98 protein-coding genes and 7 pseudogenes (2 of these 105 cut by a window edge) are annotated in these 115343 nt (G+C 60.5%); 52 read left to right on the top strand and 53 right to left on the bottom strand.

Translation table 11 applies throughout. The features are described from left to right. The 9 genes and pseudogenes from AABM54_RS11865 to iolC all read right to left on the bottom strand — a co-directional run. Window positions 1–1483: the 5' portion of a sugar ABC transporter ATP-binding protein gene (locus tag AABM54_RS11865; protein WP_347905749.1), read on the bottom strand. Its footprint begins 83 nt before the window's first position; 1483 of the gene's 1566 nt are visible here — the first part of the coding sequence; the start codon lies at window positions 1481–1483; the stop codon falls past the left edge of the window. Window positions 1484–1553: 70 nt separating this feature from the next. Then, a complete protein-coding gene (locus tag AABM54_RS11860) occupies window positions 1554–2480 on the bottom strand; it encodes a sugar ABC transporter substrate-binding protein (protein ID WP_347905747.1) in 927 nt (308 codons plus the stop codon). A gap of 336 nt (window positions 2481–2816) precedes the next feature. After that, window positions 2817–3005, bottom strand: a pseudogene (locus AABM54_RS11855) (gfo/Idh/MocA family oxidoreductase); the annotation flags it as partial. Window positions 3006–3060: 55 nt separating this feature from the next. Then, complete coding sequence (locus tag AABM54_RS11850; protein WP_347905746.1) at window positions 3061–4086, bottom strand: Gfo/Idh/MocA family oxidoreductase; 1026 nt, start codon at window positions 4084–4086, stop codon at window positions 3061–3063. A gap of 30 nt (window positions 4087–4116) precedes the next feature. Next, window positions 4117–6048, bottom strand: a complete 1932-nt coding sequence (iolD, locus tag AABM54_RS11845; protein ID WP_347905744.1) for a 3D-(3,5/4)-trihydroxycyclohexane-1,2-dione acylhydrolase (decyclizing) — start codon at window positions 6046–6048, stop codon at window positions 4117–4119. Window positions 6049–6194: 146 nt separating this feature from the next. Further along, the gene (locus AABM54_RS11840) at window positions 6195–7016 is read right to left on the bottom strand and encodes a TIM barrel protein (protein WP_347905743.1); all 822 of its coding nucleotides are present in this window, start codon (window positions 7014–7016) and stop codon (window positions 6195–6197) included. Window positions 7017–7046: 30 nt separating this feature from the next. Then, window positions 7047–7856: a 5-deoxy-glucuronate isomerase gene (gene iolB / locus AABM54_RS11835; RefSeq protein ID WP_347905742.1), complete on the bottom strand. Its 810-nt coding sequence runs from the start codon at window positions 7854–7856 to the stop codon at window positions 7047–7049. After that, window positions 7853–8747 (bottom strand): annotated as a pseudogene (gene iolE / locus AABM54_RS11830) (myo-inosose-2 dehydratase). Before iolE ends, iolB begins: the two are co-directional and overlap by 4 nt. 150 nt (window positions 8748–8897) lie before the next feature. Further along, window positions 8898–10835: a 5-dehydro-2-deoxygluconokinase gene (gene iolC / locus AABM54_RS11825; RefSeq protein ID WP_347905741.1), complete on the bottom strand. Its 1938-nt coding sequence runs from the start codon at window positions 10833–10835 to the stop codon at window positions 8898–8900. A 311-nt stretch (window positions 10836–11146) separates the two neighbouring features. Here iolC and AABM54_RS11820 point away from each other — a divergent pair, with 311 nt between their 5' ends. Then, the gene (locus AABM54_RS11820) at window positions 11147–12067 is read left to right on the top strand and encodes a MurR/RpiR family transcriptional regulator (protein WP_347905740.1); all 921 of its coding nucleotides are present in this window, start codon (window positions 11147–11149) and stop codon (window positions 12065–12067) included. Window positions 12068–12070: 3 nt separating this feature from the next. On the opposite strand, the gene AABM54_RS11815 is transcribed toward AABM54_RS11820, so the two are convergent. After that, complete coding sequence (locus tag AABM54_RS11815) at window positions 12071–12988, bottom strand: DHH family protein (protein ID WP_347905739.1); 918 nt, start codon at window positions 12986–12988, stop codon at window positions 12071–12073. Window positions 12989–13145: 157 nt separating this feature from the next. Here AABM54_RS11815 and AABM54_RS11810 point away from each other — a divergent pair, with 157 nt between their 5' ends. Then, window positions 13146–13763, top strand: a complete 618-nt coding sequence (locus AABM54_RS11810; protein ID WP_347905738.1) for a glutathione S-transferase N-terminal domain-containing protein — start codon at window positions 13146–13148, stop codon at window positions 13761–13763. 109 nt (window positions 13764–13872) lie between these two features. Here the strand turns inward: AABM54_RS11810 and hcnC are convergent, their stop codons facing one another. The 4 genes from hcnC to AABM54_RS11790 form a co-directional block, all read right to left on the bottom strand. Continuing rightward, on the bottom strand, window positions 13873–15132 hold the full coding sequence (gene hcnC / locus AABM54_RS11805) for a cyanide-forming glycine dehydrogenase subunit HcnC (protein WP_347905737.1): 1260 nt from the start codon (window positions 15130–15132) through the stop codon (window positions 13873–13875). Further along, window positions 15125–16534 carry a cyanide-forming glycine dehydrogenase subunit HcnB gene (gene hcnB, locus AABM54_RS11800; RefSeq protein ID WP_347905736.1) on the bottom strand — a complete coding sequence of 470 codons (1410 nt, stop codon included), beginning with the start codon at window positions 16532–16534 and terminating at the stop codon, window positions 15125–15127. Before hcnB ends, hcnC begins: the two co-directional genes overlap by 8 nt. Further along, window positions 16531–16845 carry a cyanide-forming glycine dehydrogenase subunit HcnA gene (hcnA, locus tag AABM54_RS11795; protein WP_347905735.1) on the bottom strand — a complete coding sequence of 105 codons (315 nt, stop codon included), beginning with the start codon at window positions 16843–16845 and terminating at the stop codon, window positions 16531–16533. The genes hcnB and hcnA overlap by 4 nt, the downstream gene beginning before the upstream one ends. Before the next feature lie 478 nt (window positions 16846–17323). Next, on the bottom strand, window positions 17324–17713 hold the full coding sequence (locus tag AABM54_RS11790) for a hypothetical protein (protein WP_347905734.1): 390 nt from the start codon (window positions 17711–17713) through the stop codon (window positions 17324–17326). A 142-nt stretch (window positions 17714–17855) separates the two neighbouring features. Here AABM54_RS11790 and AABM54_RS11785 point away from each other — a divergent pair, with 142 nt between their 5' ends. The 3 genes from AABM54_RS11785 to AABM54_RS11775 all read left to right on the top strand — a co-directional run bounded on the left by AABM54_RS11785 (window position 17856) and on the right by AABM54_RS11775 (window position 20983). Beyond that, window positions 17856–18539, top strand: a complete 684-nt coding sequence (locus AABM54_RS11785) for a response regulator transcription factor (protein WP_347905733.1) — start codon at window positions 17856–17858, stop codon at window positions 18537–18539. Then, window positions 18517–19911: a HAMP domain-containing sensor histidine kinase gene (locus AABM54_RS11780; RefSeq protein ID WP_347905732.1), complete on the top strand. Its 1395-nt coding sequence runs from the start codon at window positions 18517–18519 to the stop codon at window positions 19909–19911. The genes AABM54_RS11785 and AABM54_RS11780 overlap by 23 nt, the downstream gene beginning before the upstream one ends. A 223-nt stretch (window positions 19912–20134) precedes the next feature. Continuing rightward, the gene (locus AABM54_RS11775) at window positions 20135–20983 is read left to right on the top strand and encodes a lipase family protein (RefSeq protein ID WP_347905731.1); all 849 of its coding nucleotides are present in this window, start codon (window positions 20135–20137) and stop codon (window positions 20981–20983) included. Between the two features lie 86 nt (window positions 20984–21069). On the opposite strand, the gene AABM54_RS11770 is transcribed toward AABM54_RS11775, so the two are convergent. Together AABM54_RS11770 and AABM54_RS11765 are read right to left on the bottom strand one after the other, a co-directional pair. Then, window positions 21070–22353 (bottom strand): Zn-dependent hydrolase, encoded by a 1284-nt coding sequence (locus AABM54_RS11770; protein ID WP_347905730.1) that lies wholly within the window; start codon window positions 22351–22353, stop codon window positions 21070–21072. 152 nt (window positions 22354–22505) lie between these two features. Next, complete coding sequence (locus tag AABM54_RS11765; RefSeq protein WP_347905729.1) at window positions 22506–23990, bottom strand: NCS1 family nucleobase:cation symporter-1; 1485 nt, start codon at window positions 23988–23990, stop codon at window positions 22506–22508. Window positions 23991–24613: 623 nt separating this feature from the next. Here AABM54_RS11765 and hydA point away from each other — a divergent pair. The 3 genes from hydA (at window position 24614) to preA (ending at window position 28928) form a co-directional block, all read left to right on the top strand. Next, entirely contained in the window at window positions 24614–26053 is a 1440-nt protein-coding gene (gene hydA, locus AABM54_RS11760) for a dihydropyrimidinase (RefSeq protein WP_347905728.1), read from the top strand. A gap of 232 nt (window positions 26054–26285) precedes the next feature. After that, window positions 26286–27653, top strand: coding sequence for an NAD(P)-dependent oxidoreductase (locus AABM54_RS11755; protein WP_347905727.1), 1368 nt, complete (start codon window positions 26286–26288; stop codon window positions 27651–27653). Then, the gene (preA, locus tag AABM54_RS11750) at window positions 27654–28928 is read left to right on the top strand and encodes an NAD-dependent dihydropyrimidine dehydrogenase subunit PreA (RefSeq protein WP_347905726.1); all 1275 of its coding nucleotides are present in this window, start codon (window positions 27654–27656) and stop codon (window positions 28926–28928) included. Window positions 28929–29043: 115 nt separating this feature from the next. On the opposite strand, the gene AABM54_RS11745 is transcribed toward preA, so the two are convergent. After that, the gene (locus AABM54_RS11745; protein WP_347905725.1) at window positions 29044–29664 is read right to left on the bottom strand and encodes a TetR/AcrR family transcriptional regulator; all 621 of its coding nucleotides are present in this window, start codon (window positions 29662–29664) and stop codon (window positions 29044–29046) included. A 226-nt stretch (window positions 29665–29890) separates the two neighbouring features. Here AABM54_RS11745 and AABM54_RS11740 point away from each other — a divergent pair, with 226 nt between their 5' ends. From AABM54_RS11740 to copD, 3 genes are all read left to right on the top strand, one after another. Next, window positions 29891–30331 carry a GNAT family N-acetyltransferase gene (locus AABM54_RS11740; RefSeq protein WP_347905724.1) on the top strand — a complete coding sequence of 147 codons (441 nt, stop codon included), beginning with the start codon at window positions 29891–29893 and terminating at the stop codon, window positions 30329–30331. 76 nt (window positions 30332–30407) lie between these two features. Further along, window positions 30408–30773, top strand: a complete 366-nt coding sequence (gene copC, locus AABM54_RS11735; RefSeq protein ID WP_347905723.1) for a copper homeostasis periplasmic binding protein CopC — start codon at window positions 30408–30410, stop codon at window positions 30771–30773. Between the two features lie 3 nt (window positions 30774–30776). Then, a complete protein-coding gene (gene copD / locus AABM54_RS11730; RefSeq protein ID WP_347905722.1) occupies window positions 30777–31655 on the top strand; it encodes a copper homeostasis membrane protein CopD in 879 nt (292 codons plus the stop codon). Window positions 31656–31696: 41 nt separating this feature from the next. On the opposite strand, the gene AABM54_RS11725 is transcribed toward copD, so the two are convergent. From AABM54_RS11725 to AABM54_RS11715, 3 genes and pseudogenes are all read right to left on the bottom strand, one after another. Further along, window positions 31697–32497, bottom strand: coding sequence for a sulfite exporter TauE/SafE family protein (locus tag AABM54_RS11725; RefSeq protein ID WP_347905721.1), 801 nt, complete (start codon window positions 32495–32497; stop codon window positions 31697–31699). A gap of 9 nt (window positions 32498–32506) precedes the next feature. After that, window positions 32507–33752 (bottom strand): annotated as a pseudogene (locus AABM54_RS11720) (FAD-dependent oxidoreductase). A gap of 48 nt (window positions 33753–33800) precedes the next feature. Next, complete coding sequence (locus AABM54_RS11715) at window positions 33801–34136, bottom strand: metalloregulator ArsR/SmtB family transcription factor (RefSeq protein WP_347905720.1); 336 nt, start codon at window positions 34134–34136, stop codon at window positions 33801–33803. 104 nt (window positions 34137–34240) lie between these two features. Between AABM54_RS11715 and AABM54_RS11710 the strand changes: the two genes are divergently transcribed. Both AABM54_RS11710 and AABM54_RS11705 read left to right on the top strand, forming a co-directional pair. Further along, window positions 34241–35104, top strand: coding sequence for an MBL fold metallo-hydrolase (locus tag AABM54_RS11710; protein ID WP_347905719.1), 864 nt, complete (start codon window positions 34241–34243; stop codon window positions 35102–35104). 309 nt (window positions 35105–35413) lie between these two features. Then, entirely contained in the window at window positions 35414–37768 is a 2355-nt protein-coding gene (locus tag AABM54_RS11705) for a hypothetical protein (protein WP_347905718.1), read from the top strand. A gap of 69 nt (window positions 37769–37837) precedes the next feature. On the opposite strand, the gene bkdR is transcribed toward AABM54_RS11705, so the two are convergent. After that, window positions 37838–38326 (bottom strand): Bkd operon transcriptional regulator BkdR, encoded by a 489-nt coding sequence (gene bkdR, locus AABM54_RS11700; protein WP_347905717.1) that lies wholly within the window; start codon window positions 38324–38326, stop codon window positions 37838–37840. Between the two features lie 185 nt (window positions 38327–38511). Here bkdR and AABM54_RS11695 point away from each other — a divergent pair, with 185 nt between their 5' ends. The 5 genes and pseudogenes from AABM54_RS11695 (at window position 38512) to AABM54_RS11675 (ending at window position 44819) form a co-directional block, all read left to right on the top strand. After that, on the top strand, window positions 38512–39747 hold the full coding sequence (locus AABM54_RS11695; RefSeq protein ID WP_347905716.1) for a 3-methyl-2-oxobutanoate dehydrogenase (2-methylpropanoyl-transferring) subunit alpha: 1236 nt from the start codon (window positions 38512–38514) through the stop codon (window positions 39745–39747). 1 nt (window position 39748) lies between these two features. Continuing rightward, window positions 39749–40807 (top strand): alpha-ketoacid dehydrogenase subunit beta, encoded by a 1059-nt coding sequence (locus tag AABM54_RS11690; protein WP_347905715.1) that lies wholly within the window; start codon window positions 39749–39751, stop codon window positions 40805–40807. After that, the gene (locus tag AABM54_RS11685) at window positions 40808–42085 is read left to right on the top strand and encodes a dihydrolipoamide acetyltransferase family protein (RefSeq protein WP_347905714.1); all 1278 of its coding nucleotides are present in this window, start codon (window positions 40808–40810) and stop codon (window positions 42083–42085) included. 18 nt (window positions 42086–42103) lie between these two features. Continuing rightward, window positions 42104–43490, top strand: a pseudogene (lpdA, locus tag AABM54_RS11680) (dihydrolipoyl dehydrogenase). A 309-nt stretch (window positions 43491–43799) separates the two neighbouring features. Then, entirely contained in the window at window positions 43800–44819 is a 1020-nt protein-coding gene (locus tag AABM54_RS11675) for a branched-chain amino acid aminotransferase (RefSeq protein ID WP_347905713.1), read from the top strand. A 65-nt stretch (window positions 44820–44884) separates the two neighbouring features. Here the strand turns inward: AABM54_RS11675 and AABM54_RS11670 are convergent, their stop codons facing one another. Together AABM54_RS11670 and AABM54_RS11665 are read right to left on the bottom strand one after the other, a co-directional pair. Then, window positions 44885–45391 carry an AAA family ATPase gene (locus AABM54_RS11670; protein WP_347905712.1) on the bottom strand — a complete coding sequence of 169 codons (507 nt, stop codon included), beginning with the start codon at window positions 45389–45391 and terminating at the stop codon, window positions 44885–44887. Then, entirely contained in the window at window positions 45385–46317 is a 933-nt protein-coding gene (locus tag AABM54_RS11665) for a LysR substrate-binding domain-containing protein (protein WP_347905711.1), read from the bottom strand. The genes AABM54_RS11670 and AABM54_RS11665 overlap by 7 nt, the downstream gene beginning before the upstream one ends. Before the next feature lie 106 nt (window positions 46318–46423). Between AABM54_RS11665 and AABM54_RS11660 the strand changes: the two genes are divergently transcribed. Then, window positions 46424–47032, top strand: coding sequence for a LysE family translocator (locus AABM54_RS11660; RefSeq protein WP_347905710.1), 609 nt, complete (start codon window positions 46424–46426; stop codon window positions 47030–47032). A gap of 47 nt (window positions 47033–47079) precedes the next feature. Here AABM54_RS11660 and AABM54_RS11655 read toward each other — a convergent pair whose 3' ends face one another. The 3 genes from AABM54_RS11655 to AABM54_RS11645 form a co-directional block, all read right to left on the bottom strand. Continuing rightward, on the bottom strand, window positions 47080–47421 hold the full coding sequence (locus tag AABM54_RS11655; protein ID WP_347905709.1) for an FKBP-type peptidyl-prolyl cis-trans isomerase: 342 nt from the start codon (window positions 47419–47421) through the stop codon (window positions 47080–47082). A 38-nt stretch (window positions 47422–47459) separates the two neighbouring features. After that, window positions 47460–47930: a hypothetical protein gene (locus AABM54_RS11650; RefSeq protein WP_347905708.1), complete on the bottom strand. Its 471-nt coding sequence runs from the start codon at window positions 47928–47930 to the stop codon at window positions 47460–47462. 90 nt (window positions 47931–48020) lie between these two features. Next, a complete protein-coding gene (locus tag AABM54_RS11645; RefSeq protein ID WP_347905707.1) occupies window positions 48021–48329 on the bottom strand; it encodes an RcnB family protein in 309 nt (102 codons plus the stop codon). A 171-nt stretch (window positions 48330–48500) separates the two neighbouring features. Between AABM54_RS11645 and AABM54_RS11640 the strand changes: the two genes are divergently transcribed. The 3 genes from AABM54_RS11640 to AABM54_RS11630 all read left to right on the top strand — a co-directional run bounded on the left by AABM54_RS11640 (window position 48501) and on the right by AABM54_RS11630 (window position 53019). Next, window positions 48501–49097 (top strand): LemA family protein, encoded by a 597-nt coding sequence (locus AABM54_RS11640; protein WP_347905706.1) that lies wholly within the window; start codon window positions 48501–48503, stop codon window positions 49095–49097. Window positions 49098–49119: 22 nt separating this feature from the next. After that, window positions 49120–51060, top strand: a complete 1941-nt coding sequence (locus AABM54_RS11635) for a M48 family metallopeptidase (protein WP_347905704.1) — start codon at window positions 49120–49122, stop codon at window positions 51058–51060. A 150-nt stretch (window positions 51061–51210) separates the two neighbouring features. Further along, entirely contained in the window at window positions 51211–53019 is a 1809-nt protein-coding gene (locus tag AABM54_RS11630) for a monovalent cation:proton antiporter-2 (CPA2) family protein (protein WP_347905702.1), read from the top strand. Between the two features lie 73 nt (window positions 53020–53092). Here the strand turns inward: AABM54_RS11630 and AABM54_RS11625 are convergent, their stop codons facing one another. From AABM54_RS11625 to AABM54_RS11615, 3 genes are all read right to left on the bottom strand, one after another. Further along, entirely contained in the window at window positions 53093–53659 is a 567-nt protein-coding gene (locus tag AABM54_RS11625; RefSeq protein WP_347905700.1) for a hypothetical protein, read from the bottom strand. Next, on the bottom strand, window positions 53656–54783 hold the full coding sequence (locus AABM54_RS11620; RefSeq protein WP_347905698.1) for a type VI immunity family protein: 1128 nt from the start codon (window positions 54781–54783) through the stop codon (window positions 53656–53658). The genes AABM54_RS11625 and AABM54_RS11620 overlap by 4 nt, the downstream gene beginning before the upstream one ends. An 87-nt stretch (window positions 54784–54870) precedes the next feature. Then, entirely contained in the window at window positions 54871–55770 is a 900-nt protein-coding gene (locus AABM54_RS11615) for a LysR family transcriptional regulator (RefSeq protein WP_347905696.1), read from the bottom strand. 134 nt (window positions 55771–55904) lie between these two features. On the opposite strand from AABM54_RS11615, the gene AABM54_RS11610 reads away from it, so the two are divergent. Both AABM54_RS11610 and AABM54_RS11605 read left to right on the top strand, forming a co-directional pair. After that, complete coding sequence (locus tag AABM54_RS11610; protein ID WP_347905695.1) at window positions 55905–57557, top strand: GMC family oxidoreductase N-terminal domain-containing protein; 1653 nt, start codon at window positions 55905–55907, stop codon at window positions 57555–57557. 76 nt (window positions 57558–57633) lie between these two features. Beyond that, window positions 57634–59257: pseudogene (locus AABM54_RS11605) on the top strand (MFS transporter). A 103-nt stretch (window positions 59258–59360) separates the two neighbouring features. Here AABM54_RS11605 and AABM54_RS11600 read toward each other — a convergent pair. From AABM54_RS11600 to AABM54_RS11585, 4 genes are all read right to left on the bottom strand, one after another. Then, complete coding sequence (locus AABM54_RS11600; protein ID WP_347905693.1) at window positions 59361–61841, bottom strand: TonB-dependent siderophore receptor; 2481 nt, start codon at window positions 61839–61841, stop codon at window positions 59361–59363. Window positions 61842–61946: 105 nt separating this feature from the next. Further along, window positions 61947–62906, bottom strand: a complete 960-nt coding sequence (locus AABM54_RS11595) for a FecR domain-containing protein (RefSeq protein ID WP_347905691.1) — start codon at window positions 62904–62906, stop codon at window positions 61947–61949. Next, window positions 62903–63424, bottom strand: a complete 522-nt coding sequence (locus AABM54_RS11590) for a sigma-70 family RNA polymerase sigma factor (RefSeq protein WP_347905689.1) — start codon at window positions 63422–63424, stop codon at window positions 62903–62905. The genes AABM54_RS11595 and AABM54_RS11590 overlap by 4 nt, the downstream gene beginning before the upstream one ends. A gap of 130 nt (window positions 63425–63554) precedes the next feature. Then, window positions 63555–64976 carry a serralysin family metalloprotease gene (locus tag AABM54_RS11585; RefSeq protein WP_347905687.1) on the bottom strand — a complete coding sequence of 474 codons (1422 nt, stop codon included), beginning with the start codon at window positions 64974–64976 and terminating at the stop codon, window positions 63555–63557. 734 nt (window positions 64977–65710) lie between these two features. Here AABM54_RS11585 and AABM54_RS11580 point away from each other — a divergent pair. Then, window positions 65711–66040: a hypothetical protein gene (locus tag AABM54_RS11580; protein ID WP_347905685.1), complete on the top strand. Its 330-nt coding sequence runs from the start codon at window positions 65711–65713 to the stop codon at window positions 66038–66040. A gap of 77 nt (window positions 66041–66117) precedes the next feature. Here AABM54_RS11580 and AABM54_RS11575 read toward each other — a convergent pair whose 3' ends face one another. Genes AABM54_RS11575 through AABM54_RS11565 form a run of 3 tightly spaced genes read right to left on the bottom strand, consistent with a single transcriptional unit; the run spans window position 66118 to window position 69170 of the window. After that, window positions 66118–67014 carry an arginase family protein gene (locus tag AABM54_RS11575; RefSeq protein ID WP_347905683.1) on the bottom strand — a complete coding sequence of 299 codons (897 nt, stop codon included), beginning with the start codon at window positions 67012–67014 and terminating at the stop codon, window positions 66118–66120. Between the two features lie 48 nt (window positions 67015–67062). Continuing rightward, window positions 67063–68499: a heavy metal sensor histidine kinase gene (locus tag AABM54_RS11570; RefSeq protein WP_347905681.1), complete on the bottom strand. Its 1437-nt coding sequence runs from the start codon at window positions 68497–68499 to the stop codon at window positions 67063–67065. Then, on the bottom strand, window positions 68496–69170 hold the full coding sequence (locus tag AABM54_RS11565; protein WP_347905679.1) for a heavy metal response regulator transcription factor: 675 nt from the start codon (window positions 69168–69170) through the stop codon (window positions 68496–68498). The genes AABM54_RS11570 and AABM54_RS11565 overlap by 4 nt, the downstream gene beginning before the upstream one ends. A 559-nt stretch (window positions 69171–69729) precedes the next feature. Here AABM54_RS11565 and AABM54_RS11560 point away from each other — a divergent pair. From AABM54_RS11560 to AABM54_RS11540, 5 genes are all read left to right on the top strand, one after another. Further along, window positions 69730–70926, top strand: coding sequence for a TolC family protein (locus tag AABM54_RS11560; RefSeq protein WP_347905677.1), 1197 nt, complete (start codon window positions 69730–69732; stop codon window positions 70924–70926). A gap of 64 nt (window positions 70927–70990) precedes the next feature. Then, window positions 70991–72196, top strand: coding sequence for an efflux RND transporter periplasmic adaptor subunit (locus AABM54_RS11555; RefSeq protein WP_347905675.1), 1206 nt, complete (start codon window positions 70991–70993; stop codon window positions 72194–72196). A gap of 26 nt (window positions 72197–72222) precedes the next feature. Continuing rightward, window positions 72223–75387, top strand: coding sequence for a CusA/CzcA family heavy metal efflux RND transporter (locus tag AABM54_RS11550; RefSeq protein ID WP_347905673.1), 3165 nt, complete (start codon window positions 72223–72225; stop codon window positions 75385–75387). 189 nt (window positions 75388–75576) lie between these two features. Then, window positions 75577–76620 (top strand): HoxN/HupN/NixA family nickel/cobalt transporter, encoded by a 1044-nt coding sequence (locus AABM54_RS11545; RefSeq protein WP_347905671.1) that lies wholly within the window; start codon window positions 75577–75579, stop codon window positions 76618–76620. Between the two features lie 96 nt (window positions 76621–76716). Then, window positions 76717–77049 carry a DUF2790 domain-containing protein gene (locus tag AABM54_RS11540; protein WP_347905669.1) on the top strand — a complete coding sequence of 111 codons (333 nt, stop codon included), beginning with the start codon at window positions 76717–76719 and terminating at the stop codon, window positions 77047–77049. A 180-nt stretch (window positions 77050–77229) separates the two neighbouring features. On the opposite strand, the gene AABM54_RS11535 is transcribed toward AABM54_RS11540, so the two are convergent. Continuing rightward, the gene (locus AABM54_RS11535; protein WP_347905667.1) at window positions 77230–77448 is read right to left on the bottom strand and encodes a hypothetical protein; all 219 of its coding nucleotides are present in this window, start codon (window positions 77446–77448) and stop codon (window positions 77230–77232) included. 164 nt (window positions 77449–77612) lie between these two features. Beyond that, window positions 77613–78938: an OprD family porin gene (locus AABM54_RS11530; RefSeq protein ID WP_347905665.1), complete on the bottom strand. Its 1326-nt coding sequence runs from the start codon at window positions 78936–78938 to the stop codon at window positions 77613–77615. 297 nt (window positions 78939–79235) lie between these two features. On the opposite strand from AABM54_RS11530, the gene AABM54_RS11525 reads away from it, so the two are divergent. After that, entirely contained in the window at window positions 79236–81179 is a 1944-nt protein-coding gene (locus AABM54_RS11525; RefSeq protein WP_347905663.1) for a DNA topoisomerase III, read from the top strand. A gap of 523 nt (window positions 81180–81702) precedes the next feature. On the opposite strand, the gene AABM54_RS11520 is transcribed toward AABM54_RS11525, so the two are convergent. From AABM54_RS11520 to AABM54_RS11500, 5 genes are all read right to left on the bottom strand, one after another. Further along, window positions 81703–82668, bottom strand: a complete 966-nt coding sequence (locus tag AABM54_RS11520; RefSeq protein WP_347905661.1) for an AbrB family transcriptional regulator — start codon at window positions 82666–82668, stop codon at window positions 81703–81705. A 61-nt stretch (window positions 82669–82729) separates the two neighbouring features. Further along, entirely contained in the window at window positions 82730–84163 is a 1434-nt protein-coding gene (locus AABM54_RS11515; RefSeq protein WP_347905659.1) for an FAD/NAD(P)-binding protein, read from the bottom strand. A gap of 116 nt (window positions 84164–84279) precedes the next feature. Beyond that, entirely contained in the window at window positions 84280–85506 is a 1227-nt protein-coding gene (locus tag AABM54_RS11510; protein WP_347905657.1) for a biotin carboxylase, read from the bottom strand. Window positions 85507–85870: 364 nt separating this feature from the next. Next, window positions 85871–86779, bottom strand: coding sequence for a glutaminase B (gene glsB / locus AABM54_RS11505; RefSeq protein WP_347905655.1), 909 nt, complete (start codon window positions 86777–86779; stop codon window positions 85871–85873). Window positions 86780–86955: 176 nt separating this feature from the next. After that, the gene (locus AABM54_RS11500) at window positions 86956–87840 is read right to left on the bottom strand and encodes a LysR substrate-binding domain-containing protein (RefSeq protein ID WP_347905653.1); all 885 of its coding nucleotides are present in this window, start codon (window positions 87838–87840) and stop codon (window positions 86956–86958) included. Window positions 87841–88008: 168 nt separating this feature from the next. Here AABM54_RS11500 and AABM54_RS11495 point away from each other — a divergent pair, with 168 nt between their 5' ends. From AABM54_RS11495 to AABM54_RS11480, 4 genes and pseudogenes are all read left to right on the top strand, one after another. Next, window positions 88009–88707 (top strand): CoA transferase subunit A, encoded by a 699-nt coding sequence (locus tag AABM54_RS11495; protein ID WP_347905651.1) that lies wholly within the window; start codon window positions 88009–88011, stop codon window positions 88705–88707. Between the two features lie 37 nt (window positions 88708–88744). Beyond that, entirely contained in the window at window positions 88745–89404 is a 660-nt protein-coding gene (locus tag AABM54_RS11490; RefSeq protein WP_347905649.1) for a CoA transferase subunit B, read from the top strand. A 23-nt stretch (window positions 89405–89427) separates the two neighbouring features. Next, a pseudogene (locus AABM54_RS11485) lies at window positions 89428–90610 on the top strand (acetyl-CoA C-acetyltransferase). A gap of 194 nt (window positions 90611–90804) precedes the next feature. Continuing rightward, window positions 90805–91335: a GNAT family N-acetyltransferase gene (locus tag AABM54_RS11480; RefSeq protein ID WP_347905648.1), complete on the top strand. Its 531-nt coding sequence runs from the start codon at window positions 90805–90807 to the stop codon at window positions 91333–91335. A gap of 104 nt (window positions 91336–91439) precedes the next feature. Here AABM54_RS11480 and AABM54_RS11475 read toward each other — a convergent pair whose 3' ends face one another. Further along, window positions 91440–91985 (bottom strand): DUF4174 domain-containing protein, encoded by a 546-nt coding sequence (locus tag AABM54_RS11475; protein WP_347905646.1) that lies wholly within the window; start codon window positions 91983–91985, stop codon window positions 91440–91442. A 164-nt stretch (window positions 91986–92149) separates the two neighbouring features. Between AABM54_RS11475 and AABM54_RS11470 the strand changes: the two are divergent. Further along, window positions 92150–92263: pseudogene (locus AABM54_RS11470) on the top strand (aldo/keto reductase); the annotation flags it as partial. Between the two features lie 37 nt (window positions 92264–92300). Here AABM54_RS11470 and AABM54_RS11465 read toward each other — a convergent pair. Further along, complete coding sequence (locus tag AABM54_RS11465; RefSeq protein ID WP_347905644.1) at window positions 92301–93209, bottom strand: LysR family transcriptional regulator; 909 nt, start codon at window positions 93207–93209, stop codon at window positions 92301–92303. Window positions 93210–93311: 102 nt separating this feature from the next. Here AABM54_RS11465 and AABM54_RS11460 point away from each other — a divergent pair, with 102 nt between their 5' ends. The 6 genes from AABM54_RS11460 (at window position 93312) to AABM54_RS11435 (ending at window position 99807) form a co-directional block, all read left to right on the top strand. Then, a complete protein-coding gene (locus AABM54_RS11460) occupies window positions 93312–94529 on the top strand; it encodes an acetylornithine transaminase (RefSeq protein ID WP_347905642.1) in 1218 nt (405 codons plus the stop codon). Between the two features lie 83 nt (window positions 94530–94612). Further along, complete coding sequence (locus tag AABM54_RS11455) at window positions 94613–95011, top strand: hypothetical protein (protein ID WP_347905640.1); 399 nt, start codon at window positions 94613–94615, stop codon at window positions 95009–95011. 6 nt (window positions 95012–95017) lie between these two features. Beyond that, window positions 95018–97693: a DUF4132 domain-containing protein gene (locus AABM54_RS11450; protein ID WP_347905639.1), complete on the top strand. Its 2676-nt coding sequence runs from the start codon at window positions 95018–95020 to the stop codon at window positions 97691–97693. Between the two features lie 88 nt (window positions 97694–97781). Next, on the top strand, window positions 97782–98240 hold the full coding sequence (locus AABM54_RS11445; RefSeq protein WP_347905637.1) for a GNAT family N-acetyltransferase: 459 nt from the start codon (window positions 97782–97784) through the stop codon (window positions 98238–98240). Window positions 98241–98318: 78 nt separating this feature from the next. Then, complete coding sequence (locus AABM54_RS11440; protein WP_347905635.1) at window positions 98319–98720, top strand: hypothetical protein; 402 nt, start codon at window positions 98319–98321, stop codon at window positions 98718–98720. A gap of 160 nt (window positions 98721–98880) precedes the next feature. Further along, complete coding sequence (locus AABM54_RS11435) at window positions 98881–99807, top strand: hypothetical protein (RefSeq protein WP_347905633.1); 927 nt, start codon at window positions 98881–98883, stop codon at window positions 99805–99807. Window positions 99808–99907: 100 nt separating this feature from the next. Here the strand turns inward: AABM54_RS11435 and AABM54_RS11430 are convergent, their stop codons facing one another. The 4 genes from AABM54_RS11430 to AABM54_RS11415 form a co-directional block, all read right to left on the bottom strand. Next, window positions 99908–100954 (bottom strand): class I SAM-dependent methyltransferase, encoded by a 1047-nt coding sequence (locus AABM54_RS11430; protein ID WP_347905631.1) that lies wholly within the window; start codon window positions 100952–100954, stop codon window positions 99908–99910. Between the two features lie 235 nt (window positions 100955–101189). Further along, on the bottom strand, window positions 101190–101504 hold the full coding sequence (locus AABM54_RS11425; protein WP_347905629.1) for an AzlD domain-containing protein: 315 nt from the start codon (window positions 101502–101504) through the stop codon (window positions 101190–101192). After that, window positions 101501–102199, bottom strand: a complete 699-nt coding sequence (locus AABM54_RS11420; RefSeq protein ID WP_347905627.1) for an AzlC family ABC transporter permease — start codon at window positions 102197–102199, stop codon at window positions 101501–101503. Before AABM54_RS11420 ends, AABM54_RS11425 begins: the two co-directional genes overlap by 4 nt. Window positions 102200–102235: 36 nt before the next feature. Then, on the bottom strand, window positions 102236–102400 hold the full coding sequence (locus AABM54_RS11415; RefSeq protein WP_347905625.1) for a hypothetical protein: 165 nt from the start codon (window positions 102398–102400) through the stop codon (window positions 102236–102238). 152 nt (window positions 102401–102552) lie between these two features. Here AABM54_RS11415 and AABM54_RS11410 point away from each other — a divergent pair, with 152 nt between their 5' ends. The 6 genes from AABM54_RS11410 (at window position 102553) to AABM54_RS11385 (ending at window position 107762) form a co-directional block, all read left to right on the top strand. Next, window positions 102553–103329, top strand: a complete 777-nt coding sequence (locus tag AABM54_RS11410) for an ABC transporter substrate-binding protein (protein ID WP_347905623.1) — start codon at window positions 102553–102555, stop codon at window positions 103327–103329. Window positions 103330–103422: 93 nt separating this feature from the next. Further along, a complete protein-coding gene (locus AABM54_RS11405) occupies window positions 103423–104112 on the top strand; it encodes an ABC transporter permease (protein WP_347905621.1) in 690 nt (229 codons plus the stop codon). A gap of 17 nt (window positions 104113–104129) precedes the next feature. After that, window positions 104130–104825 carry an ABC transporter permease gene (locus AABM54_RS11400; protein WP_347905619.1) on the top strand — a complete coding sequence of 232 codons (696 nt, stop codon included), beginning with the start codon at window positions 104130–104132 and terminating at the stop codon, window positions 104823–104825. A 9-nt stretch (window positions 104826–104834) separates the two neighbouring features. Continuing rightward, the gene (locus AABM54_RS11395) at window positions 104835–105947 is read left to right on the top strand and encodes a succinylglutamate desuccinylase/aspartoacylase family protein (protein ID WP_347905617.1); all 1113 of its coding nucleotides are present in this window, start codon (window positions 104835–104837) and stop codon (window positions 105945–105947) included. Window positions 105948–105965: 18 nt separating this feature from the next. Further along, complete coding sequence (locus tag AABM54_RS11390) at window positions 105966–106730, top strand: ATP-binding cassette domain-containing protein (protein ID WP_347905616.1); 765 nt, start codon at window positions 105966–105968, stop codon at window positions 106728–106730. A 123-nt stretch (window positions 106731–106853) separates the two neighbouring features. Further along, window positions 106854–107762: a MurR/RpiR family transcriptional regulator gene (locus AABM54_RS11385; protein WP_347905615.1), complete on the top strand. Its 909-nt coding sequence runs from the start codon at window positions 106854–106856 to the stop codon at window positions 107760–107762. A gap of 34 nt (window positions 107763–107796) precedes the next feature. Here AABM54_RS11385 and AABM54_RS11380 read toward each other — a convergent pair whose 3' ends face one another. Next, complete coding sequence (locus AABM54_RS11380; protein WP_347905614.1) at window positions 107797–108342, bottom strand: DUF3087 domain-containing protein; 546 nt, start codon at window positions 108340–108342, stop codon at window positions 107797–107799. Window positions 108343–108605: 263 nt separating this feature from the next. On the opposite strand from AABM54_RS11380, the gene ppnN reads away from it, so the two are divergent. Continuing rightward, window positions 108606–109979 carry a nucleotide 5'-monophosphate nucleosidase PpnN gene (ppnN, locus tag AABM54_RS11375; RefSeq protein WP_347905613.1) on the top strand — a complete coding sequence of 458 codons (1374 nt, stop codon included), beginning with the start codon at window positions 108606–108608 and terminating at the stop codon, window positions 109977–109979. A gap of 58 nt (window positions 109980–110037) precedes the next feature. On the opposite strand, the gene AABM54_RS11370 is transcribed toward ppnN, so the two are convergent. The 3 genes from AABM54_RS11370 to fabV all read right to left on the bottom strand — a co-directional run bounded on the left by AABM54_RS11370 (window position 110038) and on the right by fabV (window position 113150). Further along, on the bottom strand, window positions 110038–111111 hold the full coding sequence (locus AABM54_RS11370; protein ID WP_347905612.1) for a hypothetical protein: 1074 nt from the start codon (window positions 111109–111111) through the stop codon (window positions 110038–110040). A gap of 328 nt (window positions 111112–111439) precedes the next feature. Next, window positions 111440–111898, bottom strand: coding sequence for an NUDIX domain-containing protein (locus AABM54_RS11365; protein ID WP_347905610.1), 459 nt, complete (start codon window positions 111896–111898; stop codon window positions 111440–111442). A gap of 55 nt (window positions 111899–111953) precedes the next feature. Further along, entirely contained in the window at window positions 111954–113150 is a 1197-nt protein-coding gene (fabV, locus tag AABM54_RS11360) for an enoyl-ACP reductase FabV (protein WP_347905609.1), read from the bottom strand. A gap of 277 nt (window positions 113151–113427) precedes the next feature. On the opposite strand from fabV, the gene AABM54_RS11355 reads away from it, so the two are divergent. The 3 genes from AABM54_RS11355 to tssI form a co-directional block, all read left to right on the top strand. Then, complete coding sequence (locus tag AABM54_RS11355) at window positions 113428–113646, top strand: AbrB/MazE/SpoVT family DNA-binding domain-containing protein (RefSeq protein WP_347905607.1); 219 nt, start codon at window positions 113428–113430, stop codon at window positions 113644–113646. 382 nt (window positions 113647–114028) lie between these two features. Then, entirely contained in the window at window positions 114029–114547 is a 519-nt protein-coding gene (locus tag AABM54_RS11350) for an Hcp family type VI secretion system effector (protein ID WP_347904712.1), read from the top strand. Window positions 114548–114619: 72 nt separating this feature from the next. Continuing rightward, window positions 114620–115343: the 5' portion of a type VI secretion system tip protein TssI/VgrG gene (tssI, locus tag AABM54_RS11345; protein ID WP_347905605.1), read on the top strand. 1331 nt of this gene lie beyond the right edge of the window; the window shows 724 of its 2055 coding nt (coding positions 1–724); its start codon is at window positions 114620–114622; the stop codon falls past the right edge of the window.

Below are 115343 nucleotides of genomic sequence, written 5' to 3'. Positions count from 1 at the left end.
CACCTTCGTGCATGACCATCACGCGGTCGCTCATGCCAAGCACTTCCGGCAACTCCGAAGAAATCATGATCACGGCCATGCCTTCGCTGGCGAGGTAGGCAATCAGCCGATAGATCTCGGCCTTGGCCCCGACATCGATGCCACGGGTCGGCTCGTCGAGAATCAGGATGCGCGGGTTGGTCATCAGCCAGCGGGCGAGCAAGGCTTTTTGCTGGTTGCCGCCAGACAAGGTGTCGATGCACTGCTCCAGCGACGGGGTTTTCACCCGCAGCTTCTTGCACATGTCTTCGCACAAGGCGCGCAGGGCTTTTTGTTGGATGAAGCCGTTGCCGACATAGTGCGGCAACACCGCCATCTCCATGTTTTCCAACACCGAGAGGCACGGAAATAGCCCGCTGAGCTTGCGATCCTCGGTAAGCAAGGCGAAGCCCTTCTCGATGGCCATGTGCGGGTCACTGATGCGCACAGCCTGGCCGTCGAGGCGGATTTCACCGCCATCGCTTGGGGTGATGCCGAAAATCGCTTCGGCGATGTTGGTCCGCCCCGAGCCCATCAACCCGGCGATGCCGAGGATTTCACCGGCATGCAGGTCGAACGAAACACCTTTGAAAATGCCGTCCAGACGCAGGTCCCGCACCGACATCAACAAATCGCCAACCGGCTTCTCGCGCACCGGGAACAACTGGCTGAGCTCGCGCCCGACCATCATCGAGATCAGGCTGTCGCCGTCCATGCTGTCGGCCCGTTGCAGGCCGATGTAGGCACCGTCCCGGAACACCGCGACTTCGTCGGCGATGCTGAACACTTCGTTCATTTTGTGGGTGATGTAGATGATGCCCTTACCCTGGGCCTTGAGGTCGGCAATGATCGAGAACAGGTGGGCGACTTCCTTGTCGGTGATCGCCGAGGTCGGTTCGTCCATGATCAGGATGTCCGAGTCGTAGGACACCGCTTTGGCAATCTCGACCATCTGCCGCTCGGCGATGCTCAGGTTGCCGACCTGCTCCTGCGGGTCAAGGTTGATCCGCAGGCGCTCCAGCAGTTGCGCGGTGCAACGGTGCATGGCCCGGTGGTCGACCATGTGAAAACCGTTGAGCTGCTCACGGCCGATCCAGATGTTCTCGGCGATGCTCATGTGCGGCATCAGGTTGAGTTCCTGGTGGATCATCGCGATCCCGGCCTGCAACGCGGCCAGCGGCGTGTCGAAGGTCACCGGTTTGCCGCGCAGGCGCAGTTCACCGGCGTCCGGCTGGTAGATGCCGGCAATGATTTTCATCAGGGTGGATTTGCCGGCACCGTTCTCGCCCATCAAGGCCAGCACCGACCCCGGCCGCACTCGCAGTTGCACATCGGACAGGGCCACCACACCGGGGAAACCCTTGCTGACGTTGATGATCTCCAGCAAGTACGGCTCATCAACCGGCGTGACGTTTGGCTGGACACCCACCAACGGGGTGCTCGAAGCAGTCGCTGAAGCGAACATGATCAGGTACTCCATCAGCAAGGTTGGCAGGGCTACCTTGCGTGCTTATTGTTATTTTTGAATGGGCGGACTAGTTGAACTGGTCAACGTTTTCCGGGGTGATCAGCCTATAGGGGACCCACACGGCCTGTTCGACTGGCTCGTTCTTGGCCATCTTCACCGCTGCGTCGATGGAACCGACGGCCTGGCCCTTGGCGTCCTGAAACACCGAGACCGCGAGGTCACCTTTCTTCACTGCGCGCAAACCGTCGGGCGTGCCGTCGACACCGGCAATCAACACGCTGCCCCTCTCGACCCCGGCCTGCTTGAGGGCCATGGCCGCACCGATGGCCATCTCGTCGTTGTTGGAGATGATGGCGTCGAACTTGCGGCCCTGGGTCAGCCAGTCATTGACCAGCGTCATGCCTTTATCCCGCAGCCAGATACCGGTCTGCTCCTCATCGATCTTGATGTCCGGGTACTTGACCAGTACGTCTTTCACGCCTTTGGTGCGGTTGGTGGTGGAGTTGTTGGCCAGGTCGCCGAGCAGGATCACGATGTCACCCTTGCCCTTGAGTTTTTCGGCCAGGTATTGCATCTGCATCTGGCCGGCTTCCATGTCATTGGAGGCCACGGTAATCACGCCTTTGGGCAGGTTCAGGTCATCTGGACGACGGTTGACATAAACCAGTGGAATCCCGGCCTTGACCGCCGCCTCGGTGATTTTTTTGGTGGCGGCGGTGTCCACCGGATTGACCACGATGGCGTCGACCTTCTGGCTGATGAAGCTCTCCACCTGGCTCAACTGTTTGACCACATCGCTGCGGGCGTCTTCAAATTGCAGTTTGACGCCCTCGGGCATGGACTTGGCTTGCTGGTCCATGGATTCACGCAAGTAGGTGAGCCAGGTGTCATCGAACTGCGACATGCTCACGCCAATCTTCAGGTCAGCGAAAGCCGCACCACTGGCCAGCATCATGGACAGGGCAAGCGAGGCGAAACGGATCTTGGTCTTCATGAACAGTCTTTCTCCACATTCTTGTTGGTTTTATGGATAAGGCGCAGGACGAATTCAGTGAGCAGGCAAGCGAACGATGGGCGCGCCGGGAATGCAGCACACCACGGGCCCCTTGCGCTCAACGCAAAGGAACCTGAAAAAGAAAAGGCTTGGAACGCGAGGAAGGCACGCGGTACGTAAGACGCGCAGAGCAGTGCTGAAGGTTTGCATGAACGGTACCTATCGTTGTTTCTTGTTTTTTGTTCGTCCTGCCCGGCATCAAGGCTGGCTTGAAGGCGAGTAGAACGTTGATAGTCGGTAACCTTGAAATGACTTTATTGGAAAATAATTTCTATATCAACTCATTTTAGAACTTAATTCCAATTCGATTTCATGACCACAAACCGGTTGTATGTCCACCACTTGACGGCGCTCATGGCTCAGGCGCGCAGTGTCTAGAACGCGGGTCGCCACCAGTGCATCACGGGCCTCGACCGGCAATGGGCCAGCGCTTTGCAATGCAGCTTGCAGCTGCCAATAGAACTGCTCAGGCCCCCTCGCCCCGTTGGGGCGATCCGACGTTTCGAGAGGGTTGGGGTGATCAGCCGTAAAACCGTGGGCGCTCTGGCAGTGCGACGTTGACGATCGCCCCGCTCTGCTGCGCTTCGATGCACGCATCCGCCGCGACCGCTGCGGTAAAACCGTCCCACGCCGACGGCCCGCCGACCTGCCCGGCACGCACGCCGTCGATGAACGCCTGCAATTCGACGTCATAGGCCGCGATGAAGCGGTCCTTCCAGTCCATCAGAATCGCGTTCGACAGCTTGGCCCCGCTGCGCAGTTGCACCTGGGACGGCTCTGGCAACCTGGCGATGCCGGTCTCGCCGACCACTTCACACTGAATGTCGTAGCCGTACTGGCAGTTGACGAAGACTTCGACGTCGATGCGTGTGCCCCTGGCCGTTTCCAGCAGGACGATTTGCGGGTCTTTGAGGTGAGCGAGGGCCTTGCTGGTCTTGCGCGGGAACACCACTTGCACCGACACGTAGTCATCGGCAAGCAACCAGCGCAGCACGTCCAGTTCATGGATCAGTGTGTCGGTGATCGCCATGTCGGTCTTGTAGTTCTCGCCCACGGTCGGGTTGCGGTGGGCGCAATGCAGCATCAACGGCTCGCCGATCTGGCCGCTGTCGATCACCGCTTTGAGTGCCCGGTAACCTTCATCGTACGGGCGCATGAAACCGACCTGCACCAGCCGTTTACCGTAGGCCACTTCGGCCTCGACAATCTTGCGGCAGCCCTCGGCGGTGACCGCCAGCGGCTTCTCGCAGAACACCGGCTTACCCGCCGCAATCGCCGCCAGTACGAACGCTTCGTGGCTCGGGCCCCAGGAGGTGACCAGAATCGCCTCGACCTCCGGCGCGAGAATCAGCGCATGCCCATCCGGATACACCTCGGCGGTGAGTTTCAGGTCGGCGACCACTTTCGCTGCCTGCTGCAAATTGATGTCGGTGACTGCCACCACCCGACTGTTGAGCAGAGTCTGGCTGCAACGACGAATGTGATCCTGGCCGATGGCGCCGGTGCCGATGACGCCCAGCTTCAAGGAATGAGAGAGCAAAGACATATGAAGACTCCTGTTGAAATGACAGCGCAATCAGTACTGACGAGCCTTGGTCAGTCGTTCATTGAGGGTTTTGGCCACCGCATCGGTGCGGGCGCTGGTGGAGACTTGCGCCACACCCACCCGCCACCAGGACAGGTATTTGTGAATCATGGTTTTGGGCAGAACCTTGATGTCGATCAGCGTCGACACGCTCTGCAACCGCGCATCGGCCAGCGCCGCTCGTAACTGCTCGACGGTGTTCACCTTGTAGGTCTTGCAACCATAAGCCGCCGCGCTCATGGCGAAATCCACCGGCACGAACCCGCCGTCGAGCTTGCCTGATTCAGGGTTGCGGAAACGAAACTCGGTGCCGAAGCTGTCCATGCCGTGCTCCATCTGTAAGTTGTTGATGCAACCGAAGGTCATGTTGTCGAGCAGGATCACGTTGATCTTGCGTCTCTCCTGGATCGAGGTCGCCAGCTCCGAGTGCAGCATCAGGTAAGAGCCGTCGCCGACCAGCGCATAGACCTCGCGTTCAGGTTCCGCGAGTTTCACACCGAGCGCGGCATTGACCTCGTACCCCATGCAGGAATAACCGTACTCGACGTGATAGGTGTTCACGCCCTTGCTGCGCCAGCTGCGCTGCAAGTCGCCGGGCAGGCTGCCAGCGGCGGCAACGATCACCGCGTCGTCAGCCAGGGTTTCGTTCAATACGCCGAGCACACGGCTTTGGGTCAGGCAGGAGCCCGTCAACTCAATGAATTCGCGCAGCACCGCCGGGTCCATGTGGTCGTTGATTTGCGGAACGAAATCCTCGCTCTGGTATTCGACCTGGTACACCCGATCCACCTCTTCATCCAGCTGCGCCTTGGCCTGACACGGTTGCTCGCCCCATCTGGAGCGGTAACCGGTGAGGGCTTCGGACAAGGCTTGCAAGCCTGACCGAGCATCGGCCAGTAACTGCACGCCATCGAGTTTCAGCGCATCGCCAGGGCTGATGTTCAGGTTGAGGAAGGCCACGTCGGGGTGCTGGAACAGCCATTTCGATGCCGTGGTGAAATCCGAATAGCGGGTGCCGATGCCGATGATCAGATCGGCCTCCTTGGCCAGCAGGTTCGCCGCCAAACAACCGGTTTCGCCAATCCCGCCGACGTTCAGCGGATGGCTGGAAACCACCGCACTCTTGCCGGCCTGGGTTTCGGCGAACGGAATATCGAATCGCTCGGCAAACGCCTGCAACGCCGCATTCGCCCCCGAATACTTGACTCCGCCACCACAGATGATCAGCGGTTTGCGTTTGCCTTTGAGCAGCGCCACCGCGTCAGCCAGCATGGCTTCGGTGGCCGGGCGGCGGTCGATGCGGCGCACGCGTTTTTGCAAAAAATAATCGGGGTAGTCGTAGGCCTCGGCCTGCACGTCTTGCGGCAGGGCCAGCGTCACCGCACCGGTTTCCGCCGGGTCGGTGAGTACGCGCATGGCGTGGATCGCTGCGCTCATCAGTTGTTCGGGGCGGTTGATGCGGTCCCAGTATTTGCTCACGGCTTTAAAGGCATCGTTGGTGCTGATGCTCAAGTCGTGGAACTGCTCGATTTGTTGCAGCACCGGGTCTGGTTGGCGACAGGCGTAGACGTCGCCGGGCAACAGCAGCAAGGGAATGCGATTGGCCGTCGCAGTCGCGGCGGCGGTCAGCATGTTGGCCGCACCGGGGCCGACCGACGAGGTGCAGGCATAGATTTTGCGCCGCAGATGCTGCTTGGCAAAACCAATGGCTGCGTGGGCCATGCCCTGCTCGTTGCGGCCCTGATGGACGATCAGGTCGCCGCTGTCCTGCTCCAGTGCCTGGCCGAGGCCCAGCACATTGCCGTGACCGAAAATGGTGAAGATCCCGGCGACGAATTTGCTTTGAACCCCATCGACCTCGACGTACTGGTTATCGAGGAATTTCACCAGGGCCTGGGCCATGGTCAGTCTTGTTGTGGTCATGTCCGATCCTTCAATACACGAAGAAACCCTGTGGGAGCGAGCTTGCTCGCGATTGCGGCCTGACAGTCACATCTATGTTGAATGTGCTGCCATCTTCGCGAGCAAGCTCGCTCCCACCTTTGATCTGCTTTGGCCTGAGCAAAATGTCAGGCCAGGGATTTTTGCAGGTGATCCATGCTCGCGCCGATGGCCTGCCGGATATCCGCCAGCCCATGCACGCTGTCGGCAAACGGCTCGAACGACAGGTAGCCGCGGTAGCCCGTGCTGAGCAAGGTTTCAATTTGCGCTGCGTTGCCGAGGATGTCGCCCTCGCCCACCAGCACCCGGTGGCTGTCGCACAGGGTCGCCAACGGCGCTTGCGCGTCCTCGACACCGGAGATGTGCACCAGCCCCGTGAGTTCCGGGAAGAACTCGTGCTCACGGGCCAGGTGATGGTGAAAGGTGTCATGCACCAAGCGGAACACATCGAGGCCACCCATGGCTTTGATCGCGTCCACGGCTGTGCGCTTGCGGCGCAACGAGCACTCTTCAAAACCCAACGGTTCAATGAAACCGAGCATGCCGTGCTCCCTCAGGATCGGCGCCAGTTCAGCCAATGCAGTGCGCAAACCCCAAGCGCGTTCGGCTTCGCTGCGTGAGTCGGCGCGATCATTCAACGGGCACATCACCAGCCCCCAGGCGCCGCAATCACGGGCGTACGCCGCGAGCTTCAGGGCTTGTGCACGGCGCTCGTCGTTCCACACATCGAACGGGTACAACGCGTTGATCGACAACACCGTGATGCCGTGCGCCGCGCACAACTCACGGACGTGCGAGGCCGGCGTACCGTTTTCGATCTCGATGCCCTTGAGGTCGTTGCGGATCTCGATGGCGTCGGCTTTCAGGGTCACCGCCAACTCAATGAAATCCGGCAGCGACAAACGTGGGGCGACCATACGGTTCAGGGCGAAACGCAGGGGCTGGCTCATGATTCTTGTTCTCCAGTCAGTCTTCAGAACTCAGAGGTCCAGCAGCCAGCTGTGCTGCGGATCGTTGTGGAACTGCCAGACCCGTTTCGGGCCGGCCATGACGTTCAGGTAATACGACTCGTAGCCATAAGGCACGCTGACCGGGTGATAGCCCTTGGGCACCACCACCAGGTCGCTGTTTTCCACGGCCATGGCTTGGTCGATGGAACGGTCATCGGTGTAGACCCGCTGAAACACGAAGCCCTGGGGCGGGTTGATCTGGTGGTAGTAGGTTTCTTCGAGAAAGCTCTGGTGCGGCAAATCATCGGTGTCGTGCTTGTGCGGCGGGTAGCTCGACGAATGCCCGGACGGCGTGCGTACTTCCACCACCAGCAGCGAATGCGCCGGCTCGGTGTCCGGCAGGATGTCGCAGACATAACGGGTATTGGCACCCTTGCCGCGCACGCTGCGCTGCATGTTTTCGGGCTTGATCAGGCGCGGGCAGAGGTTGGCCGAGGCCGACCCAGGCGCGGCGCACACGGCAATTTGCACGTCGCTGAGGGCAACCACCTGCGCCTGGCTGCCGGGCGGCAGGTAGGTGGCAAACGGTGATTTATCTTCGAACACCGAGTGGCGGTCGCCGATGTTGTCCCAGTTGAACGCCCCCTGCCCTGGCGCTTCGCCCTTGACATCGACCCGACCGCTGAGCAGCACCAGACACAGTTCTTTATCACCGGCATTGACCGGCAGGGTTTCGCCCAGGCTCAAGCGATACGCGGCGAAACCGACGTACTCCAGCGTACCGGCCGCCAGCTCGACCATGGTCTGGCCACAAGCATTGCTTTTGATCAGCAGGCTCATTGTCCGCTCCTGTGATCGAGCAAGGCATGCAAGGTGTCGTAACCCTTCTTGGCGTAGGCATAGCTGGGTGCGACCGCCGGATCCTGCTCGGCTTCGACCACCAGCCAGCCGTGATAGTCGGCGGCGAGCAGCACGTCGAGCAGCGCGGCAAAGTCGATATCACCGTCACCCGGCACGGTGAACGTGCCGTTGATGATGCAATCAGGGAAGCTCCAGAGATTGTTGCGCGCCAGTTGCACCACCGGTTTGCGCACGTCCTTGAAGTGCACGTGGCAGATGCGCCCGATGTGTTTGCGCAGCACCTCCAGCGGCTCGCCACCGCCCATGTAGCAATGGCCGGAATCGAACAACAACCCGACTTCACTGCCGGTCAGGGCCATCAATTGGTCGATGTCGGCGGGTGATTCGACGTAGGCGCCCATGTGGTGGTGATAGGCCAGACGCACGCCGTGGGACAGGGTGAAACGTGCCAGTTCGGTGAGCTTGTCGGCGTAGGCCCTGCCAGGCTTGCCCGGTGTGGAAGCGCGGACGCTCAACCAGCGGAGTGCGCTGGCCTTGAATGGAGTCGGCGACTTCGCCGTACACCAGCACCTTGGCGCCGTTCTGCGCCAGCAGCTCGACATGGCTGGCGATGGCGTCGATTTCTTCGGCCACCGAGCGCCGCGCCAAACGGCTGGAATACCAGCCCGACACCAGCGCCAGGTCGTAAGGCCGAAGCACATCGCCCACCCCCTTGGCGTCCTTGGGGAACTTGCCGTTGAGCTCAAAGCCTTCGTAGCCGATCGCCTTGCCTTCACTCAACGCAGTGCTCAGCGGCGTCTCGCCGCCGAGGGACGGCAGGTCGTCGTTACTCCAGGAAATCGGGTTGATGCCAATTCGGATAGCGGGCATGGCTGCACCTTTTATTGTTTTTACATAACCATTGAACGTGGCGCGGCCCCCTGTGGGAGCGAGCTTGCTCGCGATGCTTTTGGCACCCTTGAAGGCCTCATCGCGAGCAAGCTCGCTCCCACAGGTTCAGTGTTCACACATTGAAAATGTTCAACTCCGGGAAGTGCGCCAGGCGTCGATCAGTTCGACGAAGGTGCCCTGCACTCTCCGGGTCAACGCTTCATCGTCGATTTCCCCGGCCATCCACGCTCGGCTCGGCTCCTGGAAAATCGTCCGGCCCACCGCAAACCCTCGACAGGTCTGGCTCTGGCTCGCTTGCGCAAACCCTTCGGCGAGCGTCGCGGCCGGTGCGTTCAGTCCCAGCAGCACCACGCCACGGCAGTACGGGTCGCGTTCCTGAATCAGCTCGTCGAGCTGTTTCCACTCCTCGCTGCTTTGCGCCTCGATCTTCCACCACGCAGGGAAAATCCCGAGGTTGTAGAGGCGCTTGATCGCTCGGTAGAGCACATCCGGATGAGGCGACGGGTGATCTTTGGGCGGGATGATTTCCAGCAGCAACTCATGGCCGCTGACCTGCGCCGCCTGATACAAACCCTTGAGCTGTGCTTCCTGCTCCAGGCGCAACAGCGGCTCGTCGTCCGGGTGAAACTGCACCAGGCATTTGATGATTTGTTCCTGCGGCCAGGCGATCAGGTTGCTGCCAATCGAGCGACCATGTTCGAAGGCCAGCGGCCGCGAACCTTGCACCTCGACGGGCCGCGCCACCCACCAGCCACGACCGGTCGCCGCATTCAGCGAATCCTGGCCAAAGCGCTGGTCAGCCAGCACGCCAACATCGGCATCTATGCCCCGCTCACGCAAATCCGCTTCGACCCGCTCCACGGCGTTGATGAACAACTGCTTGAGCTGGCCAATGCTGCTCAGGTCACGACCGCCCTTTTGCGCCAGTTCCACCAGTTGCCCGCGATGGTCGAAGGCAAAGATGAACAGTTGCTTCCAGGCCTTGCGCGGGACGCTGACCTGATGCAAACGTTGCAGCACCGCGTCCTGATCCGGCCGGGTGATCGGCACCGGGCTATTGAACAGGTAATCGAGTTCGGCGCGGGTCGGCATCGCAGGGGCGCAGGCGTGGCGCGACACCACCAGAGCGCCACACGCATTGGCCAACTGGCAGCAGCGCTCATCAGTGGCGTCCTCCAGCCAACCGCTGAGAAAGCCCGACATGAACGCATCACCGGCGCCCAGTACGTTGAGTACTTCCACCCGCACGCCGGGATAGATCGCGCCGTCTTCAAGACGAACCGGAATCACCCCGTGAATCACCGTGCAGCCTTGCGGCCCGAGTTTGACCACCAGCGTGGCTGGCGTCAGGCGCCGCACATTGCGCAACGCAGTGAGCAAATCCTCGGAACCGCCAGCCATCAAGAACTCGTCTTCAGTACCGACAATCAGGTCGAAACGCGCAAGGATCTTCTGCACGTGCTGGCTGACATTCTGGTCGGCGACAAACCGGGTTTCTCCATCGGCTTTACCCGCCAACCCCCAGAGAACCGGGCGGTAATCGATGTCGAGCACACGTTTGACGTGGTGTTTCTCGGCGTAATCCAGCGCCTGGATGCTCGCCTTGTAGACGCCGTCCGTGGAGAAGTGAGTGCCGGTGATCAGCAAGGCTTTGCTGGAAGCGATAAAGGCTTCGCTGATGTCCTCAGCGCGCAGCGCCATGTCGGCGCAGTTCTCGCGGTAGAACACCAACGGGAAGGTTTCGCGGTCCTTGAGGCCCAGCAGGACCATCGCGGTGAGGCGTTCCGGATCGACCTTGATGCCACTGACGTCACACCCTTCGCGGGCCAGGGATTCGAGCAGGAACCGCCCCATGTGGTCGTCGCCCACCCGGCTGAGCATGGCCGACTTCAACCCCAGCCGCGCCGTCCCGAAGGCAATGTTGGCGGACGAACCGCCCAGGTATTTGGCGAAGCTTGAGACGTCCTCCAGCCGTGCGCCGACTTGCTGCGCATAAAGGTCGACGCCAAGGCGCCCCAGGCAAATCAGATCCAATTGACGCCCACTGGCAAAACGAGTCTGGCCCATGCTGGCTCCTGTTATTTTTATCAGCCTGCGTTCGGGCGTGCAGTCGCGCCGAACACTCTTGGTGGATGCAGACTAAAACGTACGCGAGCGACAAATCAATATTTATTCCATTAAATTTTTACATGGAATATTTTTTCCAATAAACTTTGACACACCCCGGCAGACACAGTGCATCGTTTCAGCAATTGTCTGGCCGACCCAAGGCTCAAGATTTTATTTGCGCCTACCCTGTAGACTGCGCACAGCCAACCTATTGTCAGGGGTAGCCCGTTATCGAGCGGCCCTATAAGAACAAGCCAGAAGGATTATTTATGTCCCGCACCGATCAGCCGGCTACCGCCGAGACCACGCCCGAGAGCGACCTCGCCAGCCCCCCGATCAATGCCGAGCGCTTGCTGCAGCTGATTACCAACGAATACGAAAGCCTGCCGCGCCAGCTCAAACGCATCGCCAGTTACATGAGCCAGCAGAGCGACCGGATCATGGTCGACCGCATCAGCGACATCGCCCGTGAATGCGAAGTCCACCCCTCGGCCATCGTGCGCTTCTCCCAGCGCTTCGGGTTCAGCGGGTTCAGCGAAATGCAGGCGTTGTTCCGCGAGGCGTATACGCACAAGACCACCCCGGTACAGAACTACCAGCAACGCATTCGCAGCATGATCGCCAACAAGTCGCAGAAAGCCAGCGGCGGCGACCTAGCGCGCGAGTGCATCAACGCCACGTTGTCAGGCATCGAACGCCTGGGCCTGGAACTCGATGACCAGGCCTTCGACAAGGCCGTGGACCTGGTGGTCAATGCCGACAACATCTACGTGGTCGGCGTGCGCCGCTCCTTCGCGGTGGCCGATTACCTGGTGTACAACCTGCAACACACCAACAAGCGTATTCACCTGGTCTCGGGGCTGGGCGGCAGCTACCGCGAGCAAATGCGCAGCGTGCGGCCCAACGATCTGGTGATCGCCATCAGCTTTACGCCCTACGCCAAGGAAACCCAGCACTGCCTGCGCATCGCCCAGCACCATCAGGCGAAAACCCTGATCATCACCGACAGCAACCTCTCGCCCCTGGCCAAACGGGCGAACACCGTGCTGCTGGTCAATGAAGGCAGCTCGTTCGCGTTCCGCTCGCTGAGTGCAACGTTGTGCCTGTGTCAGGCGCTGTTCATCGCCGTGGCGTATCGCCTGGAGCTGAAGATGGACGAGATTCACGAGCAGGTCGGGTTCGAGGACTGACCTTCAACCTGCCGCCTTCGCCAGCGCTTTGGCCACCAACTCTTTGCGAAGGATCGGCGGGGTCAGCACCATTTCTGCGTCATGGCCGGGGTGGTCCAGCAAGGTCATGATTTTCTGCGTACTGAGCGTGCTGCCCATCAGCAAATGACTTTTGCGCTCCTGGATGCTGATGATATTCAGCAGCCAGTCATCACTGAACTTGCCCAGCTCCAGGGCAATGCGTGGACGCTGGCGTTGCAGCAGTACCTGTGCATTCCAGACGCAGAGCTGCGCAAAAAAACGCGGCAACAGGTCGCTTTGCTCCATGGTTTTCAAGTCTTGAAGCAACGCGACGTGCAGCTTGCCTTCAAGCGCCTCCTGGCACTCCATGAAATACCGCGCGGGCCAATCGTCACTCAACCCCGCCAACCGGGCCAGCGCCGCGTAGGCCTGGATGTCCTGTTCGGTGGTGACCAGAGCACCGAAGTTCAAGGTGTTATCGAGAATCCCGGCCGCCAGCAAGGTGGCGCTGCTAGGGCTGATGGAGGCCAGCAACCCGGACGCGACCCAGCGCTCGTAGACCTGGGTGCAGGCCGCACCAATGACTCGAATGTCCGCCCGCTCCGCCAATCGCTCGACCCAGAACGCTTCGAACCCCGGATGATGGTCGATCACCTCGATCACCCGCTCGATTTTCACGATGCGGTCCAGATACCGAGGGTCGCTGACATCCACCAGCACAAACTCGTCGTCCGGTTGCGGCACGTGGCAATCAAGACCTTTGCCGCCGTCGCGCAGTGAAGGGCTGATGCTCAGGTTCAGCGGTGCGCGGCTCACCGCCCGTGCCGGGCGCCCCGTCAGGTTGAGCAACTCGGCGTAGGCGATACAGCCGGCATAGGCGTCGATGTCCAGATACGCCGAGCCTGAAGTCACAATGATCATAACGTCCCTGTCGGGCCAATGGCCCTGCTGCCAAATCCAGGCACCTTCGCACCTCGTTGTTACGCCGGCGTGACAGTGGCGAAGCTCATCGGTTTGCCGCTAAATTGGCGGCGCATTGCCTATGATTGTTTACTGCCCATCACCCAAGGAGCCGTACATGAAGCTGATCGGAATGCTCGACTCACCCTATGTCAGGCGTGTCGCCATTAGCCTTAAATCGCTGGACATCCCCTTCGAACACGCCTCGATTTCAGTGTTCAGGGGCTTTGACCAGTTCCAGCAGATCAACCCTGTGGTCAAGGCCCCCACGCTGGTGCTGGACGATGGTGAGGTGCTGATGGATTCGACCTTGATCCTCGACTACCTGGAAGCTTTGGCGGGGCCCGGCAACAGCTTGATGCCAGTGGATCTGAACCAGCGCCTGCGCGCGTTGCGGCTGATCGGCCTGGCGTTGGCGGCCTGCGAGAAATCGGTGCAGATCTATTACGAAAGGAACCTGCGGCCTGCCGAGAAACAGCATGAGCCGTGGCTGGAGCGCGTCAGCGGGCAGTTGCTGGCGGCATATGGGGCGCTGGAGCAGGAACTGCAAAAGCAGCCGTTGAAGATGGACGGCTCACTCAACCAGGACGGCATCAGCCTTGCCGTGGCCTGGAGTTTCACGAACCTGGTGGTGCCGGATCAGGTGGATGCCGCGCGCTTTCCGAAGATCAGTGCGTTCACTGCTTACGCGGAACAGTTGCCCGCGTTTGTCAGCACACCGATGACCCAGGATTGATTCCAACCCTTCAAACGCGATCGTCGGACGCCGCCCGGAGCAGGCTCGCTCCCGCACTTGATGGGGAGCGAGCCAACGATGAACGATCACACAGTCAAACTGGCGCTCATCAGGCCAGCTCTGCCTGTGGTTTCTCTACCACCGGTGACGCTTCAAACCGGTCCGCCAGGAACGGTGTGATGTCCAGTGGCAGCGGCTCGTTGTTCACCAGTTTGTCCAGCAGTACGCCGGTGATCGCCGAAGTCAGTATGCCCGTACGGAAATGCCCGCAAGCGTTGAGGTAGCCGTCCACGCCCGCCATCGGACCGAGAATCGGCAACTCATCTGGCGAACCCGGGCGCAAACCCGCCCAAGTGCGCTTGAGATTCACGTCAGCCAGCTCCGGAATGCAACGCACCGCGCCTTGCACCAGCCCGGCGATTTCCGGGTAGGTGGTGGTCACGTCGAAGCCTTTGTCTTCGGTGGTGCTGCCGATGAGGATTTCGCCGTTGTCCTTCTGCGCCAGGTAGCAGTCGCTGGTGGTCAGGCAACCTTGCAGCAACTTGGGCATGCGCTCGGTCAACAGGATCTGGCCCTTGACCGGTTTCACCGGAATGCTCACGCCCGTGGCCATCAGGCTCAGGTCTGCGGCCCAGGCCCCGGCGGCGTTGATCAGGGTGTCGCAGTTGAACAGCCCGGCTTCGGCCGTCTGTACGCCACTGACCCGCGTGCCCTTGTGCAGCACGCCCGTCACGTTGGTGTTGAAGTACATGTCGACGCCATTCTGCCGCGCACCTTCGGTGTAAGCGTCTGCCAGCCGGAACGGGCTGACCTGGTGGTCGCAGAGGAACTCCAGCGCCCCGCGCGCCTCATGGCTGACACTCGGCTCGGCTTCACGCAGGGCTGCCTGGTCAAGCCAGCGCACCTGATCGGACAGGTGTGGAATACAGGCCACGATGTGCTCGGCATACAAACGGTCTTCGTCGTCGTAGATCACGAACTTGAGCCCGGTCTTTTCGAACTTGAAGTCCATGCCGTGGTTTTCCTGCAACTCACGGTGCAGCTCGGGGTACATCGCATTCGATTGCAGGGCAAAGTCGAAGAACGAGTCTGGCAGGATGTGCGGCGTGCTGGAGTCGACCGCCACCGCCGAACCCTGCGCCTCGCGCTTGCGGTTGGACGACATCATGCGAAAGAAAATCACCCCGCAGCCCAGGCCGACCGACTCGCCGATCGCCCACAGGCCACCGGCAGACGCGCGCGTGGCGTTGCCGGGGCGCTTGGCGTCGATCAGGGCGATTTTCAGGTTTTTGCGCTTGGACAGTTGATAGGCGCAGGACGCCCCGATCACACCGCCGCCGGCGATTACAACGTCGTAGTACTTACTCATGGTTCAACGCATCCGTGCTGGTGGTCTGGAAGGCCGAAAAAGGAATCGGGTCGATCGGGAAGCGCGGGCGCAGCCAGCCCACGTCGGCGCGGCCGGTGGCCTCACGCAAACGGTCGCTGCAGTAGCCCACGCACATGCGTCCCTGGCAGTCGCCCATGCTCACGCGAGTGCGCATCTTCAGGCTGGCCATATCTTGAACACCCTGGCTCAAGGCACGATCGATGTCGGCGCGCGTCGCGTGCTCGCAACGGCAAATCACGGTATCGGCTGCCGGCAGCGCAGTTTGCCCGGCGCCGCGCTCGGTGTAGCGGTCGACCGCCGCCCGGAAACGCACGATAGCCTTGAGCTTGCCCAGATAGCGCTCACGCAGCGCCAAAGCCTGGTCTTCCTTGAGCACATTGCGTTGCAGCAGTATCGACACAGCGGCAATCCGCCCGCTGAGCATCGCCGCCTCGCCACCGCGAATACCGCCCATGTCGCCGGCCATGTGAATGTGCGGCTCGCTGCTTTGCTGCCAGGTGTTGGTGGTGGCGCGCAGATAGCCGTCATCGCTGAACCCATGGCCCAGGCCCATTTGCTGGCTGAGTTGGGTGCGCGGAATGAAACCGTAGCCGACCGCCAGCGTTTGCGCCGGGATCTTCTGGGCGCGACTCGCGTCCGGTTGCCAGGTGGTCGAGTACGGCGCAACGGTGACACCGCTCAGCTCGCCCTCCCCGTAGGCATCCACCACACCCCAGCCGTAACGCATCGGGATGCGGTGCATTTTCAGGTAAGCCAACATGCTCAAACCGTCGAGGAACAGTTGCGGTTTGTTCAGCAGCGCCAGGCTTTCCTTGGCGATTTTGCCGAAGGCGCAGGCTTCATAGACACCCGCCACCGTCACCCCGGATGCGTGCAACTGGCAGGCCACCAGCGGCAACAACGGGCCGGTGCCGGCGATCACCACCGGCCCCTGCGGCTTGACCACGCCACTTTTGATCTGCAGTTGCAAACCACCCAGCAGCATCACCCCCGGCAAGGTCCAGCCAGGGAACGGCACACTGCGCTCATGGCAACCGGCGGCCAGCAACAGATGCGAATACTCGACCTCCTGCAAACGTTCGTCCGCATCCAGCAGCACCAGTGCACGGTGCCCTTCGGCACCGATTACGCGGCTGTTCAGGCAGACATCGATCAGCCCGGCGTTGACCTGGAAACCACCGTGCAGTTTGGCCAGTGCTTCCGAGTAACGCGGCCCCAGGTAATCCAGCTGCACGCCGTCGCGCAGCGGCCCGCGATAGACCACGCCCCCCAGTCGCGACGCCTCTTCGAGCAACGTGCAGGCCACGCCGTGTTCAGCCAGCTCAATCGCGGCCGCCATACCCGCCGGGCCACCGCCGACGATCACCGGTTGCAGGTTCATAGTGCCTCCTGCTCGGCAATGCGATTGACGGCGGTATCGACCTGCATGCCCGGCCGGACCAGTGTCTGGCAGGCGCGGCGCTTGTGTCGTCCGTTGATTTTCACCAGGCAGCAGTGGCAAACCCCCATGCCGCAATAGGCGCCGGAAACCTGGTCGTGGTCGTTGCGCGCAACCTGGCGCATTCCCAAAGACTGAATGACCGTGAGTACGGTTTCGCCGATAGCGGCACTCACCGGTTGGCCATTGATCTGGATGGTCATATCCGCCTGCTGAAGCGGCTGGATGTCAAACGGTCGGTCTAGGCGATGCATTACTCATTTCATCCGTGAAGAGGTTCAGGTAAGGGTTATCAGCTTCATATTGCACTCCCCCCTTGCAGGATCGCGGTCAGAAAAACCGGCTGCTTTGCAAGGGCTCATCGACTATGCAACAAGAGCAAGCCAGACAATGTAGTCCATGTCTTGCAAAGGGCTAGGATCTTTTACCCTAAGGCAAATAACCCATTCGAATATTGATCCAGGCCAGTAAAAACGCAGGCTGTTGCCAGGGTTTGAAACCCGGAAACCACCTGACCACAAGCAAAGGCTCTGGCCCGGCCCTCTCCTGCAAACAAAATAAAAAAGCCGCCACTGCGAGGCAGTGGCGGCGTGGTGCAAAAAGGCCAGTATCCGTGCACGAACAGCGCAATCAAAATAATGAGCGGGATCGTGTGTTGGGCAAGCGACTGTGCAAGACAGGTCGGTTTCAGCGGGTTTTAGGTATAAGCCTCAAACCATCGCACTTCGCCGGTCAGAGCCGAGGCGGGACTTTGAGATAAGCCCCTGTCAGCAAGACAAACGCCGAAGGCAGGTAAAACACCATCAGCACCACAAAGATAAACTGCGCCGCCGAAGACGACTGCGCCAAGGCAAAGTAGGCAGACGCCAGACCGCCCAATGCGCAGAGAACACCCATGACCCAGCGCGCCCACGAGGCACCTTTATAGAGAAACCAACAGAGGGTGGCGCTGATTGCGAATCGGATGCCGCTCTTGACATCGGGTTGCAGCAGCACGCTGAACAACGGGATGAGCAAGAAGCCGACAATGATCGGTACCACCATTCTTTTTTTGATATTCAATGCTGCCAATGTCCTTTTCGCCAGGGTGAAGCCCGAAGGCGGCGCAGTATAAACATCCATGAGCCAGGATTGGGCGCCAGGACGGCGTCCGGTCTCGATGCCGGATAAACGCCCGGCGAGATGAAATATTTTTTAGATGACCCACACTCAATCCTTGGCAGACTGTCGCCCTGCCCTCTGAACCTCTCACCAGGAAAGCCCGATGCCCCGCATTCTGACCATTGAAGACGACGCAGTGACGGCCAGGGAAATCGTCACCGAGCTGACCCGCAACGGCCTCGACGTGGATTGGATCGCCAATGGCCGTGAAGGCCTGGCCCGGGCGGCCAGCGGCGATTACGACCTGATCACCCTCGACCGCATGCTGCCGGAGCTCGATGGCCTGGCGATTGTCACCACCTTGCGCACCCTGGGCGTGCACACACCGATCCTGATGATCAGCGCCCTCTCCGATGTCGATGAGCGAGTCCGTGGTCTGCGCGCCGGTGGCGATGACTACCTGACCAAACCGTTTGCCACCGATGAAATGGCCGCCCGGGTAGAGGTGTTGCTGCGTCGCCAGAACACCGGGACCCAGCTCAACACCGCGCTGTGGGTCGCGGACCTGCAACTGAACCTGATCAGTCATGAGGCGACCCGCGCCGGACAGCTGTTGAGCCTGCTGCCCACCGAATACAAGTTGCTCGAATTCCTGATGCGCAACACCGGGCAGATCCTGTCGCGCATGATGATTTTCGAAGAAGTCTGGGGTTATCGCTTCGACCCCGGCACCAACCTGATCGACGTGCACATCGGTCGCCTGCGCAAAAAGATCGACCCGCCCGGCCTGATCCCGCTGATTAGAACCGTGCGAGGCTCGGGGTATGTCATTGCTGAACCCGTCTAACGGCTGGCGCTCTTCCAGCAGCCGCTTGCTTGCGCTCTACAGTGCGCTGTTCGTGGCCTGGAGCGGCATTCTCATGGGCGTGATGTATTACGAGGTCTCCAGCTACCTGGACAACCTGGCCAAACACTCGCTGATGCAACGCCAGCACCTGTTTTCACGCTTCCATGGCGAGCAACTGGATGATGCGCTGGCCACCAGCCTGACGTTCGACCAGCGCGGCATTGACGCGTATGGCTTGTTCGACGAACACCTGCGCCCGCTAAGCGGGCCGGTGCGCATGATCCCCGCCGGCCTGCCGCTGGACGGCAAGATCCATGAACTGCGCGACTGTTCGGACCCCGACGACCCCGGCCTGCCGTCCGACAGTTGCGACGCCGTGGCGAGCTACACCCAGGACGGGCGCTGGCTGCTGTTGGTCCGCGACAACGGTTCGTTGTTCGCCGTGACACGGATCATCCTCCACGCGTTGCTCTGGGGTGTGTCGCTGACCATCATCCCCGGCATCGCCGGCTGGCACCTGCTGCGACGACGCCCGCTACGGCGTATCCGCCAATTGCAGGCCAGCGCCGAAGCCATTGTCACCGGCAACCTGAACCAGCGTTTGCCGCTGTCGAACCGGCGCGATGAACTGGACATGCTCGCGGCCATCGTCAACGCCATGCTGGAGAGGATCGAGCGCCTGGTGAATGAGGTCAAAGGCGTCTGCGACAATATTGCCCATGACCTGCGCACCCCACTGACCCGTTTGCGCGCGCAGCTGTACCGGATTCAGCAACAGGCCGATGAACAATCGCCCCAGGCGCTGCAACTCGATCAGGTGATCGCCGAAACCGACACCTTGATGGCGCGTTTTCGCGGGTTGCTGCGTATTTCCGAACTGGAAGACCAGCGTCGCCGCGCAGGCTTTGTGGTGCTCGACCCGTTGGCGCTGCTGCATGAACTGCATGACTTCTACCTGCCGCTGGCCGAAGAAGGCCAGTTGCGCCTGAGCCTGCATGCCCCCGGCTCACTGCCCAGTGTGACCGGCGACCGCGCCTTGTTGTTCGAAGCGCTGGCCAATCTGTTGAGCAACTCGATCAAGTTCACTCCGCCCGGTGGCGAGGTGGTCCTGTGTGGCTCACGGCACGGCGGCAGCACGCGAATCGAAGTCCTCGACTCCGGCCCCGGCATCCCGCCGGACAAACGTACAGCGGTGTTCCAACGTTTCTATCGCGTGGACGACAGCGCGCAGCACGCCGGATTCGGCCTGGGACTGTCCATCGTCGCCGCGATCGTCAACCTGCACGGCTTCAGCCTTGAAGTGGGCAGCAGTGAACTCGGTGGCGCCCGGTTAAGTCTCGACTGTCGGCAACGCTTGCTGGACACGGATTGAAACCGCAGAGGCATTGCGCACCGGGTGCTTGAGCGTCGGGGCCAGGTCATGGCGTTCATGACGACCGGTGTTTTTTCTCCTGCGTTCGGCAGGCGCTGTTCTACAGTCAATGGAAGCGCCCGGCCCTGTTTTTCTGAACAGGCATTGGAGCGCGCAACCGCCCGACTTCCAGCAGTGTCCGGCCCGCAGGCATGAATGTTGAAGCTCGATAAAGGTTGTCGCCATGACACTTCCCTATGATCCGGGCCGCAGAGCACTGTATCGACCCGAAGAACGACCCAGCGTCTTCACTTCGCCGGTACTCAATGACCTGCAACTGTGCACCGAAGCCTCCAGATTGGCGTACCTGCGCTTCGAAGAGTCGACAACAGAGCGTACACAGCTGGCCGACGCACTGGATCTGGCGGGGTTCAATCATAAACTGACGCATTTCGTCGATGCGGCCACCGACGGTGCCGGTTTTGGTGTGATGAATAACGCCATGGGCACGGCATTGCTGGTGTTCCGGGGCACCCAACCGGACCACCTGCTGGACTTGCTCACCAATCTGCAGTTCTTCCACGCGCACTGGAGCCTGGGCACCGGTCAGGTTCACCGGGGCTTCAAGATGACCGCGATCAACCTCTGGGCACAGGTGTCGGCATGGCTGCAAGGACCAGCCCTCTCGCGTAGCCGGTTGATCATCTGCGGCCATAGCCTGGGGGCTGCCATCGCCACACTCCTGGCCAAACCCGCGTCAGCGAACTTGCTCGTGACGCTGGGCTCGCCGCGAGTGGGTGATCCCGACTTCGTGGCGAGCCTGGCGGGGCTGCACAGTATTCGCATCGTCGACTGCTGTGACCTGGTGACGTCCCTGCCGCCTGACTTTCTCGACTATCAGCACGTCGGGCAGTTGCACTACGTCGACCTCAACGGGTTTGTTCACCTCTCGCCCAGTGAGCCGTTCATGACGCATGACCAGCAGCAGGCGGTGCAGTTCTATGAGGCCCACTACAAGCCGCAGCCCGGGAATGTCGTCACCCGACGCCTTGCCGACCATGCACCATTCAACTATGTCCGGGCGCTCTGGTGACGCTGCCCGGCGAACCTGCGCGAGGACTGGTTCTACGGCGACATGGACCGCCCTGTCGCTGTAGAACCGGTTAACCCATCGGGCACTCAGGCTGCCATTTGACCGCTGGCAATCGCCGCCGATGCCGCCAGCATCGCCCTCAACAACACGGCACAGCCGGCGGCCAGGTCATCCGGCGTGGCGTTTTCGATTTCGTTGTGGCTGATGCCACCCTCGCACGGCACGAAGATCATCCCGGCCGGCCCCAGCTCAGCGAGGAAGATCGCGTCATGCCCTGCCCCGCTGACAATGTCCATGTGGGACAAGCCCAGCCCTTGCGCTGCGCTGCGCACGGCGTCAACACAACCCTTGTCGAAGTACAGCGCAGGGAAATCGGCGGTCGGCGTCAGCTCGAAGCTCAAGCCGTGTTCGTCGCAAGTACTGTCGATCACTTGCCGCACCTCGGCGATCATTGAATCTAACCGCGCCGGGTCCAGGTGGCGGAAATCCAGGGTCATGCGCACCTCGCCGGGAATCACGTTGCGTGAACCCGGATAGGCTTGCAGGCAACCGACGGTGCCGCAGGCGTGCGGCTGATGGCCGAGAGCGGCGCGGTTCACCGCGAGCACGACGGCGGCGGCGCCGACCAGTGCATCCTTGCGCAGATGCATTGGTGTCGGCCCCGCGTGGGCCTCGACACCGCGCAGCTTCAGGTCGAACCACTTCTGGCCCAGCGCACCCATCACCACACCAATGGTTTTGCGCTCGTCTTCCAGAATCGGCCCTTGCTCGATGTGCGCTTCAAAGTAGGCCCCCACTGCGTGGCCGCTGACCTTGCGTGGGCCGGCATAGCCGATGGCGTTCAACGCCTCGCCCACGGTCACACCCGCTGCGTCGGTCTTGGCCAGGGTTTCTTCCAGGGTGAACTTTTCCGCAAACACGCCGGAACCCATCATGCACGGGGCGAAACGCGAGCCTTCCTCGTTGGTCCAGACCACCACTTCCAAGGGGGCTTCGGTTTCCACGCCGAGGTCATTGAGGGTGCGCAGCACCTCGACACCGGCCAGCACGCCAAAGCAACCGTCGAACTTGCCGCCCGTGGGTTGGGTGTCGATGTGACTGCCGGTCATCACGGGGGGCAGTTGCGGGTTGCGACCGGCGCGCCGGGCGAAGATATTGCCGACCGCGTCGATGCTCACCGTGCAGCCCGCCTCCTCGCACCATCGGACAAAAATGTCCCGCGCCTGGCGGTCAAGGTCGGTCAGGGCCAGGCGACAGACCCCGCCCTTGACCGTAGCCCCGAGCCTGGCCAGTTCCATGAGCGACTGCCAGAGGCGGTCGCGGTTGATGTGCTGATGGCTGGACTGCAGAACGTCGACGGCAGCGTTCATGGTGATCTCCTTCAGGCAATTGTTATAGGTTTTCTCAGGCAAATCGTTGGTGTATTTAAAGCCGCCTTCGCGAGCAAGCCCGCTCCCACAGTGGAGCTCCAGTGTTCACAAACCCCATGTGGGAGCGAGCTTGCTCGCGATGAAGCCATTGATCACACCGCAGATTTCGCAACAGACGGACTTGTTCGCATGGCGCACAACCCGTAATAAATCAGCCCGCCAAGGGCCGACCCGGTGAACCAGCCGTAGCTGTAGAACCAACTGAACACATCGCTGCCCAGTGACAGCAAGGTCAATACCACCGGCACGCCGAAGGCGATGAAGCCGTTCCAGTTCCACGCCGGGTACACGTCATCGCGGTACAACCCGGCCAGGTCCAGTTGCTGTTTCTTGATGATGAAATAGTCCACCACCATGATCCCGGCAATCGGTCCGAGCAGGCTGGAATAACCGAGCAGCCAGTTGGAATAGACCGTCTCCAGGCTGACGTCGGAGACGATCAGGCCGAGCTTCTTCAACAACTCGTGGCCCATCAGCGCCAACCCTACCAGCCCGGTCAGCATCACAGCTTTGGTGCGGTTGATGACTGTGGGTGCCAGGTTCTGGAAATCGTTGGTCGGCGAAACAATGTTGGCGGCGGTGTTGGTCGACAGCGTGGCGATGATGATCAACGCCATGGCCACCGCCACCCAGACCGGGCTCTGGATATGGCCGATCAGGCTGACAGGATCAGAGACGGTCACGCCCACCAGTTTCGCCGACGCAGCGGTCATCACCACCCCCAGCGAGGCGAACAGGAACATGGTCAAGGGCAAGCCGAAAATCTGCCCCAGTATCTGGTCCTTCTGGCTCTTGGCGTAGCGGCTGAAGTCCGGAATGTTCAATGACAAGGTCGCCCAGAACCCGACCATCGCCGTCAGCCCGGCGAAGAAGTAGCCCCACACGCTGGCGCCTTCCGGGCGTTTCGCCGGGATGGCCAGCAGTTCGGTCAACGACACGTTCGGCATGGCCCACACCAGCAAGCCCAGCCCCACCAGCACCAACAAGGGCGCGGACAAGGTTTCCAGCCACTTGATCGACTCGGCACCGCGCAGCACCACCCACAGGTTCAGCGCCCAGAACAGCATGAACCCGATGACTTCGCCAGTGCCGCCGAGGGACTTCCAGCCCTCGAAAACCGAACCGAGAAACAGGTGAATCGCCAACCCGCCGAACATCGTCTGGATGCCAAACCAGCCGCACGCCACCAACGCACGAATCAGGCAGGGAACGTTGGAACCGATCACCCCGAAGGACGACCGCAGCAGCACCGGAAACGGAATGCCGTACTTGGTCCCGGCGAACGCATTGAGGGTCAGCGGGATCAACACGATGACGTTGGCCAGCAGAATCGCCAACAGCGCTTCGCCCACCGTCAACCCGAAGTACGCGGTGAGCACCCCGCCGAGGGTGTAGGTCGGCACGCAGACCGACATGCCGATCCACAGTGCGCTGATGTGCCATTTATTCCAGGTGCGTTCGTGCACCTTGGTCGGTGCGATGTCGTGGTTGTAACGGGGACTGTCGAGGACGTCGCTGCCGGCTTCCAGCTCGTACAAGCCTTCACGCTCGGTCACTTGCGATCTGATCTGTTGCATGGCCGCTCCACTGTTCTTTTGATTATTGTGCTCATCGAACTGGCCAGCGGATTGACCGCAAGCCTGACGATGGCCGGAGAACTTACGACTCTTGCCGACCGGCCAAGGTATCAGCGGCGGCACTCAATAAACGTGCCGTATCTTCCACTGACTCTTTTGCTGGCTGGCAAGATCCATGTAAACAACTGATGTTCATCAGTTTTATTTTCACAACTATCAAGCCCACGAATACTTGCATGAACACTCAGGCCAAATGCCAGCAAGTTGTTTGAAACCTTCTGGGCTCAATTATGGTGCGCCACCTTGGTCTTGTATTTTTCCCGTCAGCCACAGGCACACCTCAAATGGCTGATTTCACATAGGAAATCTTGACCATATTTCAATCCTGTCAAGTGCGTCAAAAGGGTGAGGGGCTTCACTATTTTGCTGATTTTATAAATTAATTGTTTTAATTCAACAAGTTACTAAAGATATAAGCTTATAAAAAATATTCTTGCCCAATCAATAAACTCCAGCTAGCGTTTATTCCTGACAGTGCTGACAGGAATACAAGTTCCGCAGCCTGCTTCATATAAAAACATTGAGAGCCGGCACAAGTCGGTCAAGCCTGCGAGGAACTCGGAATGTCTCTGTTGATCCGTGGCGCCACCGTTATTACCCATGATGAAAGTTACCGCGCTGATGTCTTGTGTGCCGACGGCGTCATCAACGCCATCGGTCATCACCTCAATACTCCCGCAGGCTGCGAAGTTCTCGACGGCAGTGGCCAATACCTGATGCCCGGCGGTATCGACCCGCACACCCACATGCAACTGCCCTTCATGGGCACCGTTGCCAGTGAGGACTTTTTCAGCGGCACGGCGGCGGGACTGGCTGGCGGCACCACCTCGATCATCGACTTTGTGATTCCCAACCCGCAGCAATCGTTGCTCGAAGCCTTCCATCAGTGGCGCGGCTGGGCCGAGAAGTCGGCGTCCGACTACGGCTTTCACGTTGCCATCACCTGGTGGAGCGAACAGGTCCGCGAGGAAATGGCCGAACTGGTCAGCCTGCATGGGGTCAACAGCTTCAAGCACTTCATGGCCTACAAGAACGCAATCATGGCGGCCGATGACACGCTGGTCGCCAGTTTCGAGCGTTGCCTGGAACTGGGCGCCGTGCCGACCGTACACGCAGAAAACGGCGAGCTGGTCTATCACCTGCAACGCAAACTGATGGCCCAGGGCATCACCGGGCCGGAAGCGCACCCGCTGTCGCGCCCCTCCCAGGTTGAAGGCGAAGCCGCGAGCCGGGCTATCCGTATCGCCGAAACCCTGGGCACGCCGTTGTACCTGGTGCACGTCTCGACCAAAGAGGCGCTGGATGAAATCACCTACGCCCGCAGCAAGGGTCAACCGGTCTACGGCGAAGTGCTGGCCGGGCATTTGCTGCTGGACGACAGCGTGTACCGGCACCCGGACTGGCAAACCGCTGCCGGTTACGTGATGAGCCCGCCCTTCCGGCCTCGTGGCCATCAGGACGCCCTGTGGCATGGCCTGCAATCGGGTAACTTGCACACCACCGCCACCGACCATTGCTGCTTCTGTGCCGATCAAAAAGCCGCCGGCCGCGACGATTTCAGCAAGATCCCCAACGGCACGGCCGGTATCGAAGACCGCATGGCGGTGCTCTGGGACGAAGGGGTCAACACGGGCCGTTTGTCGATGCAGGACTTCGTCGCACTGACCTCCACCAACACCGCAAAGATCTTCAACCTCTACCCACGCAAAGGCGCGATCCGCGTCGGCGCCGATGCCGACCTGGTGCTGTGGGACCCGCAAGGCACCCGCACCATTTCCGCCAAGACCCACCACCAGCGCGTCGACTTCAACATCTTTGAAGGCAAGACTGTGCGCGGCGTGCCCAGCCACACCATCAGCCAGGGCCGACTGGTCTGGGCCGATGGCGACCTGCGCGCCGAACGGGGTGCGGGGCGCTATATCGAGCGCCCGGCTTACCCGGCGGTGTTCGACCTGTTGAGCAAGCGCGCCGAGTTGCACAAGCCGGTTGCAGTGAAACGCTGACGCGACCCCTGTGGCAAGGGAGCTTGCTCCCGTTGGAGTGCGAAGCGCTCCCAAACCGGTCGAATGTGTTCTGTCTGCATGACCGGGTTGCCTGGATTACGGGGGCTACGCACCCGAGCGGGAGCAAGCTCCCTCGCCACAGGCTGCGGCGTTGCCAATCACCTATTTGCGTCATGTACAAAAAACAATGCCCATCAGAGGCAATACCTCAAATAACCGTGAGGCCAACACCGTGATCAAGACTTTGAACCACCTTCCCCATCCCCATGAGGACGCGGCCACCCTCGCCGGCCATTTCAGCGACCTGGCGCCGCCACTCAACGCCCGGCAAGCGGAACTCGAAGCCTCGCGCTGCCTGTACTGCTACGACGCTCCGTGCGTCAACGCGTGCCCGAGCGAGATCGACATCCCGTCGTTCATCCGCAACATCCATCAAGAAAACATTCAGGGCGCGGCACAGAAAATCCTGTCGGCAAACATCCTCGGCGGCAGTTGCGCAAGGGTCTGCCCGACCGAAATCCTCTGTCAGCAAGCCTGCGTGCGCAACAAAGCCGAGGAATGCGCCCCAGTGCTGATCGGCCTGCTGCAACGCTATGCCCTCGACAATGCGCACTTCACCGAACACCCGTTCAAACGCGCCGCCGTCACGGGCAAACGCATTGCCGTGGTCGGCGCCGGGCCTGCCGGGTTGTCCTGCGCGCACCGCAGCGCCCTGCATGGCCACGACGTGGTGATTTTCGAAGCGCGGGAGAAGGCTGGCGGCCTCAATGAATATGGGATTGCCAAGTACAAACTGGTGGACGACTTTGCCCAGCGCGAGCTGGATTTTTTGCTGGAAATCGGCGGAATCGAAATCCGTCACGGGCAAAAACTCGGCGATAACCTGAGCCTCAGCGACCTGCATCAACAGTTCGACGCGGTGTTCCTCGGCCTCGGCCTGGCCGCCAGCAAACAACTGGGCCTGACCCACGAAGACGCCCCCGGGCTGCTGGCTGCCACCGAGTACATCCGCGAACTGCGCCAGGCCGACGACTTGAGCCAGCTGCCGCTGGCCGAGCATTGCCTCGTCCTTGGCGCGGGCAACACCGCGATCGACATGGCCGTGCAAATGGCCCGTCTCGGCGCTCACGACGTGAACCTGGTGTACCGCCGAGGCCTTGAAGACATGGGCGCGACCGGCCATGAACAGGACATCGCCAAGGCCAATCAGGTCAGGCTGATGACCTGGGCACAACCGCAGGAAGTCTTGCTCGACGACAAAGGCCAGGTGCGCGGCATGCGTTTCGCCCGCACCCGTATGGACGGTGAACGGCTGGTCACTACCGGGGAAACCTTCGAACTGGCCGCCGATGCGATTTTCAAAGCCATCGGCCAGCGCTTCGATGACAGCGCGCTGAGCGATCCGCTGGCCCGCGAGCTGAAACGTCAGGGCGGGCGAATTCAGGTCGACGAACACATGCGCACCAGCATCCCTGGCGTCTATGCCGGTGGCGATTGCACCAGCCTTGATCAGGACCTCACCGTGCAAGCCGTGCAGCACGGCAAGCGGGCGGCTGAAGCAATCCATGCCCAACTCATGCTCAACGTGGAGGCTGCGTAAATGGCCGATCTCTCGATTGTCTTCGCCGGTATCAAAGCCCCCAATCCGTTCTGGCTGGCGTCCGCGCCGCCCACCGACAAGGCCTACAACGTAGTTCGCGCGTTCGAGGCCGGCTGGGGCGGCGTGGTCTGGAAAACCCTGGGCGAAGACCCGGCAGCGGTCAACGTCTCGTCGCGCTACTCCGCGCACTTTGGCGCCAATCGCGAGGTCATGGGCATCAACAACATTGAGCTGATCACCGACCGCTCGCTGGAGATCAACCTGCAGGAGATCACCCAAGTCAAAAAGGATTGGCCGGACCGCGCCCTGATCGTTTCGCTGATGGTGCCGTGCGTTGAAGAATCCTGGAAAAGCATCCTGCCATTGGTGGAAGCCACGGGCGCCGATGGCATCGAGCTGAACTTCGGCTGCCCCCACGGCATGCCGGAGCGCGGCATGGGCGCGGCGGTCGGCCAGGTCCCGGAATACGTCGAACAGGTCACCCGCTGGTGCAAGACCTATTGTTCGCTGCCGGTGATCGTCAAACTCACCCCGAACATCACCGACATCCGCGTTGCCGCACGGGCGGCCCACCGAGGCGGCGCCGACGCGGTGTCGCTGATCAACACCATCAACTCGATCACCAGCGTCGACCTCAACCGCATGGTCGCCTTGCCGACAGTCGGCAACCAGAGCACCCACGGCGGTTACTGCGGCTCAGCGGTGAAGCCGATTGCGCTGAACATGGTTGCCGAGATCGCCCGCGACCCGCAAACCCGGGGCCTGCCGATCTGTGGCATCGGCGGTATCGGCAGTTGGCGGGACGCCGCCGAATTCATGGCGCTGGGCAGCGGCGCGGTGCAAGTGTGCACGGCGGCGATGCTCCATGGTTTTCGGATCGTCGAGGACATGAAGGACGGGCTCTCACGCTGGATGGACAGCCAAGGCTATTCAAGCGTGCAGGATTTTTCCGGGCGTGCCGTGGGCAATACCACCGACTGGAAATACCTGGACATCAACTATCAAGTGATCGCCAGGATCGATCAGCAGGCCTGTATCGGCTGCGGCCGATGCCATATTGCCTGCGAAGACACCTCGCACCAGGCCATCGCCAGCCTGAAACAGGCGGACGGCACCCACACCTATGAAGTGATCGACGACGAATGTGTGGGCTGCAACCTGTGCCAGATCACCTGCCCGGTGCAGGACTGCATCGAGATGGTCGCCCTGGACAATGGCAAGCCGTTTCTGGACTGGAACCATGATCCGAGGAATCCGTATCACGTGGCCGTTTGAAACCATGGGCGCCTGAACGGACGCCTTCGCGAGCAAGCCCGCTCCCACAGTGGACCGCATTTCAACTGTGGGAGCGGGCTTGCCCGCGAAGAGGCCATCCGTTACACCACAAACCTCAAGGTTCCAACCCGATCCCCCGCAAAATCACGCTGGTCACGGTTTGCACCGCCCGTTCGAACTGCATGTCCGAGAGGGTCCGGTGGTCGTTGAGGATATTGATCTGATGGTCGAAGTCGGCGTAATGCTGGGTCGAGGCCCAGATCATGTACAGCAGGCTTGAAGGTTCCACGGCCAGGATGCGTTTGTCTTCCACCCATTGGCGAATTTTCGCTTCTTTCATCTTGGCCCAGTCGTACAGGCTGGCGTCCAGCGCCTCACCCAGGGTCGGCGCGCCGTGGATGATTTCATTGGCCCAGACTTTCGAGCCATACGGCCGGCTGCGGGAGTGGTTCATCTTGGCGCGGATGTAACTGCTGAGCACTACCCGCGGGTCATCGAACATCTCGAAGCACAGCGCGTCCTGCTTCCAGACTTCCAGCAAGTCGAACAGCACCGCGCTGTACAGTTCGTTTTTGGTGCTGAAGTAGTAATGCAGATTGGAGCGCGGCAACTGCACTTCTTTAGCAATGTCAGCCATTGCGGTGCTGCCAAAACCTTTCTCGGCGAAGACCTTCTCGGCAGCCAGCAGGATTTTCTCGACGTTACTGCGACGAATCTCGATCTTGTGATTGCCCATGAGGGCTCCCTGGCACCGGCATTGCCCAAGACTAGCATCGGCTCTGGATCGGGGCGACAACCGAAAACGAAACTTCGTACACAAGGCTTCCCCGGACAAAACGGATTGGTTAGCATCGCCGCCCCTCTTTCCAGGCGCGCCTGAGGTGTTCCGTCCAAGCGCGTATTCGCGACACGGGCATGCTGGGGCTCCGACATCTTTTCAAACGCCTCGACGGACCATTGCCATGAACATCCGATTGCGCGCCGCCAGCGACGACCATGCCCTCAGTGTCCTGTGGGAACGTTCGGTACGGGCGACCCACGACTTCATCAGCGAAGACGACATACAACTGCTGCTACCTCACGTGCGGGATGCGTACCTGCCCAGCCTGGAAGTATGGCTGTACGAAAACCCTGACCGTTCGCCCGCCGGTTTCATTGCCACCGGTGGCGATAACGTCGAGATGCTGTTCATTGCAGCCGACCAGCGCGGGCAAGGCATTGGCCGGCGATTGCTGGACCATGTCAAATCCCGGCACCCGACGCTCAGTGTCGATGTCAACGAGCAGAACCCCCAGGCCCATGGTTTCTACCGGTATTACGGCTTCGTAGACGTCAGCCGTTCAGAGACCGATGGCCAGGGCCGCCCTTTTCCGTGGGTGCACATGGTGCTCAAACAATCCTGAAACCAATGTGCGGTTTCCCTGACCTCTGGTTCATGTTCTATTAACGCCCCATCGTATTCACTCAAGGTATTTAACGATGCAACTGAAAAAAACCCTGACCACCGTTGCCCTGCTCGGCTCGCTGTTCGCCGCCTCCTCGGTGTTCGCCCACGCGCACCTGAAAAACGCCACACCGGCCGCCGACAGCAGCGTAGCCGCCCCGGCAGAGCTGCGGCTGGTGTTCTCCGAAGGCGTTGAAGCCAGTTTCACCAAAGTCGCGATCACCAAGGACGGCGCAGCCGTTGCCGTGAAAAGCATCGCCACCGAAAGCGCCGATAAAAAGACCCTGGTCGTGACCCCCGCCGCTCCGCTGACAGCCGGTGACTACAAGGTTGAATGGCATGCAGTGTCGGTCGACACCCATAAAAGCGATGGCGACTACCGCTTCAACGTGAGCCAGTAATCGATGTCGAGCGCGTTGGTCCTGTGCCGTTTCCTGCATTTCACCGTCGTGCTGATGCTGTTCGGGGCCTGTGTTTTCAGGCCCCTGCTGTTGCGCCATGCGCCGCTCGGCCCAGCGCTCGCGGCAATCGATCGACGCCTCGCGGGGCTGAGTCGATGGCTCACCGGGTTCGCCCTGATCACCGGGGTGTGTTGGCTGCTGTTGATCACCGTGAGCATGGCCGGCTCATTGTCGGCAGCGTTTGACGGGCCGACCCTTCAATTGGTGTTGGGCAGTACGTTCTTCGGTCAGGTCTGGAGCTGGCACCTGCTGTTCAATGCCCTGCTGTTGGCGTGCTTGCTAAGCCCGCTGAAACACTCGTTTACCCTGCGCCTGGGTTTGACCAGCCTGCTGCTGATCACCCTGGCCCCGGTCGGCCACGGCGCCATGCTCGACGGCCTCAGCGGTCAGTTGCTGATCCTCAACCAAGTGATTCACCTGGCCTGCGTCGGTGCCTGGCTGGGCGGCTTGATGCTGCTGGTGATGATTCTGCGGCAACCGGCGACTCATGCTGTCGGCCCGATCCTGCAACGCTTCAGCGGCATCGGCTACGGCCTGGTGGCCGGTTTGCTGGTGACCGGTCTGATCAACGTCCGGGTGTTGACCGGCGAACTCTGGCCAACGCCTTTGTTCTCGGGGTTTGCGCTGATTCTGTTGATCAAGGCCCTGTTGGTCTGCGCCATGCTCGGACTCGCGCTGTTTAACCGGGTCCGCATCAACGGCTGCGAGCAACGCCTGGGCACCCTGCGCGCCAGCGTCACGCTTGAATGGCTGCTGGGGATCGGTGCGGTTGCAGCGGTTTCCCTGTTGGGCACGTTGCCGCCGATGGTCGCGCCCCTATAGCCGTCCGCTGCTGGCGGAGGCTAAAAAACGGCGTTGAACCGCTAAGCCTTGAGCAACATGTAACCCGCCACCACCAGGCAGACACCGGCAAACCCTACCTGCAACGCCCGGGCCGGAACCCGGGCGCATAGCCGACGGCCGACCAGCATGCCGACGATGCTCGCCACGATAAACACCGCGCCCTGCCCGTCAATGGTCACGCCGGCATGGAACGCGCCGATCACACCGATGGCCGAAATCAAGCTGATGACCATCAAGGATGTGGCGACGATGCCGCGCATTTGGACGTCGGTCAGTTGCTTGAACGCGGGCACGATGAGAAATCCGCCCCCGACCCCGAGCAGTCCTGATACCACCCCGGTCACCGCCCCGAGCGTCGCCAGGGTCGCGGTGCATTTGGCGGTCCAGGAAAAGCGTCCGGTCTGTTGATCGAGCATGCAGTTTTTCTGCCCCCAATTAGCGTGCCCATGGTCACTGGGCCCCGGTTCCTGCTTTTCTCGGCGCAGCATCCGCCAGGCCACCATGACCATCAGCAGGCTGAACAGGATCATCAGGACTTTTTCCGGCAACTGATGGGCAACGTAGATCCCCAGCGGCGAAAACAGCGCACCGAGCAAGGCAATCAGCAGCGCCGCGCGATAGCGCACCAGCCCATGACGCAAGCCATCGATGGCGCCGACCGCCGCCGCACTGCCCACCGCAAACAACGCCACTGGCGCCGCGTGGGTCATCGTCCAGCCCAACCCGAGCACCAGGGCCGGCACCGCAAGAATACCGCCGCCCGCGCCAGTCAATCCCAGGACCAACCCCATTACCGCACCAAACAATGTCGCCAGCAGCATAGTGTTCTCTCAATCGACCTTGGACACGCGGGTCAGCCACTCACGACCTTTAAGCATGCCGCGCCAGTAAAACCACGGCAGCACCGTCGCCTTGAGAAACCACGCCGAGCGTCGCGCCACGGTCGGGTCGAGGGGAAACGTCGGCAACAACTTACCGCCATAGCCGAACTCAGCGAGGATCACCTTGCCCTTCTCCACTGTCAGCGGGCAGGAGCCGTAACCGTCGTACTTGAGCGGCAGCGGTTGGTGCTTGCGCAGGGCCAGCAGATTCTCCGCCACCACGACAATCTGCTTGCGCACTGCTGCCGCCGTCTTGGCGTTGCTGGTGGAGCAGACATCACCGAGGGCAAATACCTCGGGATACCGCACATGCTGCAAATGGTGGACGTCCACTTCACACCAACCCGCCGCATCGGCCAGTGGGCTTTGGCCAATGAAGTCCGGGGACACCTGCGGTGGTACAACGTGCAGCACGTCGAATTGTTTCGCTTGCAGGGTCACCGCGCCGGATGTGTCCTTGACTTCGAACCAGGCGGTTTGCGCCGGGCCGTCGACCTTCACCAGGTTCGAGTTGAACACCAGCCGCGCACGGTACTTTTCGATGTACTTCATCAGAGGTGCAATGAAGGTGACCACGCCGAACAGCGCGGCACCGGCCAGGTTGAACTCAACGTCGACGTTCTTCAGCACACCTTGTCTGAGCCAGTGATCACACGACAGGTACAAGGCTTTTTGCGGTGCCCCGGCGCATTTGATCGGGATGGCCGGCTGGGTAAAGATCGCCTTGCCGCCACGCAGGCCTTCGACCAGTTGCCAGGTGTAGGGCCGCGTGCTGGTAGCTGTAATTGGACGTCACACCGTGCTGGCCGAGGGTTTCCTGCAAGCCTTCGATTTTCTCCCAGGCCAGGCGCAGACCGGGGCACACGATCAGGTTTTGATAGGTGACACTGCGCCCGTCATCGAGGGTCAGCAGACGGCTTTGCGGGTCGATGTGGCTGACGGCGGCTTGCAGCCATTGCGCCTGACGCGGCATGACCGATGACATCGGCCGCACGGTGTGTTTCAGGTCATAAGCACCACCGCCAACCAGAGTCCAGGCAGGCTGGTAATAGTGCTGGGCGCTGGGCTCGATGACGGTGATGTCCAGGCCCGGATCACGTTTGAGCAGGCTGGCGACGAAGCCGATACCGGCCGTTCCGCCGCCTATCACCACGATGTCGGCACTGATGGTCTGGCCCCAGTGTTGATCGTTCATAGGTTGTTGCCTCTGTGTCTGCACGCAAGGGTCGTTGCCGGTGAGGCGTCACGCCCAGCTTTTCATCACCGCGCCGCAATACAGGCCGGAGAGCGTTTTCATCACCTGAATCACTTCGTGACTGGCCAACCCGTAGAAAATGTACTTGCCTTCACGGCGGGTGCTGACCAGCACTTCGTCGCGCAAAATGCCCAACTGCTGCGACAAGGTCGGCTGACGCACGCCGGTCATGGTTTCCAGTTCGCCGACGTTGCGCTCACCCTGGGTCAACTGGCAGAGAATCAACAGGCGATCTTCATTGGCCAACGCCTTGAGCAGCGCACAGGCCTTGGAGGCCGAGGCACGCAGTTGCGCCACTTCACACTCGCTCAAACTGGATTGCATTTGCAGGGGACCTTGAACGTCACTTAAGCTGCCGACATTATGTTTAAACATAAAGTGTTGCAACCCATTACTGTCTTCCCGTCATTCAGCCAGGGCCCGTCTCTATGTCAGCGTTGATCCAAGCCTTCCTTGATGACGCATCAAAGACCTTCACCTACGTGATCTACGAACACGACGGTGGGCACTGTGCAATTGTCGACTCGGTCCTCGACTACGACCCGGCGTCCGGCCGCACGGCCACCACTCAGGCTGACCGGGTCATTGCCTTCGTCCGTGAACATCAGTTGCACACCCAATGGCTGCTGGAAACCCACGCTCACGCCGATCACCTGTCCGCCGCGCCTTATTTACGTCGCGCACTGGGCGGCAAGATCGCCATCGGCCAGGCGATCAGCCAGGTGCAAAACGTCTTCAAGCGCCTGTTCAACCTTGAACCGGAATTCGCCATCGACGGTTCGCAATTCGACCATTTGTTCGCACCCGATGAAGTGTTTTCCATCGGCACGCTCAAGGCCAAGGCACTGCATGTGCCTGGCCATACCCCGGCAGACATGGCCTACCTGATCGAAGATGAGCTGATTCTGGTGGGCGACACGCTGTTTATGCCGGATGTCGGCAGCGCCCGTTGCGACTTCCCCGGCGGCAATGCTCAGCAGTTGTTCGCCTCGATGCACACACTGCTGGCCTTCCCCGCCGACACCCGCCTCTACATCTGCCACGACTACCCACCCGAAGGTCGCGTTTCACAATGCCAGACCACCGTTGGCGAGCAGCGAAAAAGCAACATTCATGTGCACGATGGCATCGACGAAGCGACGTTCGTCGAGATGCGCACCCACCGCGATGCCGGGTTGGGCATGCCGACGCTGCTGCTGCCAGCGATTCAGGTGAATGTGCGGGCCGGTAACCTGCCGCCCGCCGAAGACAACGGCGTGGTCTACCTGAAGATTCCGGTCAATCGGTTATGAAATAGCTCATTCGAGCTGTAACAGCTAATCGCCAAGCGCGCCCACGGCCTAATGCTTTCTCCTTTGCTCACAGTTGAATCAAGAACTTAACGAGGCTTATGCAACACGCATAAGCCTCGACTTCCATGCGACATAAAACCTTTACAAAAGAATAAAAAACCTGAAACCCATAATAAAATACTCTAAAAAACTGTCATTTCTATCAGTAGCCACGCCCCGCCCTCACAACAAATACTCCCTGCAATGCGCTCGACAATGCGCCTACTTATTCAACTATTTATACGTTGAGTTTTTACTTCAGGGCCCGCCATGTTTACTGACACCGACACCATGACACCTGCGGTACTGGATTATTTGACAGACTTTAATGATCGCTCCGACAACGGCTGGATACGAGGTCGTGCTGGAAAGGACCTTTTCTTGGGCGGTTACACCGCAATGCACCTGACTCAAGGTATTAACGGATTTAGCGGTGTCATTTACCAGAGGACTTTATTTCTTGAAATAGGTGCCGAATATCAATTTTCAATGATCGCCCGGAACTATTTCTTTGGCGCTCAAGACATTATGCCGAAGTTTCGGCTATCCGTAGAAAGTGACTTGAATACCAAAACCTTCACGCTACCCAGAAATCTGGAGTGGCACACAATAACGGGCACCTTCACCGCATCAAAACACTCAAACCTGTTCAGAGTTTACAGTGACGAAGACAGCGGTGCCGGTAATGACTATTACCTGGACGACATTCACGTCAAACAGCTGACGCGAGGAACACCTTGGGCCCCCGTCATCCACAGCCTCGAACAAACAGCAGTACCTACTGTCGCTCGGGGTGCCACAGCGACTATTGACTTTAGACTGAATAGCAACGACCTCCCGGATTATCCTGGTGCACGACTTGAATTCAAAACAGCAAACAACTTGAAATTAGTATCCATGTCGAACGCCCTGCCGGGCACAACCTTTAGTATGAGCCCCGATCAAAGCATAGGCACAGTGACTGTTACCCCAAAGAACCTCGTACCTTGGCCAACCAATAGAACAGTCACCGTACAGATCCCCGCATCGGCCATACCCAACAGTGAAGTCACCCTGGGAAGAATCACTTACTTCAACAGCAGCAATCAGCCACAGGCCACTGTCGATTTAAATGTCCGTATTGCACAAACAACAGTGACCAGCATTTCCCAATTGTGGGTACCCGATGTAGAGCCCGGCGGACCCGTGAACATCTCCCTTACAATGAACGCCAATCGAGTCCCCGATTTTATTGGCGCACGGCTTGAAGCGTTGGCTGCAAACGGTTCGAAACTGGTTAGTATGTCCAGTCCGGCTCAGGGGACGGAGCTGATAGTCTCTCCCGATGGCCGCAAATGCACAGTAACTGTGACGTCAGAAAATGCCCTCGCATGGCCGTACGCACTGACCGTCGACTTCGAAAGCACACCTGAAGCGACACCTGGAACAGAAGTAACATTGGCGACAGTCACGTACTTCGATAGATTAAATATACCCGGCCCTAGTGTCACTCTAAAAGCAGGCATGGCGGGCACTATTGTTTCGGACTTGAGACAAACCGTTCCTACCGTCAATCAATTTGCAGCCGCCCTTATTAACTTCGTCATGGACACAAATGGCGGGGTCGATTACCCAGGGGCAAGACTCGAAGCGACTTCCCTGGGAGGCTTGATCAATCACATGTCAAGCAGCCCCCCGGCAGTAACGTTCCTATCGTCCCCTGACAACCTCAAGGGAGCGGTGACGATCACTAGCAATAATAATCAACCCTGGCAGCGCGAACGTACGATCAGTGTTCAACTCCGCACTTTCGTCAGCCCGGGAAGCGAATTGGATGTTTGCACCCTTACTTACTTTGATCGATTAAATACGCCTGGCGTCAGTCGCGTTTTCAAAGTAAAGATGGCCGATGCAGTATCCAGCATTCATACAACACCCATGCCCATTGCACAACCGGGTTCCTCTGCGACCTTCACTTATTCCCTAGAGACCAACGGCGACGACGTCCAAAATGCAAGGATAGAGTTGAACGTTGATGATGAAGCGACCATCACACACATGCTATCCATTCCGTCTCGCGAGCTCGTCGACATATCACCAGCCGGAACAACCGGCACCCTGACTGTAGCTCCCCATACACAATCACCCTGGGGGAAAACGTATACCGTGTCCGTCGACATCCCACCCGCTGCCGTCATCGGGCGAGAACTCACTGTCGGCTCACTGACTTACTTCAATAATAACGGCTCACCGGGAGCCAGCAGCCCACTGAAGGTACTCATCACCGAACAGGCGCCGGTCGAGTCAAAGTTCTCCTTTGGCGCAAAATGGAAAGACTTTGAAAGTGACAGCTGGGTGTATAGCTATACCCTCACATTGAAAGCGACCCAGGCTGATGTCCAGCAATGGAAAACTTCATTCACGCAACTTCCGTTCGGTACAAGATTGTTCACGTCCACATGGGCAGCCATCGTGCACGATGGCAGTCAAGGCCTGATGGAATTTAGAAGGCCATCGGGCCCCTCTTACTCCCTGCCGAAGGGTCAAGAACTGCACATCGCCCTTCAACTGATCTATCCCAAGGAGGCAGGGGAACAAAAACGCTTTGAAACCTTGTGGGATCTTGTGGCATACGAACTCAAGTAGTCCTGCGTAATGCCCGTGGCGCCGTCGCTCAGGGCGGCGGTGCCACGGGCACTACAGCGTCTGTCCCACCTATTTGTTCAGCATCATTCCACCCGGTGGCAGCGGCAACGCGGTTTTGTAGCGTACCTGCTTGAGTGCAAAGCTTGAGCGGATATTGGCGACGCCTGGGACCTTGGTCAGAAAGTCCATCATGAAGCGCTCAAGAGACTGAATGGTCGGCACCAGCACGCGGATCAAGTAGTCCGGGTCGCCGGCCATCAGGTAGCACTCCATCACCTCCGGCCGGTTGGCAATCGCCGCCTCGAATTGTGCCAGCGCCTCCTCGACTTGCTTCTCCAGGCTGACGTGAATGAACACGTTGACGTGCAGCCCCAGCAGGTCGGCATCGAGCAAGGTCACCTGCTCGCGAATCAGTCCCAATTCCTCCATCGCCTTGACCCGGTTGAAGCACGGTGTCGGTGACAAATTCACCGAGCGCGCGAGGTCGGCGTTGGTGATGCGGGCATTCTCCTGAAGGCTGTTGAGAATCCCGATGTCCGTACGATCCAGCTTACGCATGAGAACAAACCACCTGTTTTTTATGTTTATGCAGATTTTTTATCCGCAAATAGCCTAAAGCGCAACGAAACAGAGAGAAATATTCTTCTCGGCCGGGCCTATGATTGTTGTAGGACAAGATTTCTTTTACCGAAGAATGACAGTCAGCTCACTACAAGAAATTCACAAGATCGAGCGTAGAAGCCATGAATCAAGCGTATGAACCGCTGCGCCTGCACGTGCCTGAACCATCGGGTCGTCCTGGTTGCAAAACAGACTTTTCCTACCTGCACCTGACCGATGCAGGCACGGTCCGCAAACCCCCAATCGACGTAGAACCGGCCGACACGGCTGATCTGGCCAAAGGCCTGATTCGCGTGCTCGACGACCAGGGCAATGCCCTCGGCCCATGGGCTGAAGGCGTGCCGGTCGAGATCCTGCGCAAAGGCATGCGCGCCATGCTCAAGACGCGGATTTTCGACAACCGCATGGTGGTCGCCCAGCGTCAGAAAAAAATGTCGTTCTACATGCAGAGCCTTGGCGAAGAAGCCATCGGCAGCGCCCAGGCCCTGGCCTTGAACATCGACGACATGTGTTTCCCGACTTACCGCCAGCAAAGCATCCTGATGGCCCGCGAAGTGCCGCTGGTGGACCTGATCTGCCAACTGCTGTCCAACGAGCGCGACCCGCTCAAGGGTCGCCAGTTGCCGATCATGTACTCGGTGCGCGATCACGGCTTCTTCACCATTTCCGGCAACCTCGCCACCCAGTTCGTGCAAGGCGTGGGCTGGGGCATGGCTTCGGCGATCAAGGGCGACACCAAGATCGCGTCGGCGTGGATCGGCGACGGCGCCACCGCTGAATCGGACTTCCACACCGCCCTCACCTTCGCCCACGTTTACCGTGCGCCGGTGATCCTCAACGTGGTCAACAATCAATGGGCCATTTCGACCTTCCAGGCGATTGCCGGGGGTGAAGCCACGACTTTTGCCGGGCGTGGCGTCGGTTGCGGCATCGCCTCCCTGCGGGTCGATGGCAACGATTTTGTCGCGGTCTATGCCGCCTCGGCCTGGGCCGCCGAACGCGCCCGCCGCAACCTCGGCCCGACCATGATCGAATGGGTCACCTACCGCGCCGGCCCGCATTCCACATCTGACGATCCGTCCAAGTACCGCCCTGCCGACGACTGGAGCCACTTCCCGTTGGGCGATCCAATTGCACGCCTCAAACAGCATTTGGTGAAAACCGGTCAGTGGTCCGAAGAGGAACACACCGCCCTCAGCGCCGAACTCGAAGCCGAAGTGATTGCCGCGCAAAAAGAAGCCGAGCAGTACGGCACCCTCGCCGGTGGCCAGATCCCTAGCGCCGCGACGATGTTCGAAGACGTCTACAAAGAGATGCCGGAGCACTTGAAGCGCCAGCGTCAGGAACTGGGAATCTGACATGAACGATCACAACAACAATATTCAGTTGGAAACCGCCATGACCACGACCACCATGACCATGATCCAGGCCCTGCGCTCGGCCATGGATGTGATGCTTGAGCGTGATGACAACGTCGTGGTCTTCGGCCAGGACGTCGGTTACTTCGGCGGCGTGTTCCGTTGCACCGAAGGCCTGCAAACCAAGTACGGCACCTCACGGGTGTTCGACGCGCCGATCTCCGAAAGCGGTATCGTCGGCGTCGCCGTGGGCATGGGCGCCTACGGTCTGCGCCCGGTGGCCGAGATCCAGTTCGCCGACTATGTCTACCCGGCGTCGGACCAGATCATTTCCGAAGCTGCCCGCCTGCGTTATCGCTCGGCCGGCGAATTCACTGCCCCGATGACCCTGCGCATGCCATGCGGTGGTGGCATCTACGGCGGCCAGACTCACAGCCAGAGCATCGAGGCGATGTTCACTCAGGTCTGCGGCTTGCGCACGGTCATGCCGTCCAACCCGTACGACGCCAAAGGCCTGCTGATCGCCTCCATCGAAAACGATGACCCGGTGATCTTCCTGGAGCCAAAACGCCTGTACAACGGCCCGTTCGACGGCCACCACGACCGCCCGGTGACCCCGTGGTCGAAACACCCGGCCGCGCAAGTGCCGGACGGTTACTACACCGTGCCGCTGGACGTTGCCGCGATTACCCGTCCGGGCAAGGACGTGACCATCCTGACCTACGGCACCACCGTTTATGTGTCGCAAGTGGCCGCTGAAGAATCCGGCGTCGACGCCGAGGTTATCGACCTGCGCAGCCTGTGGCCGCTGGACCTGGAAACCATCGTCAAGTCGGTGAAGAAAACCGGGCGTTGCGTGATCGTTCACGAAGCCACCCGCACCTGCGGTTTCGGCGCCGAGCTGGTGTCGCTGGTGCAAGAGCACTGCTTCCACTACCTGGAAGCGCCTATCGAACGCGTCACCGGTTGGGACACCCCCTACCCGCACGCGCAAGAGTGGGCGTATTTCCCTGGACCGTCCCGTGTGGGCGCGGCTTTGAAACGGGTTATGGAGGTCTGAATGGGCACGCACGTTATTAAAATGCCGGACATTGGCGAAGGCATTGCAGAAGTTGAACTGTCGGTGTGGCACGTCAAGGTCGGCGACATGGTCGTTGAAGATCAGGTACTGGCCGATGTGATGACCGACAAGGCGATGGTCGATATTCCGTCGCCCGTGCACGGCAAAGTCATTTCGCTGGGCGGTGTGCCCGGCGAAGTCATGGCCGTGGGCAGCATCCTGATCAGCATCGAAGTCGAAGGCGCGGGCAACGTCAAAGAATCGTCCCAGCCGCAAGCGGTCACAGAAGTCAAAGCAGCACCGAAAACCGCCATTGCAGCGCCAGCCGTTGAAACCGTGGCGGCCAGCAAACCCGCGCCGGTAAGCCGCCCTGCGGCACAAGCGCCAGTGGCTCGCGAGGCCGATGAACGTCCGCTGGCTTCCCCGGCCGTGCGCAAACATGCCCTCGACGCCGGCATTCAGTTGCGTCTGGTCCAGGGCTCGGGCCCTGCCGGGCGGATTCTGCATGAAGACCTGGAGGCGTATCTGGCCCAAGGTCCGTCAGCCAAAACCGGCGCTGGCGCCGCGTACGCTGAACGTCACGACGAAGAGCAAATCCCGGTGATCGGCATGCGGCGCAAGATCGCCCAGCGCATGCAGGAAGCCACCCAACGCGCCGCACATTTCAGTTATGTCGAAGAAATCGACGTGACTGCGGTGGAGGAACTGCGGGCGCACCTGAACGAGAAATACGGCGCCACTCGCGGCAAGCTGACCTTGTTGCCGTTCCTGGTACGCGCCCTGGTCGTCGCCCTGCGCGACTTCCCTCAGATCAACGCCCGTTACGACGACGAAGCCCAGGTCATCACCCGCCTCGGCGCGGTGCATGTGGGTGTCGCGACCCAAAGCGACATCGGTTTGATGGTGCCGGTGGTGCGTCACGCCGAGGCGCGCAGCCTGTGGGACAGCGCAGCGGAAATCTCCCGTCTGGCCAGCGCCGCCCGCAATGGCAAGGCCAGCCGCGATGAACTGTCCGGCTCCAGCATCACCCTCACCAGCCTCGGCGCGCTGGGCGGTATCGTCAGCACCCCAGTGCTGAACCTGCCGGAAGTGGCCATCGTCGGCGTGAACAAAATCGTCGAGCGGCCAATGGTGATCAAAGGCCAGATCGTGATTCGCAAGATGATGAACCTCTCCAGTTCCTTCGATCACCGCGTGGTCGATGGCATGGACGCGGCGCTATTCATTCAGGCCCTGCGTGGCTTGCTCGAACAACCCGCCACGCTGTTTGTGGAATAAGTATTTGTGGAGCAAGGCATGCAACAGACTCTGAACACCACGCTGCTGATCATCGGCGGCGGCCCTGGCGGTTACGTGGCGGCGATCCGCGCGGGCCAACTGGGCATCAACACCATTCTGGTGGAAGGCCAGGCTCTGGGCGGCACCTGCCTGAACATCGGCTGCATTCCGTCGAAAGCGCTGATTCATGTGGCCGAGCAGTTTCACCAGACGCAACATCACAGCCAGCATTCGGCGCTCGGGATCAACGTCTCGGCACCGACCCTGGACATCGGCAAAAGCGTCGAGTGGAAGGACGGCATCGTTGACCGCCTGACCACCGGCGTCGGGGTGCTGCTGAAAAAACACAAGGTCCAGGTCATTCACGGCTGGGCCAAGGTCATCGACGGCAAGACCGTCGAGGTCGGCGACACCCGCATCCAGTGCGAGCACCTGCTGCTGGCCACCGGGTCGAAAAGCGTCAACCTGCCGATGCTGCCGATTGGCGGGCCGATCATCTCCTCCACCGAAGCCCTGGCGCCGAAAAGCGTGCCGAAACGGCTGATCGTGGTCGGTGGCGGCTACATCGGGCTGGAGCTGGGCATTGCCTACCGCAAGCTCGGTGCCGAGGTCAGTGTGGTCGAAGCGCAGGATCGCATCCTGCCGGCCCTACGACGCGGAACTGACCCAACCGGTCAACGAAGCCTTGAAGCAACTCGGCGTGAAGCTTTACTTGAAGCACAGCGTTGAAGGCTTTGATTCACAAACCAATACCCTGCAAGTGCGCGACCCGAACGGTGAAACCCTGAACCTGGCCACCGATCAGGTGCTGGTGGCGGTCGGGCGTAAACCCAACACCCAGGGCTGGAACCTTGAAGCGCTGAACCTGGACATGAACGGCTCGGCGATCAAGATCGACAAGCGCTGCGCTACCAGCATGCGCAACGTCTGGGCCATCGGCGACCTGAGCGGCGAGCCGATGCTCGCTCACCGGGCCATGGCCCAGGGCGAGATGGTCGCCGAGCTGATCAGTGGTAAAACCCGCGAGTTCAACCCGACCGCCATCGCTGCCGTGTGCTTTACCGACCCGGAGCTGGTGGTCGTCGGCAAGACCCCGGACGAAGCCAAGGCCGCCGGCCTGGATTGCATCGTGTCGAGCTTCCCGTTCGCGGCCAATGGCCGGGCGATGACGCTGGAATCGAAAAGCGGCTTCGTGCGGGTGGTCGCGAGGCGTGACAATCATCTGATTGTCGGCTGGCAAGCGGTGGGCGTCGGGGTTTCCGAGTTGTCCACGGCGTTCGGCCAGTCCCTGGAAATGGGCGCATGCCTGGAAGACATCGCCGGCACCATCCACGCTCACCCGACACTGGGTGAAGCGGTGCAGGAAGCGGCGTTGCGCGCGTTGGGCCACGCGTTGCACCTGTAACCGCTATCAACTGTGGCGAGGGAGCTTGCTCCCGCTGGGTCGCGAAGCGGCCCCTTGCTGACTCCCAGGCACACCGCGCTGTCTGGATTTGCGACTGCTTCGCAGCCGAGCGGGAGCAAGCTCCCTCGCCACAGGGTTTCGAACAATGAAGAATCGGCGGCAAATTTCATGAGCAACCTAAGAAATCTGCCAATCCGCCGGTAGTCCGGGCTGCGAAATGGGCCTGGAATGAAGTATTGTTGTCCCCATCCAAAAAAAACGTCAGAAGCCTTGAACCGCTCAGGCGATTGTTAAGTGATAGAGGGTGTCATGGGTAACGAAAGCATCAATTGGGACAAGCTGGGTTTTGACTACATCAAGACAGACAAACGCTATCTGTCTTACTGGCGCAACGGTACCTGGGACAAGGGCACCTTGACCTCCGACAATGTGCTGCACATCAGCGAAGGCTCGACCGCCCTGCACTATGGCCAGCAATGCTTCGAAGGCATGAAGGCCTATCGCTGCAAGGACGGTTCGATCAACCTGTTCCGCCCGGACCAGAACGCCCTGCGCATGCAGCGCAGTTGCTCGCGCCTGTTGATGCCGCATGTGGAAACCGAAGACTTCATCGAAGCCTGTAAAGCGGTCGTGCGGGCCAACGAGCGTTTCATCCCGCCGTACGGCACGGGCGGCGCGCTGTACCTGCGTCCATTCGTGATCGGCGTGGGTGACAACATCGGCGTGCGCACCGCGCCCGAGTTCCTCTTCTCGATCTTCTGCATCCCGGTCGGCGCCTACTTCAAGGGTGGCCTGACCCCGCACAATTTCCTGATCTCCAGCTACGACCGTGCCGCCCCACAAGGCACCGGCGCGGCGAAGGTCGGTGGCAACTACGCCGCCAGCCTGATGCCCGGCTCCCAGGCCAAGAAGGCACACTTCGCCGACTGCATCTACCTGGACCCGATGACCCACACGAAAATCGAAGAAGTCGGCTCGGCCAACTTCTTTGGTATCACCCACGACAACAAGTTCGTCACGCCGAAGTCCCCTTCGGTGCTGCCAGGCATCACCCGCCTGTCGCTGATCGAACTGGCACAATCGCGCCTGGGTATGGAAGTCATTGAAGGTGACGTGCTCATCGACAAAATCGGCGACTTCAAGGAAGCCGGCGCCTGCGGGACTGCCGCGGTGATCACGCCAATCGGCGGCATCAGCTACAACGACAAGCTGCACGTGTTCCACAGCGAAACCGAAGTCGGCCCGGTCACCCAGAAGCTCTACAAAGAGCTGACCGGTGTGCAGACCGGCGACATCGAAGCGCCAGCGGGCTGGATCGTCAAGGTCTGACCCAACGCTGAGGCACTAAAAAGCCCACCCATCGCTTGCGCGGCGGGTGGGCTTTTTGTTGCCTGTCACACCTGTGTGCCAAGGTGTTCCAGGATCAGCGCTACGGCCGTTTCGGGAACCAGCACCGCGCTGTCGAGCCGCAACGGCTGGCTGTTCCAGGCTTCATAGTCGTGATCGAGCACCGACTGCCAGGTCACTGCCCGCAGACCGGGGACATCCACCACGCGGGACTCAACCCGACGCCGATGCTCCGCCAGATCAGAACACACGATTTCGATGTCCACCAAGGGCCGCCCCTGCTGATCGGCAATCTTGCGCCAGGCCTGGCGACTCTCGGCGACCGGGTTCACGCCGTCGACAATCACCGTACGCCCCAGCCCCAGATTGGCCTGTGCCAGTGCATTCGCGACGTCATAGCCCGCTTTGCCAATATCGCCCGCCAGCACCTGCGCGTTGCGAATCGCTTGCTCGATGCTGTCGATCCGCACGTAAGTCGCGCCAGTACGCGACGCAAGTTCGCGGGCAATGGTGGTTTTCCCGGTGCCGGGCAAGCCGGAGAAGACAATCAGCATGAGGCTTCCTTGATCGGTGCACATACACGGTCCGCTTGAGTAGCGTCCTGTTCAATCCGGGAAAACAGCCAGTCCAGAAAAACCTGCGTCTGTGCTGTCACCTGCGGCGCGACGCCGTAGTAATAACGCGGCAACGGCATACGCCACTGCGGCAGCGGACAGGTCAGCCGTTCATTCGACAGATCATCACCCAGGAAGGAAGTCGGGCACAAGGCAACGCCCAGTCCCTGCGCTGCGGCCTGAAGAACCAGGTGCATGTGATCGAATTGCAGTGTGGCCTGGGTTTCTGACTGCGCGCCACCAAACTGTCGGGCCCAGTGGTGCCAGTCCTCGCGACGCGTCTTGGCGGTCAGCAGGGTGTGGCGACTCAGGGCGTCAAGGTCTTCCAGTGCCAGACGCTCAAGCAGCGAAGGCGCCGCGACCAGCACCAGGTCATCCTCAAACAGCACCTGCGCATCAATCGCGGGCGCCCAACCGTCGCGGCCGCGCCGAATGACCACGTCGAAGCCGTCTCGGGCGTGGTCGGGCGCCTGAGTGCTGGTCACCACATTCGGCTGGATGTCCGGATGCAGCGCCACGAACTCCGGCAGCCTGGGCGCCAGCCAGAGCATGGCGAAGGTCGGCCGGACATTGATCGTTACTGTGCGTAGCGAGGCGTGCTGTTTGAGGGTTGCAGTGGCGTCGGCAATCTGTGACAGACCGGCGCTGACCTGCTCAAAGTACTGCTGGCCTGCGGGGGTCAGCACCAATTGGCGAATACGCCGTTCGAACAGCAGCACGCCGAGGTGTTCTTCCAGCAGTTTGATATGGCGGCTGACGGCACTGTGGCTGACATGCAGCGCTTGCGCCGCCCGCGTGATGCTCTGGTGGTGAGCGGCAACGGTGAAGGCACGAACAGCATTCAAGGGAGGGAGAGAATTAATCATGCGTCTAATTTAGTCACATATAGGGCGCAATTAAAGCGTTTGTCACGCCAGGTCAGCAACGCCACTCTTCACGCCACGCAGTCGGCGTTATTGGATGGAGTGAGACATGACCAGCTACGGATTATTTTTACTGTTCGCCGCCCTGACCATTCTCAGCCCGGGCCCCGGCGTGGTGTTGACCCTGTCCAACGCGCTGCGCCACGGCTGGGCTGGCTCCCTGCCCGGCATTCTGGGCATTGCCCTGGGCTCGTTCATCGTCGCCGGCATCAGTGCAACCAGCGTTGGCCTGATCCTGGCGACCTCGGCGAGCGCCTTCACCGTGCTCAAATATGCCGGTGCGGCCTACCTTTTGTATCTGGGCTACAAAACCTGGCGCAGCGACCGGTTCATTCTCGACCGCAACGAGGGCAGCACCAGCCCCTGGCGGCGTTTCATCGGCGCCCTGTCGGTACAACTGCTGAATCCCAAGGCGTGCTTTTTCTTTCTGGCGGTGTTTCCGCAATTCATCGATGTCCATGAGCCATACCCCCGTCAGTTTTTCATACTGATGTCGTCCTACGGGGTGTTGCTGATCATGATTCATGGCACCTATGCCCTGCTCGCGAGCGCCACCAAACGATGGCTATCGACGCCCAAGGGTTCGTGGCTCGCGGCGAAGATCTCCGGCATGACCTTCTTTGGATTTGGCCTGCTCATGGCCACTGCCAGCCGTTAGTCACTTGCGCTGCTCACCCTCCGAGCAGCAGCATAACGCCGTACTCGTCAATCATCGCGCGTCAGCACTTCCAGCAGTTCGATTTCGAAGACCAGGTTGGAGTTGGGCATGATGTGCGCGCCCATCGAGCGCTCGCCGTAGGCCAGGTGCGCCGGCACCAACAGCTTGCGCTTGCCGCCGACTTTCATGCCCATCAGGCCCTGGTCCCAGCCCTTGATCACGCGCCCGGTGCCGATCACGCACTGAAACGGTTTGCCACGCTCCCAGGAGGAATCGAAGACCGTACCGTCTTCTAGAAAACCACGGTATTGGGTCGTGATCAGGGCACCTTTGACGGCTTCTTTGCCATCGCCCAACTCAAGGTCGATGACCTGTAATTCGTTGTTCATTGATTGCTCTCGTTTACTCGCGCCCCTGGGGCGAGTCGTCAGTCGAACACGGCGTTCTGACCGTAGACGACTCCGTTGAAGGTGTGGGTACAGCAGCGGCAGTAGCGCTTCATGTGTTCGGCCCGGAAGTCCGGGTTCACTTTTTTCAGAAGACCGTCACTGTCGACAAACAGGCCGCTGTAAAAGCTTGACTGACCGAGAGCCACCGACTCTTCCCGCTCATGCTCATGCAATGCGACCATCCAGAAGATCGGGTCCGGGCGATCCAGGCGCCCCACCGCCTCACTGAAAATCTCGTCCCACCGCCCACCGACCCGCGACAGCAGAAATTTGAACAGTGGCGTGTAGTCCAGACCGCGCCGTTGAGGCGCATGCATGGAAGCCCGGTCCTTGTCCTCGGTTCCGGCCACCACCTTGGCGTTACGCTGATACTGGTAATAGGGGGCCAGGTTTTGATGGGCGCCATGAGCGGTCGTGTTGACCTTTCTGTACAGCGGTTTCTTTTCCAACAGGTATTCCTGACATCCAGTCAATAAAAAGGGGCAGCCCTTGGCCACCCCACAGATCCGGGCCGGACGATACCCTAAAAATTCAAACGTTCAACGCTCAATTGGCGTGACATCAAGAATTTGCCCATCGGTGATGCGCACCATCATGTATCGGTCATTGACCTGCACCCATTGGCTCAGGCTCTTCGGGGTCTTCAACCCCCGCTGCTGCCAGTTGGCCAGCGCTTTTTCACCGCGTTTGTAAGCGTCCGGCACGCGGTCGCCGACGTGCAAGCTGCGCAGGTTGGCGATGGATGCCTGGGCGGTTCTTTCCGGTGGATCGTCGGCCAGCGCCGCCGGGCTGGTGCCGACAATGGCGGCAAGCATGGTCATGGCGACGAAGAACGTGTTGTGGGTCATCGGGACTCCTCCAGTGAATGCCTGTGACCACAATCGCGGTCAATCGTTGAAAAGCTCACTTCAACTGTAGCGATGATTTGCACCAACGACGGCCCCACAACGTCCAAAAGCAACCCGCCAGCATTTCGGTTAACATCGCGCGCCCTCCTGCACGCTGATAAGGACATCCGTATGGCTGTTTCAACTATTGTTTCGTTGCTTGTCCTGGCCGGTCTGATTTTCTACGTCATCGGCATTTACAACACCCTGGTCAGCCGCCGCAACGAATGGCGCAACGCCTTCGCCCAGATCGAAGTCCAGCTCAAGCGCCGCTATGACCTGATCCCCAACCTGGTGGAAACCGCCAAGGCCTACCTGAACCATGAACGCGGCACCCTCGAAGCCGTCACCGCCGCACGCAATTTGGCGTTAAGCGGGCTTCAGGCGGCGGCCGCCGAACCGGACAATGCCCGGCACCTTGCGCAACTGGGGTTGGCCGACGGCGCGCTCAATAGCGCGCTCAGCCGATTGAGTGTCACGCTGGAGGCTTACCCGGACCTTAAAGGCTCGCAGAACATGCAGCAGCTCAGCGAAGAGCTGACCAGCACCGAAAACAAAGTGGCCTTCGCCCGTCAAGCCTTCAACGATGCCGTCATGGCCTACAACACCTACAAGCAGATGTTCCCGCCAGTGCTGCTGGCCGGCGCATTCGGTCACGGCAGCGACGCCAGCCTGCTGACGTTCGCCGACAGCCCGCTGATTCAAGCCGCGCCCAAGGTATCGTTCTGACTTTCTGCCCACGGATGGCTTGATGAATTTTTTCCAGCACCAGCGCCACGCCAAACGGCGCACCGGCCTCTTGATCGTCCTGATGACGCTGGCCGTTATCTGCCTGATCGCCATTACCAGTGTTGCGGTGACGCTGGTATGGGCCGAGTTTCAAGGTTTCAAGAAAGGCTGGATGACGCCGGACTGGCAAACCGTGGCCATCGCCTCGGCGATCGTGGTGAGCGTGGTGGTGGTCGGCAGCCTGGCCAAGATGTACGAGCTGCGACACGGCGGCAAGGTCATCGCCAAACGCCTGGGCGGACGCCTGCTGAACATCGTTCAGCAAAGCCCGGAAGAACATCGCCTGCTCAACATCGTCGAAGAAATGGCCCTGGCCTCCGGCACACCCGTGCCGTGGGTGTACGTGCTGCCGGACACCGGCATCAACGCCTTTGCTGCCGGGCTGACGCCTCAGGACGCCGTGATCGGCGTGACGCAAGGCGCGATCCAACTGCTCTCGCGCGATGAAATGCAAGGGGTGATCGCCCACGAGTTCAGCCACATCTACAACGGTGACATGCGCATCAACACCCGGCTGGTGGCGCTGGTACACGGCATTCTGATGCTGGGCCTGGTGGGGCGCGTGTTGTTGCGCGGCCAGGGACGCTCAAACAGCAGTAGCAACACCTCCTCCAGCAACAACAGCCAAAACGGCGCGCTGGGTGCGGTGGGGTTGGTCCTGTGCGTAGCGGGTTTTATCGGCACGCTGTTTGGCGGGTTGATCAAAGCCGCCGTCAGCCGCCAGCGCGAATACCTGGCCGACGCCTCGGCCGTGCAGTTCACTCGCAACCCGGACAGCATCGCCGGCGCCCTGAAAAAAATCGGCGGCTATGCACAAGGCTCTCGACTGACGGCCGAACACGCTGCCGAATTCAGCCATTTGTATTTTGGCCCGGGACTCGCCGCAGGGCTCAGCTGCTGGAGCGCCACTCACCCGTCGCTGCGCAAGCGCATCCTGCGCGTTGACCCGCACTGGGATGGCACGCTTCCAAGCATTGCCGCCCTGCCCTCGGCGGAAAACATCAGCGTACCGCCGCTGGAGTGGAACGCGACGTTCAACCTGTTATCCAGTGAAGCGACGGCGGTGATTCTCGACATGGAGGCCATCGAGCAATCGATTGCCCGCATCGGTGATCCTCAACCCGCGCATCTGGCCGAGGCGCAGCAGGTACTCGCACGTTTGCCCCGGGAACTGAAAGACGCGGCCCACCGCTGCAAGGGCGCGCAGGCGCTGGTGTACAGCCTGTGGTTCTCGCGCGCGGGGGCGGTGCACATGGATGATTATTTTCGCTTTCAGGAAAAAATCGGTGTGGAGATGGTCAATGCCATGCAGGGCCAAGGCATTGCGCTGGCGGCGCTGGACCCAGGCCTGCGCCTGCCGCTGATCGACCTGGCGATCCCGGCACTCAAGCGCCTGGGCAAGCAGCAATTCAAGCAATTTCGGGACAACCTTGAGTCGTTCATCCAGATGGACCAGAACGTCGAACTGCTGGAGTGGACGCTGTTGCGGATCATCGATCGCAACGTCCTGGGCGCGACTGCGGTGCCGTTCACATTCAACCTGAGCGAATGCACCAACGAAATCGCCACCCTGCTCGGCGTGCTGGCCACGGTGGGACAACAACGCCCCGATCGGGCGCGTAAAACCCTCGCCCACGCTTGGGTGCTCTTCCCCTTCGACGCGCCTGAACACGTCAGCCTGGACCTGAACACCCTCGACACCGCACTCCAGCGCCTGCGCCAACTCAAGCCTGAAGCAAAACTGCTGCTCCTGCGCGCCATGGCCCGCTGCATCGAACACGACGGCAAAGTCAGCGCCGCCGAGGCCGAGCTGATGCGCGCCGTGGCCGATTTGCTGGACTGCCCGATGCCGCCGTTGCTGGGAACGCCCTTCAACAGCGCACAACAACAGGCGGTGGCCTGAACGCCACACCGTCGCCCAAACACCGAGAATTGCAGCGCAAGACTGACGGATCCAGGTTCAGCCTTTATCCTGAGCGCTGCGTCCAGGATTGCAACCCGGTCCTTCTGCGCCTTTTCGTCGACCGTTCTACCGTCACCCCGGAGTAAGCCCATGCCCCATGAAGGCAATCTGTTGCAAGCCGCTGTCGTGTTCCTGTTCGCGGCCGTGCTCACCGTGCCTTTGGCCAAACGCCTGCAACTGGGCGCCGTGCTCGGTTACCTGTTTGCCGGGGTGATCATCGGGCCGTCGGTGTTGGGGCTGATCGGCAACCCGCAGAGCGTCAGCCACATTTCCGAGCTGGGGGTGGTCCTGCTGCTGTTCATTATCGGTCTGGAGTTGTCGCCGCGACGGCTGTGGGTGATGCGCAAATCGGTGTTCGGCGTGGGGCTGGCGCAAGTGCTGCTGACCGGTTCGGTGATCGGCGTTCTTGCGCTGTTCGTGTTTGGCCAACCGCTGAACAGCGCCATCGTCCTGGGCCTCGGCCTGGCGCTGTCCTCCACCGCGTTCGGCTTGCAGAGCCTGGCCGAACGCAAGGAACTGACCAGCCCACACGGGCGGCTGGCGTTCGCGATTCTGTTGTTCCAGGACATCGCGGCAATCCCGTTGATTGCCATGGTGCCGCTGCTCGCCGGCGGCGATCACAACACCAGCACCGCCGATGACTTGAACCATGGCCTGCGGGTGCTCGGCAGCATCGCGGTCGTGGTGATCGGCGGGCGCTATCTGTTGCGCCCGGTGTTTCGGGTGGTGGCCAAAACCGGTCTGCCGGAGGTGTCCACCGCCACTGCGTTGCTGGTAGTGATCGGCACGGCGTGGTTGATGGATCAGGTCGGCGTTTCCATGGCGCTGGGGGCGTTTCTCGCCGGTCTGCTGCTGGCGGACTCCGAGTACCGCCATGAACTGGAAGCGCAGATCGAACCGTTCAAGGGCCTGCTGCTGGGGCTGTTTTTCATCAGTGTCGGCATGGGCGCCAACCTCAGCCTGCTGCTGAGTGCGCCCGTCGCGGTGCTGGGGCTGACGCTGCTGCTGATCATGATCAAGCTGCCGTTGCTGTTTGTGGTCGGACGGCTGGCCGGTGGTCTGGGCCGGGTCAATGCGATCCGCCTGGGCATCGTGCTGGCGGCGGGCGGTGAGTTCGCCTTCGTGGTGTTCAAGATCGGTCGCGATCAAGGCCTGTTCGAACCGCGCCTGTACGACCTGCTGGTGCTGACGATCACCCTGTCCATGGCGCTGACGCCGTTGTTGCTGCTGATCTGCGCCCGGTTGGTCAAACCCAAGGTGCAACCGGTGGCCGTGCCGCCGCACCTGCGTGAAATCGACACCGAAACGCCTCGGGTGGTGATCGCCGGCATGGGCCGGATGGGGCAGATCGTCGCGCGTATCCTGCGGGCGCAGAACATCCGTTTCGTGGCCCTGGACACCTCGGTGGAAACCATCGAGCTGTCGCGCAGCTTCGGCGGTGTGCCGGTGTTTTATGGCGACCCGATGCGCCCGGAGATCCTCAACGCAGCGAAGGTCGAACAGGCCGAGTTCTTCGTCATTGCCACCGATGACCCGGAGACCAACATCAAGACTGCCGAACTGGTGCGCAAGCTCTACCCGCACATGAAAATCATCGCCCGCGCCCGTAACCGCCAGCACGTACACCGCTTGGTCGACGTCGGCGCACAAGCGGTGCGGGAAACCTATTATTCAAGCCTGGAAATGAGTCGCCGGACGCTGGTCGGCCTGGGCCTGACCCAAACCCAGGCCGATACGCGCATAGAGCGTTTCAAGGATCACGACGAACAGGTGCTTGAAGCTCAGCACGCGGTCTACGACGATGCCGCCAAAGTCATGCAAACCGCTCAGGAAGCACGAGCGGAACTGGCGCGGTTGTTCGAAGCGGATCAACAGGAAGAAGAGTCCGGCAAGGTGTGAGTGTGCGCAACCAGCAGGTTCGCGAACTGACCACCCGCGAACGCCTGGGCAGCACGCATCTCGAGACTCTGGCCTAACGTTTCCAGGCCCTGAGGTCGATCATCCGTTCATGTTTCGCGGCAGACAACGTGGGCAGTTCATCGACCTCCTGATACCCGTCGTCCTTGGCGTACAACAGGTATTTGCTTGAGCTTTCGTGCCCGGTGTTTTCGAACACCACGTAGGTCCCGCGCTCGGAAACCATGACCCAGCGTGGCCGGTTTCTTTCGGCGAAGGCGATCCGCTCGATGCGATGGCTCACCGGGTCAACGTAGAAGGCTGCGCCTTGCAGGTAGTTCGAGGTGAACTCCCCCGACAGCACCAACACGCCCTGCCCCTGCTCGCTGCCGGCGCATTGCCAGTGGACGGAACCTCCCCGGGAGTCCTCGGCGTTGTCGTACAACCAGTGCTGCGGGCCCGAGTCACGCAAGGCGTACACCCAGGAATGGGTCCCGTCCATGCCGCGTAACAGCTCGATCCGGACATCGGGCGCACCCAGCCTGCAACTGGCAATACGCTTGAGCACAGCGGAATCGGCCAAGGCCTGCGAGGCCGACACCAGCAACATCATTGCGCCCAACAAACCTCGCAATGCCTTCATCTCGCACACTCCGCGGACCAATACCAAAGCGTCTGGCTGGGCGTGTCGCCATCCAACACCGGCATCAATTCTCCCTCGACGAAGTGATGGCGGATGTCGGTGCATTCCCAGCGTTGCCAGTCACCGGTTTGCGGGCAGGGTTGATGGCCGCCGACGCGGGTCAGCGGTGCTGGTTCGGGACGGTCGAGGTCCAAGCGTGTCTGCCAGCGCCGGGTGACCTGCCTGTCGAAAAAAGGCGTGCCCTGAGTGCAAAGGATCGCGTCGATATCGGCGCAGCGTATCGGCCGAATCAAAGCATTGACGACGGTGTAGGCCTGCGGGATCTCGCTGCCCGCCGGAATCAGCGCCGGAAGATCACCCGCCTGCAAAATCAGACCCGCGTTGAAGGGCAACAGGTTGACCTCCGGGGCATCGACCAGACTGGCCTGGAGTTGCTGCGCCCCGCCAAGCTGTTCCACCAGCGCCGTACTCAGAACGGTGCACCAGTTCATGCCTTTGACACAGCCCAGTAACTGACGAGTCAGCCCGCCCGCCTCGTTGTCCGGTTCGACCCCGAGGAATTGCTGGGCCAGCGTCGTCTCGATCTCCAGGTAACCCGGTCTGTCGTAAGGCTGGAGGATTGAGGGGCCGGCGTAACCATGTTCCGGTTCGATGGATTCACACAGAAACCCCAACCACTGAAGAAAACGCGCAGCCCCGTTGGCCTCGGCCAACAGCGACCACGGCAACGTCAGCTTGATCACCGAGCGGATTTTATCGCCATGCAGCTCAAAGGTGTTCATGGCAAACAGGCTGGTCTCACCGACATCCGTCACACCAGTGGCACTGCTCACGCACCACTCGTACTGGCTGTTCGGGGTGCTTGAGAGGAGTTTGTCGCGGGAGGCGTCGAAGGTTGTGCGGGTCAGTTTTTTCGACCGCTCATACACCTGCGACTTGAGCACGCTGGCGAACTCATCGTAGAAACGCTCGAAGCAGTTCACCACGGCGCGTTTTTTCGCGGCGGTGTAACCCTCCTTGAAATAGAGCGTCACGATCAGCCCCAGGCGAATCACCGGCGTACCGTCCGGCAACTCGAATTCGAAGGCTTTGCCTTGTTCCATCCACGACGCCACTGCGTTCATCTGCACATCCCTTGCCTGGCGCACGCGGGCGCCTTCACTCGTCAGCGGCGGATGGTGCAGCAATCACCGCAACGCTTCAAGACTGCTTCAAGGTTGAATCAGCGGCCCCAGCAGCAGATCCTGCTCGCGATCACACAACTGCACCACGTAGTCCCACAACACCCGCAAGCGCACGGACTTGTGCAACTCGCGGCGGGTGCTGATCCAGTAGCTGCGCTGGATGCTTTCGGCCGGCAGCAGCGGCACCAGTCCGGGATCACTGCTGGCCATGTAACACGGCAACACCGCGATGCCGAGCCCCGAACGGGCAGCCTGTTGCTGGGCGATGACACTGGTGCTGTGAAACACCAGCTGCGGGCTGCGGCAGAAGCTGTTGAGGAACATCAGTTCCTGACTGAACAACAGGTCATCGACGTAGCCGATCCAGGCATGTCGCGCCAGGTCTTCGCGGCTGCGCAGCGGTGGCGAACGGTCGAGGTAGGCCTGGCTGGCGTAGAGCGCAAGGCGGTAATCGGTGAGCTTGCGGGTCACCAGCATGTCGGCGGCGGGCCGTTCCAGGTGAATGCTGATTTCCGCTTCGCGGTTGAGGATGCTGACAAACCGCGGCACGGCCACCAGTTCCACTTCCAGTCCCGGATAACGTTCGAACAGCCCGTTCATGCGGCTGGCCAGAAACATGATGCCCAGGCCTTCGGTAACCCCGACGCGGATCTTGCCCAGTGGCGCGCTGGACTGGGTGATTTCTTCCTGCGCCAGCAAAGCGACGTTTTCCATGGCCTCGGCATGCTTGAGCAGCGCTTCGCCGGCCGGGGTCAGTTCATAGCCCTGCGCATGCTGGACGAACAGCGCAGTGCCGAGGCTGGTCTCGATGGCCTCGATGTGCCGGGCCACGGTGGCGTGGGTGGTTTTCAGGCGGCGGGCGGCGGTCAGCAAGCGGCCGCTGCGCTGCAACTCCAGAAAAAACCGCAAGTCATTCCAGTCGAACATGAGCCTTCCTTGCCGATGCCAAGAGACAACGCTGTTTAAAAACGCACAGCAGCTGAGCAAAAACTAACATTCTTTTGCCGAAAACTAACAACTAGGATGGACCGTAATAAGAACAACACGCTGCGAGGTCATGGATGCAACCTGCCGTTGATGCATACGATTACATCGTGGTCGGCGCCGGGCCGGCCGGTTGCCTGCTGGCCAATCGGCTGTCCGCCGACCCGCAACACCGGGTGCTGCTGCTGGAGGCCGGCGGGCGTGATAACTATCCGTGGATTCACATTCCGGTCGGATATCTGTTCTGCATCGGCAACCCGCGCACCGACTGGTGCTTCAAGACCCAAGACCAACCCGGCCTGCAAGGTCGTGCGCTGAGTTACCCACGCGGCAAGGTCCTGGGCGGTTGTTCCTCCATCAACGGCATGATCTACATGCGCGGCCAGGCCCGTGACTATGACGGCTGGGCAGCCGAGGGCAATCCGGGCTGGCGCTGGGATGACCTGTTGCCGCTGTTCAAGCAAAGCGAAAACCATTTTGCCGGCGACACGCAGTACCACGGTGCGGCGGGTGAATGGCGGGTCGAGCGTCAGCGCCTGTCATGGCCGATTCTCGACGCCTTTCGCAACGCGGCCGAGCAAAGTGGCATCGCCAGCATCGATGACTTCAACACCGGCGACAACGAAGGCTGCGGCTACTTTCAGGTCAATCAGAAGGCCGGCGTGCGCTGGAATGCCGCCAAGGCGTTTCTCAAACCGGCGCGTAAACGCCCCAACCTGACGGTGCTGACCGACGTCGAGGTCGACCGCGTCTTATTGGAAAACGGCCGCGCCCAAGCCGTCAGTGCGCGCTGGCAAGGCCAGGCGCAACGCTTTACCGCGCGCCGGGAAATCATTCTCTGCGCCGGTGCCGTTGGCTCGCCGGGCATCCTGCAACGCTCCGGCATCGGCCCGGGCAACCTGCTCAAACGCCTGGGAATCGGCGTGGCCCACGAGCTCAGTGGCGTCGGCGGCAACTTGCAGGATCACTTGCAGTTGCGGTTGATCTACAAACTGGAAAACGCCCGCACCCTGAACCAGATCGCCGGCAGCCTGTGGGGCAAGATGGGCATGGGCCTGCGTTACCTCTACAACCGCAGCGGTCCGTTGTCGATGGCGCCGAGCCAACTGGGCGCGTTCGCGCGTTCCGGCCCGGAACAGACCTCGGCCAACCTTGAATACCACGTGCAGCCATTGTCCCTGGAGCGTTTCGGCGAGCCGTTGCATGCGTTCCCGGCCTTCACCGCCTCGGTCTGCGACCTGCGACCGCAGAGCCGTGGCCGGGTCGACATCCGATCCGCCGACCCGCAGGAAGCGCCGCTGATCCAGCCCAACTACTTGAGCCACCCCGAAGATTTGCGGGTCGCTGCCGACGCCATTCGCCTGACCCGGCGCATCGTCGCCGCCCCGGCCCTGCAACCGTTCAACCCGTTCGAGTACCTGCCCGGCGCCGAATTGCGCAACGAAGCGCAACTGCACGAAGCCGCAGCGCGAATCGGGACTACTATTTTCCATCCGGTGGGCACCTGCCGAATGGGCCACGATCAACAGGCCGTGGTCGACGCTCAACTGCGCGTTCATGGCATACCGGGGCTGCGCATCGCCGACGCCTCGATCATGCCGCGCATTACCTCGGGCAATACCTGTTCACCCACGCTGATGATCGCCGAAAAAGCGGCGCAGCTGATTCTGGCCTCATCGACAAGGAGTCTCACCCCGCAAACACAACAGATCACCGAACCGCACGTGTAGGAGCTTCACCGATATCGCGCCAATCATGGCGGCACCAGTGGAACAACAATAAATAATCACTGTGAGGGATACCGATATGTCAGAACAGGCACCAGCCATCGCGGGGACACTCAGCGCCGGCACCAGCAAGGACACCCAGAAAGTCATCTTCGCCTCATCGCTCGGGACAGTGTTCGAGTGGTATGACTTCTTTCTCTACGGCGCCCTCGCGGCGGTCATCAGCAAACAGTTCTTCGCCGGGGTCAACGACACGACCGCGTTCATTTTTGCGCTGATGGCTTTCGCCGCCGGTTTCATCGTGCGGCCATTCGGCGCGCTGGTGTTCGGTCGGCTGGGAGACATGATCGGGCGTAAATACACCTTCCTCGCCACCATCATCCTGATGGGCCTGGCAACGTTCTGCGTCGGCCCTGCTGCCGACCTACGCCAGCATCGGCATCGCCGCGCCGATCATTCTGGTGGTGCTGCGCATGCTCCAGGGCCTGGCGCTGGGCGGCGAGTATGGCGGCGCGGCCACCTACGTTGCCGAACATGCGCCCGTTGGCAAACGGGGTTTCCACACCAGTTGGATTCAGTCCACGGCCACCCTTGGTTTGCTGCTGTCGCTGTTGGTGGTGCTCGGGTGCCGCTACTTCACCGGGGACCAGTTTGAAGTCTGGGGCTGGCGGATTCCGTTCCTGCTGTCGATCGTACTGTTGGGGATTTCCACCTGGATCCGCTTGAGCCTGCATGAGTCGCCGGCCTTCCTGAAAATGAAAGAGGAAGGCAAGGTCTGCAAGGCGCCGATTCGCGAGTCGTTCGGCCAATGGGAGAACCTCAAAGTGGTGTTGATCGCGTTGTTCAGCATCAACGCCGGGCAAGCGGTGACCTTCTACGCCGCGCAGTTCTACGTGCTGTTCTTCCTCACCCAGTTCCTGAAAATGGACCCGGCCCTGGCCAACACCTTGCTGATCGTCAGCGTGATCATCGGCGCGCCGTTCTTCATTTTCTTTGGCTGGCTCTCGGACCGGGTCGGGCGCAAACCGATCCTCATGCTCGGCCTGTTACTGGCCACCGTGCTGTACTTCCCGATCTTCAAGACCCTGGCCCACTACGCCAACCCGGCCATCGACCGCGCCAGCCAACAGGCACCCATCACCGTGCTGGCGGACCCGGCCACCTGCACCTTCCAGTTCGACCCGGTGGGCAAGGCACGTTTCGACAGCCCTTGCGACAAGGTCAAGACGTTCCTGGTCAAACAGGGCTTGCCCTACAGCAGTGCAGCCGCCCCCGCTGGCAGCGGCGTGCAGGTGAGCATTGGTGATGTGAAAATCGACGGCTACGACGAGGCAGCCCTGCGCGGCGCCGTGACCCTGGCCGGTTACCCGCAAACGGCCGACGCCCAACTCATCAACAAACCGATGATCGTGGCGCTGATCGTGGCGCTGATTATCATCTCGGCAATGTGCTACGGACCGTTGGCGGCGTTGATGGTCGAGTTGTTCCCGACGCGCATCCGATACACCTCGATGTCCCTGCCCTACCACATCGGCAACGGCTGGTTCGGCGGTTTCCTGCCGACGGTGTCGTTCGCGCTGGTGGTGTACACCGGCGATATCTTCTACGGCTTGTGGTATCCGGTGCTGATCACCGGGGTGAGCCTGGTCGTGGGCATGATCTGCCTGCGTGAAACCAAGGATGTGAACCTGGACAAGAACTGACACGGTCTGCCCGCACAAGCGGCCTGACACCACGGGGCCCCGGCAGCCCCCGCCAACAACAGAAACGCCCCGCATTGCGGAGCGTTTTCACAAGTGCTGCCAATCAGAAATCGGCTTTGACCGACACCATGAAGTTGCGCGGATCACCGTAGTAATTGCCGAACGTTTCGGTGCCAACGGTGCGGTAGTAGCGCTTGTCGAACAGGTTGTTGCCGTTGAGTGCCACCGACCAGGTGTCATCGATGCGATAGCCGATGCGACCGCTCCAGACGGCATAGCCGGCCTGGGTGATGCGGTTGCCGGTTGCCGGCGAACTGCGGAAGTTGTCGCTTTGCGCATTGACCCCGGCGCCAATCGAGAAGCGCTCCAGCGGACCGCTGAGGCTGTAATCGCCCCACATCCGCAACATGTGCCGTGGCACATAGGTGTTGAACGCCGCACCGTTTTTGCCGCTGTCGATGTCTTCCAGGGTTTTGGTCTGGGTGTAGGTATAACCGGCCAACAGTTGCAGGCGGTCGATAACCTCGCCGCTGACTTCGGCTTCGAAGCCCTGGGCCCGGACCTTGCCGGCGTTGAGATAGCAGTAGCCATCCGAGGACGCGCAGGACGAGTTGTAGTCGGTTTGCGCCTGATCCTTCTGCACCGTACGGAACACGTTGAACGCACTGTTCAGGCGACCGTCGAACCACTCACCCTTGATACCCAACTCATAGCTCTGGCCCAGCAGCGGTGTCAGTGCCGATCCACTTTGGGTTCTGGCATTGCCTTGTGGCGTGAAGATGTCGGAGTAGCTGGCGTAGGCCGTCAGGTGCTCGTTGAGGTCGAACAACAGGCCGGCAAACGGTGTGACCTGACCGGTTTCCGTCGTCTTGGCCGTTTGTGCGATACCCGAGTCGATGAAGAACGAATCCGTGTCCGATTTGTACCAGCTCACCCGACTGCCGACGATGAAGGTCAGCGGGTCCGCCACCTTCAACCGTAGCGTGGAGTAGGCGCCGTACTGTTTGGTGATCGACTTGACCGGCCCACCGCGTGAGGCGTTGTCGATGAAGTAGCTGTCGTCCGGTTGCGGTACATGCCGGTCGGGATTGAATACGTTCTGGTTCTGTTTGAGGAAGGAGACCGCATAGAAGTCGTCCTTGTTCGAACGGCTGGCGTTCACCCCGAGCACCAGTTCATGTTGCTGGCCGAGGGCTTCAAACTTTCCGTCTATATAAGCGTCGAGGCCATAATCGACCTGATCGTAATCATACAGACTGCCCAGCAGGCGAGTGCTGCTGGTACCCGGAGCCACAGAGCTGGCAGCAAAGGCGTATTTCGTGTCCTGGGTATTCTGCGTATAGACCCCCGCCACCTTGAGTGCCCAATCATCGTTGAACTGGTGTTTCAGGTCACCGAAGTAAGTGGTCCGCTTGCTGCGCCAGGTGTTCCAGGATGGGTCCAGGCAGGTCGAGCGGCTGAGCTTCAGGTCCGCACCGGATTTGTACCTTGGCAGGCCGCCCCAGCAAGGGCTGGCGTCGACGTCTTCATAAGCGATCCCCAGGCCTAGCGCCGTTTCGGGCGTCAGGTCGTAATCGAGCGCGCCGTAGTAGACCTGATCCTTGCGTTTGTCGTTGTCGTAAAAGGCATGCCGGCTCTGTTCGGCGATCACCGCCCTGCCGCGCAAGGTGCCGGACTCGTTAAGCGGCCCGCCGGTGTCCACTTGCCCGCGATAGTTGTCCCACGTACCGCCCGACAAATCGAGTTCGGTTTTCGCGGTGCCCTGGCCACGTTTACGCACGAAGTTCACACCGCCTGCCGTGCCGCCCGAGCCTTTCATCATGCCTACTGCGCCGCGCAGCACTTCAACCCGGTCGTAAAACGCCATGTCGCTGCTGAAGCTGTCGGCCTGGACATAGCTGTTGCCCATGTCCAGCGGCACGCCGTCGTACTGATATTGGCCGCTCATGCGGAAACCACGGGAGTAGAAATACTTGCCGCCCATGGTCGAGTCGTAAACGGTGATGCCCGGGGTCTTTTCCATGACCTGATCGATGGTGTTCAGGTTCTGGTCATCGAGCATCTTGCGGGTCATCACGGTGACCGATTGCGGGGTCTCCTTGAGCGAATGCTCGCCCTTGCCGATGGTGACTGCACCCGTGGTGTAGGAGCCACTGTCTTGGGTGGTCGCACCGAGCATTTGCGCATTAATGCTCGTGGCGCCCAGCTCCAGGGCTGAGCCGTTGGCAGGTCGGGGGCGCAGTACATAACTGCCATTGGCCTGCGGTTCGGCTTGCAGCGTGCTGTTGCCGAGGATCCGGGCAAACCCTTCGCCGATCCCGAACGAGCCCTTCAACCCCGGCGAATGCAGCCCTTCGGTTTGTCGGGCGTCGAATGAAATGGCCGCGCCGGCCGCACTGGCGAAACGAGTCAGTACCTCGGTCAGGTTACCTGCGGCGATATCAAACGATTGCACCAAATGCTGCTCGGTCGCCGACGCCGGCACCGCCGCCAACGATCCGGCACTGACAGTTGCCAGCGCCAGCAGCCCACCCCTCACCGCACTCGACAGGCGACCCGCACTCGGCTTGTACACAAAAGACATGCTTACCCTCCCCCATAACCATCATTTGAATTCACTGAGGGATGAGCCGAACAACGCCAATGAAAAGTGCAAAAAGCTAAAAATATTCTCAAGAACCTGGCAGAGCTAGGCCGAAACCCTGACCCAGTAACGGCTGTAGCGGGTGATGTTGAGGGAAAAACCACTCTGCAACGCCGCCAGTGCCAGGTCGGTGTTATCGACCGGGAAGGCACCGGAGATTTTCAGCTCGGCAACGGCCGCGTCACAACGCAGCACACCGGGGCGATAACGGGACAGGTCGTCCAGCAACTCGGCCAGTGGCCGGTCGACAGCAATGATGCTGCCCTGCTGCCAGGCGCCCACTGACGCATCGTTGTGGCGGATGGCTCCCAGCGTCAGGGCGTTGAAGCTCAGGCGCTGCCCGGCTTCCAGTCGCACCGTCGGGCCACCGCCGGGAAGGCTGACCTGCACCGCTTTCTCCAGCACCGCCACCTCACCGCCACGGACTTGCGAGCGAACAATGAAGCGCGTCCCCAGGGCCTGCACCTGACCATGGAGCGTGTTTACCCGGAACGGTCGCCTCAGTGGGTCTGCCGCCGTACTGATGAGGATTTCCCCCCAGAGCAATTCAAGCAAGCGCTGCCCGCCGTCAAAGCGAACGTTGACCGAAGTGTCGGTGTTGAGCATCAGCGAGGTGCCATCGGCCAGCCGCACCTCCCGCCGCTCACCGACTGCCGTACGGTAATCGGCCAGCAGGTGTTGAGCCGTCTCGCTGCGCCAACTCAACCAGCCCAGCGAACTGGCCGACGCCAGCACCACCACGCTGCGCAGCACCTGGCGCCGCGATCGATCAGCGCCCTGCAAGGTCGGCGCGACAAACGCACCCGGCACGCGGCCCATCTGCTGGCGCACCGACTCGATCCGCTGCCAGGCCCGCTGATGCAAGGCGTCGGCGGCTTGCCACGCGCGCCAATTCTGGCGGTCCTCGTCGCTGGCCTGTCCCGATTCAAGCCGAGCGTACCAGTGCGCCGCCGCACTCAAGGCTTGCGATTCGAGGGCTGACAAAGGGGATTTGGGGGACTTCATGACAACGGCATCTGTAGTTGCATCAGGCAGCAATGCTCCATGGCCTTGGCCATGTAGTTGTTCACCGTGCGCGTCGAAATGCCCAGCCGCCCGGCGATGTCCGGATAGGTCAGGCCTTCGAACTGGGACAGGATAAACACCTGCTTGACCTTCGAACCCAGGCCTTCGAGCATTCGATCGATTTCCAGCAAGGCTTGCAGCATGATCGCCTGTTCTTCGAGGGACGGTTGCTCCCCTTCAGGCGCACAGGCCAGGACGTCCAGGTAGGACTGTTCCAGCGAACGGCGGCGAAACAAATCGATCAGCAAACCCTTGGCGACTCTCGACAGGTACGGCCGTGGTTCGCGAATGTCCGTGGCGTTGCGGGCCTTGATGACACGCACGAACGTGTCTTGCGTCAGGTCCGCGGCATCGCAGGCACTGGCCAGGCGTTTGCGCAACCAACCGAGCAGCCAGCCGTGATGCTCGCAGTACAAGTCATTGACGGCACTGCGCAGAGAAAGGTCGTTGACGGGCATGACGATGAAAATTCACTAGTGATAATGAATCGCATTGTCATGTAGCACTCTGGAGTTGGCAATAGGCAGGTGCCCGCGCTATCACCCTTCAAGGAGCGACGCATGACGCGCCGCTCCCCGTGTACGTGGATCAGGCGATAAAGTCAGTCGCTGCTGCCTGACCAACCGTGCCTACCGCGAAATCAACGGCGCCCTGGCCGGTGAGGTCGATGTACAGGCTGGTCTGATTGGTTTCGGCGAAGTACGTCAGGATCGCGTCGCCGGCATGGCCGGTGAAGCCGCTGACGAAGTTCAGCGTGGCCGCGCCGGTTGCGAACTCCTTGATGCCCGACAGGTCGATCTTGTCCAGGCCGCTGGTGAAATCCATGATCCAGTCTGGCGCCGTCATGGTCGAATCGGAGGCCGCGCCGTACACGAAGGTGTCCGCGCCTTCCCCGCCCCACAAGGAATCGCCGCCGCCACCACCGAAGATGATGTCGTTGCCGGCACCGCCTTCGATCAGGTTGGCCGCCGCGTTACCGATCAGCAGGTCGTTGCCCGAACCACCGATAGCATTTTCCACGGTCACGCCATGGGCAATGGAGACGTTGCCGACCAGGCCGCCCACGTCGGAGAACGAACCTTCATTGAGGTTGATCTTCTGGTTCTGGGCGAAACCGGAGAAGTCCAGGGTGTCGTTGCCACCGCCATCCCACACCGAGAACACCAGCTTGGAAGCTGCAGAGGTAGCGCTGTAGAAATCGCGCTCGGCATTGGAGTTGAAACCGTACACGGTGTCATCGGCACGGGTGCTGAGGTTGGCACCGTAGAGTTTCTGCACGGCAACGATGTCATCCATCAGCGGCGCCGACGCGTATGCGCCCTTGAAGTCCTGGCCGGTGTTGTTCTCGCTCCAGTAGCTCATCAGGCTGTAGCCACGGGTGTCCTGGGCGTAGGTCACGTCGTTATAGGTCGGGTTGCCATTACCAGCGTTATAGACGCCAGGATGGGACAGGCCCAGGCTGTGACCGATTTCGTGGGTCAGGGTCTGACGGCCGTAGTTGTTGGTGCCCGGCGTCTCGTTGACCCGGTACTTATCGTTGATCAGGTACCAGGACTGACCGTCATAGCTGCCGCCCGACGGCAGGTAGGCGAACGCTGCACCGCCAGTGCTGACGTTGTAGTTACCGAAGCTCAGGTGACCGTCACCGCTGGCCGCGCCTTCTTTGAAGCTCACGTTGGCCACGTCCGACCAGGACTGCAGCGCCAGTTTCGCCTGCTCTTTCTGCAGGTCGCTGAACTCGCTGAAGGTGCCCAGTTTCGGGTCGTAGTTGGCAGGAGGCTTGTTCATGAAGCTGAAACTCAGCTCGACCTTGCCGTTGGCGTCCTTATCGTGCCAGGACATGTTCTTGCGCAGGATGGAATCAGCCGCCTGATCGGCGGTGAAGGAAGGTTTGCCATTGATCAACTCACTACCGCCACGATCATACAGATGGCTGAAGGCGTCGACCTGAGAGTAGGCCGAGCTGACCTGGCCTGAAGATACAACCGCTTTTGCTTTGGCTTGCGACATCACTTACGTCCTTGTTTCAAATAGTCGGTTTCCGATAGACCACGGCGACCCCGTTAGCGAGATCGTCCTATCACTCGCCCCATTACAGGCGCCATGAAACTGACACAGTTTGAAACCCGCAGCCTATTTGATTTTTAGATAGCGTCAGTCAGACCCCGGCCAGCCGGTCACTTTTAATACTCGCCCCCTGCAAACTTTCCTCAACCTCCGTTTGCCCCAGGAAAGGCTCTGGACAGCGCCTGTGAGCGTGCGTTCAGTGGCGGAAAATAAATATGTAGTGCCATTAAAAAAACACTACAAAGCCGTTGACGCTTTCAATTTGCCCTTGCATGATGCGGACGTCTCCCTGATCGGGAGTACAGGCAAAGTGTTAACGAGCAGCCTCGTCCGACCGCCGAGCTGTTCGACCGTAAAGGTACTGCCCACAAGGCAGATTGATGAAGTTGACCTGGCATGAGCGTCCGCAACCTGGACAAGAAGCATTGGCGAAACCCTCACGGCATGTGTGGCCGAATGTCGGCAACAACCTCCAGGCGGATCGCGGCTTTTGTCCCTTGTGACGTCATTGCGTAGCAGCTTCTCAGCAGGACTACATCTCAGGCCCGGTGCCTGTTGTGTAGTCGACAGGCCAGCCCTGTCGTCCTGGCTGCGGTAACAGGGTTTATTTACCGCAAGGGCTACACGTTTCAGCGAACCAACCAGAACAGATCACCATTTGGTCAAGGGGCTTACACATGAATCTGAACAATCAACCAACTATTGATGAACTGGCTCGCATGTTCGCAGCGCAAAAAGACAGCCACGACAGCCATATCCTCTGGGTGTCGACGTCGGGCCAGGTGCATATCGACTGCCTGTCGCCCCACGCCCACGAGGCCGAGTTCGAACAGAACACCCGCGACCTGTGCGCCCGACTGAAGATGTACCGTCGCGGCCAGGGTTATGTCGGCAAGAAAGCCGCCGCCGACAAGGACTTCATCGGGCGCGTCCTGCAAACCCTGCGCAATGAATGGCAGGCGTTGCAGACCCCCAACGAAGTCCGGGTCATCGACCGGTTTTGCTGAGTCGCCACCTGACGCCGTGATGTCCCGGCGTTAAACGACAGGGCCCGTTTGCCTCAAGCAACGGGCCCTGTTTTCGTTCAGTCAGACGACAATGCCAGCGTCAGGCACTGCACGATTCGCTCGGCACAGACGCCCGCAGGGTCGAGGTCAGGGTCGTAGATCGTCACGTCAATCCCGATGCAGTGTGGCGACCTGAACAACCCCGCGAGCAACTGCGTCAGTCTCGCAAATGATGGGCCGTCCGGCTCCGGACAGTCCGCCGCAAACATCTCGGCGCCATCGACAACATCCAGATCCAGATGAATCCAGAAACCTTCGGTGTGCCGGGCGACCGTGGTCAGCACCTGGTCAATCAACGGTTCGATGCCCTGCGCCGCCATTGTCTGGCTGGTGGTCAGCGTGATCGCGGTGCTGGTCAGGTCAGCCAGGTATTCATCGTTTGCCCGAACCCCGACAACATGCACATCCGCCTCTTGCACGTAAGGCCCGCGCCCTTCGAGGTTGACCAGACGGGCATCGCCACGCCCGGTGACAATCGCCAGGTCTTCGCCCGCCGCGGCCCTGATTTCGTCGGCGTTGCCGGGATGACGGAAATCGCTGTGGGCATCCAGAAACACCAGGCCATAACGCCCCCGGCGCTTCAAGGCCAGCAGGTTGCCCAGAAGAATGCTGCAATCACCTCCCAGCACCAACACCCGGCGACCTTGCTCGATCAGCGGCTGGAGACGGTCGGCCAGGCGAATCGAGTAATCCGCCATCGCGACGGCGTTGCGGTCGCCCTCCCCAACCGTCCATTGGGCGTTGTAACGCGGCGGCACCACGCACCCGGCATCGTCAGCGTTCAAAAACCCGAGCAGGCCACGATCACGCAAGGCCCACGGCAGTTTATAGCACCCCGGAACGCTGCCGGAATCCGGCGGGCTGAGCCCCAGATTGGAGGGAGCATCGAGAACGGTGAGTGTGCCGCGAGCCATGGCGTTGTTGCTCTTTCCATTGAGACGCCGAGTCTAAGCCATACCGAATCAGCTACGCACTACACCGTGCTCTGGGTGCCCCGGTGCATCGCCGCCCGGAAACACCAGGCGAAACACCGTGGCGCTGCCGGGCAGACTCTGGGCGTCGGCCGAACCCTGATGCAGGCTCATGATCGAGCGCACAATCGCCAGGCCCAACCCGGTGCCGCCCTGCGCACGCGAACGGCTGTTGTCGACCCGGTAGAAGCGGTCGAACAGGTACGGCAAGTGTTGCGCCCCGATGCCCGCGCCAGGGTTGCCGACCAGCACCGAGACCTGTTCGGCGTGGGCCTCGATCACGATGGAAATGACGTTACCGGGCGGACAGTGGCGTATCGCATTGGACAGCAAATTGGAGATAGCCCGCTGAATCATCAACCGGTCACCCAGCGTACTGGCGCTGCCCGAGACCTTCAGCGTGATGCGTTTGTCTTCGGCAGACAGCGAGAACAGCTCCACGACCCTCCGCGCCTCGTCCTCCAGAACAATGGTTTCAAACGGCACGAACGCCGCCGGATGGCTGACCTGCGCCAGGAACAGCATGTCGGAAACGATCCGGTTCACCCGCTCCAGCTCTTCGGTGCATGACGCCAGCACCGATTTGTATGCCTCGGGCGGACGCTCGCGCGACAGTGTGACCTGCGCCTTGCCCATCAGGTTGGTGATGGGCGAACGCAACTCATGGGCCAGGTCATCGGAGAATTGCGACAACTGCTGCACGCCGCTGTCGAGACGGTGCAGCATGAAGTTGATGCCATGGGCCAATTCGCTGAGTTCCTGGGGCATGTTGACCACCGACAGCCGATGGCCAAGGTCCTGGGTCGAAACCATGGCGGCCACCTTGCGAAACTCGCGCAGTGGCGCCAGCCCCCGCTGGACAATCGCCCACGCGCTGATGCCGATGACAATCAACAGCAGCGGCAACGCGACGATGGTTGAACTGAGGTAGGCGCTGAGCAGCGCTTCGTCATTGGAACGATCAATCGACAGCAACACCGGTACCGTCTCGCCGTCCTTCAATGGCATGAGCCGGGATGCGGTGAGGAAATGATTGCCCTGCCCGTCCGAGCGGCTGAAGTACGAGAGCTTGTCGACAGTCGCGGTGGCCGCTTCGGTCTGCGCCAAGGCCGGGTTTGGCAGCGTGGTCCCATAACTGAGCAACGGCTGCGCCGGGTTCTGTTTGTCGAGGATGGTCAGGTTCAGGTTGTCGTGCCCCATCACCTGATCCAGCAGCGAATGGGGTTTGCGGGAAATATCTCGGGCACTCATGTCCATCGACAGGCTGTGCTGGATCTGCGCCATTTTCTTTTCCAGGCTGCTTTTGGCCAGGCCATCCAGTTCATGGGTGAGCGCCAGAAACGCCAGGATCGCCAGTAACACCACCAGCACCGCGCCCATGATGCTGACCGTCAAACCCAGGCGCATCGACAAACTCGCCGGCTTCATTCCCGAGCCTCCAGCACATAGCCCACGCCGCGCAGGGTATGGATGAGTTTGGTCTCGAACGGGTCGTCGATTTTCGCCCGCAACCGCCGAATCGAGACCTCTACCACATTGGTGTCGCAATCAAAATTCATGTCCCACACCAGCGAAATGATCTGGGTGCGCGAGAGTACCTCGCCAGACTGACGCATCAGCAGGTGCAACAGCGCGAACTCCTTGGTGGTCAGGTCGATGCGTTGTTCACCGCGAAACGCGCGGTGGCGGCCCTGATCAAGCTCCAGGTCGGCCACTTTCAACACATGCGGCAAGGGAATGTGTTCGCTGCGCCGCATCAGGGTACGGACCCGCGCCAGCAGTTCGGGAAACTCGAACGGCTTGACCAGGTAATCATCGGCGCCCAGGTCGAGCCCCTTGACCTTGTCGGCCAGGCGCCCTCTGGCCGTCAGCATCATCACCCGCGTGTTACCACTCTTGCGAATATGTTCGAGCACTTCCCAGCCATCCAGCTCGGGAAGATTGACATCCAGAATAACCAGGTCGTAGGCCTGTTGGCGGGCCAGATGAAGACCGTCGGCACCGGTCGATGCAACATCCACGACATAACCACTTTCCGTTAAACCCTGGTGCAAGTACTCGGCAGTTTTCAGCTCGTCCTCAATCACAAGGATTCGCATACGTTTTCACCCTTAAATAAATACAGATAAATAAATAATGAATTAACCCGGAAAATTAGAGTGATTTCTTGTTTGGCTTTCCAGGCAAATAAACAGTGGTATTGGCTACACCTTGAGCAAAGTCATTTGCTGCCTTCAAGGGCTGCAACCCTAAAGCCTGAAGTGACTACAAGGTCAATCGAGACAGCCGTGCTTGAGGGCTTAAATCAGGATTTGCGACGAAATGCCGCAGGCATTGACGCAATATACCGGTTAATTCTCTTGCTCTTGCATGGATAAATAAATCTAACAAGTGCAGTTCGGCGGATAACAGCCGGCTATTTGTTTCTTGATATTGCCCTCTCACCCCCCGACACTTTCCATGCTAATGCAAAACGTTATGACGCAGCGGCGGATAACGTATTTGTAATTATCCAGTCACCTTTCTGATAAGCACGGCCCACTACATTCGCGGCATAGACATTACCGTATGAAGGAACCCTCAAAAGTGTATGGGCCTATAACGTTATACAGACCGCCAGGCATCAGAACTTCCCTCTATTGTGTGGGCCTGTTGTCCATGCTGTTGACACTGAACGCCGCCGCGCAAGAACCCGCACTCACCTTGAATCAGGCACTGGCCACCGCGTTTGCCAACAACCCGGATCTGGCGGCCGCGCAATGGGAAATCGGCATTGCCCAAGGCGACCGTCAACAGGCTGGGCTGATTCCCAACCCCGAAGTATCGTGGCAGGCCGAGGACACGCGGCGCAATTCGCGCACAACCACCGTAATGCTCAACCAGCCGCTGGAACTGGGCGGCAAGCGCGGCGCACGCATTGACGTGGCCAGCCGCGCCCAAGCGGCGGCGGATGTCGAACTGGAGCGCCAACGCAACAGCTTGCGGGCCGATGTGATCGAAGCCTTCTACGGCTCCGCCACGGCGCAACAGCGCTTGCTGCTGACGCGCCAGTCCCTGACGCTCGCCGAGCGCGGGCTGAATGTTGCGCAAGGCCGGGTCAATGCAGGCCAGTCATCACCGGTTGAAGCCACGCGCGCGCAGGTGCAGTTGTCACAAGTACGCTTGCAGTTGAGCCGCGCCGAACGCGACCAGGCCACGGCCTACCAGCAACTGGCCCACGTTACCGGTTCACCGAAAGCGAGTTTCGAACGTGTCCAGGAACCGGCCGGCGCGGTGCCGCCAGCCCCCTCCTCGCCGCAATTGCTGGGGCGGTTGGCCGAGACCGCCGAGCTGCGGCTGGCGCAATTACAGATCAGCCAGAAAGAAGCATCGTTGGGCCTGGAGAAAGCGCAGCGGATTCCCGACCTGACCGTGAGCGTCGGCAGCCAGTACAGCGAGACCGACCGCGAGCGCGTCAACGTGGTCGGGCTGTCGATGCCGATTCCGCTGTTCAACCGCAATCAGGGCAACGTGCTGGCGGCCGCTCGTCGAGCCGATCAGGCGCGGGACCTGCGCAACGCCACCGAACTGCGCTTGCGCGCGCAAGTCCAGACCACCCTCGACCAATGGACCACGGCGAGCACTGAGATGAACGCGTACACGCTCACGATCCTGCCCGCCGCGCAAAGCGCCGTCGACACCGCCACCCGAGGGTTCGAGAAAGGCAAGTTCGCCTTCCTCGATGTGCTCGACGCACAGCGCACCCTGATCGACGCCCGCAGCCAGTACATCCAGGCCATCGCGGACGCCACCAGCGCCTGGGTGCGCATCGAACGCATCTTCGGCGACATGAACGCGTTCACCCACACGCCTTGAAGCCTTTTCAAACCACGATTTTTCACACCCATTCGCCGCAGGCAATGGAGTGTCGGGAGTATCCATGGACACAAAAACCATCCTCGCCATCGCGCTGACCCTGATTGCAGGCGTCGGCCTGGGGTCATTGCTGACGAAACAGGCGCAAACACCCAGCGCCCAGGAGCAGCCGCATGCCGAGCACGGCGACGAAGACGCAACGCCCGCAACTGACGCACATGCCGAAGGCGAAGCCGAGGAAGAAGACCACCTGACGCTGAACGCTGAACAGATTCAAGCGGCCGGCATTCAGCTAGCCGATGCCGGGGCGCAGGACATCGGCCTGTCGCTGCCCTTCCCCGGTGAAATCCGTTTCGACGAAGACCGTACCGCCCACGTCGTGCCACGTGCCGCTGGCGTGGTCGAACAGGTGCTGGTGAACCTTGGTCAATCGGTGAAAAAAGGCCAGTTGCTGGCCGTCATCGCCAGCCAGCAAATCTCTGATCAGCGCAGCGAGCAGGCTGCGGCGCAACGCCGGGTCGAACTGGCCCGCACCACGTTCGAGCGCGAGCGTTCGCTATGGCAGGACAAGATTTCTGCCGAGCAGGATTTCCTCCAGGCACGCCAAGCCTTGCAAGAAGCCGAGATTGCCCTGAGCAACGCCCGGCAGAAAATCAGCGTGCTCAGCGGCAGTACCGTGGCCAGTGGCGGCAATCGTTATGAGCTACGCGCCCCGTTCGATGGCGTGGTAGTGGAAAAACACCTGGCCCTCGGCGAGGTGGTCAACGACAGCACCAGCGTCTTCACCCTCTCCGACCTGTCGCAGGTGTGGGTGACGTTTGGCGTGTCACCCAAGGACCTGAACCAGGTGCTGGTGGGCAAATCGGTGAACGTCAGTGCCACCGAACTGAACGCCGAAGTCGCGGGTACCGTGACCTACGTCGGCAGCCTGCTTGGCGAGCAAACCCGCACCGCCACGGTCCGCGTCACCCTGGCCAACCCGCAAGGCGCCTGGCGCCCGGGGTTGTTCGTGACCGTGCGGGTGGCCACCGAAACCCGCCAGGCGCGGGTCGCCGTACCGGAAACCGCGATCCAGACCGTCGAGGACAAACCCTCGGTGTTCGTGCGCACCGCTGACGGCTTCAAGGCGCAGCCCGTGGTGCTCGGCAGCCGCGCAGCCGGTCAGGTCGAAATCACCCAGGGCCTTGCTGCCGGGGCGCAGGTCGCTGCGGCTGGCAGCTTCATTCTCAAGTCAGAACTGGGCAAGGCCTCGGCCGAGCACGCTCACTGATCCGTCATTCGTCCTGGAAGCTCCTTATGTTCGAACGCCTGATCCAATTCGCTATCGAGCAGCGCATCATCGTGCTGCTCGCGGTTTTACTCATGGCCGGTCTCGGCATCGCCAGCTACCAGAAGCTGCCGATCGACGCGGTGCCGGACATCACCAACGTACAGGTGCAAATCAACACAGCGGCTGCCGGGTTTTCACCGCTGGAAACCGAACAACGCATCACCTTCCCGATTGAAACCGCGATGGCCGGCTTACCGGCGCTGGAACAGACCCGCTCGCTGTCGCGCTCGGGTTTGTCGCAGGTCACGGTGATTTTCAAGGAAGGCACCGACCTGTTCTTCGCCCGCCAACTGGTGAACGAACGCCTGCAAGTGGCCAAGGAACAATTGCCCGAAGGCGTCGAAGCCGTGATGGGGCCGATTTCCACCGGCCTCGGGGAGATTTTCCTGTGGACGGTCGAGGCTCGCGAAGGCGCGGTCAAGGAGGACGGCAGCGCCTATACGCCCACCGACCTGCGGGTGATTCAGGACTGGATCATCAAACCTCAACTGCGCAACGTGCCCGGCGTCGCTGAAATCAACACCATCGGTGGCTACGCCAAGGAGTACCAGATTGCGCCCGATCCCAAACGGCTGGCGGCCTACAAACTGACCCTGGCCGATCTGGTGACCGCACTGGAACGCAACAACGCCAACGTCGGCGCGGGTTATATCGAGCGCAGCGGCGAGCAACTGTTGATTCGCGCACCGGGCCAAGTGGCGACCCCCGAGGACATCGCCAACATCGTCATGACCACAGTCGACGGCACGCCGATCCGGATCAAGAACGTCGCGACCGTCGACATCGGCCGTGAACTGCGCACCGGCGCAGCCACCGAAAACGGCCGAGAAGTGGTGCTCGGCACGGTGTTCATGCTGATCGGCGAGAACAGCCGCACCGTGTCCCAGGCCGTGGCTGGCAAGCTGGAACAGATCAACCGCTCGCTGCCGGCAGGCGTGGTCGCCGTGACCGTGTATGACCGCACCACGCTGGTGGACAAAGCCATTGCCACGGTGAAGAAAAACCTGATTGAAGGCGCGATCCTGGTGATCGTGATTCTGTTCCTGTTTCTGGGCAACATCCGTGCGGCGCTGATCACCGCCATGGTGATTCCGCTGGCCATGCTGTTTACCTTCACCGGCATGTACACCCACAAAGTCAGTGCCAACCTGATGAGCCTGGGCGCCCTGGACTTCGGCATCATCGTCGACGGCGCCGTGGTGATCGTCGAAAACGCCATCCGGCGCCTGGCCCATGCCCAACAGCATCACGGTCGGATCCTCACCCGCTCAGAACGCCTGCACGAAGTGTTCGCGGCGGCCAAGGAAGCGCGACGGCCGCTGATTTTCGGTCAGTTGATCATCATGGTCGTGTACCTGCCGATCTTTGCCCTCACCGGGGTCGAGGGCAAAATGTTCCACCCCATGGCCTTCACTGTGGTCATTGCGTTGCTCGGCGCCATGCTGCTCTCGGTGACCTTCGTCCCGGCGGCGATTGCGCTGTTCGTCACCGGCAAGGTCAAGGAAGAAGAAAACCTGGTAATGCGCGGCGCGCGGCGCGTGTATGCGCCCGCACTGGTGTGGGTCATGGGCCGACGCACGCTGGCCTTTGCCCTGGCGCTTGCGCTGATCGCCGTGTGCGCAGGGGTCGCCAGCCGCATGGGCAGCGAATTCGTGCCCAGCCTCAGCGAAGGCGACTTTGCCCTGCAAGCCTTGCGCGTGCCCGGCACCAGCCTGAGCCAGTCGGTGGACATGCAGCAACGCCTGGAAAAACGCGTGCTGGAGCACGTGCCAGAGGTCGAGCGAATGTTCGCCCGCACCGGCACCGCAGAAATCGCCTCGGACCCGATGCCGCCGAACATTTCCGACAGCTACGTGATGCTCAAGCCCAAGGCGCAATGGCCCGATCCGGACAAGTCCCGAGAAGCGTTGATCGCTGATATCCAGCGCGCCACGGCGATGATGCCGGGCAGCAACTATGAACTGTCACAACCGATCCAGCTGCGCTTCAACGAACTGATTTCCGGGGTGCGCAGCGATGTAGCGGTCAAGGTGTTCGGCGACGACATGGCCGTGCTCAACAGCACCGCCGCGACCATTGCCGCCACGCTGCAACAGGTCAGCGGCGCCTCGGAGGTCAAGGTCGAACAAACCACCGGCCTGCCGGTGCTGACCATCAACATCGACCGCGACAAGGCCGCCCGTTATGGGCTAAACATCGGCGACGTGCAGGACACCATCGCCGTGGCCGTCGGCGGTCGTCAGGCCGGGACGCTGTATGAAGGTGACCGGCGCTTCGACATGGTGGTGCGGCTGCCCGATGCCATGCGCCAGGATGTCGACGGGCTGTCGAAGCTGCTGATTCCGGTGCCGGCCTTGCTCAACGGCAGTGCCAACCAGATCGGTTTCATCGCCCTCTCGGACGTCGCCAGCCTGGACCTGGTGCTGGGGCCGAATCAGGTCAGCCGCGAGAACGGCAAGCGCCTGGTGATTGTCAGCGCCAACGTGCGCGGCCGCGACATTGGTTCGTTTGTGAAGGAGGCCAGCGAGCGGATCGATCAGCAGGTGCAGGTTCCGGCCGGCTACTGGACGACCTGGGGCGGCCAGTTCGAGCAACTGCAATCGGCCGCCAAACGCTTGCAGATCGTGGTGCCGGTGGCCTTGCTGCTGGTGTTTGCCTTGTTGTTCATGATGTTCAACAACCTCAAGGACGGCTTGCTGGTGTTCACCGGCATCCCGTTTGCGCTGACGGGTGGAATCATGGCGCTGTGGCTGCGGGACATCCCGCTGTCGATCTCGGCGGGCGTGGGGTTTATTGCGCTGTCGGGCGTGGCAGTGCTCAACGGGTTGGTGATGATTGCCTTCATTCGTAACCTGCGTGAGGAAGGCCGTTCCCTCAGCGCCGCAATCAACGAAGGGGCCCTGACTCGCTTGCGCCCGGTGTTGATGACGGCACTGGTGGCATCCCTTGGGTTCATTCCCATGGCGCTGGCCACCGGAACCGGTGCCGAAGTGCAACGCCCCTTGGCGACCGTGGTGATCGGCGGCATTCTCTCTTCGACCGCGCTCACGCTGCTGATATTGCCTGCGCTGTATCACTGGGCGCACCGGCGTGAAGACGACGAGGAACTTGAAGAGCAACCGGCAAGCTAGTGCAGCACTCGCGGGCCAGGCCAGCACCTGGCCCGCATCTCCCCCGCCGTCACGATGCTTCGTCTGAAAGTCAGGCTAGTGCAGGGCGGATTGCCCAGCGCGTATTACGCTTCAATGTATCGGCAACGCCGTGCCGCCAGAGCGCCCCTCATTGCCTGGCCGCTTCATGTGATCCCAAGGGGTCAGACAATGATCGTAAAGGCGTTGTTCGGCGATGAACGTGGTCAGCTCAAGCAGAAGATCATCGCCATTTATGCGCTGCTGATTCTGTTCAACGTCGCCGCCTGGACCTGGGCCTTACTGGCCTTCCACAACTACCCGCTGCTGATGGGCACCAGCGTCCTGGCCTACTCGTTCGGGCTGCGGCATGCCGTGGATGCCGACCACATCGCGGCCATCGACAACGTTACCCGCAAACTGATGCAGGCCGGTAAACGGCCAATCTCCGTCGGGCTGATGTTTTCGCTGGGGCATTCCACCATTGTGGTGCTCGCATCGATTGGCATCGCGGCCACCGCCATGGCCCTGCAAGGTCAACTGGCCGGTTTCAAAGCGATCAGCGGCATCATCGGCACGCTCGTTTCGACCTCCTTTCTGTTTGCCATCGCCCTGATGAACCTGGTGATTCTGCGCTCGGTCATTCGTGCCTTTCGCCTTGTCCGACAGGGCAAGCCCTACGTCGAGGAAGACTTCGACCTACTGATGGCCAGCCGAGGGTTCCTGGCACGGCTGTTTCGTCCGCTGTTTGGCCTGATCAACAAAAGCTGGCACATGTATTTTCTGGGTTTTCTGTTCGGCCTGGGCTTCGACACCGCCACGGAAGTCGGCCTGCTGGGCATCTCCGCTGCCGGCGCAGCACAGGGCATGCCCATCTGGTCGATCCTGGTATTTCCCGTGCTGTTCACTGCCGGCATGACCCTGGTCGACACCACGGACAGCATTCTGATGCTGGGGGCTTACGGCTGGGCATTTATCAAGCCGATCCGCAAGCTGTATTACAACATCACCATCACCTGCGTTTCGGTGCTGGTGGCGTTGTTGGTGGGCAGCGTCGAAGGGCTTGGCTTGCTGGCCGATACGTTGGGGCTCAGTGGCACTTTTTGGGACACCGTGAGCGACCTGAACGACAACTTCGGAATGATTGGCTACGTTATTATCGGCGTGTTCATCCTCAGTTGGCTGGTGTCGGCCGCCATCTATAAATGGAAGCGTTTCGAGCACATTGAAATTTAAAACACCCCATGCATTACCTATCTGTAATGTCGACGCAACCTTGATGAAAGGCGTCGGTTGATATGCTCTCGACAGGTTTTTAACGAGGCATTCAAGATGAAATTGTCCAGGATCATTTCTTTAACCAGCGTATTGATCGCGTCCACGTCGGTCATGGCCGAAAGTGGTGGCGATAAGGTCTTTGAAAAGATGATGCAAGCCAATAATGCCGCAATGCAGAAATACGCCGCCAAGGAAGGTAAAAGCGCCCCGATCGTCAAGGACTATCAATACGGGATGAAACTCGACGTGGTTAAAGTGGTGAGCGTCACGCCACCGATAAAGTCCTGCGAGGTGGTGCCGTCCCAGATGACGTATGAAGACTCCCGGGGGCAGCTCACGACCTTGCGTTACAGCGTGGCCGGGGAATGCCGTACACGCGGCGGCTAAGCTCTCTTGCCGTCAACCCTCCTGTACCCAGGCGCTGGACGTACCCACTTCCAGCGCTTTTTTGTGCCTGTATTTTTGACCGGCAAAAAAAAGACGCCCCGAAGGACGCCCAAAAAATCCACCTCTTCCAAAGGAGCAAAGCGCTTCTAAAGGTGAATGGCCAAACCGTTCAACCGCTCACTAACCCTCCGACTTCCCGGCGGACTTTACTTGATCGCCCGAGTCGGCCTTGACCGTGGCTTGAGCATTGACCGTATTATTCTTGCTGCCGTGCACTTGCTCCTGGCTGAGTTTGAATTGTTTCCAAAACTCCTGGGAGCGCTCCGCGCCACCTTCGGCAAACGCAGTGCCGGCACTGGCGGCAATCATCGCGACAAACAACATCCTGAACAGTTTCATGGTTAGCATCCTCTTACAGTCATGGCGTCGACCCGGTGGCTTATTCAGCAACCCGTCTTCAGGTTCCCGTGAATTATAAAAAGGCGAAGCTAACAGGAGCATGGGCGGGACATTACATTCTTGACATCTTTGGCTTAAACGCTGAATAAACAGCGTTCAAACCATTAAAGAATGGCTAACGGGTATTCGACAATCAAACGAACTTCGTCCAGGTCCGACTCGAACGCGGTGGCCCGGGTATTGGCCTGACGCACCCGCAACGACAGGTCTTTGAGCGAGCCGGTCTGCACCACGTACTTGACCTCGATGTCGCGCTCCCAGCGCTTCTGGTCGGTCAGCGGATTGCCCTCGGCATCGCGGCGCATGTAAACGGCGTTAGCGTTGGCGTAGTCAGCCCCCGACCCTCGGCCGTAACGCGTCATGAACGACAACCCCGGCACACCGAACGTGGTCATGTCCAGGTCATAGCGAACCATCCACGAACGCTCTTTGGGCGAGTTGAAATCGCTGTACTGGATCGAGTTGTCGAGGAAGATCGAGTCCGACTGGCGCAAGTAGTCAAAGTCATCGTTGTCGTTGTTTCGCTGATGGGACAACGCCAGGGTGTGGGCACCAAACGTGACGCCGACCTTGGCGCTCCAGATGTTGTTGTCGAACTGGCCGAGCAGTTGCTTGCCTTCGTCCACGGCCTTGTAATAGTTGAGGCCGCCGAACACTTCGAGGTCATCCGACAGCGGATAACGCAAGGCCGTACCGGCGTAGTACTGGTTCCAGGCGTCCTTTAGCCGACTGGAATACAGGCTGAAACTGACCTGTTTGTTCAGCGTGTAATCGCCGCCAAAGTAGCCGACCCACGGCGAATTGACCGGCCCGCCATAAAAGGTCGCGAAGTTGTCGCGCATATTGCTCGATACCGGTTGGCTCATGGCATGCAGGCGCCCGCCCTGCAGGGTCAAACCTTCAAGGCTGGTGTTGGTGGCGGTCACGCCGCGAAAGCTTTCCGGCAGCAACCGCGAATCCCCGGCCGTCACCACCGGGTTGGCGGGAAACACGTCACCGACCTTGAGCACCGTATCGAAAGCCCGAACCTTGGCCGCGCCACCCACCTTGGTGTATTCGTCCCGCGCCTGCCCCTTGCGGTCCACCGGCAGCACATCGAATGAACTGCGCCCGCCGTTGCGACCGTCACCGGTATCGAGTTTCAGGCCGATCATGGCAAATGCATCGACCCCGACGCCCACGGTGCCCTGGGTAAAGCCGGACTCGAACTTGCCAATCACCCCATGCGCCCAGGCTTCGGAATAGCCATTGCCCGTGGGGCTTTTCTGACCGTCCCGGTGGTCACGGTTGAAGTAGACGTTGCGGTTGAGCACGTTCAAGCGACTGCCTTCGATAAAGCCTTCAACCGTTTCTTCGGCGGACACCAGGCCCGGCGCGCAGCCGACTATTGCCGCCAGCGCGGCCATCGTTATGTGTGTGGTGTTTTTCATCGATCACTCCAGAGTTATCGGCCATTGGATTTCGGCTGTTTTTTATTCTCCCGGGGCCACGAACGGCCCCGTGGCTGCCGGGGGGTATCCTTACAACCGGGAGATAACGTGGAGATGATTGGCGCATTACAATTCTGTCAGCGTGGCCCGCGCCTTGTTTCTTCCCGCGTCTGGGGCACACCGCGAGCGCAATCAATGGCAACAGCTTTAGCTGTACATCCATACAGATAAAGATTGCCCGATCCGTCTTCACCGCTCATGCTGTCGACCTTTCCAACCCGAACCATGATGGTGGTTATGCAGCTGTTCCTCTGTGAAAAACCGTCCCAGGCCAAAGACATCGCTGCCGTGCTCGGCGCCAGCCGCCGTGGCGACGGTTGCTGGCTGGGCACGAACATCACGGTGACCTGGTGCATCGGCCACTTGCTGGAAACCGCGCCGCCGGATGCCTACGACGCCCGCTACAAGCGCTGGGTGCTGGCCGATCTGCCAATCGTCCCCGACAAGTGGAAAATGCGGGTCAAGCCCAAGACCGCCAGCCAGTTCAAAGCGGTCAAGCGGTTGCTGGGTGAAGCGGATGAACTGGTGATCGCCACCGACGCCGACCGCGAGGGGGAAATGATCGCCCGGGAACTGGTGGAACATTGCCGTTATCGCGGGCCGATCAAGCGCCTGTGGCTGTCTGCACTCGACGATGCTTCCATCCGCAAGGCGCTTTCAACGCTCAAGCCCGGTGCCGAAACGTTCAGCCTTTACCATTCGGCGCTGGGACGTTCGCGGGCCGACTGGCTGATCGGCATGAACATGAGTCGCTTGTTCACGTTGCTGGGTCGCCAGTCCGGCTATCAGGGTGTGTTGCCGGTGGGTCGGGTACAAACCCCGACCTTGCGCCTGGTGGTGGACCGCGACCGCAGCATCGCCGACTTCGTACCGGTGGCGTACTGGGCCATCGACGTGCAATTGCGTCACGGTCGCGACACGTTCATCGCCCATTGGCGCGCGGCAGCCGATGCCTGCGATGACCAGGACCGCTGCCTGAACCCGGCGCTGGCCCAGGACGCCGCCGCAGCCATGAACAGCGCCAACAGCGCACGGCTGATCAAATTGCGCACCGAGCGGGTACGCGAAGCCGCCCCGCTGCCATTCGACCTGGGCACGTTGCAGGAAGTCTGCTCGAAAAAGCTCGGCCTCGGTGCCCAGGAAACCCTGGACGTTGCGCAGGCATTGTATGAAACCCATAAAGTCATCACCTACCCACGCAGCGATTGTGGCTACCTGCCGGTGAGCCAGCACAGCGAGGCGCCGGGCATTCTGGCCGCCCTCGGCCGTGCAGATCCGGGCTTGAGCGGTCTGCTGGAACACCTTGAGCCACAGCGCCGTTCGCGGGCCTGGAACGACGCCAAGGTCAGCGCTCACCACGGCATCATCCCCACGGGCGCCGCGAAAAACCTCGAACGCCTGACCGGTAAACACCGTGCGGTCTACACCTTGATCCGCGCACGGTATCTGGCGCAATTCCTGCCTAATCACGAGTTCGACAGGACCCAGGCCGACCTCGACTGCGCAGGTTATGCCTTGCGGGCGGTGGGCAAGCAGATCGTCGAGCCCGGCTGGAAGCGTGCGCTGCCCGAAGCGCTGGCCCCGGCCAAGGGCCGCGAAGCCCCTGCGCCGCAAATTCTCCCGGCGCTGACCGAAGGCTGCGAGTGCGCCGTTGTGGGTGTGAACCTGAAAGACCTCTGGACCCAGCCACCCAAACCGTTCACCGAGGGCGATCTGATCAAGGCGATGAAGAACGTCGCCAAGCTGGTCGAAGATCCCCTGCTCAAGCAAAAACTCAAGGACACCACCGGCATCGGCACTGAAGCCACCCGCGCCGGGATCATTCAAGGGTTGCTGGACCGTGGCTACCTGATCAAGAACGGCAAAGCCCTGGCGGCCACGCCGCCAGCGTTCAGCCTGATCGACGCCGTGCCCCGCGCCATCGCCGACCCCGGCACAACGGCCATCTGGGAACAGGCACTGGACATGGTCCAGAGTGGTGAAATGAGCCTTGAGGAATTTGTTGCCAAACAAGCCGCCTGGATGAGCAAGCAAGTCGGCCGCTGCACCGGCCTGAGCCTGACCATCAGCGGCCCGGCCAGCCCGGCGGGTAAAGGCGCAACGCCGTGGAAGAACAAACGCAAGACTGCCAAGCGCAAAACCGCACCGGCCACCCAACGCAAAGCGAAACCTGCCTTGTAGGAGCAAAGCTTGCTTGCGATGGCAATTTCACTGACGCCATCGTGAGCAAGTGCTAGGCGTCCCGCAATGAGGCCCACCTCAACACTGCTTAATTTCCCTGCCCAAACAACGACAATCGCTCAATATAAGCCCGTAGCCCGTAGCAGCTGCCGAGCCTACGAGGCTGAGTTCGGCCGCGGAGCAGTCGTAACATCATGCAACACGTTCTGTCAGGTAAACCGCGTGAGCGGGATTTGCAAGGACTTCGTCCTCGAACGCAGCCTCGCGGGCTCGGCAGCTGCTACGGGTGTTTAAGCTTGCCTACGCAGTGCCCACCAGAGGCTACAACGCCTTGCGCCACGGCCTACACCTGCGCCAGAATCCGCCGGCTTGTGCGCTTTGGTCCTCGCCTCTATTGTTTCCGTGTCGCTGATTATCAGCGATCGGGTTTGGTAGCCGGACACACGGCGCACAGCGTCACTGGATAGTTTCGATCAGCCAGAGCCGCAGTAACTAATCAACAGGCTACGTTTCCTTTGCCTGATCAGGCATTTTCCCGCCGTCTACGCGCCTGAACAATCAAGGCGGGGGCGAAGTGCAACACGACCATCCGCACCAAGTGGTGGGACAGAATGAACACCACGTTCAGCCCACCACTGAACGCGACAATCGCGATGGTTTCGATGGCCCCCGGCATGTACGCCAACCATGAAGCCAAGGGATCGCTGCCCAGCAACCGCCCCGCTACCCAGGCAAACGCCGCGGCGACCAGCAACATCAGCGCGACAGACATCAACCCGGCACGGCCGTGGCGCACGAACTCCGCCGGGGTAATGTCCTTGAACTTCGAGCCGATCAGCACACCAAGGATGACGGCGGCGGCATCGACGCTCCATGCCGGCATGTGGAAGCCTTGCAGATAACCCTGTTTGACGTAGACGCCGGTGACGACAATCGCGGTGAGCATGAACGGTGCCGGGACGCCGATGCGCAACAGGATGAGCCCGAGCACCAGGCACAGAGCGACCAGCGACAACAACGTCAACACGGTGTTGATGCCCAGCGGGCTGCTCTCGACCAGCACCGCGTCGACGGGCCCGGGGATGCAAAAACTGACCAGCATGGTGATCGACAACAGGCGGACCAGGTGCACGACGATCACCTTGCTCGACGCCCGCTCGGACTCCAGCAAATCGAACACTGCCGCGAGCGCGCCCGGGTAAACGGCTAGCAGCGAGTCCTTGAGGTTCCATCCCGACACTTTGCGCAGCCACAAACCCGCCGCGACAATCTGCGCTGTCAGGCACAGCAGCAACAAGCCCAGACTGGGCAACAGCGCGGCGACTGTCTGGCTGTCCCAGGCCTCGAACATCAGGCCGGTGGCGATCCCCAATACGATTTGTACGTAACCAAGACCGAGCGGCATCCTCGGCGAAAATTGGCGGTTGCTGACGATCAATGCGGTCGCGAGTATCGAGCCCAGCAACAGGCCCATGCGGGACGCCGGCATACTGAAAACCAGTGCCCACCGCAGTGGCGGTCAGCAAACACAGTAAGGTTTTCATAGTTTCTCAAGCGCCTAATGCACGAAGGTTTTTGTAGATGATTTCAGCCTGCATCTGCAGAACATCAATATTGCTGACCGCGTAGAACACCCCCGCGGTAGGGGCGCCGATTGCAAAGATATTGGTCGGCCCCTGTTCGTTTATCACCCGGCAGTCGTCAAAGCGCACATCGATTCCGCCGTACTGATGCTGGATGCACATACCGGAGGCCGTCAGGTTTTGGTACAACGCGCCCTCCATCGCATCGCCGGCGCCGGTCGCATTAACCAGGTTGGAAAACGAGCACTGAAAATCCCGCCCGCGTGCCACGAATTGATCCTCGATGACGCTGACATCCGCCAACCCGGTTTTGCAAACCAACCGCCCGGAATGGATATGTTGATGAATCCTGGTCCAGTTCTCCTTGGGAATCGGCACACGCAGTTGGCGCCAGGCGCTTCGGTATCGTCCGACGAAGACTTTTCGGTCGCGCTCGGATAACAGGTTCCAGATCATCGGCACGATCAGATTGGTCGATGAGAGCACCGAGTAGATCGCCTCTCGGGCAACCGAGGCCTGGGTGTGATCGCGCATCAAGGCCTCGAGGTTGACGTGAATGCCGTGTGCGCCCAGCTCCTCGTCGAACATTGCCTGTACGATTTTCAGTACCGAGCCGGTGCCCCGCAGTCGTTGCTTGAGGTTGCTCTCGTTCAGCACCTTGAGCGGGCGCGGATGGTAGTGCTCGCTGTAGTTGGGAATCTTGCTGCGTCGGGTAAGCATCGTGACGTGGTTGTCAGGATGGGCGTCGAGCAGGGTTAGCGCCACATCGATGGCCGATAACTGATTGCCGAGCACACAGATACTTTCTGAACGGATGTCGGCAAGCTTGGTCGTCGGATAGGGATTGTTGATGTAGCCCTCGACGCCTTCGAGCCGATAGATATCGGTCGGCTCGGAGTTGCCGGTCGCCAGAATCACAGCACTGTAGCCCGCGCGTTCGCCGCTGGCGGTTTTCAGGGAGTAGCGCCCCTGTTCTGCAGTCATCCCCATCACCCGCTCGCGGTGATACTGGATAGCGCTGTGGGCGCGCAGAGATGACTTGAGTGTCTCTTCGATGAACCTGCCGAACACCGGCCTCGGCTGATAAGATTTGGCCTGCGTCACGGGACATTCGCGCAACCAATGTTTGAAATCGCCGAGTTCGCGCAGGTACATCAGGCTGGCCGGGCGATTGACCAGGTTGCTCAAACTGTCCTGTTGATAGGCCTGACCAGACCCAGTGCTGCCAGTTGTATCGTAGACATCCACTTTCAATGCGGGTGTCAGGTGTTTTAATCGCTCCACAAGAATGGCGCCGCTATAGCCCATTCCGACCACTGCTACCTTGCCCATATCTATCCTTAGATCGGTTTCCAGCGAGCGCGATAACGCCTGTTGGTGTGCGTCGTAATGCCAGATCATGGCATGCAACATTACGCCGGCTGACGAGGGTGACCGTCAGCCGGCCTTTTGCGGAAGGCAGACGGGGGTGACGAGACCTTTCGTCTTCCGTTAATGCATCGGGTGGGAAGATTCCGTTATTCCCAGATAAACGTGTCTCTGATCCAGCTATCGAGTTGCGCGAGGTGATCGCTGACAGCTTCTTCGCTATCGCCCTCGACAATCGCCGAGACGATTTCGCCATTGGTCAACTTCATCCCGACGTAGTCCGTGCCCTTTTTTGCGGTGACTGAGCAATAACGAATGAAGGGCAAGTCGATGTGTGCCGGGTACTCGATCAATTTGCCGGTGCGCGGAGGAATATTCAGTTGTCCCAGCAAGCGGCGCGGCTTGATCAATTCTTTGAGCGATGCCGATTTCCCGCCCCGCTCCGCGTCAATCAGGGTCAAGCGCGGGTTCAAACCGTAAGCGTCGGTCAACTCCTGGTTAACGCTGCAACCGCCAAGGCGACAGGCGATTTCGCAGACGACCAGATCTTCACCGTCGAGAAAAACCTCGAGATGAAACAGCATGGTGCCGAGTCGCGGCAGTGCCTGCTCAACGATCTGCCGGGTAAGTTTCACGCATTGTTGGTGAAGCGGATTATGCTCGGCCAGCATCTGGAAACCGAGACTTTTACCGTCAAGGAAATCCAGGCAGGTCACCGTTGAGCGCACCGGAGAGATGATCACCGGTCGGCCGTCAATGTAGAGCCCGTTGACGTTCAGCAGCGGTGAATCGATGTACTTTTCGACCATCAGGTTGTGTAGCGTTGTACTGTCCTGCTCGTGCAGGTAACTGCGAAGTTCAGCGTCATCGTGCAGCACACGGACCCCACCGGAGCCGCGGCCGTCGCGGGGCTTCACCACTACCGGAAAACCACATTGCTCAGCGAAGTCATTGATTTCGCATGCAGAGCGGACGACCGCCATGGGGTTGATGCGGATGCCATATTCCGCCAGTTTTTGCTTCATCAGGAATTTGTCCCGATACAGCAAGGTCATCTCTTCGTAGCGCGTCGTCGAGCCGCTGAGCCGGTCTTTGATCCGCGCCACGCGCAACAAATCGACTTCCGCCAGTGCCACCAGAGTGTTGGTTCCTAGTTCTTTTGCGGCGGCTAGCGCATCCAGTTCAACCACGCCCGAGTCATTGAAGTTTGCATAGAGCCGCAAAGCTGAGGTCAGCGCGGGAAACTGTTGTGTCAGCAATTCCTTGGCTGACAAGTCGCTATAAATCAGGCCGCTGTTACCCAATACACTTAGCCATTCTGCTTCGGAGTGTTGAAGTAGAATTTTTGCAGGCGCAAATAAAATGACAGGATTCAAGAGAGTTATCCGGTATCAAAAAGAGTCCATTCAAAATGCCAAGCACGCAACAGGGCGATAAATACATGCGAACCACCCGCGCACAACTTCCTTGGCACACGCAATACACAGTGCTTACAGTTTTCTCAACCAAGAGAAATATGAAAGACAGGTTAATACGCTACTTCGTGGCTGGCTGTAGGGCGCTTCCGAAAATGATGGGCGCGAGCGAAATCAGTCGAGAGCTATCGCTCCTGACAGAGCGATAGTCGAGATACAAGGAACTGCCGCAGGCCGCGATCTTTTGATCTTGATCTTCGCCATGGTGTAACACCGCCAGAAGATCGCAGCCTGCAACAGCTCCTACGACGGGTCCTTGCGATGTCTAGAAAACCGACCAGCCAATGCGCTGGCTCAGCAGCTCCAGTGCCGCCATGCCCACCAGCGAGTTACCCGCCGCGTTCAGCTCCGGCGACCAGACGCACACGGTAAACCGCCCCGGCACCACGGCCACGATGCCGCCACCCACGCCGCTCTTGCCCGGCAGCCCCACGCGATAGGCAAAGTTACCGGCCTCGTCATACAGGCCGCTGGTGGCCATGATCGAATTGACCTGCTGGGTCTGACGGGCCGTGAGAATCTGCTCACCGCTGTGCTTGCAGAACCCGTCATTGGCCAGGAAACAGAAAGCCCGGGCCAGGTCGACGCAACTCATGCGCAAGGCGCAATGGCTGAAGTAGCTGCGCAGCACCGCTTCCACATCGTTGTGGAAGTTACCAAACGACTGCATCAGGTACGCCATGGCCGCGTTGCGCGCACGGTGCTGGTATTCCGACTCGGCGACTTTCCCGTCGACCATCACCTGCGGATTGCCGGACAGGCGCCGTACAAAGTCACGCATCGACAGTGTCGGTGCCGCAAAACGTGACTGGTTGATATCGCAGATCACCAGCGCCCCGGCATTGATGAACGGATTGCGCGGCCGCCCGCGTTCGAACTCCAGTTGCACCAGCGAGTTGAACGGCTGACCGGACGGCTCATGCCCCAGACGCTCCCAGATGGCTTCGCCGGAATGATCGATTGCCTGCACCAGGCTGAACACCTTGGAAATACTCTGTACCGAGAACGGCGTGTGCGCATCGCCCGCGCAATACAGTTCGCCGTCATTGCCGTACACCGCAATGCCCAATTGATTGGCCGGCACGCTGCCCAGCGCAGGAATGTAATCAGCCACTTTGCCCTGTCCGATCAGGGGGCGAACCGTCTCAAGGATCTCGTTCAACAACGCTTGCATGCCGGGTTCCGAATTCACGCCCCGTACCACTGCGGGGACACTCTCGCTAGACGTTGCACGCCGTGCGCAGATCACAGTTTTGCTTTCAAGCCCGCGCCTGTGAACAGTGGCTACCGCTGTTGACGGACGCCTTGCCCACGGGACAAAACCGAACACACTCGCAGGAGCAAGCGTGTCTATGGATGGCTCTGGCTCTTGAGAATATCGAACAACGCCTGCGCCGCTGCCGACAATTCATGCCCGGGCTTGGTCAGCACACCGATGGCCCGCTCGATCACCGGGTCACGCAGGGTGATGCAATGGGCGCCGAGTTCACGCATTTGCCCGGCACACAACGCCGGCATGGCGCTTACGCCCAGTCCGCTGGCGACCATGCGCCCGACTGTCGCCAACTGATGGCTTTCAAACTCCACCGGCAACTTCATCTGCCGCGCCTGCAAGTGCTCTTCCAGCATGACCCGCACCGTGGAGGGGCGCTGCAACGTAATAAACGGCTGCTCCAGCAAGGTTGCCCAATCGATTTCAGCGCGCTCGGCCAATGGCGAGTCACTGGGCACCACCGCGACAAAACGGTCGATGTACAGCGGCGTGAATGCCAGCGAGGAACTTTGCATCGGTTCGAACGCCACACCCAGTTCCACCTGACGATCGCGGACCATTTCCAGCACATGCTCGTTGATCACATCGTTCACGGTCACGTTGACCTTGGGATAGCGCGCCCGAAACGTCTTGAGGATCGGCGGCAGCAGATTGCCGGCAAACGATGGCATGGCCGCCAACGTCACTCGTCCGCGCTGGAGGGTGAAACGCTGACGCATTTCGTCCTCGGTATTGTCCCAATCGGCAATCAGCCGTCGAGCCAGCGGCAACAGGGATTCACCTTCCGGGGTCAGCGTGACGTTGCGCGTGGTACGGCTGAACAAACGCCCTCCCAGGCCCTCCTCCAGCGCCTTGATGGTCAGGCTCAACGCCGACTGCGACAGATGCAGCCGCTCGCACGCCACGGCAAAGCTCAAACTCTGCGCCACGGCCAGGAATGCTCGTATCTGCTTGACGGTCATGGTCGCGTTGCTCCGGTGGTAAGCGATAAGCTGCAAGAAATACGCAGCGCTTTAATGAGCTTTATTAATCAATTCAAGCAAAAAAACAACTTAACAAATTAATACGACGGCGAGACACTCCACCCCATACGGCTAGCCAGCCGTCCACCAAGAATAAAAGAGGTGCCTATGGCAGGTTTCGACAAACGCGTGGCTTCCTATGAGGAAGCGTTGGCCGGTCTTGAAGACGGCATGACCGTGATTTCCGGGGGCTTCGGCCTGTGCGGTATCCCGGAAAACCTGATCGCCGAGATCAAGCGCAAAGGCACCCGCGACCTGACCGTGGTGTCCAACAACTGCGGCGTCGACGGCTTTGGCCTGGGCGTGCTGCTGGAAGACCGGCAGATCCGCAAAGTGGTCGCTTCTTATGTGGGTGAAAACGCCCTGTTCGAGAAACAACTGCTGAGCGGCGAAATTGAAGTCGTCCTGACCCCCCAAGGCACCCTCGCGGAAAAAATGCGCGCGGGCGGCGCGGGCATCCCGGCGTTCTTCACCGCGACGGGCGTTGGTACTCCGGTGGCTGAAGGCAAGGAAATCCGTGAGTTCAAGGGCCGTCCGTACCTGATGGAAGAGTCCATCACCGGCGACTTCGCCATCGTCAAAGGCTGGAAAGCCGACCACTTCGGCAACGTGATCTACCGCCACACCGCGCAGAACTTCAACCCGCTGGCCGCCACCGCCGGCAAGATCACCGTGGTTGAAGTCGAAGAGATCGTCGAACCCGGCGAGCTGGACCCCTCGCAGATCCACACCCCTGGCATCTACGTCGACCGGATCATCTGCGGCACGTTCGAAAAACGCATCGAACAACGCACCGTGCGCAAGTGACCCTCGCCCCCAGCCCGACGAACAACGGAGAATAACAATGGCTCTTACCCGCGAACAAATGGCTCAGCGCGTCGCCCGCGAAATGCAAGACGGCTACTACGTGAACCTCGGCATCGGCATTCCGACCCTGGTCGCCAACTACATCCCCGACGGCATGGAAGTGATGCTGCAATCGGAAAACGGCCTGCTCGGCATGGGCGCCTTTCCGACCGACGATGAAGTCGACGCCGACATGATCAACGCCGGCAAGCAAACCGTTACCGCCCGCATCGGCGCCTCGATTTTCTCCTCCGCCGAATCCTTCGCGATGATTCGCGGCGGCCACATCGACCTCACCGTGCTCGGTGCCTTTGAAGTCGACGTACAAGGCAACATCGCCTCCTGGATGATCCCCGGCAAACTGGTCAAGGGCATGGGCGGCGCAATGGACCTGGTGGCCGGCGCTGACAACATCATCGTCACCATGACCCACGCCTCCAAGGACGGTGAGTCCAAACTGCTGCCGCGTTGCAGCCTGCCGCTGACCGGTGCCAACTGCATCAAACGCGTGCTGACCGACCTTGCCTATCTGGAAATCGAAAACGGCGCCTTCATCCTCAAGGAACGTGCACCAGGTGTGAGCGTCGAGGAAATCGTCAGCAAAACCGCTGGCAAGCTGATCGTTCCCGACCACGTTCCAGAAATGCAATTCGCCTGAACCGCAGCCTTAGGAGAAATTCGATGCAAGAAGTTGTGATTGTTGCCGCCACCCGTACCGCCATCGGCAGTTTTCAGGGTGCGCTGGCCAGCATTCCGGCACCGGAACTCGGTGCAGCGGTGATTCGCCAGTTGCTGGCGCAAACCGGCCTGGCCGGTGATCAGGTTGATGAAGTGATCCTCGGTCAGGTACTGACCGCAGGCTCGGGCCAGAACCCGGCGCGCCAGGCGTCGATCCTCGCCGGCCCTGCCTCATGCCGTGCCGGCGCTGACCCTCAACAAAGTCTGCGGCTCGGGCCTCAAGGCCTTGCATCTGGGCGCGCAGGCGATCCGTTGCGGTGACGCCGAAGTGATCATCGCCGGCGGCATGGAAAACATGAGCCTGGCGCCGTACGTGTTGCCGGCCGCTCGCACCGGTCTGCGCATGGGCCACGCAAAAATGGTCGACAGCATGATCAGCGATGGCCTGTGGGACGCGTTCAACGACTACCACATGGGCATCACCGCCGAGAACCTGGTGGACAAATACAACCTGACCCGCGAGGAACAGGACGCCTTCGCCGCCGCCTCGCAGCAAAAAGCCACGGCCGCCATCGAGGCCGGGCGTTTTGCCGACGAGATCACGCCAATCCTGATTCCCCAGCGCAAGGGTGACCCGCTGTCCTTCGCGGTCGACGAACAACCCCGCGCCGAGACGACCGCGGCGTCGCTGGCCAAACTCAAACCGGCGTTCAAGAAGGACGGCAGCGTCACCGCTGGCAACGCCTCTTCACTCAACGATGGCGCCGCTGCGGTGTTGTTGATGAGCGCCGACAAGGCAAAAGCGCTGGGCTTGCCAGTGCTGGCCAAAATTGCCGCCTACGCCAATGCCGGCGTCGACCCGGCGATCATGGGCATTGCCCCGGTTTCGGCCACTCGCCGTTGCCTGGACAAGGCCGGCTGGAAGCTGGACCAACTGGACTTGATCGAAGCCAACGAAGCGTTCGCCGCCCAGTCACTGGCCGTCGGCAAAGAGTTGGAGTGGGATGCGAGCAAGGTCAACGTCAACGGTGGCGCCATTGCCTTGGGCCACCCGATTGGCGCCTCGGGCTGCCGGGTGCTGGTGTCGCTGCTTCACGAAATGATCAAGCGTGACGCCAAAAAAGGTCTCGCGACCCTCTGCATCGGTGGCGGCCAAGGTGTGGCGCTGGCGATTGAGCGGGCGTAAACCGACGCAGGTTCAACAGGCAACGTCCGGACCCACGATATCCGTGCGTTGCCTGGCAACACCCCCGGCATGACTTCGGTGACGCCGGGTCTTTTTTTGCCTCAGACAAAGCCCTGGCTCCCGTGAGCGGGATTGTCGGCGCCCCTATTCGCTTCTAGTCTGTGCGGTTCAACAAGAACGTCAGGGATGAACTCATGCACGCACTTCACACCCCAAGATTGCTCCTGAACCCTCTCGCCGAAACCGACTGGCCGATATTTCTCAGACTGCATCAACAGCCTGATGTGATGCGCTACGTCCTCGACGAACTCTCCCCGGAACACATTCGCGAACGCTTCGACTCGCGGCTCCCGCACTGGAGCCTGGCGTCCAGCCACTGGCTGTGCCTGACCCTGCGCGACCGGCAAACCAGCGAGTCCCTCGGTGTAACAGGCCTGAGGCTCAGCGATCACACCGGCACAGAAGCCGAAGTCGGCTATCTGTTGCTGCATCAACATCATGGCAAAGGCTACGGCTCGGAATCGCTGAGCGCCCTCACCACTTACGCCACCCAAACCCTCGGAATCGACACCCTGCAGGCCACCGTCACCGACGGCAACGCAGCGTCCTGCAAAGTGCTGGAGAAATGTGGCTTCGTATTCAGCGAGCGCAAACCCTTGGCGTACTCACTGGCTAATGAGCCGGTAGACGATTTGATTTACAGGTTTTCGGTGACGGCGGCTTGAGCGTGGTGAGGCTTAGCGCCTCACATTCCCTATACCCACACAAACAAAGGCCCCGCTGCACAATCACAGCGAGGCCTTTTCTTTGTGGTGTGCGGCAAACGCCATCAGTCATCCAGCGGTTGCGCCGGTGCCGCAGGTTTTGCGGCCTTGCCGGGTTTGGCTGCCTTGCCACCCTTGGCCGGTACGGCTTCAGGCATGGCGACTACCGGTGGTGCGGTTTCTTTTTCGGCGGCGGGCAACTGGTCGATGGTGCTGAAGATTTCCTTCGGCTCGATGGGGCCGGTGTGGTCGATTTTTTTCTCGCCGTCCTTGCCCACCAGAATCACTTTGGTCGCACCGCTGACCCCCAATTTGAGTTCGCGGATCAGCGCCATGGTGGTCTGAGCGTCGAGGTCCTTGCCGTCACGCTGGCCCATGAGGTTGACCACCGTGTACAAAACCATATTGCGTTCGGTGAACGCCTGGCGGTTGGCCGGTTCGTCCAGCGCTTTTTTCAGGGCGACCAGGGTCGGGTCGATGCTACTGGGGGCAATGACGATCAGGGGGCGGGACTTGCCGCGTTCCTGGGCCAGGGGCGTGTCGTTGTCGGCGGCGAACAAGGGGCCGGCGACAGCGAGCAGAGTAGCGAGGGTCAGTGACCGAATGAACATGCGCATCTCCTGTAGATATCCACGCTTTATGATTGCGCATCGCGGCAAAAGGTCCAGGCACCGAGCCCTGAATTGTGTGCCACGCTGCTCGAAAGCTTAGGCGAGCACGCCCAATACGCAACCGGTTTGCGCTCAACACATGACGGCTTATGCTATTTCTATCGGTCGACCCGGCTCAAGCCCTTGCACTGGCGTGGATACGGCGTCAGGACTCGGTCATCGCCATCGACCGCGTATTCGGCGCGCCCAAACGCAAGCACCCATTGGCGATGGTTTGAACGCCCCGGCAGACACCCGGTGAGGTGACGCATGCACCTACTCCGGCCGCCCCCATTGCTCCAGCGCGAAATCGACAAAGCGCCGCAGTTTCGGCAAGCGGTAGCGATCCTGGGCGTAGATCAGGTTCATGGGGCGGCGCGGCAGTTGATAGTCCTGCAACAGCGCCACCAACCGTCCCTGCTGCAAGTCCTCATTGACCAGCGCATCGTGCAACATCACCACGCCCATTCCTGCCCGCGCCGCCTGATGCAGGCCGGCGGAACTGTTGATCATCAACGGGCCGGACACCGGCACCAGCCGCTCGCCGTCGGCACCGCTCAGGCGCCATTGTTTCTCGGCTGAACTCCACTCATCCCCGGCGGGATACGCGAACACCAGGCAATCGTGGTGTTGCAGGTCTTCGGGATGTTGCGGCGTGCCGCGACGTTCCAGGTACGCTTTCGATGCGCAGAGGGTCAGGGTGTAGTCCTCCAGCGGTCGGGCGACCAGACCGGGCGGCACCAGATTGCCCAAGCGAATGGCGACGTCGAAGCCGGCATCGATCAGATCATGACGACGGTTAGTCAGCACCACATCGACTTTGACCTGCGGGCATCGCCGCGAGAATTCGCTCAACGCCGGCGCCAGGCGTTCTGTGCCAAAGGTCAGCGGCGCAGTGATGCGCAAAGTCCCGGCCGGCTCGCCCTGTGCCTGCTCGGCCAAACGTTCCGAGTCGGCCACCAGCCCCAGTACCGAGAGGCAGCGCTGATAGTACTCGGCGCCAAACTCGGTCAAGCGTTGGCGCCGCGTGGTGCGGTTCAACAATCGCACGCCCAGGCGCTGTTCCAGTGCGCGCAGGTGGTTGCCGACCATGGTGGTGGACACCCCGCACTCCAGCGCCGCGGCCGTCATGCTGCCCGTTTCCACCACTTTTACGTACACCGACATCGCCTGGAATAAGTCCATTATCAAGCTCAACTTTAAAATGATTGAAGATCCAGCACGTTTATCCAGTTCAGGTGGCTAACGATACTGCATAAACACCGACCGATGATGGAGCCTGATGTCATGACCGCCACCTGCCTGATGAACACGTACCAACCCTTGCCGCTGAGTTTTGTCAAAGGCCTGGGCACACGCTTGTGGGATCACACCGGTCGCGAATACCTGGACGCGGTGGCGGGCGTCGCGGTGACCAATGTCGGTCATTCCCACCCGAAGGTGGTCGCCGCGATCAGCGAACAGGCCGGTTTGCTGCTGCACACCTCCAACCTGTACAGCATCGACTGGCAGCAGCGGTTGGCGCAGAAACTGACCCGGCTGTCGGGCATGGACCGGGCGTTTTTCAACAACTCCGGCGCCGAGGCCAACGAAACCGCACTGAAACTGGCACGCCTGTACGGCTGGCAAAAAGGCGTCGAGCAGCCTCTGGTGGTGGTCATGGCAAACGCCTTTCACGGACGCACCCTCGGCACCCTGTCCGCCAGCGATGGCCCGGCCGTGCGGCTGAGCTACCAGGCGTTGCCCGGCGATTTTATCAAAGTGCCCTTCGGCGACCTGGATGCCGTGCGCCGGGCGCATCAACGTTATGGTCAGCGTATCGTGGCCATGTTGCTGGAACCGATCCAGGGCGAAAGCGGCGTGCAACTGCCGCCACCGGGTTACTTGCAAGCGCTGCGAATGCTGTGTGACCAACGCGGCTGGCTGCTGATGCTCGACGAGATTCAGACCGGCATCGGCCGCACCGGCCAGTGGTTTGCGTTTCAGCACGAAGGCATCGTTCCCGATGTGATGACCCTCGCCAAAGGTCTGGGTAATGGCATCCCTATCGGCGCCTGCCTGGCCCGGGGCAAGGCTGCGCAGTTGTTCACGCCCGGCAGCCATGGCAGCACGTTCGGCGGCAATCCACTGGCGTGCCGGGTCGGCTGCACGGTGCTGGACATCATCGAGGAACAAGGCCTGCTGGCCAACGCCCAACGTCAGGGTGATCGCTTGCTTGCCCGGCTGCGCGTCGAACTGAGCGACCATCCGCAGGTGCTGGAAATCCGTGGCCAAGGCTTGATGATCGGCATCGAACTGACCCGCCCCGTGCGCGACCTGACGCTGATCGCCGCCCGCGAGCATGGCCTGCTGATCAACGTGACCCGGGGCAAGACCATTCGCCTGTTGCCGCCCTTGATGCTCGATGAGCGCGAAGTGGACATGATCGTGCGGGGCGTTTGCCGCGCGCTCGGCGAGGTCGAGCAGGTTCAGGCCAGGCCTGCGCACGAACGCTTGCCGGCGTAGCCACCGGCGCATCGAAATCCCCGGCCTGGCCTGTTAATCTGCGCCCCTTCGTACAGTGCCCATTGCCAGAAAAGGAGTGTTCCATGGCAACGCTTACCGTCCGCGACGAATCGGTTTCGGGTGAGATTTTCGATTCGTTTGCCCTGCAATTTCCCACCGAGACCATCACGGTTCGCCAGTTGATCCGCGAGCGCGTCTATCAGGAAGTGCAAGGCCAAGAACAGGCGAGCCCCAGCGGCCGACACTATCTGGTGGTTCCCGAGGCGCAAGAGGTTTTGCTCAACGGCGAACGCAAGGCACCGGAAGCGGCCCACCCCATCGACTGGCGCAAGCAGGTGGAGATCGCGTTCGAGGCATTCGAGCGCAACGGTTTCTTCATTCTGCTCGACGACCGTCAGGCGCAAAGCCTGGATGAGCCGCTGACCATCCGCCACGACAGCGTGGTCAACTTCATCAAGCTGACACCGCTGGTAGGGGGCTGAACGACCATGGCACTTGAACAACTGCGCGCCTTTCGCCACAACCTTCCTCAGGACACGCTCGGCCCGATCGAACGGGTCGGCCCGGACGGCTACCCGCTGCTGGTCGATTCGGACTTGCGCCATGAACACCAGGTGATTGGCGAACTCCTGCCCCTATTGAACGGCGTGCATTGCCAGACAGGCGTCATGCTCGCCACCCTGGGAAAGCTTGGACCGATTCGCGCCCTGACTCACGCCGATCAATGCGATGACGCCCAGCGCACGCGCCTCGTGCTGGCGATGCTCGAGCGCACGTTTGCCTATGACGGCAACCTCAGTGTCGGCAGTACCGAGCATCAATTCAGCTCCGTGTTCGACTATGGCACCCTGCCGGGCGCGATGACCGTGCTGATGCAGGCTGGCGCAGACATGGCACAGCTCGCCGAACCCGTGGTGGAGTGGTTCAGCAGTTATCGCTTCGCCTACTACGGCACCTTGCCCGTGCTGTGCGTGGTGGACTGGCTGGCCGAGCACTCGTCGCAGGTGCCGCTGACCGATTCCCTGCGCCAACAGCTCATGCTGCTGCGCAGCCAATGCGCCGAACTGGGCCACGATATCAATCTGGGCGATCAGATACTGGCCAAGGTCGACCTGCTGCTGGGCGCCGGCATCTGGCAGGTGCTGGCCCCCTGCGAATGGTGGACGCAACAAGCACTGGAAGACGTTGACGCACTGCCGGTTGACGCCCGCGCCGACTGGATCGCCCTGATCAAACACATGAGCACCGCCACATCGTCACGCCCTTCACCCAAATGGCAGAAGACGGCGCAAGCGTTGCTGGCGAAGATCGGCGACGAGGCCCTGCGCGCCGCCCTGCTGCGCTGGTTCCCGAAAGTCGATGCCGGGCGCACCACGCCGCTGTTGAGCCTGTCATGGGAAAACAACGACGACAGCGCACGCATGCATGACCTCAATGCCACGGTTCTGCGCGGTTTACTGTGGTTGACCCCGAACATCGTCGACGGCGAACTCACCCGGGCCATCGCCAAACTGTCGTTGAGTGCCTATCGCAAGATTCGCGGCGTGGGTCCGCGGGCGCCGAAAGTGGGCAATGCCACGATCTACGCCCTTTCGCAGATCCCGACCATCGACGCCGTAGGGCAACTGGCCCTGCTCAAGGTGCGGGTCAAATTCGGTACGGCGCAAAAAGAAATCGAAAAAGCCTTCAATGCCGCCGCCGAAGCCTTGCAACTGCCTCGCGATCAAATCGAAGAGCTGGGGATTCCCGTGTACGGCATGGAAAGCGTTGGCCTGCGTCGGGAGACGTTCGCTGAAGGGGCGTTCGTGGCCGAGTTGCGGGTCGATGGCAAGAACGTCGAACTGTGTTGGTTTCGCGCCGACGGCACGCCCCAAAAAACAGTGCCGGCCAAGGTCAAGACCGACGACAAGGAAGCCCTCAAGGAACTTCAAGGCGCGGCCAAGGACATCGCCACCTTCCTGCCCGCACAGGCCGAGCGCCTGGATGCCATGTTCCTGCTGGATAAACATTGGCCCTTCGCCGTGTGGCAAGAACGCTACCTCGATCACCCGCTGATCGGCACGCTGGCACGGCGGCTGATCTGGACGATCCAGGACGGCGAGCGCAGCAGCGCGGTGGTGTTTTCGGACGGTCAACTGCAGACCCTCGAAGGCGCGCCGTTGTTGCCGTCGCCTGAAGCGCACGTCCGGCTCTGGCACCCGATCGGGCGTTCTGTCGAAGAGATTCTGGCCTGGCGTGACCGGCTCGAAACCTTGCAGATCACCCAGCCGTTCAAGCAGGCGCACCGCGAGGTGTACCTGCTCACCGACGCCGAGCGCCACACCGCCAACTACTCCAACCGGTTCGCGGCGCACATCCTGCGTCAGCACCAGTTCCATGCGCTGGCCGCTGCCCGTGGCTGGAAAAACAAACTGCGCATGATGGTGGACGACACCTACCCGCCCGCCACCAAGGAACTGCCGACGTTCGGCCTGCGGGCCGAGTTCTGGATTGAGGGCGTGGGTGATGACTATGACCAGGACACCAACGATTCCGGGACGTTCCTGCGCCTGAGCACCGACCAGGTGCGCTTCTACCACGCCGGGGCCGAGCAACGCAGCGCCCATGCCGGTGGTGGCGGTTATGCACCGGAAACCTGGCGCAACGCGGTCGACGCTCCACCCGTGCCGCTGGACCAGGTGCCGGCACTGGCCCTCAGTGAAGTGATGCGCGATGTCGACCTCTTCGTCGGCGTGGCCTCCCTGGCCAACGACCCGCTGTGGGCTGACGGCGGGCCGGACGGCCGCTACCGCGATTACTGGCACAACCACTCGTTCGGCGAATTGGGTGCCACGGCCCAGACCCGCAAGCAACTGCTGGAGAAACTGCTGCCGCGCATGACCCGTCTCAAGGACAAGTGGGTACTGCATGGGCGTTTCCTGGAAATCAACGGCAAGCTGCGGACCTACAAGATCCACCTCGGCTCGGGCAACATCCTCATGCTGCCTGAAGACCGTTACCTGTGCATCGTCCCCGACGCCAAGGCCCGGTCCAAATCCGAACCTCAGTACCTGCCCTTCGAAGGTGACAACATGCTGTCGATCATTCTGTCCAAGGCATTGCTGCTGATCGATGACGACAAAATCACCGACCCTACGATTGCGCGGCAGTTAACCAGGGTTTAAGCAATGAAGGTCGGCGCCTGGTGTCAGTCAGGCGCCGACCTTCACGCAGCCTGTCTCATTGGTCACTCATTCTGGAAAAGGACTGCCCATGTCTCGCATCGACTGGCTTGAAAATCACATGACCCATTGCGACACGATGTCTGCCTGGGTTCATGCGCAATTTCGCTACGAGTTTGAAGATCAACCCTTGGCCGACTGGCAACGCGAATTTACCGCTGGCCAGACCAATGGCAAATGGCGCTGCCTGATCGCCATGGATCAGGACCGACTGCTGGGTGGCGCGGCCCTCGCCCGGGATGACCTGGCGGAGCGCCACGATCTTGGGCCCTGGCTCGCGTGCGTTTACGTGACGCCCGAAGCACGGGGCCAGGGGTTCGCGGAGCAGTTGATCGAAGGTATCTGCACCCACGCCAAGTCGATCGGCATCACGAAGTTGTACCTGCACACCCATGACCGCCGTGATTACTACGCCAAGCGCGGCTGGATCGTGGAGGAGCAGTTTGAAGCGTGGGACAAGGAACAATGGCTGATGACGCGGTTGCTCTGAGTCGGTGAGGTGACGGCAAGTCGGATCGTTTAAAACCTGTTCGGCAAAGGCACGCGCCGGTAGCTATGATTGGAGCCCATGACGTCCACTATTGCGGTCCGACAACCCTGCCCACCCGGTGCCTGCAACTGCGAGCGTGAGCAGTTGCTGGACACGCCGGGCGCGGATGTACGCATCCTCAGCCTCACCCGCCAAGAGGAAAAGCGCCTGCTCGATCGGCTGGAACAAGTCGACAGCCTGGCCGACCTCGAACACCTGCAACGCCGGATGTACAAGCTGTTAGGCATCCGTCTGCGCATGAGCCCCAAGTCCAGCACCGTGCGAAGCATGCGCGGCATCGATATCCAGATCGACGAACTCCCCGGCCTGTGCCGTAAAACCCGCCAATCGATCCCCACGGCCATCCGCCGCCGCCTGGAGGAACGTCCGGAAATTCTCTACGCACTGCTCAACGCTCAGGATCTTCTGCGCGATGCCTGAGGCCTTCGTCCGAGCGAGGGGCTTCTCAACATTGCTCAGGACCGTGAACCCTTGCGTTTGACGGGGCCTGGGGCTTGCACATCGCAGCGCAAGACCTTGGGCATTAACAAATCCTATACACTCGCAAGCTTTGAAAACCATCGAGACCAGGGAAGAAGAAATGCTGAAGGGCGAACACACAGATAACAGCACGAGTGCAGAAAAAACTTCAAATTCTGACCGCTGGCCACGAAGCATAATGATCGCGATTACCGCGGCCTTAATGACCATGGCTATCTTTTATGTGGTTTTCGAGTGGAGTCTTGAGCTTCTGATTCCCTGGTTTTTTTACGCGGTCCCAATGTTGGTAGTCGCCCTGTTAGCAGGGCTTCGAGCATGGCATGCCCAACATCTCGGGTTGGTTGACGACTGGAAGTTTCTAGCACTGGTTGCCAACAGCAAGCTTGTGATACTCATCTCCGTGGCCTTTACTTTTGTGCCGCTTGCCGTGAGCTTTTCCAAAGCCTCCGGCGCAACGAGCTTGCTCCCCTTCACCCTCTATCTGTACTGGATCAGCGGTATTTTTCTTTTTCTCTTTCTCGCGATCTATAAGGCTGGTGCCCCGAAGGTCTATCAGTTCTCGTCGTTCCAGGACCTTAAGGAAAAGGAGGGTGGTGTGATTTGCTTGCGCTACGATGCGGCAGACGTGCTTGCAAGCATCGCTGCACGCAAGAAAACCAAACCCTTTGTTGTTGAAGCACCGTATCTGGAAGGAGACCAGCAGATACTGGCCGCACTCGAGGACGGTATCGTGAAGTACCCGGAGGATGTTTACTTCATCATGCGTGAGTACTCCACAACATTGAAGGTCAAGCTCAGATGCGTGTTGATGGTGTTGCTGTTCATACCTGCATTCCTGATCCCGACAGTCACCGCTATCAAGATGTTAGGGGTGGGCATCGAGGCCCATCAGTCAGCCAATCGCCTGCAAGGATGGGGAAAAGCGATTTATCAGCAGGTCCTGAATCTGACCCTGCCTGCGAAAAAAGAACAACCCGCCAAAACTGATGCGCTACCACCCACACAAGTGCAGCCAGCGCAAAACTGATCGCAGCACCCGCCTCCTCCAACACTGAACAACTGATCGGCCCTGAGCGCATCGCCATGCCCTCAGGGCCTTTTTCAAGGGTGTGTTCAGCCGCCCTTCCTCACTTGCGCGCCTCAAGAATCAGGTTGAACGGTGTTTGCGTCGCCCGGCGGAAATGCGTGAATCCGGCCTCGGTAAACACGTCGTGCAGGCGTTTCTCACCTGCCTGTGCCCCCAGCCCCAGGCCCACTTCCTGGGACAACGAGTTAGGCGTGCAGATGAAAGTCGACGCGGCGTAGAACAATCGCCCCAACGGGGTGATGTTATCGTCGAGTTGGTCGTTGGCGTAAGGCTCTACCAGCAGCACCGTGCCGTCCGGTTTGAGTGACTGGTAGGCATGCCGGGCGGCGCCGACCGGATCGCCCATGTCGTGGAGGCAATCGAAGTAACAGATCAGGTCGTAGTCGTTGCCGGGATAGTCCTTGGCCGTGCCTTTGACGAAAGTTGCCCGGTCTTCCACCCCGCCCTCCTGCGCACGTTGGGTGGCGGTGCTGATAGACGGCGCGTGGTAGTCGAAACCCACGAAGCTCGATGCCGGGAATGCCTGCGCCATGATCACCGTCGAAGCGCCGTGGCCGCAGCCGACGTCTGCCACCTTGGCGCCCGCCTCAAGCTTGTCGACCACGCCTTCAAGGGCCGGCAGCCACTCGGCGACCAGATGCGCCCGGTAGCCGGGCCTGAAGAAACGTTCGGTGCCGCTGAACATGCACGGATGGTGATCGCCCCACGCCAGGGCGCCATTGCCACGCATGGCGGCGACCAGTTTGTCCTTGTCATGAAACAGCGCCGCGATCACCACCGCACCGCCCGCGACATACACCGGCGAGTCCTCGATGGCCAGGGCGAGGGCCTGTTCTTCCGGCAGGCGGAATTGGCCGTCCAGGTGTTCCATGTATCCCGCCGCCGCGTGAGCGCTTAGCCACTCGCGGAGCAACCGGGCGTTGCAACCGGTCTTGCTGGCCAGTGCTTCGGGCGTGATGGGTTGACTGTCGGCCATTGCCCGGTAAAGCCCCAGCTCTTCGCCGAGGATGACATTGGCGAGCAGCGCCGCTGCGCCCATGTCGCTCACCAGTTTACCCATGAAATCGTTAAGTTTGGCCTCGTCCATGGCGTGTCCTCCTGTAGCAAGGCCACCTCCCGGGAGGGTTTCCGCTCGACAGTGTGGCCGGTTGGATGACCAGGTCGGCGGACGCAATGCTGCGGGCCGTCGCCTGAACCACGAGCGCTCGAACAACAACGCGTTCGAGATCAACAACACACAGCAGGTGTTCCCGTGTGTGCAGATCAATGAGTTTAGTCCGTTCCCGCCAGGGTGACCTGACGCCATGTCCGATACACCCCGCTCACAACCACCACCGCAACACAAAGAAGAACCCCATGCTCAACAACATGCTGATCAAGGTACTGCGGGTGTAGAGCACCAGGCCGATGGCGACCAGCGAACTGAGCAGGTACGGATTGTCGTAATGCAGGTTCAATTGGTGGTCGGGCATGAACACGATGGGGCCGCAAATGGCCGTGAGCATGCCTGGCACGGCGAAGCCGAGAAATTGCCGTGCGTTGCTGCTCAGGCGCACCGGCAGCCGGGGTTCCAAAAAGACGTAGCGGTTCAGGAACACCAGCAACCCCATCCCGACGATGACAGCCCAGACCATCATGTGCGCGCTCCATAAAACTTGTTGCAGACAAACCCGGCGCTCATGCCAAGCAACCCGGCCAGGACCAGCGCTGAACCCCATTGCCAATAGGTGAACAGCACCGAGCAAAACAGTGACACCGCCACACAAACCACCGTGGGCACGTTACGCACCACAGGCGTGATCAGCGCGATAAACGTGGCCGCAATCGAGAAGTCCAGCCCCAGGTGTTCAAGGCCCGGAATGCTGCTGCCCAGCACAATGCCCGCCAGGGTGAAGAGGTTCCATGCCACGTAAAAGGTCAGGCCGACCCCCAGCGCATACCAGCGGTTGAATTGCTGCTTGTCATGCTGGCTGGTGAGCGCGAACAACTCGTCGGTGAGCAGAAAACCCAGCCCCGCCCGCCAGCGTCCCGGCAACCCGGAAATCACCGGGCGCATGCTCATGCCATAGAGCAGATGCTGCGACGTCAGCAGCACGGTGGTGAGCAGGATAGAGAAAATCCCCGCGCCGCCCTTGAGCATACCGATGGCAACCAGTTGCGCCGCACCGGCAAACACAATGCTCGACAGGCCCTGGCCTTGCAGGGGGGTGAGGTCGGCCTCGATGGCCATGGAACCTGCCAGCAATCCCCACGGCGCGGTCGCCAGGGACAGGGGCATTACGGCAGCGGCGCCGCGCAGAAAAGCGCTGCGAGGTAAAAGAGTGGCGGACATAACGTTCAACACATCGCAAAAGGGTTGCTGACTGTGTCAGCCGCGCACGCGTCTGTCTTGAACAATCTTGCGCAGTTGCCATTTAGCCTCGCGCCAGCCCTGCGCGCCCCACCAATCGGCACGATCGTGCCGATTTAATGTCCGGACCGGCGGTGACGTTTTTATTTTCATTAAATTGATTTCTGAAATAAAACATGTCATTTATAGCCTCCACTGGAACGCAACAACCGACACACCCCGCCAGACCGGAAGGCACCCACAACAACAATTCGGGCCGATCGCTACACCGTAAAACACCCACGCCGGGGTTTTACCCGGATCAGCCCTCTACGCCTTACCCAGGAGTCAACAATATGAACAAGACCGGACTTCTCGCTGCACTGGCACTTTGCGCCTTCGGCAGCCTGGCCCACGCCGACGAAGACAGTCTGCGGATCGGGATCGAAGCGGCTTACCCACCCTTCTCCTTCAAGACCCCGGAAGGCAACATCAGTGGCTTCGACTACGACATCGGCAACGCCTTGTGCGATGAGATGAAGGTCAAATGCCAGTGGGTCATCCAAGAATTCGACGGGATGATTCCCTCGCTCAAAGTGCGCAAGATCGATGCGGTGCTGTCCTCGATGTCGATCACCGAAGACCGCATGAAATCGGTCGACTTCAGCAAAAAGTACTACCACACCCCCGGCAAGTTCGCGATGAAGACCGGCCAGGTGATCAACGACCCCGCCGTCGACCTCAAAGGCAAGAAACTCGGCGTACAACGCTCTTCGACCTATGACCGCTACGCCACCGAGCAACTGGCGCCGGCCGGCGTCGAGATCGTGCGGTACTCGGCCCAGAGCGAAGCGTTCCTGGACCTGGTGTCGGGCCGACTGGACGCCACCCTCGCCGACATCGTCAACACCAATGAAAGCTTCATCAAAACCCCGGCCGGGAATGGTTTTGCGCTGGTGGGCCCGGACATCAACGACCCGAAATACTTCGGCCGGGGCGCCGGTATTGCGGTGCGCAAGGGTGATGGCGCGAACGCCGCACGCCTGAACGCCGCGATTGACGCGATCCGCGCCAACGGCAAGTACCAGCAGGTCATGGCCAAGTACTTCGCGTTCGACATCTACGGCGAATAAGCCTTCCTGTAACGCTGGCGTCGGCCCGTCGCCGACGCCACTTTTCTTGCTGGTCCCGCACGCCTGCCGGCGTTTCGGGTGAGGAACTTCATCATGCTTCACGGCTACGGATCGAGCATTCTCGATGGCGCCTGGCTGTCGATCAATCTGGCCCTGAGCGCCATGGCGCTGGCCATTACGCTGGGGCTGATCGGTGCAGCGTTTCGGCTGTCACCGCTCAAATGGCTGGCAACCCTGGGCGAAGGCTACACCACGGTGATTCGCGGCATTCCCGACCTGGTACTGATCCTGCTGATTTTCTATGGCGGCCAGGACCTGGTGAACCGCGTCGCCCTCGGGCTTGGTTACACCCACTACATCGACATCGATCCGTTTGTGGCAGGCGTCTGCACCATGGGCTTCATCTTTGGCGCCTACCTGTCGGAAACCTTTCGTGGCGCCTTCATGGCCATTCCCAAGGGCCAGGCCGAGGCTGGCGCGGCGTACGGCATGAGCAGCGCCCAGGTGTTCTGGCGGATTCTGGTGCCGCAGATGATTCGCTTCGCGATTCCGGGCTTCACCAACAACTGGCTGGTGCTGACCAAATCCACTGCGCTGATTTCGGTGATCGGCCTGCAGGACATGATGTTCAAGGCCAAGAACGCCGCCGATGCGACCCATGAACCCTTTACGTTTTTCCTCGCCGTGGCGGCGCTGTACCTGATGCTCACCAGCGTCTCGTTGCTGCTGCTGCGCTACCTGGAAAAACACTATTCGGTCGGCATCAAAGCCGCCGACCTGTGAGTGGGAGCTGACCGACCATGCTCGATTACACCCTGATCTGGGAAAACCTGCCGCTGTACCTCAGTGGCGCGGTGCTGACCCTCAAACTGCTGCTGATTTCCCTGGCCTTCGGCCTGATGCTGGCGGTGCCGCTGGCGTTGATGCGCGTGTCCCGCTCGCCGCTGGTCAACTTCCCGGCGTGGCTCTACACCTACGTCATCCGTGGCACGCCAATGCTGGTGCAGCTGTTTTTGATCTACTACGGCCTGGCGCAATTCGAAGCCGTACGCCAAAGCGTGCTGTGGCCGTATCTGTCCAGCGCGACGTTCTGCGCGTGCCTGGCGTTTGCGATCAACACCAGCGCCTACAGCGCGGAATTGCTGGCCGGCAGCCTCAAATCCACCTCGGCCGGCGAGATCGAAGCGGCCAAGGCCATGGGCATGTCGCGCCGCACCCTGTACCGGCGGATTCTGCTGCCGTCAGCGTTGCGCCGGGCATTGCCGCAGTACAGCAACGAAGTGCTGATGATGCTGCAAACCACCAGCCTGGCGTCCATCGTCACCCTGGTCGACATCACTGGCGCGGCACGCACGGTCAGTGCGCGGTTTTACCTGCCATTCGAGGCGTTTATCACCGCCGGCCTGATCTACCTGGTCCTGACCTTCATTCTCGTGCGTCTGTTCAAGCTCGCCGAACGCCACTGGCTGGCGTATCTGGCCCCACGCAAACATTAAGGAAATCCCATGGAGCACATTCACTACGTCCTGCCGTGGAGCGCCAGCGGCACTGAACGCACGCTGTCGTTGTTTCGGTTCGGCAGCGGCAAACGCAAGGCTTACATCCAGGCTTCGTTGCATGCCGACGAATTGCCCGGCATGCGCGTTGCCGTCGAACTCAAACGCCGTCTGCGGGAACTGGAAGAACAGGGCCGGCTGACCGGCGTGATTGAACTGGTGCCGATGGCCAACCCGATCGGGATCGGCCAGATGTTCCAGGCCACCCATCAGGGCCGTTTCGAGTTCAACAGCGGCAAAAACTTCAACCGTGACTTCCCGGAATTGGCCGAAGCGGTTGCGGTACATCTGAAAGGTCAACTGGGCGATGACGCCGACGCCAACGTGGCGTTGATCCGTCGCGCCATGATTGAAGTCATCGCCGACATGCCGCAGGCCGAATCGGAACTCGACGGTTTGCGTCGCCTGCTGTTGCAGCACGCCTGCGATGCCGATGTGGTGCTGGACCTGCATTGCGACTTCGAATCCATCATGTTGCTTTACGCCCTGCCCCAAAACTGGCTGCGCCTGCGTTCACTGGCGGCGCGCCTGGAGGCTGGCGCCGTGCTGTTGGCCGAGGACGCGGGCGGCAATGCCTTCGATGAAGCCTGCGCGATACCGTGGCTGCGCCTGGCTGAACTGTTCCCGCTGGCCAACATTCCCCTGGCGTGCGTGGCAACCACCATCGAGTTGCGCGGCATGGCCGACACCGAGCGCGAGCCGTGCATGGTCAGCGCCGAGCAGATCCTGGGTTACCTCGCCGAGCAAGGGCTGATCCGCGGCGACTGGCCGGATGCGCCGTCCACCTGCTGCGAAGCAACGCCGTTCGCCGGCGCGCAATACGCCTATGCGCCGCACCCCGGCGTGGTGAGTTTCCTGCAACCGCTGGGGGCCAAGGTCAAGGTGGGCGACCCGCTGTTCGAAGTCATCGACCCGCTGAACGACCGCCACAGCGTGGTGACCGCCACCACCGACGGCATTCTTTATGCCCGCGAACGCCTGCGCTTTGCCCAGCCCGGATTGTGGCTGGCCAAGGTCGCCGGCAGCACACCTATTCGCCAGGGTCGCCTGCTCAGCGACTGACTCAAGAGAATCGACACCATGAACACACTTGAAATCCAGGATCTGCACAAACGCTACGGCAGCCACGAAGTGCTCAAGGGCGTGTCCCTGGAAGCGAAGGCCGGTGACGTGATCAGCATCATCGGCTCCAGCGGCTCCGGCAAAAGCACGTTCCTGCGTTGCATCAACCTGCTGGAGCAACCCAACGCGGGCAACATCCTGCTCAATGGCGAACAACTGAAGCTGGTCCCCACCAAACTGGGCGGGCTCAAGGCCGCCGAGCCGAAACAGTTGCAACGCATGCGTTCGCGACTGGCGATGGTGTTTCAGCACTTCAACCTGTGGTCGCACATGAACGCCTTGGAAAACGTCATGGAAGCACCCGTGCACGTGCAAGGCATGGACAAGAAGCTGGCCCGGGAAAAAGCCGAGCACTACCTCAATAAAGTCGGCGTGGCGCACCGCATGGGCGCCTACCCGGCGCACATGTCCGGCGGCGAACAACAGCGCGTGGCGATTGCCCGGGCGCTGGCGATGGAACCGGAAGTGATGCTGTTTGACGAGCCAACGTCGGCGCTCGACCCGGAACTGGTCGGCGACGTACTCAAGGTCATGCAGGACCTGGCACAGGAAGGCCGGACGATGGTGGTCGTGACCCATGAAATGGGGTTTGCCCGCGAGGTCTCCAATCAACTGGTGTTCCTGCACAAAGGCCAGGTCGAGGAGCGCGGTAATCCGCGGGAAGTGCTGGTCAATCCGCAGTCCGAGCGGCTCCAGCAGTTTCTGGCCGGCAGCTTGAAGTAAGCCGTTCGCCGACCGTTGGCGCTGTGCTGCACACCCACGGTCGGCTTCGGATACACTGGCCCGCACTCACGCCAAGGGCACCCGGCACGGTCCCTTCTAACCTTCAGGAATGTTGAGCCGGATATGCCGAACCCGACGAAAAACACCACCGTCTACGCCGCCCCGGTCATGCGCAAACTGGCCGAAGTACTGGGTGACTTGCAGCCTTCGCTACGCAAGGTCGCCGACTTTATCCTGCGTCACCCCCTGAAAGCCGCGACCCTGACCATCGAAGAAATGGCCCACGAAACGTCCACCTCGCCCGCCGCCGTCAACCGGTTGGCCAAGGCCCTGGACCTGGGGGGCTACACCGGCATGAAAGCCGAACTGGTTGCCACCTTGCAGCAAATGGTGTCGCCGGTGGACAAGCTGCGCAACGAACTGGCGCACCGCCCCGGTGGTGCGTTCGGCCTGCATGAGCAAGTCCAGAGCGCGACCAGCAACCTCGGCACCACGGGCACCCTCAACCACCCCGAGACCTTCGAGGCGGTGGTGACCTGCCTGACGCAGGCGCGCAAGATTTACATCCTGGGCTTCGGCAACAGCGTCTACATGGCTGGCCTTGCGGCCTCGACCCTGATGCCCTTCTGCGCCGACGCCACCGCGATCAGTATGGAGGGCGGCAACGAAAACGCGGCCTACCGACTGGCCGCCATCACCGACAAGGACGTGCTGCTGGCGATTTCATTGCCGCGCTATTCCCTCGACACCCTGCAACTCTCGCGCTTCGCCCATGAGCGCGGGGCGACGGTGTTGGCGATTACCGATTCACCCGCCTCGCCCTTGACGCCCATTGCCCAGCACGTACTGTTCGCCGCCGCCGACCACCCGGTGCTGACCAGTTCCAACGTTGCCGTACTGGCGTTGATCGAAGGGTTGGTCGCAGGCGTGATGGCGCGCAACAAGGAAACCGTGAAACTGGCGACCGAGCTGACAGAAAGCGTGATGTCCTACCTGCACCTGCCCGGCAACGGCAGAACCTCGAAGAAGTGAGGCGCGGGCGCTGCCGTACGGGTTTGACGCCGGGTTAGCGCGAGGTGTCTTTAGCCGTCGCACCCTGCTTCACCGATTCCAGCCAGGCGGGGTCCAGACGGTTCTGATCGACCTCCAGCCCCTGCGCTTGCATGGCCGCTTTATGCTGGTCGATTTCACGGACCATCTGGCTCAGGGCGCTGGAGTTGGCGTCCAACTGATACATCTGCGTCACCCCCAAATGGTAAAACCGCAGCAACTTCATCGCGGCTGCATCGCCGGCCTGCACGGCATCGGTCACCTGATGCATGACGTTGGTGACTTTCATCAGGCTGCGCTTGAGCTGCCAGCCATACACGGCCGCCGCCATCCACGGTTGCGACCAGAACTTGAGCCGCATCAGCGCCGCGCACACCGCCAGTGCCGCCAGAACGCCCCCCAGATTGAAGCGGAAATTGTCACCGCCGGATTCGCCGAACACCAGCACGGCCGCTGTCGACAAGACCATCGCCAGCGACACGAAGAGCAGGACAATGACCAGGGTGCTCTTTCGCGTTTGACGTCGATAAGACTCGGGATCGAACGGTTTGATCTCGAACATCGCTTCAGCACTCCTTGATAAATGGCGGGGCATTATCACCTCTGATGCCCTCACACACACGCTTATTGCGGGCACGTTCGGGCAATGGCGGGTTTTGTGACCAATACTGCGCAACGCGCCCGCCGCAAAACGAATAGCTTGACGATTTGCTTTCCCGCCCGAACGCCGGACAAAATGCCCGCCACACGCGACCGTTTTCGGCGCTCACGCCCCTGATGCCCAGGGCCTGCTGCGTCGGTGACATTGTTTTCAAGGAACCCAGAATGACCGCAAGACACGTAATCAATGCTTCGGTAAGCCCCAAAGGCAGCCTGGAGACACTGTCCCAACGCGAAGTCCAGCAACTCAGCGAAGCCGGCTCCGGCAGCACTTACACCCTGTTTCGTCAATGTGCCCTGGCAATTCTCAACACCGGCGCCCACGTCGACAACGCCAAGACGATCCTGGAGGCCTACAAGGATTTCGAAATTCGCATTCACCAACAGGACCGTGGCGTGCGCCTGGAACTGCTCAATGCACCGGCCGACGCCTTTGTCGACGGCGAGATGATCGCCAGTACCCGCGAGATGCTCTTCAGCGCCCTGCGCGACATCGTCTACACCGAGAATGAGCTGGGCAGCCAGCGCATCGACCTGGACAGCTCCCAGGGCATCACCGATTACGTGTTCCATCTGCTGCGCAACGCCCGCACCCTGCGTCCCGGCGTGGAGCCGAAAATGGTGGTGTGCTGGGGCGGTCACTCGATCAGCACCGAGGAATACCAGTACACCAAGAAAGTCGGCCACGAACTGGGCCTGCGCAGCCTCGACGTCTGCACTGGTTGCGGGCCTGGCGTGATGAAAGGGCCGATGAAGGGCGCCACCATTTCCCACGCCAAGCAACGGATCACCACCGGTCGCTACCTGGGCCTGACGGAGCCGGGCATTATCGCGGCCGAAGCACCGAACCCGATCGTCAATGAACTGGTGATCATGCCCGACATCGAAAAACGCCTGGAAGCCTTCGTGCGCGTCGGTCACGGCATCATCATTTTCCCCGGAGGCGCCGGCACCGCCGAAGAGTTCCTGTACCTGCTGGGCATCTTGATGCACCCGGACAACCAGGACCTGCCCTTCCCCGTCGTGCTCACCGGGCCGAAAAGCGCAGCGCCGTACCTGGAGCAGTTACACGCGTTCGTCGGCGCAACCCTGGGCGAAGCCGCGCAGAGCCAGTACCAGATCATCATCGACAACCCGGCTGAAGTGGCACGGCAAATGACCGCTGGCCTGAAGACCGTCAAACAGTTCCGTCGCGAACGTAACGACGCCTTCCACTTCAACTGGCTGCTGAAGATCGACGAAGGCTTCCAGCGTCCGTTCGACCCTACCCACACCAACATGGCCGACCTGCAACTGAGCCGCGAGCTGCCGGCACATGAACTGGCCGCCAATCTGCGGCGCGCGTTTTCCGGCATCGTGGCCGGCAACGTGAAAGACAAGGGCATCCGTCTGATCGAAAAACACGGTCCATACCAGATCAAGGGCGACGTCGCGGTCATGCAACCGCTGGATCGTTTGCTGCAAGCGTTCGTCGCGCAGCACCGCATGAAGCTGCCGGGTGGCGCCGCGTATGTGCCTTGCTATCAGGTGGTCAGCTGACACGTTCGGCATGAACGGCCCATCGCCAGGTCCTGGCTCTGGCGACCGGCCACAGGCGTCACCAAGAACGCCAGTATTCGCCAGACATCTCTGCGTCCGGGTGCGGCGACTCTTCTGGTACAGGTGTCTCAAGTGGTGCCGACGGTGGTGGTTCGGCGAAATGACCTTCAACCTGCCCGGCCAGATAATTGACCCCGGCCATCACGCCCGTGGCCCGGTTCTGCAGCATGGCCAGCCACGCCTGGTCGAAGGCTGCACTCAGGTTCTGGCGAAGCTGGGCTTCCATGTCCGGCCGCTCGCTCTCATGGGTAATGGCGCGCACGCCCGCCATGCCCACGGAAATGACCAGGCCGGCGACCCGACCCACCGCAGCCGCAATCGCCCCTCCGATGCCTCGGGTGGCAAACTGTGCCTCAAGCTTTTCGCTGGTGCGTTTCGCCACGGATGAGATCGCGGCCTGCGATGCGCCGACCTCCGTACCGCCCGCAGACACCAGTATCCGCGCCATCAGCGCCTGATAGGCCGGCAGTTTGGCCAGCGGCTCGGCATGAACGAGCTGATAGAGCGAAGCGTTGTAGGTGGGAGGTGGCGCCAGTGCAATCGCTGGAACGTCATTGAGTCGCCGATTGAATTGATCCGCCGGGAGTCGGTAGCGCTGAGCGATATCCTGCAACTGCTTGCCCAGCAACTGGACATAGAACTCCGTCGTCTGTGCCATGATCGCGTCCGGGTCTATCTCAACGGCGACGGGTGCCAGTACACGGTCGTTGTACTGCTCCTGCAAGTAAGCCGCCAAACGCGTCGCCGACCGGTCACTCTCACCCGAAGCGCTCAGCGCGTACCAGCTCACCTTGATTTCCAGCCACTCCTGAGTCCAGTAACTGCTGAACCACGGAATGAAGCGCTCTTCAGTCTGTTCAAAGACTCGGGTGCGCCAGTACTCCATGGTGCCGTGTGCATACTCCTTTGCCTGGCTGGTTGCAGAGTGCGAGGCCGTGACGATTTCCCGGTCAACCTGCCGCCAGGTGCTTGGGGACACCACCACTGGCGCGGTTTTTTCGAGGGTGTGATGAGGGCTGGCGCATCCCGCCAACACCACCAACAAGGCAACGATCAAGGAACGCTGGCGCAAGATCGCAGCCCCCCGAAAGAGATTCGACCGCAGTCCAGGCCAACGCCCGGCGAACCCGACACCCTGCGCTGACGACCACGCTGATGTGAGTATAGGCAGCACAGAAAGGCCCGTGCCTGGCGCAACACGTTCACGGCTTCGTCCGGAATCCAGAGAATGGCATACCGAGGATGACGGTGGACTGGAGTGTGGTTTTTACTGGTATCCGTCAGGCGCCCAGCCAAGCGACAACTGGCATGAGGCCTGCCGCAACGCCCGGCAGGAAATCTGAAAATACTTGAGTGAGTCGTCACCCAGCCACACAGGAGTGGCCGGATGGCGGGGTCGACTAATCTCGCTGGAAAGCTGCGGCGCGTTCCAGCATGTCAATCAGGTTTTCGGGCCATACCACGTCCCGAGTCTGCCGCAGGTCTGATTCAGACCACCACTGATGATCGGCCATGACCTGGACTTCGCTCGCCGTCCAGCCACTGTTTGAAAGCCGTTCATCGGCGGCACGTACGACAAAATACCGCTCGACGGACCTGACCATTTCACCGCTGGGCAGCATCATCGGGAACACCCGTTCAGCGACAGATGTACCCACCGCATGAACCTGAATGCCTGTTTCTTCAAGCAACTCACGAACAGCAGCGACCTCAAACGTTTCACCGTCTTCGAGGCCGCCACCGGGCGTGGCCCAATAGTCGTGCCCGGCAAGGGCTCCATCCTTGTGCAGGAAGCGGAACAGCAGCACCTTGCGGGCCGGGCTGACGACGAGCAGTCTTGCTGACTTGCGTTCGCGCATCGGTGATTCCTTTCTTTGAGTCTGCGCCGTCACAGGCCCTGCCCCTGGCGCGTTATCACGCCTGGATCAGGTTGGTGATCCGCACATTCGGCTCAACGTCGGCCTCGTAGTCCACGCCTGGAATTTCAAACCCGAAAAGACGCAGGAACTCGGTCTTGTAACCGACAAAGTCGGTGAGTTCGTAGAGGTTTTCGTTGCTGACCTGATTCCAGAACTCCTGCACGCGCTCTTGAACTTCCGGTTGCAGTTCCTTGTAGTCGGCGCGCAAGCGGCCCTCGGCATCGATCACTGGCGACGACGAGTACAGGCTGTCCTTGAACAAACCGTACACCTGCTCGATGCAACCTTCGTGGGTGCCTTGCTCTTTCATGATTTTGAACAGCAGCGACAGATACAGCGGCATGACCGGGATCGCGGAGCTGGCCTGGGTCACCACGGCCTTGAGTACCGACACACGTGCATCACCGCCCAGCGTGGCCAGTTGATCACGAATGTTCAGGACTTTCTGGTCCAGGTCCTTCTTGGCTGCGCCAATGGAGCCGTTCCAGTAGATGTCGTGGGTCAGTTTCTCGCCCAGGTAGGTGAACGCGGTCGTTTTGGCGCCTTCGGCCAACACGTCGGCTTCAAGCAGTGCGTCGATCCACATTTGCCAGTCTTCGCCACCCATTACCGCGACAGTGCCGTCAATTTCGCTCTGAGTGGCAGGCTCCAGGGTCGTGACCTTGACCACTTCCTTGTCGGTATCCAGGCCACGCATTTCGATCGACTTGCCCAATGGCTTGAGTGTCGAGCTGAACACTTCACCGGTTTTAGGGTGGGTGCGTCGCGGGGCTGCGAGGCTGTAGACCACCAGGTCGACTTTGCCCATGTCACGCTTGATGGTTTCAATGGTCAGGCGTTTGACTTCGTCGGAGAACGCATCGCCGTTGATGCTCTTGGCATACAGGCCCTTGGCCTCGGCGAATGTGTGAAAGGCGGCGCTGTTGTACCAGCCGGCCGTGCCGAGTTTGCCTTCGGCGCTTTCACGTTCAAAGAACACGCCCAGCGTATTGGCGCCGCTGCCAAACGCTGCGCTGATGCGCGCGGCCAGGCCGTAGCCGGTCGATGCGCCGATCACCAGAACGTTCTTCGGCCCGTCAGTGACAGGGCCTTGTTCGGTCACGTAGTCAATCTGTTGCTTGACGTTGGCTTCACAGCCAACCGGGTGAGTTGTCACGCAGATGAAGCCACGTACACGCGGTTTGATGATCATTAAAGATCTCCTTTTTCCAATAGGCTAAACGCCGGCACGGGCGGCATAGTGTCATTTGTCCAAGGTAAAGACGCTCGAAATGGCTACGCGTCACGACAAGCGGTATTTGTTATCAGGCAATCGCATGAAGTCCCCGGCCCGACCCTCGACCGGATGGGACCGGCATGGGTCAGAATCACTGTAGATCTTCAACGCCATTGTCGGACGAATTGTGCGTGTCTGGTACCCTGCCCCGGCCGATACCCTGTACTTAAAAAGCACCACAGGAAAGATGACCATGAACAGCTTGAAAGTCACCATCGAAGACTGGAATGGGGACGGAGTCATCCGCATTCCGGATGCAGCGCTCCAGGAGCTCGGCGTTGATGTGGGCGACAGCCTCTACATCGTCGAAGTCGATGCCGCCACACAAGTCATCGTGTTATCGAAGACCCCGAAGCTTCGGGATCGCCTCGACGACCTGCTGGAAACACTCGACAGCCCACCCGGCCGCTGATCCGAACCGACGCCGCCAAAGGCACTCAAACGCACGGGTCGAGGCCAACCAGGGCGGGGCCTTTCCTGGTCCAGACAGAAAAACACAACTGCGCAACTTCTTGCGCACTTGTTTCCAGAAACCCGCTCGTAAATCCCCTACAGCCCACGGCCCACCTGACCTGTAGCCGAGTGCGCAACTTCTTGCGCAGTACTGCGCAACTTCTTGCGCACTTTGGCGACCTTTCCTACGCGCAACAAGGCAAATTCTTACGCCTTTGACGCATAACTATTTGATTTAAATAGTATTTTTAATACATGGCACAAACCTTGATACATAAAGATCACCCACCGGGCGATTTCGCCCCCGGGCTATCTCATTTATGTCAGCAAGGAGAGCATCCATGGCAACACCAGCGTATATGTCCGTCACCGGCGAAAAACAAGGCCTGATCACCGCCGGCGCCTTCACCGCTGACTCCGTTGGCAACACCTACCAGGAAGGTCACGAAGACCAGGTCATGGTTCAGGGTTTCAGCCACGAAGTCATCATCCCGCGTGACCCGCAATCCGGCCAACCCACCGGCCAACGCGTTCACAAACCCGTGGTTATCACCAAAGTCTTCGACAAGGCTTCCCCACTGCTGCTGGCTGCCCTGACCTCGGGCGAGCGCATGACCACTATCGAAATCAAGTGGTACCGCACCTCCGCTGCCGGCACCCAGGAGCACTACTACACCACCAAACTTGAAGACGCGATCATCGTGGACATCAAGGACTACATGCACAACTGCCAGGACCCGGCGAACTCGCACTTCACCCACTTGGAAGACGTGCACTTCACCTACCGCAAAATCACCTGGACCCACGAAGTATCCGGTACTTCGGGTTCCGATGACTGGCGTTCCCCGGTCGCTGGCTAAGTCTGGCCGACCGTTACAACACATCGGCCAGCTCTGCTGGTCGATGTCACTTCGGCGCTTGAGGAACAATGGATGTTCAGCCCTGCCCACCAGACGCATTTCAGCCTGTCTATCGACAACCTTGCGCATGACCTTCAAGTGCTCTCCTTTACCGGCAAGGAGGCGCTCAGCACGCCGTTTGCCTTCGAAGTGGAACTGGTCAGCGAACGCCCGGACCTGGACCTCGAAAGCCTGCTGCACAAGCAAGCCTTTCTGGCCTTCAACGACACCGACAGCGGCATTCACGGGCAAGTCTACCGAGTCGCCCAAGGGGCCAGCGGCAAACGCCTGACCCGCTACAGCGTGACGCTGAGGCCGCAACTCGCCTATTTGAGCCAACGCCACAACCAACGTATTTTTCAGCAGTTGCCGGTCAACCGCATCATTGCGCAGATCCTCGAAGAGCACGGCCTCCTGGGCAATGCCTATCGGTTTGCGCTGAGTACCGCGCTGCCCTCGCGCGACTACTGCGTGCAGTACGACGAATCGGACCTGCAATTCATCCAGCGCCTGTGCGAGGAAGAAGGTATCCACTACCACTTTCAGCACAGCCGCACCGGGCATGTGCTGGTGTTTGGCGACGACCAGACCGTGTTCCCCAAACTCGGCCGTCCCACCGCCTACCAGCCGGACAGCGGCATGGCCGCCACCGAGCCGGTGATCAAGGCGTTCGACCTGCGCCTGGAAGCACGCACCAGCCGCACCACCCGCCGCGATTACGACTTCAAGAAACCGCGAATGCTGCTGGAGTCTGACT

It is taken from the genome of Pseudomonas purpurea (genome assembly GCF_039908635.1).
GTDB classification, from domain to species: Bacteria; Pseudomonadota; Gammaproteobacteria; order Pseudomonadales; family Pseudomonadaceae; genus Aquipseudomonas; species Aquipseudomonas purpurea.
This window is presented reverse-complemented; position numbering and strand designations above follow the sequence as displayed.

Coding starts and splice junctions, on each gene's coding strand:
- AABM54_RS11860 (WP_347905747.1), bottom strand. CDS start 2,480: ATGAAGACCAAGATCCGTTTCGCCTCGCTTGCCCTGTCCATGATGCTG.
- AABM54_RS11850 (WP_347905746.1), bottom strand. CDS start 4,086: ATGTCTTTGCTCTCTCATTCCTTGAAGCTGGGCGTCATCGGCACCGGC.
- iolD (WP_347905744.1), bottom strand. CDS start 6,048: ATGACCACAACAAGACTGACCATGGCCCAGGCCCTGGTGAAATTCCTC.
- AABM54_RS11840 (WP_347905743.1), bottom strand. CDS start 7,016: ATGAGCCAGCCCCTGCGTTTCGCCCTGAACCGTATGGTCGCCCCACGT.
- iolB (WP_347905742.1), bottom strand. CDS start 7,856: ATGAGCCTGCTGATCAAAAGCAATGCTTGTGGCCAGACCATGGTCGAG.
- iolC (WP_347905741.1), bottom strand. CDS start 10,835: ATGGGCCAGACTCGTTTTGCCAGTGGGCGTCAATTGGATCTGATTTGC.
- AABM54_RS11820 (WP_347905740.1), top strand. CDS start 11,147: ATGTCCCGCACCGATCAGCCGGCTACCGCCGAGACCACGCCCGAGAGC.
- AABM54_RS11815 (WP_347905739.1), bottom strand. CDS start 12,988: ATGATCATTGTGACTTCAGGCTCGGCGTATCTGGACATCGACGCCTAT.
- AABM54_RS11810 (WP_347905738.1), top strand. CDS start 13,146: ATGAAGCTGATCGGAATGCTCGACTCACCCTATGTCAGGCGTGTCGCC.
- hcnC (WP_347905737.1), bottom strand. CDS start 15,132: ATGAGTAAGTACTACGACGTTGTAATCGCCGGCGGCGGTGTGATCGGG.
- hcnB (WP_347905736.1), bottom strand. CDS start 16,534: ATGAACCTGCAACCGGTGATCGTCGGCGGTGGCCCGGCGGGTATGGCG.
- hcnA (WP_347905735.1), bottom strand. CDS start 16,845: ATGCATCGCCTAGACCGACCGTTTGACATCCAGCCGCTTCAGCAGGCG.
- AABM54_RS11790 (WP_347905734.1), bottom strand. CDS start 17,713: ATGGATGTTTATACTGCGCCGCCTTCGGGCTTCACCCTGGCGAAAAGG.
- AABM54_RS11785 (WP_347905733.1), top strand. CDS start 17,856: ATGCCCCGCATTCTGACCATTGAAGACGACGCAGTGACGGCCAGGGAA.
- AABM54_RS11780 (WP_347905732.1), top strand. CDS start 18,517: ATGTCATTGCTGAACCCGTCTAACGGCTGGCGCTCTTCCAGCAGCCGC.
- AABM54_RS11775 (WP_347905731.1), top strand. CDS start 20,135: ATGACACTTCCCTATGATCCGGGCCGCAGAGCACTGTATCGACCCGAA.
- AABM54_RS11770 (WP_347905730.1), bottom strand. CDS start 22,353: ATGAACGCTGCCGTCGACGTTCTGCAGTCCAGCCATCAGCACATCAAC.
- AABM54_RS11765 (WP_347905729.1), bottom strand. CDS start 23,990: ATGCAACAGATCAGATCGCAAGTGACCGAGCGTGAAGGCTTGTACGAG.
- hydA (WP_347905728.1), top strand. CDS start 24,614: ATGTCTCTGTTGATCCGTGGCGCCACCGTTATTACCCATGATGAAAGT.
- preA (WP_347905726.1), top strand. CDS start 27,654: ATGGCCGATCTCTCGATTGTCTTCGCCGGTATCAAAGCCCCCAATCCG.
- AABM54_RS11745 (WP_347905725.1), bottom strand. CDS start 29,664: ATGGGCAATCACAAGATCGAGATTCGTCGCAGTAACGTCGAGAAAATC.
- AABM54_RS11740 (WP_347905724.1), top strand. CDS start 29,891: ATGAACATCCGATTGCGCGCCGCCAGCGACGACCATGCCCTCAGTGTC.
- copC (WP_347905723.1), top strand. CDS start 30,408: ATGCAACTGAAAAAAACCCTGACCACCGTTGCCCTGCTCGGCTCGCTG.
- copD (WP_347905722.1), top strand. CDS start 30,777: ATGTCGAGCGCGTTGGTCCTGTGCCGTTTCCTGCATTTCACCGTCGTG.
- AABM54_RS11725 (WP_347905721.1), bottom strand. CDS start 32,497: ATGCTGCTGGCGACATTGTTTGGTGCGGTAATGGGGTTGGTCCTGGGA.
- AABM54_RS11715 (WP_347905720.1), bottom strand. CDS start 34,136: ATGCAATCCAGTTTGAGCGAGTGTGAAGTGGCGCAACTGCGTGCCTCG.
- AABM54_RS11710 (WP_347905719.1), top strand. CDS start 34,241: ATGTCAGCGTTGATCCAAGCCTTCCTTGATGACGCATCAAAGACCTTC.
- AABM54_RS11705 (WP_347905718.1), top strand. CDS start 35,414: ATGTTTACTGACACCGACACCATGACACCTGCGGTACTGGATTATTTG.
- bkdR (WP_347905717.1), bottom strand. CDS start 38,326: ATGCGTAAGCTGGATCGTACGGACATCGGGATTCTCAACAGCCTTCAG.
- AABM54_RS11695 (WP_347905716.1), top strand. CDS start 38,512: ATGAATCAAGCGTATGAACCGCTGCGCCTGCACGTGCCTGAACCATCG.
- AABM54_RS11690 (WP_347905715.1), top strand. CDS start 39,749: ATGAACGATCACAACAACAATATTCAGTTGGAAACCGCCATGACCACG.
- AABM54_RS11685 (WP_347905714.1), top strand. CDS start 40,808: ATGGGCACGCACGTTATTAAAATGCCGGACATTGGCGAAGGCATTGCA.
- AABM54_RS11675 (WP_347905713.1), top strand. CDS start 43,800: ATGGGTAACGAAAGCATCAATTGGGACAAGCTGGGTTTTGACTACATC.
- AABM54_RS11670 (WP_347905712.1), bottom strand. CDS start 45,391: ATGCTGATTGTCTTCTCCGGCTTGCCCGGCACCGGGAAAACCACCATT.
- AABM54_RS11665 (WP_347905711.1), bottom strand. CDS start 46,317: ATGATTAATTCTCTCCCTCCCTTGAATGCTGTTCGTGCCTTCACCGTT.
- AABM54_RS11660 (WP_347905710.1), top strand. CDS start 46,424: ATGACCAGCTACGGATTATTTTTACTGTTCGCCGCCCTGACCATTCTC.
- AABM54_RS11655 (WP_347905709.1), bottom strand. CDS start 47,421: ATGAACAACGAATTACAGGTCATCGACCTTGAGTTGGGCGATGGCAAA.
- AABM54_RS11645 (WP_347905707.1), bottom strand. CDS start 48,329: ATGACCCACAACACGTTCTTCGTCGCCATGACCATGCTTGCCGCCATT.
- AABM54_RS11640 (WP_347905706.1), top strand. CDS start 48,501: ATGGCTGTTTCAACTATTGTTTCGTTGCTTGTCCTGGCCGGTCTGATT.
- AABM54_RS11635 (WP_347905704.1), top strand. CDS start 49,120: ATGAATTTTTTCCAGCACCAGCGCCACGCCAAACGGCGCACCGGCCTC.
- AABM54_RS11630 (WP_347905702.1), top strand. CDS start 51,211: ATGCCCCATGAAGGCAATCTGTTGCAAGCCGCTGTCGTGTTCCTGTTC.
- AABM54_RS11625 (WP_347905700.1), bottom strand. CDS start 53,659: ATGAAGGCATTGCGAGGTTTGTTGGGCGCAATGATGTTGCTGGTGTCG.
- AABM54_RS11620 (WP_347905698.1), bottom strand. CDS start 54,783: ATGAACGCAGTGGCGTCGTGGATGGAACAAGGCAAAGCCTTCGAATTC.
- AABM54_RS11615 (WP_347905696.1), bottom strand. CDS start 55,770: ATGTTCGACTGGAATGACTTGCGGTTTTTTCTGGAGTTGCAGCGCAGC.
- AABM54_RS11610 (WP_347905695.1), top strand. CDS start 55,905: ATGCAACCTGCCGTTGATGCATACGATTACATCGTGGTCGGCGCCGGG.
- AABM54_RS11600 (WP_347905693.1), bottom strand. CDS start 61,841: ATGTCTTTTGTGTACAAGCCGAGTGCGGGTCGCCTGTCGAGTGCGGTG.
- AABM54_RS11595 (WP_347905691.1), bottom strand. CDS start 62,906: ATGAAGTCCCCCAAATCCCCTTTGTCAGCCCTCGAATCGCAAGCCTTG.
- AABM54_RS11590 (WP_347905689.1), bottom strand. CDS start 63,424: ATGCCCGTCAACGACCTTTCTCTGCGCAGTGCCGTCAATGACTTGTAC.
- AABM54_RS11585 (WP_347905687.1), bottom strand. CDS start 64,976: ATGTCGCAAGCCAAAGCAAAAGCGGTTGTATCTTCAGGCCAGGTCAGC.
- AABM54_RS11580 (WP_347905685.1), top strand. CDS start 65,711: ATGAATCTGAACAATCAACCAACTATTGATGAACTGGCTCGCATGTTC.
- AABM54_RS11575 (WP_347905683.1), bottom strand. CDS start 67,014: ATGGCTCGCGGCACACTCACCGTTCTCGATGCTCCCTCCAATCTGGGG.
- AABM54_RS11570 (WP_347905681.1), bottom strand. CDS start 68,499: ATGAAGCCGGCGAGTTTGTCGATGCGCCTGGGTTTGACGGTCAGCATC.
- AABM54_RS11565 (WP_347905679.1), bottom strand. CDS start 69,170: ATGCGAATCCTTGTGATTGAGGACGAGCTGAAAACTGCCGAGTACTTG.
- AABM54_RS11560 (WP_347905677.1), top strand. CDS start 69,730: ATGCTGTTGACACTGAACGCCGCCGCGCAAGAACCCGCACTCACCTTG.
- AABM54_RS11555 (WP_347905675.1), top strand. CDS start 70,991: ATGGACACAAAAACCATCCTCGCCATCGCGCTGACCCTGATTGCAGGC.
- AABM54_RS11550 (WP_347905673.1), top strand. CDS start 72,223: ATGTTCGAACGCCTGATCCAATTCGCTATCGAGCAGCGCATCATCGTG.
- AABM54_RS11545 (WP_347905671.1), top strand. CDS start 75,577: ATGATCGTAAAGGCGTTGTTCGGCGATGAACGTGGTCAGCTCAAGCAG.
- AABM54_RS11540 (WP_347905669.1), top strand. CDS start 76,717: ATGAAATTGTCCAGGATCATTTCTTTAACCAGCGTATTGATCGCGTCC.
- AABM54_RS11535 (WP_347905667.1), bottom strand. CDS start 77,448: ATGAAACTGTTCAGGATGTTGTTTGTCGCGATGATTGCCGCCAGTGCC.
- AABM54_RS11530 (WP_347905665.1), bottom strand. CDS start 78,938: ATGAAAAACACCACACACATAACGATGGCCGCGCTGGCGGCAATAGTC.
- AABM54_RS11525 (WP_347905663.1), top strand. CDS start 79,236: ATGCAGCTGTTCCTCTGTGAAAAACCGTCCCAGGCCAAAGACATCGCT.
- AABM54_RS11520 (WP_347905661.1), bottom strand. CDS start 82,668: ATGCCGGCGTCCCGCATGGGCCTGTTGCTGGGCTCGATACTCGCGACC.
- AABM54_RS11515 (WP_347905659.1), bottom strand. CDS start 84,163: ATGATCTGGCATTACGACGCACACCAACAGGCGTTATCGCGCTCGCTG.
- glsB (WP_347905655.1), bottom strand. CDS start 86,779: ATGCAAGCGTTGTTGAACGAGATCCTTGAGACGGTTCGCCCCCTGATC.
- AABM54_RS11500 (WP_347905653.1), bottom strand. CDS start 87,840: ATGACCGTCAAGCAGATACGAGCATTCCTGGCCGTGGCGCAGAGTTTG.
- AABM54_RS11495 (WP_347905651.1), top strand. CDS start 88,009: ATGGCAGGTTTCGACAAACGCGTGGCTTCCTATGAGGAAGCGTTGGCC.
- AABM54_RS11490 (WP_347905649.1), top strand. CDS start 88,745: ATGGCTCTTACCCGCGAACAAATGGCTCAGCGCGTCGCCCGCGAAATG.
- AABM54_RS11480 (WP_347905648.1), top strand. CDS start 90,805: ATGCACGCACTTCACACCCCAAGATTGCTCCTGAACCCTCTCGCCGAA.
- AABM54_RS11475 (WP_347905646.1), bottom strand. CDS start 91,985: ATGTTCATTCGGTCACTGACCCTCGCTACTCTGCTCGCTGTCGCCGGC.
- AABM54_RS11465 (WP_347905644.1), bottom strand. CDS start 93,209: ATGGACTTATTCCAGGCGATGTCGGTGTACGTAAAAGTGGTGGAAACG.
- AABM54_RS11460 (WP_347905642.1), top strand. CDS start 93,312: ATGACCGCCACCTGCCTGATGAACACGTACCAACCCTTGCCGCTGAGT.
- AABM54_RS11455 (WP_347905640.1), top strand. CDS start 94,613: ATGGCAACGCTTACCGTCCGCGACGAATCGGTTTCGGGTGAGATTTTC.
- AABM54_RS11450 (WP_347905639.1), top strand. CDS start 95,018: ATGGCACTTGAACAACTGCGCGCCTTTCGCCACAACCTTCCTCAGGAC.
- AABM54_RS11445 (WP_347905637.1), top strand. CDS start 97,782: ATGTCTCGCATCGACTGGCTTGAAAATCACATGACCCATTGCGACACG.
- AABM54_RS11440 (WP_347905635.1), top strand. CDS start 98,319: ATGACGTCCACTATTGCGGTCCGACAACCCTGCCCACCCGGTGCCTGC.
- AABM54_RS11435 (WP_347905633.1), top strand. CDS start 98,881: ATGCTGAAGGGCGAACACACAGATAACAGCACGAGTGCAGAAAAAACT.
- AABM54_RS11430 (WP_347905631.1), bottom strand. CDS start 100,954: ATGGACGAGGCCAAACTTAACGATTTCATGGGTAAACTGGTGAGCGAC.
- AABM54_RS11425 (WP_347905629.1), bottom strand. CDS start 101,504: ATGATGGTCTGGGCTGTCATCGTCGGGATGGGGTTGCTGGTGTTCCTG.
- AABM54_RS11420 (WP_347905627.1), bottom strand. CDS start 102,199: ATGTCCGCCACTCTTTTACCTCGCAGCGCTTTTCTGCGCGGCGCCGCT.
- AABM54_RS11415 (WP_347905625.1), bottom strand. CDS start 102,400: ATGACATGTTTTATTTCAGAAATCAATTTAATGAAAATAAAAACGTCA.
- AABM54_RS11410 (WP_347905623.1), top strand. CDS start 102,553: ATGAACAAGACCGGACTTCTCGCTGCACTGGCACTTTGCGCCTTCGGC.
- AABM54_RS11405 (WP_347905621.1), top strand. CDS start 103,423: ATGCTTCACGGCTACGGATCGAGCATTCTCGATGGCGCCTGGCTGTCG.
- AABM54_RS11400 (WP_347905619.1), top strand. CDS start 104,130: ATGCTCGATTACACCCTGATCTGGGAAAACCTGCCGCTGTACCTCAGT.
- AABM54_RS11395 (WP_347905617.1), top strand. CDS start 104,835: ATGGAGCACATTCACTACGTCCTGCCGTGGAGCGCCAGCGGCACTGAA.
- AABM54_RS11390 (WP_347905616.1), top strand. CDS start 105,966: ATGAACACACTTGAAATCCAGGATCTGCACAAACGCTACGGCAGCCAC.
- AABM54_RS11385 (WP_347905615.1), top strand. CDS start 106,854: ATGCCGAACCCGACGAAAAACACCACCGTCTACGCCGCCCCGGTCATG.
- AABM54_RS11380 (WP_347905614.1), bottom strand. CDS start 108,342: ATGTTCGAGATCAAACCGTTCGATCCCGAGTCTTATCGACGTCAAACG.
- ppnN (WP_347905613.1), top strand. CDS start 108,606: ATGACCGCAAGACACGTAATCAATGCTTCGGTAAGCCCCAAAGGCAGC.
- AABM54_RS11365 (WP_347905610.1), bottom strand. CDS start 111,898: ATGCGCGAACGCAAGTCAGCAAGACTGCTCGTCGTCAGCCCGGCCCGC.
- fabV (WP_347905609.1), bottom strand. CDS start 113,150: ATGATCATCAAACCGCGTGTACGTGGCTTCATCTGCGTGACAACTCAC.
- AABM54_RS11355 (WP_347905607.1), top strand. CDS start 113,428: ATGAACAGCTTGAAAGTCACCATCGAAGACTGGAATGGGGACGGAGTC.
- AABM54_RS11350 (WP_347904712.1), top strand. CDS start 114,029: ATGGCAACACCAGCGTATATGTCCGTCACCGGCGAAAAACAAGGCCTG.